This window comes from Lysinibacillus sp. NPDC097868 (assembly GCF_044761135.1).
Classification (GTDB): domain Bacteria; phylum Bacillota; class Bacilli; order Bacillales_A; family Planococcaceae; genus Lysinibacillus.
This window is the reverse complement of record NZ_JBIWBS010000001.1, coordinates 576,281-691,623: the sequence shown is the minus strand read 5'-3', so window position 1 is coordinate 691,623 and position 115,343 is coordinate 576,281. Positions and strand designations below refer to the sequence as shown.

The following is a 115,343-nucleotide window of genomic DNA, read 5'->3' as shown; positions in this document are numbered from 1 at the left end:
GTTTCCATAAAGTATGGACTATTCCTAACACTGCATAGCAATCTTTTATGCTATCAACAAGTACACGAATCGCTAATAAATCATAAATTTCATTAAATTGCTTTTTTTGTAGCACCATTTTACGATATATGCTGTAAATATGCTTTGGACGACCATAAACATCCGCATCAATTTCGACATCAGAAAGCTGAGATTTCATTTCCCCCATGACATTGTCTAAATAAGCCTCACGTTCATCTCGTTTCTTCTTCATCAGACTGACAATACGGTAATATTGCTGTGGATTTAAATATCGAAGTGCAGTATCCTCCAGCTCCCATTTTACTGTCGAAATCCCTAGACGATGTGCAAGTGGTGCAAAAATTTCAAGCGTTTCTTTTGAAATACGACGTTGTTTTTCAGCAGGTAAATGCTTTAACGTGCGCATATTGTGCAGACGGTCAGCAAGCTTAATCAAGATGACGCGAATATCTTGAGCCATTGCTACAAACATTTTGCGGTGATTTTCCGCCTGTTGTGCTTCTTTCGATAAATATTTTATTTTCCCAAGCTTCGTTACTCCGTCAACAAGTACCGCAACTTCCTCGCCAAATTCACGGACTAAATCTTCTCGTGTAAATTCCGTATCTTCAACAACATCGTGTAAAAAGCCTGCTGCCACAGTTTCTGGATCCATTTGTAATTCAGCTAAAATACCGGCAACTTGCACTGGGTGAATAATATACGGTTCACCAGAGCTACGGAATTGCTCAATATGCGCATCTCTTGCCAATTCATATGCTTTTTTCACGAATGCGACATTTTCCTCATTCATATAAGATTTGACTAAATCAAAAACGTCTTCAGGAGTCAAAATTTGCTCTTTCGCCATAACATGTCCACCTTGCTCGTCAAATTTTTCAGATTAGATATAAACTTAATTGTATAAAAAATAGAGGTCGATTGTAAAGGGACTGTGTCATATAGTTTAGATAATATCGTGAACACTTCGTATTAATGGGTGAAAAATACATTATTATAGACAAAAAGACCCTTTACAAGGCAGGTCAGCTTCGCAAAGAGTCTTTATTTTACTAGTTAGTTTGCTTTGTTGTAGGCAACAGCAATTTTCGCACCAACTACTGCATTGTTTTTTACTAATGCGATGTTTGCATCAAGGCTCTTACCTTCAGTTAATTCTTTTACTTTGCCAAGTAAGAATGGTGTTACATTTTTACCTTGAATACCATTTTCTTCAGCTTCTTGTAACGCTTTTTCGATAATGCTAGTGATGAATTCGTGCTCAAGTGCTTCTGCTTCTGGAATAGGATTTGCAATAACTGCGCCACCTTGTAAGCCTAAATCCCATTTAGCACGTAACATTGCTGCTACTTCTTCTGGTGTATCAAGCTTAAAGTTTACATCAAATCCACTTTGGCGTGTATAGAATGCAGGAAGCTCTGGAGTGCCATATCCTACAACTGGTACACCTTTTGTTTCAAGATATTCTAGTGTTAAACCGATATCTAAAATAGATTTAGCACCTGCACAAATTACAGCTACATTTGTTTGCGCTAATTCTTCTAAGTCAGCTGAAATATCCATTGTTGTTTCAGCACCGCGGTGCACACCACCGATACCACCTGTAACGAAAATTTCAATGCCAGCAAGCTCAGCACAAATCATTGTTGCAGCAACTGTTGTCGCGCCTAATTTTTTCGTAGCTAATAAATAGCCTAGGTCACGGCGAGAAGTTTTAGCAACACCTTGTGCATTCCCAAACATTTCAAGTTCTTCATCAGATAAACCGATTTTAATTTTACCGTCAATTAGCGCAATCGTTGCAGGTACCGCACCGTTGTCACGAATAATTTGCTCTACTTCACGAGCTGTTTGTACGTTTTGAGGATATGGCATACCATGTGAAATGATTGTTGACTCTAATGCAACAATTGGTAGTCCTTTTGCTTGTCCAGCTTTTACTTCTTCTGATAATACGATGAATTCTTTCATGTGTTATTCCTCCATTTCACTTTTTAACAATTCTTCTGATAATTCAGGTCTTACTGTGTACGGTGATGCAAGTGTATTTTTGGCATTCGTTAAGCCTGCATTAATGCAATCCTCAAAGGATTGTCCCCTTAGCCAACTATGGATGACAGCACTTACAAAAGCATCACCCGCGCCAGTTACATCTTCAATTTTAGTTATTGCCTTAGCAGCAAAATGACTTGGTGTACTAGTTGCAGATGCAGCATAGACACCTTTGCTACCTGCAGTAATAATGACATGCTCGGCCCCTAATTGAAGAAGCTTTTGAATAGCTTTTTCATAGTTTGCATCGTTTTCAATTTTATGACCAACGATTGTTTCTGCTTCATCTGTGTTACAAATAAACCATGTAACCCCTTGCAATGTATCTGGTAATCGATTCATTTTTGGCGAGGACACCGGTACAATGACAAACGGAATAGCTCGCGCAATCGCTACTTGTTGGATGTAAGCTACCGTTTCTTTCGGGCAATTTAAATCCATAATAAAGCAGCCTGCATTCATTAGCATTGGCTCATATTTCTTTAATAAACTTGGCAATAATAAATCATAAACTTCCATGTTTGCAACAGCTAATGCAAGCTCACCTTGCTCGTCCATAATCGCAGTATAGGAACCAGTTGAAGCATCTGGTAACTGCTCGACATAGCGTAAATTCATAAAGGATTCTGATGCTTCTTGGATTACTTGCCAATCCGCATCCTTTCCAGCTGTCGTGAGTAACGTCACCTCATGATTAAGTCGACCTAAATTTTCCGCAATATTTCGACCAACCCCACCTACACTGAATGAGGAGCTTGCAGGATTAGAAGTCCCTAATTGCACGGTCCCTCTTACATGAAATTTCCGATCAAGATTAGCTCCGCCGATACAAATAATTTCATTTTCCTCAGGTAAAATATAAGCACGGCCAACAATTTTCCCTTGCTTCGTTAAGCTCGACACTAGGTTTGCAAGTACTGGACGGGACAGATTCATTTTATCTGCCATCTCTTGCTGAGACATAAACGGATTTTTACGAATTAAAGCCAGTACCGCTTGTTCTCTTTCATTCATAGCATCACCTTTTATTATATTTGTTTACATCATAAACTTTTGTTTGGAAAAAGTCAAACATTTCTCTTATTTATGCATGCTTAAAAGATTTTACAACAAAAAAATAGCACGCTAGAATACTTCCTAGCATACTATTTGTACTTTTCATGTCGTTTATACTATTATGTTCAATCCGTTCTGTTCATTACTATAGAATTCATTTTAATGTGCTAGTTTATTCGGAGATTGCTTTTTCACGATGATGACAAACAAGCTAGCTAAAACACATAATACACCAGCTAAGAAAAACGCCCATGTGTACGAGTTAAAAAATTTATAAATTAGACCTCCACCGTATGCTGCTACTGCAGCACCTGCCTGATGGGATGCAAAAATCCAACCATAAATAATACCACTTTTTTGCGTGCCAAAAATTTGTCTTGAAATACTAACAGTTGGCGGTACAGTTGCAATCCAATCTAATCCATAGAACGCAGTAAAAATAATGAGCAATGTAAGAGAACCTTGCATTAATGCATATGGCAGTAAAACGAGAGAAGCACCTCTTAAAAGATAATACCAAAATAGTAACCAACGATTATCGAAGCGATCAGATAACCAGCCTGATAATGTTGTTCCGACTAAATTGAATATTCCCATGAACGATAGAAACGAAGCAGCCGTTACTAAAGGTACACCGAAACTAATACAATACGATACAAAATGCGTACCAATTAACCCGCTTGTTGATAACCCGCAAATAAAAAAACTACCTGCTAAAAGCCAAAATTCTTTCACTTTTATTGCAGCGAATAAACCATTAAAAGCAATAATAATTGGGTTTTTCTTATTTTCTACAACACTTTCTGCTTTTTCTTCTTCAAGTCCATATGCAAGAAGCCCAACGTCCATCGGTTTATTTTTCATAAACAATAAAATAATGATAAACATAATGGAGCTTAACACCATTATTAATGCAATTGCCCATCGCCATGAAGAATTTTCGATAATCATTGCTAATATCGGGAGAAGAACTAATTGTCCTGTTGCAGTGCTGGCAGTTAATATCCCTAAAGCGAGCCCTCTTCTTTTCTCGAACCAATGATTCGCTACAAAAGGACTTAAAACAGTTAAAAAGAGGCTAGCCCCTAGACCAATTATAAACCCCCATATAATAATCAATTGCCATGCTTGTTGCATTAACAATGTGAGCGATATGCCTATAATTAATATCGCCATAGCAGCTAGCATCATTTTCTTTAAGCCCAGAACTTCGAGTAATGCCGCCATAAACGGACCGGAAATCCCATATAAAAAAAGACTAATGGCAAAAGCCATTGCTATTACCGAACGATCCCACCCAAATTCATGTTCAAACGGACCAATAAAAACACCTGATGAAGATAGGGTAATGCCTGCTACAATAATTGAAAAAAATGTTATCAATAAAATAAACCAACTGTAATGAATACGTTTCATAACGCCACCTACATTTCTAGAAAAATGTAAAACGATTGTTTTTATATGAAATAAATTTAGAAAACAGGTATGCTCAAAATATATGTATATACATATATAATAATGACTCGTTATTTTAGATGTCAAGAAAATAATTCCATTTTAGTGGTACAATATAGTTTAACGAAAAACTTAAAAGGAGATCTAGTTATGGAGAGAAATTACACAGACATTGACTATACTCAAATTTGCGTATGTGCGAATCTTAGAAAAAAGACTAGGGCCGTTACGCAGCTATATGATAAAGCTCTTGAACCTACTCATTTAAAAGTTACTCAATACTCGATGCTAGCTAATATTGCCCATCATAAAGCAGTTTCAGTAAGTCAATTGGGTGATATTCTACTACTTGATCAGACAACGATAACCCGTAATGTCAATCTATTGAAGAAAAATGGCTTTGTGGATGTTACGCGCGATACACAAGATGGCCGAACAAAGATCATTTCTTTAACGGCTATGGGAAATGAAAAATTAAATGAAGCAACGCCAATTTGGATGGACATACAGGAAAAAATCATAGAGGATATTGGACTCGAAAAATATATAGACTTTTATGAAACGCTAAAAAAAATTCAAAAAGTAGTGAAATCCTACGACTAGTTTTATCAGAATTGTTTGGGTGCCTGGCACTTTATAAAAAAAGGCTGTCCCAACATTCGGGACAGCCTTTTTCGTTTATTAATATTGAATTAATGTTTTCATGCTTAGATCGCCAAGTTTTGCACGACCGTTTAGTTCGATTAGCTCAATTAAGAATGCACAGCCAACAACTTCCCCACCTAATTGCTGAATTAAGCGAACCGTTGCCTCTACTGTCCCCCCAGTTGCAAGTAAATCGTCACAAATAAGCACTTTTTGACCTGGTTTGATGGCATCTTTATGCATTGTTAATGTATCTTTACCATATTCTAAACCGTAATCTGCACTAATTACTTCACGTGGCAATTTTCCTGGTTTACGAACTGGTGCAAAGCCAATTTCAAGCGCATAGGCAACTGGGCAACCTATAATGAAACCACGAGCTTCAGGACCTACAATAATTTCTGCGCCAACTTCCTTAGCGTATTCAACGATTTGATCTGTTGCATATTTGTAAGCTGGACCGTTATCCATAATTGTTGTAATATCTTTGAAGCTAATGCCTTCTTTTGGCCAGTTCTCAACTGTTGTCACGTATTGCTTTAAATCCATAGTTCTTGCTCCTCCTACGAAATTGTATTCGTATATAAATTTAATCGTTCATCAAACCATTGCTTTAACTCTATATATGGTGCATAGACAAGTTTTTGCTCTATTTCAATCTGTTCTGAACGTTGTTTGTAAGACGGCGCCTCAGTTAATGCCATTTTCGGCGCATTCACGTTGACAGTCGTCAGTCCACTCTCCATTCTAACAAAATTGAGCTCAAAAAACACCTGTGTCATAAATTTTAATGCTTCTAACGGCCAACCCGTATGCTTTGCTAAATCCGTTAAATGCATATCTAATGGAAATGCAGGACGTTGCTTTAGAAATTTATAGTACCAGGCAAATTGTTCTCGTGTAGGCATTCCGTTGAAGTACTGGGAATCCGGCATATAAAAATGAGCATAAATACGAGAAGGTGCTGTTTTTTGTATTACATTTTCTAATATTTGAACGTTGTGCGGTAAATCAAGTAACACAATATAATTTGTTTGCTCTACATTGGACAGCTCGGCATCAACTAATTGAATTGGCACACCTAGCAATGAGTGATAATAGCTCATCGTCTCAGGACGGAACGCATAAAAAACAGCTTCCTCTTTTGGCACTGTATGCAACCAACGAGATGTTTGGCGAATTCCACGAATATCAAATAATTGCCATTCTGTCGTTTGAACATCCTCAATCATAAATTGTGGCTTTTTACGTCCTTGCCACTCATTAATTTGAAGATCTCCAATAAACGATACTTTAATGCCGTATGTCAGCTCATTATACAAATGCCCTTTATTAAAACCTACACTATCCAATTTCTCAAGGCCGTCTGTTAATTCCATTTTAATGTGATTTTCAGCAGCACCAATTTTTCGCATCGATGCAATTTCCACATCTTCAAGCACATACACCGGCTTCTGGAAATCTGTTCCAAATGGGCCGAGCGTCGCAATTTCTTCTATGGCATCCGCGGAAATCTCATCAATTTTTAGCGGAATATCAATTGAAACAACCGGCGTTAATTGCTCTTCTGTTAAGCATTCTCTTGCCTGTGCATCCAATCGTGCTCGCAGTTCATCCACATGCTCCAATGGTAACGTCATTCCCGCTGCCATCGGATGTCCCCCGAAATGTGGTAAAATATCTCTATTTTTCGCCAATTCATTATATAAATGGAACCCTTCAATACTGCGTGCAGACCCTTTTGCTGTCCCTTTCTCAAAGTCTAGTGAGAGAACAATTGTTGGACGATAATAAAGTTCTACAAGTCTTGATGCTACAATACCTACAACGCCAGCATTCCAGCCTTCCCCTGCTACAACTAAAACAAGAGAATCCCCAATCTTTTCATCTGCTTCGATTAAAGCAATCGCCTCATCTGTAATACTTTTCACGATATCTTTACGTTCTGTATTACATTCATTTAGCTGTTTCGCTAGAGCTGTCGCCTTTGGTGCATCCTCTGCCATTAGTAACTCAACAGCTGGAGACGCTTCGCCAAGTCGCCCAACTGCATTTAAACGTGGCCCAAAATAAAAGCCAATCGTTTCTTCATTGATAGTGGCTTGCTCTGCACTTGCTACTTCACACATTGCCTGTATCCACGGGCTAAGTGAACGTCTCATTTCCTCAATGCCGCGTTTTACAAGATAACGGTTTTCATCGACTAAGGGTACTAAATCTGCAACGGTACCAATTGCCACAAACTCAAATAAATGTGTTGGCAGCTCACCATATAGAGCATGCGCTAATTTAAATGCCACACCAACACCCGCAAGCTCACCAAACGGATAATGCCCCTCAGGTACACGTGGATGTAAAATGATATCCGCTTGTGGTAACTCTTCACCAGGCTCATGGTGATCTGTCACAATCACATCCATTCCAAGTTCCTTTGCCACACGAATCGGTTCAATACCTGAGATCCCATTATCCACCGTTATAATTAATTGAACGCCTTCTTCATAGGCTTCACGAAATAAAGCTTCGTTCGGACCATAGCCATGTAAAAAACGATTAGGTATTTTAAATGACACATCGGCTCCAAGGTCATGTAGTACATTGAGCATGACCGTCGTACTTGTCACACCATCGGCATCATAATCCCCGTAAACTAAAATTTTCTCATTATTTTCCAGTGCTTTCTGGATGCGCTCTACCGCTTCTGTCATACCATGCATTAAAAACGGATCATGAATATTTGCTTCTGTCATATTTAATAAGCTTTCTGCATCAGCTGATGTTGAACAGCCTCGGGCCACCAAAATTTTCGCCGCAATAGCAGAAAGTTGTAAGTCATTTTGTAATGTTTGTACAAGTTGTGCGTCTGGACGCTCGACCTGCCATCTTTTTTTCGATAAAATCATATTTCTCACTTCCTCACGAAGGCTATTATACCGAAAATCGAGCATATTCGCACTATCCACTAGCTTACTAGATTTATCCTGATTTAATAGATTGTCTATTTTTTCGTTATTTCTAACATGCACGCCACTTTCCTTCAGCATATTAAAAAGCCTACTCTAAGAAAGAGTAGACTTAGGAGTGGATGGCGACGAATAAAGTGGCAGGCACTCAAACAATTTCATTTGATTAGAGCGGAAGACGCCGCCGATTGCACCGCAACAGACCGCCCGCAAGCAAGTGTTACGAATTAGAAGTGTGCACGCAAAGTGGCAGGCACTCAAACAATTTCAGTTCCTTTTGAGGCAGCGACTAATGCTTCGACTTTAGCAACATTTCCTTCATGCAAAGCCGCCACTATTGTACTGCCTACAATTACGCCATTGCCAAGGGCACCCATGCTCACCACCTGTTGAGGGGTTGAAATACCAAAACCAGCTAACACAGGTATGTGACTCATATTACGCAAACGGGCAAAATGACCTTCTAAATCATCTGCAAAGCTTGCGCGAGCTCCAGTAATACCGTTCACAGTTACTGCATAAACGAAACCTTGACTAGCCGCTGCTATACGAGCAATTCGCTCTGGTGGGCTTGTTAACGATACAAGTTGTACAATATCAACACCATGGGGATTTAAAGTTTGACGAAGTATATCACTTTCCTCTAGTGGTACATCAGGAACGATTAACCCTTTTATTCCCCCTGCTACACAAGCGATGGCAAATTGCTCTAAACCATAAGCTAAAACGGGATTAAAATATGTCATAACAACTAATGGAACTGTAATCTCTTGACGGAATGAGGCAAGCGCTTCTAGGACTTTTCGCAATGTTACACCTTCTGCTAAAGCTCGTTCTCCTGCCTGCTCTATCGTAGGACCATCTGCAACAGGGTCGGTAAAAGGAATACCAACTTCAATGGCTGTCACACCCATTTTTTGTAATGACAAAATAGTTGGCTTTAACGTTTCAAGCCCACCGTCTCCTGCCATAATATAGGGCACAAATGCTTTATTACCAGCGTTGTTCACTTGGTCAATTGCCTGCTGTAATGTTGTCATGATATATCACCTCCAAGTACTGCACGAACAGTATGTACATCCTTATCACCGCGGCCTGATAAACAAACAACAATGATGTCATCAGCTTTCATTTCTTTTGCAAGCTTTGCTGTATATGCAATAGCATGTGCACTTTCCAGAGCCGGTAAAATTCCCTCTGTGCGACTTAGTAATTGTAGACCTTCAAGCGCCTCATCATCTGTTATAGAATCAAAATTTGCGCGTCCGATATCATGCAAATAACAATGCTCTGGTCCCTTCCCAGGATAATCAAGACCTGCTGAAATCGAATGTGCCTCCTGAACAAAACCATTGTCATCTTGAAGTAAATACATGTACGCTCCATGAAGAACGCCTAATTGTCCGCCTGCAATGGCAGCAGCGTGTTTCCCTGTATCAATACCACTTCCAGCTGCTTCTACACCATATAACGCTACCGATTCATCATCGACAAATGGATGGAACATGCCAATAGCATTACTACCACCACCTATACAAGCGACAACAGCATCTGGTAGACGTCCTTCTTTTGCAAGGACTTGAGCTCTTGTCTCCACACCAATGATACGCTGGAAATCACGCACTATTTTCGGGAAGGGATGTGGACCTAGAGCTGAGCCTAAAATATAATGTGTATCTTCGACATTCGTCACCCAGTATCGAAGAGCAGCATTAACTGCATCTTTCAACGTTTTCGAACCTGTTTCAACAGATTCTACCTTTGTGCCAAGGAGCTCCATACGGAAAACATTTAATTGTTGTCGTTTGATATCTTCAGCACCCATAAAAACGACACATTCCAGATTTAATAATGCACAAGCAGTCGCTGTCGCTACACCATGTTGTCCTGCTCCCGTTTCCGCCACTATTTTCTTTTTACCCATGCGCTTGGCAAGAAGCGCTTGACCAATGGCATTATTAATTTTATGGGCGCCTGTATGATTTAAATCTTCACGCTTCAAATAGATTTTGGCTCCTCCAAGCTCTTTTGTTAAATTTTCAGCATAGTACAGTGGTGTCTCACGTCCTACATATTCCTGTAAATAATAAGCTAGCTCGTTAGTGAATGTTAGATCTGCCATTGCCTCATCAAAAGATGCTTCTAATTCTATTAATGCCGTCATTAATGTTTCTGGAACATACTGTCCGCCAAATTTCCCGTAGCGCCCTTCCTTCGTCGGTACACTATTTGCGATTGAATTTGTCATTATGCTCTCCCCCTCTTTACTGCTTGTAAAAATGCTTCTATTTTTTTCGTATCTTTGCTACCCTCTGTCTCAACACCACTTGAAACATCTACCATAGAAGGTGATACAAGTAACAATGCCTCTTGAATATTTTCTAACTTTAAACCGCCTGCTAGTATTAGCTTGTCATGTTGGATACCCGCTGCCTCAAGTAACGTCCAATCAAACGTATGACCACTTCCCCCTTTATAATCCGTGCCAGGAGCGTCAAATAAATAATAGTCAACATCATAATTGGTCGCCGCCTGCACATCCTCAGCGCAATGGACAGACAGAGCCTTTATCGAAGGATAGCCCTGCTGAACAATAAAGTCTGGCGTTTCCTCGCCATGATATTGCACATAATCCAATGGCACACTCGAGACTGCCAGTTGTAATTCCTCAGGCGTTGGATTTACAAAAACACCTATTTTCACAATTCCTTCAGGTACATGCTGGGCCAATAGTTGCGCCTGTTCAATGGACACTTGGCGTTTACTTGGTGCAAAGACAAAACCGATGGCATCCGCTCCCGCTTGCACCGCTGCTTTCACATGCTGTACTTCTTTCAAACCGCAAATTTTTACCTTCGTCATACTGATGCACCCTCTTTATTTACTTGTAAATGTCGAAGAGCACTACCTGCATCGCCACTGCGCATTAATGATTCTCCTACAAGAACAGCGCTTGCTCCCATTGCCGCAACCTTTTTAGCATCTTCATTGTCCCAAATGCCGCTTTCACTAATTAGCACCCGTTGCTCCCCAAATGGAAAAGCCTCTGCAATTTCTTTCGTTCGTGCTAAATCTACTTCAAATGTGCGTAAATCTCGATTGTTGACACCAATTAACTTTGCACCTAGAGCTACTGCTCGTTCAAGCTCTTCAACATCGTGAACTTCTACTAACACTTCTAGTCCCAAGCTTGTTGCAAAGCTAAATAATTCTTGTAACGTTGTATCGTCAAGTGCTGCAACAATTAGTAAAATAATAGATGCACCAGCAGCCTTGGCAAATCGAATTTGCACACGATCAATCATAAAATCTTTACAAAGTAGTGGTGTTTGCACAGCCTTCGCAACTGCTGCCAAATCTTCAAACGAACCTTGAAAAAATGCTTTGTCAGTTAACACAGAAATAGCTGCTGCACCTGCTTCTGCATAAATTTTTGCCTGTTTTACAGGATCAGCGCCTTGTGCAATAAGCCCCTTCGACGGAGAAGCACGTTTCATTTCTGCAATGACTTGCAAAGTATCCGCAGTGTTTAACGTTGCCAAAAGAGAGTTGCGCTTTATTTCATTGAAATCGGCTAATGGATCTGGCTGTGTACGTAAGTCGGCTACCTCTATTTTTTTCTGTTCTATAATTTTAGTTAATATATTCATTGCCCAATCTCCACCTCTTTAATTTTCTCACTATAAGCGGCAACCGCCTCTAATTTTTGTAATGCGCGTCCACTGAAGATACTATCCTTAGCAATATCTACACCTTCTTTGACGGTTTGCGCAATCCCATGGCCAAATAAACCAATTCCAGCATTTAGCAATACTGTATCTAAATAAGCACTTTGTTCACCTGCCAGCAATTTGCGCATAATGGCTGCATTGTCGTTAGCATTGCCACCACGAATCGCTTCTAAAGGTGCATAGTGAAGTCCTGCATCATCTGCTGTTAAGGAAAACGGAATTAAATCTCCCTTATCTACTAACACAAATGTATTTTGACCAGCAAGTGAAGCTTCATCTAAACCCATTGGACCAGAAACAACTATCGCTCGCTCACGTCCAAGCATTTGTAAAACGGAAGCGTATTCCATTACAAAGTTTGGGCGATTAATGCCCGTAAATTGAGTTGATAATGGGACTGGATTTGTCAGTGGCCCGACAAGATTAAAAATAGTTGGCTTTCCTAAGGCACGGCGGACCTCTCCGATACGCTTCAATTTTGGATGTACATTTGGAGCATATAAAAAAGCAATACCTTCTTTTTCTAAAAGCTCTACCGTTTGTTCGATAGAAATATTTGTATGAATACCTAATGCCTCTAACACATCAGCACTACCTGATGCAGATGAAATTTTGCGATTACCATGCTTCGCCATTTTGACACCTGCCCCTGCTAATACAAAGGCCGATGCAGTACTAATGTTAAATGTATTTAATCCATCACCTCCTGTACCACAGTTATCCATATAGACACCTGCTTTAGCTGGAACTTCCAATGCAAACGAACGCATAACCGTTGCTAATGCTGCCACTTCATGAGCCGTTTCGCCCTTTGTGGATAAGCTTAATAAAAAATTAGCTATTTCTTCTTTCGGCGTATTTTGTTGGAACATCCATTTTGCAGCTTCTATCATTTCCTCGTACATTAAATGCTGACGTTGCTGAACCTTTCTTTTTATCATTTCCATTATTTTATCTCACCTTCATTTTCAAAATGTTTCAAAAAGGACTGTTCTTCCGCTGTTACTTGTTTCAGTACATTTTTCACATTTGAATATTTTGTTACCGTTAAAGTGGATTGCATATGCATTGTTTCATTTTCAACAACAATTGACTTACCTGTTAATGCAAAATCTAAATGCCCATTAAATCCTATAAATCCAATTACACCACCAAAAACACCTGCTGATTGAGTTGTTTTTGCTAAATTACTCTCGGTTTGTTGATCTGGCATACCTGTAGATGAAAATGGCGGTATTGTCGCAGCTAAGACATCTATTGCATGTAGCATCGGTAATAGTTGCCCTTCTACATAGGATGTCATAAGCAGCGCATGCTTCGAACGCTCAATTCTCATGGCATCAATCACTTGAATAGAATCACGAAAACATACATTTGCTAGCTCTTGTTGTACAGCCGTAACAAGAACTGCATGCGATTTTCTCACTTCAGTATTTTCGTACAGCTTTCGTTCATTTTCTCGATCTTCTAAGTTGGTTGTGCCGCGTGGAAAAGAGCCCTCCGTAGGTGTCGCAATAACACGTTCACCTTTTACTTGAACCAAACTTTCAGGCGATGTTCCCATCACAATATGATCATCAAATGTTACATAATACATATATGGGGCAGGATTTTTCTTTCGTAATTGACGATATATAGCAAAGGCATCTCCATGCATAGTAGCCAAAAAGTGTTTGGAAAGAATAACACGTGTATGCTCCTCGCTTAACGTCTCTGTTAAGTTTGTAACAGATGTTGCAAATTGTTTATCTGCTAACGTCTTTAGCGCTTGATAGCTCCACGTTGTATCATCATCTTCTTTGCCCGTTAATAACTGCTGAGCCAATTCCTCTAAATTCGGCTCTTTATTTTCTGCATCGATGTTTGTATGAATCAATGTAACTTCATCCGTTAGATGGTCAAAAACAACAATCGTTTCATATACATGAAAATGTATATCTGGCCCCTCTAAAATTTCTTGATTTCTTGCTACGTTGTTTGTAGCACTACTGCCAATATAACCTATTGCACCACCTGAAAATGGAAATTCAGTCGTATTAGAAATACGAGGCATCAAGCGTTTCAACAATACGAAAATGTCGCCTTTATGTGTGTAGGTTTTTCCCGTTTTATAGGAGTATTCCTTAATCTCATCGCCTATACCTATATATGTTTTCCGAGGATTGGCACCTATGAAAGAATAGCGTCCTGCCCCTTCATGCTGTGACGAACTTTCTAGCAAAAATTTATGTGTACCTTGCAAGCGTCTAAAAATTAATATTGGTGTTAACGAATCCCCATTTATTTTCTTCACCTTTGTTCTTGAACTGGTTGTTTGCATATCGACTAAACTCCTTTTAAAAATAAATTTTACGTTTCTCGATTTAGCAAAAGCATAAAACAAAACAAAAAAAGCCCTCTGCAAAAAGGAATTTTCCTAATTACAGAGGACGATCATGACCGCGTTGCCACCTCATATTAGAGCTATAAAGCTCTCACTTATGTACTTCATCATTTTTACCTATAGCAAATAAAATCTATCGCAGTGTTTTTATACGAAAGATTTAATAGGCAAATGTTTTAGTTGAAGCACCCCCGATAACGTGGGGAATCCGTTTGCTATTATGCATAGCAACTCTCATAAGTCCATTCACATAAGCTACAAATCAGTTTTCACCAGCCACTGACTCTCTAGATTGCACACTTATGCTACTACTCTTATTCAACAATTTCTCAGCTATTCTCGTCTATGCTCTGCTCATCTGTTCTAGGCTGATCTCGCTCCCGAGACCTTCTGCCGTATCCGAACGAAAAGTTAGCCTTATTCTATGCCACCCTACAATAATTGTCAACCAATTCTGATTTAAAGATGTTTTTCAGCACATAAAGTTGCTCTTTTATTAGCGATAGTTCAAGCAATCTATCGGCTATTTCTTCACGTTTATTAGCGATAATATTTCTTTCAATTTACATGCTAATTTCCGTTACGGGTTGCTCGGATTCTTAATTAATAATTAAAATAAAGATCAGATATACTATAATGCCTAGCTATGCAGGAAGTATTCAAACCATACAAAAAGAGCCATCTCAACATCAGTTGAGAATGGCTCTTTTAACTATTTATTAAACAGTAGGTTCGTCTGTTCCCCATTGTTTTTTCTCTTTTTTGCGTAATTGACCATCTGATTTTTTCATCTCACGCACTTTTAGTGAGTACCAGATTTGGGCTGCAATACAGATTGAAGAATACATACCTGTAATTAAACCAATTAATAACGCAATTGAGAACGTTTCAATTGATGGTGCACCGAAAATAAGGAGCGACACTACAACGATAATTACAGTTAATACCGTATTTACCGAACGTCCCATCGTTTGACGCAACGATTTATTAACAATGTTCGCCAAGACTTCTCGGTCTTGAATTGTATCATATTGCTCTAAGTTTTCACGCATGCGGTCAAATGTAACAATGGTATCGTTAATGGAGTAACCAACAATTGTCAGTACGGCCGCAATAAACGTAATGTCCACTTCTAAGCGCATAAAACTAAAGACAGCAATAATTAGGAATACGTCATGCAGAAGCGATACAATCGCGCCAATACCCATACGCCATTCAAATCGAATCGCTACATAAATGATGATTCCAAGTGCAGCAAGTGCTAATGCTTTAATAGCATTTTTTACTAGCTCTTTACCGATAGTTGGAGATACGGTACTTACCCCAGGCTCATGACCATATTTCTCGCCCACTACCTTCTTGAATTTTAAAATTTCACTTTGTGATAAGTCATCTTTATAACGGATAACCGCCATATTATTTTTCTCACCTGAAAGCACAATATCATCAGATGGGAAACCGATGCTAGACACATATTTTGAAACTTCTTCTTTTGTTAATGTTTGATCCGCTTCTATTTGCGCTCGCGTACCACTTGAGAAGTCAATCCCAAGATTTAAGCGGAAAATTCCAAGAACGACAATCCCTGCAACAAAAATAGCTAAAGAGAGCGTATAGAATTTTTTACGGTTGTGAACAAAGTCAAATCGATCGAATTTCGTTGATAAATCTAATGTACCAATTTTTTCATCCAAGCTATGTTGTTTAGATTTTGGTATACCAAACCATGCTGGATTATTAAAGTAACCGCTGTTTACTAGTAACCCTAGTAGCACACGAGAACCCCAAACAGCCGTTAGGAAGCTCAATAAGATACTAATGATTAATGTTGTTGCAAATCCTTTTACAGAGCTTGTACCGAAGTAGAATAATACACCTGCAGCTAATAATGTTGTTAGCTGAGCATCGACAATCGCCGATAAAGATTGTTTTGAACCAATCTGGAATGCTTGTTTTACCGAATAACCAACACGTAGCTCTTCTCGAATACGTTCTGCTGCTAGGATATTCGCATCTACTGCCATCCCTATTCCGAGCACGATGGCTGCAATACCTGGCAATGTTAGCACGGCATTAATCCAGTCGAACACTACAAGTACTAAGAATGTGAAGACAGCAAGAGTAACAATCGAAATGAAACCAGGTAAACGGTAGTAGAATAGCATAAATAGGAATATAACTATTACGCCCACAATACCTGCAAATACTGTACTTTTTAATGCTTGGTCCCCGAATTGTGCCCCAACTGATGTAGAGTAAATCTCATCAAGTTTCACTGGAAGTGCCCCTGCATTTAAAATACCTGCTAAATTTTTTGTTTCGTCCACTGTAAAGTTACCACTGATCATTACATCTGTAGTATTTAACGTTTGACTAACTGTTGCTGCAGAAGCATAGCGAGGTTTCGCTTTTTGTGATTCCGCTTTATAAGAATCGACACCTTCTTCAAAGTCTAGCCATACAACCAGTAAATTTTGGCCTTGTGGTTTGGCAGCAATTTTACTCGTAATATCCGCAAATTTTTTCGCATCTTTTAACGTTAGCGAAACAATTGGACGGTTTTGTTGGTCAAAGGAAGCTGACGCACCATCAGCCTTTAAATCATCACCATCTAAAAGTAAATTATCATCGACATCACGGAATGTTAAATTCGCAGATGTAGATAGCATTTTACGAGCAGATTCTTGGTCTTCAACCCCAGCTAATTGCACACGAATACGGTTTTTGTCTTCAACCTGTATGCTTGGTTCACTTACCCCAATTGCATTGACACGGTTACTAAGAGCTGTTGCCGTAGCGGTTACAACCTCTGGTGTGATTTTTTGTCCTTCTTTTAATTCATTGACCTCATAAAGTACCTCAAACCCGCCTTGTAAATCAAGACCAAGCTTAATGTCCTTTAAGACGCCATCTACAGTCGTACCCATGGAAGCTGCAAATAGCACCAAAAGTAGCACGAATGCAACAATTCGACTTCTTAATTTCATCTATAAATCCTCCTCGAATTGGTGCAAGGGCATCCCTTACACTGCAAACAAGTATACTAGCAATACCTTTTGAAACCTGTATTCCTCCTTTACCTTAGAATAATTGTAGCTCGTGCTTCAAAAGGGTTGCTTTACTTATTTTAATCGTTCAATAACGCGCAAATCCCGTACTAATAGAAGATGCGTCTCCCATTTCATTATGAATAGTAAGCGGAACATTTATGTAGGGAAATCCAAATTCCTTACAACTTTTTACAGCCTTTTTTTCGATAAGGCTTGTACAAAGTAAAAAAGCGCAACACACTCATTATGAAACACGTTGCGCTTGGTGTCAATTCAACACTGTAGTATTCTTATTAATCTTTTACAGAACCGACATATTCTGCTTGTGTTTTCAACGGACCAAGCAATGATTTTAGTTCCTCTGTGTTTATTTCTGCAAACCAATCCCCACTTTGCAAAAACTCTACTTGGTTGAATGAGACAATATCAGACGGTGAAACTGCAAAAATAGTAGCAATAATTTCATATAAGCGCAATTGCTCTATATTTTTTTTCCGCCATTTTTTTTCTACGCAAAAACGCCATAATTCTTCTGCTGTAATCGCATCATAATTATAATACTTAAATTCTGCAATCTTACTATCAATTGCCGGACGAATTTTTTCAAATAGTTGTGCATGTTGCATACTCATTTTGAATCATCTCCAATCAAAGTTGTATCGTAAGAAGTGTTTGCATACAAATAGTGTAAATGAATTTTTGCGGCTTGAGAAGGGACGGATGGCATGAGTTCTTTTGTAAGAGGTACACTATTTTTAATGTTTGTGATTTTCTTATCTAAACTCTTTGGCTTCTTTTATAGAATGCAGTTTATGCGTATTGCTGGTGAAGAGGCAGTCGGTATTTATATGACCGCCTATCCTGCATTTATTTTCTTCATCTCACTCATTCAACTTGGACTACCTATCGCTGTAGCAAAAATTGTAGCTGAATTACTAGCAAAAAATAAACGCGAAAGCATTTTTGGCGTGATGCGTACGGCAATCCTTTGGTCGTTTATCGGTATGATTGTTTTTATGCCACTCGTTGCACTGACAATACCTTATATCTCTACTACGCTGTTACATAATGAACAAACAACATTTACACTTTGGATTGCACTCTTCGCTGTGCCAGTTTCGGTCGGTTCAGGATTACTCCGCGCTTATTTACAGGGCGTTGCTAAAATTACACCAACCGCTTGGGCACAAATGCTTGAACAAATTGTTCGTATCGGGTTTATTACCTTCATGTTACCATTGGTTGCTGCTTATAATAATGCTTCGATAACTGCAGCTTCTGCAATGGGTATTACACTGTTAGCTGAAGTAGTTGCTTTCTTGTATTTATGGCTACATTATACGGTTTCAAAGAAAAGATTATTGCCAAGAAAAAGCAAAGTGGAGTCCTATCCTGCTTCACCGATGTTGCGGGTTGCCATACCTTCAGCGGGAAGCAAACTGTTTGGCTCTTTCACTTGGTTTTTAGAACCAATTATCTTTTTAAAGGCATTAACGATGGCAGGATTGACAGCATCTGCTGCGACTATATTATACGGAGTTATTTCAGGTGTTTTAGTGCCCCTGCTATTATTCCCAGCCTTTGTATCCACTGCACTTTCAATTGTCCTTATTCCTGCTGTTAGTGATGCAGTCGCTCGTCAACATAACGCTCTTTTACAGGAACGTATATCTGTTTCTCTACGCTTATCTTCATTGGTAGGTTGCTTCGCTGCTACGTATTTTTTCGTACACGGTGATGACTTAGCAATGAAATTATTTCACTTAGAAGAAAATAGAGGCTATGTGAAAATTTTAGCACCCATTTTTTATTTTTATTACATTCAAAGTCCATTACATTCGATTTTACAAGCTGTCGGTGAAGCTCGTGCTGCAATGATGAATTCAATATACGGTGGTCTTGGCAAACTATTCGTTATGTTTGTACTGGCCTCTCAACCTGGGATACAAGAAAAAGGTGCTGTTGTAGCAATTGGCTTCGGTGTTTTACTTACATCGTTCTTGCATATCGCTACAGTTAGACAACGCAAAAATTTACGCGCAGGCTTCCGTATGTTCGTTGTACCTTATAGTTGTTTTATTGGCGTTTGTATTGCGCAATATTTCTTCATGCAAATTATGCCACTACCATTCCTATTAAGTAGCTGTGTTACATTATTTTTACTATTTACGCTGTTATTAATGACCAACCAATTACGCTTTACAGATTTCCTTTATATTCGTAAATTAGCCAAGAAGGTTTAAAATTCCTTTAATTGAATATGCAGGCGATTGTCTTCCCATATACAAAAGAACACTGTACTAGTATCCTGAATATTATTTTTAGCTAGCTCATCCATTAACCAATCCTCATCTTTATGAATTAGCAATAAATGTCTATCTTGTATATCACCATCAATTATAAGCGGATAGACAAATGCCTTCTCATCCTTTTTATAAACGGAAAGATTTCCAGAAGGCTCTAAATAGGCAAAAGCTATTTCAGTAACTGAAGAAATGCCCTTTTCCCGTAGTTGCTGACATAGGTCATCTAAATTATAGCGTTGCTTTCGCATTTCTTTTTCTTGGATAATACCATCTTTAACGAGCAATGCTGGATCACCATCAACTAAATCACGTATCTTTTTATTTTTTAACGATAAATAAGCACTCAATATTTGAATAAAGAGCAAAATAATAATCGGTAAAATGGCATTAAATAAAGAATTTTCATAATCATCAAGTGCAAAAGCGGCAACTTCCGCAATCAAAACAAACACGACTAAATCGATGACAGAAAGTTCACCTACTTCTCGTTTACCCATTAAACGAAAAACAATAAGTATAAACACATATAAAAAGCACGTTCTAAAAATAATTGTTAAATATTCTTCCATCCAGACACCCCCACAATATCAAGGTGACCGTAACAGTTGCTTTTTATACAAAAAAGCTGTGTCAAAAATGCGCACATTTCGACAAAGCTTTTAGAATTGCAAAGGCGTTGTCCAAAAATTATTTGGGACAACGCCTTATATTATTATACTTGGTCATTTACGACACGTCCAATTGCTTGACGGTCAAATTTAACGCGAACATTATCAGCGATAACTAAAGTGATAGCAGTGTCCTCAATTGAGTCGATAACACCATGTAAGCCACCGATTGTAATAACTTTATCACCGCGCTGTAAGCTACTTTGCATATTTTGCGTTTCTTGCTGTCTCTTTTTAGCAGGACGGATTAAAATGAACCACATCGCCACGAACATCAATATAATAGGCGCAAATCCTAAAATTGATTCCATATTCATATTGTTAGCCCCCTTTCCAAATCTCACTTTTTTAGTATAGACTATTTCACCCTAAAAAAGCGATGGACAAGCCCAAAATTTTTCTATATTATCAATAGTTTTTCTATAACAGGTAAATTTTCGCTAAGACTCATTCCATTTTTAGAAGTTTTTAGCATTCGGCCCATTAAAACCGTATTTTTCGAAAAATTCTTCACGGAAATCACCAAGACGATCCTCACGAATAGCCTCACGCACTTGCTCCATGAGCTTCAGTAAAAAATGTAAGTTATGATAAGAAGTTAAACGTATACCGAATGTCTCTTCTGTACGAATTAAATGACGAACATACGCACGAGAATAATTTTTACATGTGTAGCAATCACAGTTTGGATCAATTGGACCGAAATCACGTGCATATTTCGCATTTTTAACGACTAAACGGCCTTCAGATGTCATTAATGTACCATTGCGTGCAATTCGTGTTGGTAATACACAGTCAAACATATCGATTCCTCGAATAGCGCCGTCAATAAGAGAATCTGGAGAACCAACACCCATTAAATAACGCGGCTTATTTGATGGCATTAACGGTGTCGTAAATTCTAGCACTCGGTTCATCACATCTTTAGGTTCGCCGACTGATAAGCCCCCTATTGCATAACCCGGAAAATCAAGCTCTACTAATGCTTCAGCAGAGCGACGACGTAATTCCTCGAATTCCCCACCTTGAATAATGCCGAACAGGCCTTGATCTTCTGGACGAGCATGCGCTTCTTTGCATCGCTTTGCCCAACGCGTCGTTCTATCTACTGATTTCAGCATATAGTCATATGTCGCTGGGTAAGGTGGACATTCATCAAATGCCATCATAATGTCTGAACCTAAATCATTTTGAATTTCCATCGCCTTTTCTGGACTTAAAAACAGCTTATCTCCATTTAAATGGTTACGGAAATGGACACCTTCTTCTTCAATTTTACGGAATTGGCTCAGTGAAAATACTTGGAAGCCACCTGAATCTGTTAAAATCGGGCGATCCCAATTCATAAATTTATGCAGTCCACCTGCTTCCTTAACAATATCATTGCCTGGACGAAGCCATAAATGGTACGTATTTGAAAGAATAATGCCCGCATTCATTTCTTTTAATTCCTCTGGAGACATCGTTTTAACGGTCGCTTGAGTCCCCACAGGCATAAATGCTGGTGTTTCAAAAGAGCCATGGGGTGTATGCACGATGCCTAGTCGTGCTCCTGTTTGCTTACATGTATGAAGTAATTCATAACGAATTGCTGGTTGTGTCATAAAATAATAAATCCTCTCTTATCTAAAGTAAAAACAGTACTCCGATTTTTTTAATTTTTCACTTTGAAAAATCAATATCAACATTCAACTGTCTTAATAGAATGTTGATAAAACATTTATTTACGAATTGAACTTGGACGTATAAACATAGCGTCCCCAAAGCTGAAGAAGCGATATTTTTCTTCTACTGCCTGATTGTAGGCACTTAATATCGTATCCTTCGTCGCAAGTGTACTAACAAGCATCACTAATGTCGATTTCGGTAAATGGAAGTTTGTAATTAAACCATCCACTACAGTAAATTTATAGCCTGGATAAATGAAAATAGATGTCCAACCTTGCTCTGCACGCACTTCTCCATACTTAGAGCCGATTGTTTCGAGCGTACGAGTAGATGTTGTACCAACAGCTATCACATTACCACCATTAGCTTTCACTCGGTTGATTGTAGCAGCCGCTTCTTCTGTTACACTATAAAATTCAGCATGCATTTCGTGATTTTCTATCGAGTCCACACTCACTGGACGAAATGTTCCAAGACCAACATGCAGCGTTATAAAAACAATTTCCACACCTTTTGCGCGAACTTGATCTAATAATTCTTGCGTAAAATGAAGACCTGCTGTTGGTGCTGCAGCCGAGCCGCGTTCTTTTGCATATACAGTTTGATAACGCTCACTGTCATCTAATTTTTCGCGAATATATGGAGGCAATGGCATTTCTCCAAGTTGCTCCAAAATTTCGTAAAAAATGCCTTCGTATTTAAATTCAAACATACGGCCACCATGGTCTAACTCAGCTGTACAAGTAGCGGTTAGTAAACCGTCGCCAAATGTCACAACGGTACCCACTTTAACACGCTTTGCCGGCTTTACAAGTGTTTCCCATTCATCAGTGCCTGCTGTTTGCTTTAAAAGCAAAACTTCGATATGTGCGCCCGTTTCCTCTTTCACACCCATTAAACGTGCTGGTAATACTCTTGTATCATTTAATACAAGACAGTCACCAGCATGTAGCTCATTTAATATATGGGCAAAATGATGATGCTCGACTTTTTCTGAGCCCGGTGTCACGACCATTAAACGGCTTGCCGTACGATCGACAAGTGGCGTTTGTGCAATGAGCTCCTCTGGTAATTCAAAATCAAAATCTTCTACACGCATTGAAAAAACTTCCTTCTTTTATGTTTGTTGTGGATAATCATATCCAAAATGTTCGTAAGCAAGATGCGTTGCAACACGTCCACGCGGTGTACGTTGAATAAAGCCTATTTGCATTAAATAAGGCTCGTACACATCTTCTATCGTCACTCGTTCTTCTCCTATGGAGGCAGCAAGTGTATCTAAGCCTACTGGGCCACCACGGAAGCGCTCAATCATATTGGTCACAAGTTTATGGTCAATATGGTCAAGCCCTCTAGGATCAACTTGTAAAAGTTCTAGCGCTTGCTTGGCAAGGTCCTCCGTTATCATACCATCTCCAAGCACTTGTGCATAATCTCGCACTCGTTTAAGTAGGCGGTTAGCGATACGGGGCGTGCCACGTGAGCGTCTTGCCATTTCACCTGCGGCTATTTGCTCAATATCGACATCAAATAAATGCGCGCTTCTAACTACAATTTCAGCTAGTGATGTATCATCATAAAATTCTAGACGTAGCAGAACACCGAATCGATCTCGGAGTGGCGCAGACAACGCTCCCGCTCTTGTAGTTGCCCCAACGAGTGTAAAAGGTGGCAAATCAAGACGGACAGAACGTGCTTCAGGGCCTTTTCCAACAACGATATCTAAACAAAAATCCTCCATTGCCGGATAAAGTACTTCTTCAATCGCACGGGGAAGGCGATGAATTTCATCAATAAATAATACATCCCCCGGCTCCAGTGAGCTTAAAATTGCGGCTAAATCTCCTGGACGTTCAATAGCAGGGCCACTCGTCATACGAACATTAACATTCATTTCATTTGCAATAATCGCGGCTAATGTCGTCTTTCCCAATCCAGGAGGACCATATAATAGTACATGATCCAAACTTTCCTGCCGAAGCTTTGCCGCTTCAATGAAAATTTGTAAGTTCTCTTTAACCTTCTGCTGCCCAATATATTGAGCTAATCTTTGTGGCCTTAGAGATAATTCAAATTGTTCATCATAACTACCTGCTTCACTTGCTATCATGCGCTCTGACATGTACCTGCCCCCCTTTCATTATTTTAACTTTAGTAGAAGCTGTAATGCTTGCTTCATATAGGCATCTGTTGTTTCCAGCTTGTCATTATCTTCAAGAAGCGGTCGGATTTTATCGAGTTCTTTTTCCGAATAGCCAAGTGCCATTAATGCTAGAATAGCTTCTTCTAGTTCATGCTTATATGGATTGACGCCAAATAATGGTAACTCATCCTCAGAGCTAGGTAACTCAATTGTGTCAAGTAAAGAACCAAGTTTGCCTTTCAAATCTAGAATCATTTGACGTGCTGTCTTTTTACCAACACCAGGGAATTTCACTAAAAATGCTTCATCTTCTCGCTCGATGGCACTGATTACTTGTTGTGGGTTGCCTGTCGCTAAAATCGCAAGCGCACCTTTAGGCCCAATGCCCGACACTAAAATTAATTTTCGGAACAGCTCTCGTTGGTCTAAATTTGGAAAGCCATACAGCATTTGTGCATCTTCTCGAACATGTAGATGTACGTATATTTGTTGTTCTACGGCTGACGCACGAAATACAAATGGATTAGGTGTATTCAACTGCCAGCCAATCCCTTGTTGCTCTAGAACGATATACTCAGGCGTAATACGCACTACTTGTCCTTTTAAATAATCATACATGTAAAATCCCTCACATTCATCGTCTTCGATTATAGCATATAGCGAACGAATGCTCGACTATATAAATGGCGATCGTACCGTTCACATGCAAAAATGACCGCCTCGGGGACGGTCATTTCTTCATCACTCTATCAATATCGTACCACAGTTTCGGCCAGTATGTTAAGGCTCGCTTAGTAAACGGTATTAAATAATCTAAAAATACTAGCTGTTGTTCTAGTGGCAAATCTACAGCAAATAACCACTCTCGCAATAATTCATTTGGAAACTTTAAACGATGTAACTTTCTCTTATCTAACCGTTGAAGCTCTGGTAATTCGTTCAATATACTATCAATATTATAATCTACTGCAGGTAATACACGATGCAGCCATAATATATATTCATCATCGGCTTCACCAAGATGTGCAAGATCAAAATCGATTAAGCGTAATTCCCCATCTGAACACCATAAGAAATTATGATGAACGACATCACCATGTAGCAACGTTATATCTTTTTCTGGCACATTTTCTTGTTCCATTAACTGCAAAGCCTTTTCACTAAAATGAATGATTTGATCCACTTCTTCTCTCGTTAAAAATGCTCTAAATTCATTTCGTCTACTTTTAAAACGCATATGACGCATCTGCCATTTTAAAAGCTGTGAGAAGGTATACAAACCTGGCACTCGTTGCCACGCAATTTTTTGATTTGTATCATGCAGTGTGTTTAATAACTTTAAAGATTGTTCTCTATCTTTTTTATGTGCAAAATTCGCACTGTGGCTTCCTTCTTGCCACATTTGAACGATAAGTTGCTCATCATCACTTTTTACTAGAGGCAGGACGAGAGAGGGCTCTATTCGTCCAAGTTGACGATGAATTGCCCTCACCTTATCTGCTATTTCTAACTGCTTTGCTCGTTTCACAAAATAATGATTTGATCGATATTTATACTTCCAAATGTTCGGCTTTACTTCTTCAACAATGTATGCCTTTTTACCATCGATAAGGCGTCATCCCGCCTGGGAAAAAGTTCGGTGAAACCCATGGTCCAGTTGAAGGACATGGTGGCGGGCATGGCGGTGGGCATTGACCATGGTCAAATTGCCAATTAGGCATCATTACCGGCTGAGAGTCACATCCACAGGATTGACCCATTCCATGTTGTGAACCACATCCGCAAGATTGACCCATTCCATGCTGTGAGCCACATCCGCAAGGTTGATTCATCGGCATCATCGGCATCATTGGCATCTGTTCAAATTGAGGCTGCATTTGTGGCTCATTAAAGAATGGTGATGAGCTTGATTCTAAGAAATTCGCACCTTCTACATAAGTTGGCATTGGTTGTTGCGGCATAGCATATGGCATTTGTTGCTGTGGCATTGGATATGCCTCTACTTGTGGATGCATTGGCATATGCCACCACATTTGATGATGCATTGGCTGATGACAGCTAGAGCAATGAGGTACCATTGGCATATGTGGTACCATATGAACCGGTGGCGGTGCTGGTGCTGGCGGTGGCGGCGGTGGTGGTGGCGGTGCTGGCTGTGCTACTGGTGGTGGTGGTGCTGGTTGTTGCACTTGTGGCATTACTAATTGTTGGTTCCAGCTAAGTTCAACTGGCTGAGGCACCCACATCGGTTGCTGTTGTTGTGGCATCGGCATTGGCATTGGCATTGGAAACGGTATTGGAATCATCTGTGGTTCTGGCATAGGCATCGGTGCTGGTGGTTGAATAACAATAGGTGGTGGTACCGGCATCGGTCTTTGCACCTCTTTTTTAACACTTTCCTTAGGCTTTGTTTGAGTTGGCATCTCTTTATGCACTTGTGTTTCTTTATGTGTTTCCTTATGTGATCCTTTATGTGGCTCCATGTTTATTTTTTCAGGCAAAATAATTTCCATGCCCGGAACAATATAATCAGGGTTGGCAAGATGGGCATTGAGTCGCTTTAAATCCTCAAACGAAATACCGTACTCTTTCGCAATCTTCCACAACGTATCTCCCTTTTGAACAATATGAATACGCAATTTTTTCCTCCCTTCCTCTCTACGTATCATATGTTCAATGTTTCATTTGGATACAAAAAATTACGCATGGTGGAAAAGCTTCATGGTACACTATTGCTTAAGGAATAACACTTCCTTTATTACATGGCAGAGGTGATCTTTTATGAAAAAAATGTTAGGCGAGGAACGCCGACTGCAACTTTTAGAACTGCTAAAAAAAAGCAACACACCTATAACTGGGACAGACTTCGCTAAATTTGCAAATGTTTCTAGACAGGTCATAGTTAATGATATGACATTATTAAAGGCTAGAAATGAACCTATCATTGCAACAAGCCAAGGTTATATTTATATGCACCAAGAGCAACTCAGTCAAACTGTTGAACGGACAATCCCATGTTTCCACAAACCTGAAGACGCTAAAGACGAATTGTTAACAATTGTGGACTGTGGTGGAACCGTTAAAAATGTCATTGTCGAGCATCCCATTTACGGAGAGCTTACCGCTTCGTTCATGGTCTCCAATCGTCATGAAGTTGAAAAATTTGTACAACGTGTAAATGATACACAAGCAAGCTACTTATCTGCCCTTACAGGCGGCACTCATCTTCATGTTATTTCAGCACCTTCCGTTGAAGTGTTAGACTTAATTGAGCAATCGTTGCAAAAAAAGGGCTATCTCGTCTCAGATCAATAATGTAAGGCGACAGACGGAAATTAGAGCCGAGAGCCAGTTCATAGTTTTCTTGAGCACAATACCAGGGTTTCTATAACGAACGTAAAAAATCCACTTTGCTTTCCGCGGGCACGATGTAAGCCGCAGTAATCTTCGTGGATTTTTACTTGGATAGTAATAAAATTTTCAAAATTGTTTGTGTGCCTGACACCTTCAGGTTACACCTTCAAGTTTAAGCCGCAACCGTCGCTGTCGCGTCGCCTATTGCGGCTTATGTTTTGTGCTCAATTCAGAATTGTTTGAGTGACTGGCACTTTAAAGAAAACGTTGTCGTTGTGAAGGTGTTGGTAATAGACATGCTTGCTTTTTACCGAAAAGACGATAACGATTTTTTGCAAAAAGTTTATATGCTGTATTTCGTATACATTGTGGAATAACAATTAGCACGTAGCAAGCAGGCCATAAGCCATCTAAACGTCGACTAATTTTAAGCGCTGCTGTTGATTCAAAATAAATATTACCTTCCTCAATGTAAATCACACTATCGATATTTGCTGGTACTTTGTATTGTGCAAGAAGGGCTTGCCCAACCTCACTTTGAATCGAAGCAAACTTGAAGAACGCAGCTTGATCGCGTTTGATTATAAATTGCACACTGCTATTACAGAAATTACAAATACCATCAAACAATATAATACCACCCATTTTTGACACCCCTAAACCTGTTAGTCCTCGTCAGATGTTAAATATGTAAAGTATGTACCAAGAGATTTCACTTTGCAGCCAAGTGCCGCTAGTTCCTCCATAGCTCCCCGCATCATTGGTTCTTTTTCATCTGCTAAAACATCAATCATGAAGAAATAATCCCCAAGACCTGTTTTTAACGGACGTGATTCAATTTTACTTAAATTTAATTGTCGCCACGCAAAGACGGAAAGAACTTGGTGTAAAGCACCTGAACGATCTGTCGGTAACGTAATCATGAAGGTTGTTTTCGCTTGCCCTTCGGATAATTCCTGGGGTAGACGTTTATTTTGCTTGGATAACACAAAGAAACGAGTATGGTTAAAATGAAAATCATGTATATTGTCTTGTACGATATCTAGTCCGTATTTTGCTGCAGCGGCTGCATTACCTACTGCTGCAATACATTCATCTGGATTTTCGGATACAAATTTAGCAGCGGCCGCTGTTGATGTTGTTTGATGTAAAGGCACATCACTGAAGCGATAAAATAAGTATTTATGGCATTGTGCTAAAGCATGTGGATGTGAATATACTCCTTTGATAGATTCCCAATTGTCCTTTTGCGCCTTATTGACCATTAAATGTTGTTGAATTTTTAATTGTAGTTCACCTGTCACATAAAGCGTTGCCTCATGGAATAAATAATCGAGCGTCAATGGTACTGAGCCCTCTAATGCATTTTCTAATGGTACAACAGCTAAATCAACCTTGCCCTCTGCTACTGCCTCAATACATTCAGGTATCGTTGCACAAGGTACAAGCCAATCAGTTGGGAAGATAGATTTTGTTGCTAAATATGTAAATGATGCTTCCGGTCCTAAATATGCAATTCGTTTCTCCCACTGTCGCTCTGTCATCAAAATGACCTCCTTCTAAAATTCATAGTATCTTAAACATTTTTAATGTTTGGAAAACTCCTTATAAAAAGAAAAGGCTATGTAGCACAGCCTCCCTTAAAAGAGCAATTGTGAAAATATGTACTGCTTTTGCTAGCTGTTTAAATAAAGTTGCTTATATCAAATGCAGTATTACTCACTATGTTTGGGTATTTTAAAAAAATTTCGCAGTATTTCTGCAGGATAGCGACTTAAGCGTAACCTCACAGAGGCTATTTTTAGCTTCAGTGAGGCTTGCTCATCGCATGCGGAAAGGGAGCGAAATTTTGTATCAACAGCTACCAGCATTAACTAATAAAAGGCAAAGGGGCTCTTTTAAATAGCCCCCTACAATGCACCAGAACTAATTACCTCAGCAGATTCAACAAAATCTAATCGTTTTAACTGCTGTATTAAGTCATCAAGTTCAGAAGTCATACTCGTCACATCTAATGACAATGTCACATTGGCACGTCCTTGAATTGGTATAGTTTGATGGATTGTTAGTACATTACAATGTGAATTTGTCACAGTTTCTAATAACTTAGCCAACGTTCCTTTTCGATCTTGAAGCTGTAAAAAGACTGTTAAAATGCGCTCCTGTACAATGGAGTGAAAAGGAAATACAGCATCACGATATTTGTAAAACGCACTGCGCGATAAATCCACTTGCTTTACCGCATCCCAAATGGAGGATACTGAACCACTTGAAAGTAATTGCTTCGCCTCCAAAGTTTTTTGCATAGCATCCGTCAATACATCTTCACGAACTAAATAATATCGCTGATTCGCAACATTCTTCATACGCTTCCCCCTAAAACTCCTGTCTTAATCTATAAATTCGAACTCAAACTCTTGCAGACGAACTGTATCACCATTTTGAGCACCACGCTCACGCAATGCCTCGTCCACGCCCATACCGCGCAATTGGCGTGCGAAACGGCGAATACCATCTTCACGACTAAAGTCTGTCATTTTAAATAGACGTTCAATCGAGTAGCCACTAATGATAAATGTACCGTCATCATCACGTGTAATCTCGAAATCTTCACCTTGTGATTGATGCTTGTACATCACTGTTGCGTCTGATTGCTCCTCCACCTCTTCAAATAGAGGGAACTCAGGCGTTACTTCAAGTAAATCTGCTATAGCAAATAATAATTCCTTTAAGCCTTGGCGTGAAACTGCTGAGATTGGGAAGATTTGCACATCTTCGCCTACCTTTTTGCGGAATTCCACTAAGTTTTCTTCTGCTTCTGGCATATCCATTTTGTTAGCTACAATAATTTGAGGACGTTCTGTTAAACGAAGATTGTATTGCTTTAGCTCCTCGTTAATTGTTAAATAATCTTCGTACGGGTCACGGCCTTCCATTCCTGACATATCGATAACATGCACAATTACACGTGTACGTTCGATATGACGTAAAAATTGATGTCCTAGCCCTACGCCTTCATGCGCGCCTTCAATTAGCCCTGGTAAATCTGCCATTGCAAAGCTTCGGTGATCATCTGTTTCAATCATTCCTAAATTCGGTACGATTGTCGTAAAATGATAAGCGCCAATCTTTGGTTTTGCTGCAGAAACAACAGATAAAAGTGTTGATTTTCCTACACTTGGGAAACCAACTAAACCAACATCTGCTAATACTTTTAACTCTAATATAACATTTAATTCTTGTCCTGGCTCGCCTTTTTCAGAAAGCTCAGGTGCAGGATTGGCCGGTGTTGCAAAGCGGGAATTCCCACGCCCACCACGACCTGATTTAGCGATAATCGCTTGTTGACCATGCTCAACTAAATCTGCGATGACTTCTCCAGTTTCCTCATTCATCACAACTGTACCTGGTGGCACTTTGACAATTAAATCTTCAGCACGTTTTCCGTGCATCCCTTTACTCATCCCATGTTCACCACGGTCTGCTTTGAAGTGGCGTTTATAACGGAAATCCATTAACGTACGTAAGCCTTCTTCTACTTCGAATACAACGTTACCTCCGTGACCGCCATCACCACCAGCTGGACCACCATTTGGTACATATTTTTCACGGCGAAAAGCTACCATTCCATCGCCGCCATCGCCACCTTTTACATATATCTTTACGTGATCGACAAACATTTATTTCACTCCCTATTTGCACTCAACACATATTGCCAGCACGTATTTGTCTGCACAATTGTTTGAATGTCGAATTGTTTCAAACCTCTTTCGGTGAATGCGTCTGCACTCCACAGTCCATTTAGCGTAAACGCCAAAACAAATGTATGATCGTCAACACGTACATCGAGCGCTAAGCTCTGCTCCGTAAATGGATCTAATGTATCATAAACATGCATAACTGTTTTGTTTAAATACTCTACAACATCCTTGTCAATATTATTAGTGACTGGTTTTTTGATCTCACCATTAAGCTCCAGCGGTAAAGATGGATAGCGCCATCCTGCTGTTTGTAGCCACTCCATTGTTTGTGGTAATTGTAGACGATTCATGATAGACAATACTCGTAGCTGTTCCGAATAATGTTGAATAAGTTCTTTTGATTCATCAATTCTACCTAAATCTAAATTCATGCGAATAAGTTGAAGTTGATTCACATAATCATGATTTGCAAAACGTAATACCTCACTAATGGTTAGTGATTGATTGTTCATCCCATTCACTCCAATAAAGTTATCTTAACTAGTATAACAAGTTTTGATGTATTTTTCCCTTAATTCTTCATTGAAATTTAGCCAAAAAAAGGACTGCAATAAATGCAGTCCTCCGCTTTATGTCTACTTTATTAAAATTAAGCTTCTTGTGTAGCTGGGTATACAGATACTTGTTTGCGATCGCGACCTAAGCGTTCGAATTTAACAACGCCATCAACTTTAGCAAATAGCGTATCATCACCACCACGACCTACGTTTGTACCTGGGTAAATTTTTGTACCGCGTTGACGGTAAAGAATAGAACCACCAGTTACAAATTGGCCATCAGCACGTTTAGCGCCAAGACGTTTAGACTCAGAGTCACGTCCGTTTTTTGTAGAACCTACCCCTTTTTTCGATGCGAAAAGTTGAAGGTCTAATGCTAATAACAATTTCATTCTGTTCCACCTCCTACTTGGTTGTAGTTGATTTGGATATATTGTCCGTAATTTTGCACCATAGAATACACTTGAGCAGTCATTACTTGGACAATTAATTGTAGTTTTGTATCGATTTCAGGTTCTAAATCTGTTGGTAAAGTTACCTTAAGATAGCCTCCACCTTCAGCTGCTTGTTCAACTTCTGGTTGTAATTGTAGTAATGCATAAATCGCATTCACCGTACCAATGGCAATGGTAGATGCGCCTGCACATACTAAATCTTTACCAGATTCGTCGTACTCAGCATGTCCTGAAAATTCAAATGCAGACACATGTCTGTTTTCATCATGATGTATCGTAACTTTTATCAAATGTTACACCTCACAATTAAGCATTGATTGATTCAACAACTAATTTTGTATAAGGTTGACGGTGACCTTGTTTACGACGGTAGTTCTTTTTAGCTTTCAATTTGAAAACAACGATTTTCTTTTGACGGCCTTCTTTAACAGCTTTAGCTGTTACTGTAGCGCCTTCTACGAATGGAGCTCCAACTTTTACGTTTTCGCCACCTACGAATAGAACTTTATCGAAAGTTACAACCTCGTCAGCTTCTACGCCTAATTTCTCAACATAGATTTCTTGACCAGCTTCTACTTTGATTTGTTTACCACCAGTTTCAATAATTGCGTACATTTTACTGCACCTCCTCTTAGACTCAGACTCGCCTGTATATGAAGGTGATCTAAAGATACTTAAACCTTCCCAGAGCGGTTGTAGTAGCACGGGTGCTACAAACAATAACATTAAAATACTACCACATGAATTCTATCAAGTCAACCTGTTCATTACATATTTCTCAAATGCTAAACGATACTTTCGATAATTCCATTCTTTTAGTACTTGCAACCATATAAATAGGCAAAGGACAGTCAAAAAAATGGATTGTGGCAAATTCACTAAGGTTACGATAAATAGTATAGTGGCAAAAATAAGTGAGAGCGAATAATAATATTCAAATACTCGCACACTTGGATAAAATAAAAATAAACATGCTAAAAGTATCCTTCCACCGTCCAGTGGAATAATTGGAATTAGATTAATTACTAGTAACACTAGCTGTACATTGACTAGTCGAATTGCAATTAAATCCGGCATGAAAAAAGCAAGACCAATCCCCAGTATAGTGGCGATTGGACCTCCTAGTGCAATCCAAAGTAGTGAAGATGCCTGCACAGCTGCTGGATTTTCAAATTCAATTTCCCCTCCATATGGTGCGATAACACATGATTTTATCTTCACGCCACAAAGCACCGCGGCCAATATATGGCCAGCTTCATGCCATAGCAGCGAAGTTAAAATAATTGCATAATAAGCAATCTGGCCACTGAAAATCATTAACAAAATCAGAGGGATACAGAGTAAATGCAATTTAACTTTCATCGTTCTCCGTTGTTTCAAGCCACTGCACAATTTGTTCTAAATCAAAATGAGTTTTGTCTTTCTCAATCGAAATATAGAGTTGTCCAGTCTGCTTCATACCGATTAAGTCATTGGCCTGTATAGTCGTGTATGGTAACTGCGCTAAACTATCAAGCATCCCATAGGATACCGTTGTGCCATCCTCATAGCTAACTGTCATTGTTTTACCGGTATATTTTGTATGGCCTGTAAAAACAACGAGCCCACTTTGCCCTGCATATACAGGAAGTCCAATATCATATTGTAATAAAAACCCTTCTTTAAAAACTTGCGCATTCGTGAACGTTAATAGTTCAGTTTGCCCTACATCACTTGAAACCATTATCGTTTCTTCCTCTTTTTTTAGCAGACTTTTTCCGAGCTCACTTAAATATGTTAAATCTGCTGATGTCGTTACAAGCTTTCGCACAGGTGTTTCCATTACGCCTTGATCTTCTAATCGAATCGCAAGCATAATTGCAGCCACAAGTAATATCATAACAATCCATTTCCATTTTTTAAACAAGCTCTCATCCTCTTTTTTCACACTATATGAGGCAGCATGTCCATTCATGCACGTAAAAAATGTGCCAGTCACTCACACAATTTGCTTTCAATAAAAAAACCTTTCCGCGCACATGCACGAAAAGGTTTTAATTATCTTGAAAATAATGCTTTAAGTTTTGAGAACATTCCTCGGTGCTCGTCCTCGATGGCCATCAATGGCACAGATTCACCTAATATGCGACGGGCAATATTACGGTAACCTAAAGATGCTTTATTAGTCGGATCCATAACGACCGGCTCACCTTTATTTGATGATGAGATAACACCTTCACTATCGACAATAATGCCTAATAGATCAATTGACAAATGTGTTGTAATTTCATTGACATCGAGTGTATCGCCGTTTTTCATCATATGCTGACGAATACGATTAATAATTAGTTTAGGAGCAGTTATTTCTTCTTGTTCAAGCAGTCCAATAATTCGATCTGCATCCCGCACAGCTGAAATTTCTGGTGTCGTTACAACGATTGCATGGTCTGCACCCGCTACTGCATTGCGATAGCCTTGCTCAATACCAGCGGGACAATCAATTAAAACATAATCATAGTCTCTCTTTAATTCCTCTACTAAGCTCTCCATTTGCTCAGGTGTGACAGCATTTTTATCTGTCGTTTGAGCAGCAGGTAATAAAAATAGTTTATCATCTACACGTTTATCTTTAATTAATGCTTGATGGATCTTGCATCGTCCTTCTACAACATCAACTAAATCATAAATAATACGGTTTTCGAGACCTAGAATAACATCTAAATTTCTCAAGCCAATATCTGTATCTACTAAACATACTTTTTTCCCTTGTAGAGCCAATGCAGTCCCGAGGTTAGCCGTTGTTGTCGTTTTACCGACACCGCCCTTACCTGAAGTTATGACGATCGCTTCTCCCACACTAGCTTCCTCCCTTAGACACATTCAATAATGGTCGAATATTTTTTAACGCATGAATTTGATCGTACGCAATACGCCCATCATAGCCAATAAATGCACAAGCCATGTCTGCTTGATTGATAGCTTTTACATGTTCATCTGACATTGCCTCAACCTGATCAGCAATCATGATATGTGTGGCTTCTAAACGAGAGGCAGCAATAATCGCTTCCTTATTCCCATGTACACCAGCATGTACAATTCCCTTTAGTTTGCCAAGGACGTATACATTACCACCAGCTTCTACACGCCCATTCGGATTCACATTCCCCACAATTACTATATCCCCCGAGGCACGTAGAATTTGTCCCGATCTGACCACTCCTACATATGTATCTTGTTGGCTTTCTATCATTTTCTGGTTGCTTTCATGGACAGTCAGTACTTCACTTTGCACTTTTGCTACAATTAACTGTTCTGATTCTTGAACAATTTTTACTAGCTCTTTTACTTGTTCATCTGAACAGTATCGATAGCCTAAATGTAATTGTACATCTACTTTACCATCGATACCGCCTTCTGAAACTTTTCGTTTTAGCTCTTCTACTAAATCGGCATACGAACATTGATCGTCTAAACGAAGAACAAAACCATCCTTTGTTCCCTTCATATTAACTAATTGTTTTTTCATGAATGCCTCACCCCACGTTGCTCTTGATATTAAGAAACTTCACGTGCTCTCTGTAAGACACGCGCATTAATTAGATACTTGAAGGCCCAACCAAGAATCATTAAAAATAACGTATTAGCAATGATTGTTGGTAGTAGTCGTGATTGTAAGAATTCCGTTAACGGTATCGTTGTAAAAGCGATTAGGTAGAAGAATTGATAAAGTACGAATTCTAAAATTGCTACTAAAACAACTGAAATAGTCGTTGTCACAACTAAGTGCTGATGAATTATTTTCACGATAGACCCTGCTAAAAAACAAATAAGCGGATATAGTACCGAATATAATCCAATAATATCAATGTAAAACACATCATACAAGACACCAAAAAAAAGTCCATACATTACCGCTCGTTGACGGCTGTAATAGATGGATATAAATATTAAGTATAAAATTAAAAATCTAGGTACTAGATAATAGATATGCCCTCCCACTTCAATCGGTGAGAGCATAGCAAACTCTGGTTCTAGTAAAAATAGCAATACTGCAACAGAGGGAATAAGAAACCGAACCATTACTTTTCCCCCTCTTCAGTAACCTTTTGTGGATTTGTTAAATCTCCATTTGTTGCATCTCCGTCAGACCCATCAATAACTGTTACTGATCGTTTTGCGATTACAACATTTTCTAAAATAGAAAAATCAGCAGATGGTTTTACATAAGCCATTTTCGTTAAGCCAAAATCATCTGTGCTAACTTCCGTAATTTCTCCGATTGGTACACCTTTAGGGAAAATACCACCAAGACCTGAAGAAACTACTTTTTCGCCTACTTTTACATTTAAGCTAGAATCGATTCGCTTCATAATGAGTTCATTTCGTTCTTTATCAAAGCCCTCGATTAAACCGTATGCCTCTTTTTCTCCTAAAACCATCGCTGAAACACGATAGTTAGGATTATTTGTATATAAAAGCTCAACCTCAGAGGTGAAAGGGGTCACTAACGTAATTTTACCGACTAGCCCTTTCGCTGTCATAACTGCCATATTTTTTTCTACACCATGAGATGAACCTTTATCTAAAATAATTTTTTCTTCCCATTGGTCAGGATTTCTAGCAATAACCGTTGCTTGAATAGGATTAAACGCCTTTAAACTTTCTGACTTTGTAAGTTCTAGTAGCTTTTCATTTTCAGATTTTAATACCAATGCTTCGGCTTGTACAGCTGCAAAATCTTCTAAGCGTGCTTTTAAACGTTTATTTTCTTCGTACGTGTTTAAGAGGGAGTCAATATTATTAAAAATACCAGTTATGTAATTCGCCGGCTTCGCAACAATAGATTGTGCGACGCCGACAGTATCTTTAATAATTTGCTCTGGTAAAGTTGCGTTCGTCCGATCTCGTAATGAGAAGCTAATCAATGCCACAAGAAAAACCATGCCCACAAGTAGCAGTATTACTTTCTTATTGAAAAAAAAATGTGGCATTGCCTAAACCTCCTTACCCTTTTACTTGTTGTTGACGAATTAAATCAATATGATCTAAAGCTTTACCTGTTCCAATAGCTACACAGTCTAAAGGATCCTCAGCAATAAATACAGGCATATTTGTTTCACGGCTAATAACTTTGTCTAAATTCGTTAATAACGCGCCACCACCAGTTAAGACAATACCTCGCTCCATCACGTCAGCAGATAATTCTGGAGGTGTTTGTTCCAACGTTTTTCGTACACCATCAATAATTGACGATACCGCTTCACGCAATGATTCTGAAATTTCCTGAGATGAAATTTCGATCGTTTTTGGTAAGCCAGTTAAAAGGTCACGACCTCTAATTTCCATTTTCTCATCAGGTCCTTCAGCAAACGCTGTACCAATTTCCATTTTCACTGCTTCCGCTGTACGTTCACCAATCGTTAAGTTATACGATTTACGGATATATGAAATAATCGATTGATCCATTGCATCCCCACCGATACGTACAGACTCACTTGTAACGATACCACCTAAAGAAATAACTGCTACTTCAGTAGTACCACCACCGATATCAACAACCATCGACCCTGTTGGATCCCAAACTGGTAGGTTCGCTCCAATAGCTGCTGCAAATGGCTCTTCGATTGTAAAGGCTTCTTTTGCGCCTGCTTGACGAGAAGCATCGATAACTGCACGTTGTTCAACCGATGTAATACCGTATGGCACACAAATCATTACATTCGGTTTTTTCCAATTACCGCCAGAATTCTTACAAGCTTCTTTTAAATAATATTCAATCATCGCTGTTGTAATATCATAATCAGCAATAACGCCATCTTTCATCGGACGAATCGCCACGATTGACCCAGGTGTACGGCCAATCATATTTTTCGCATCATTACCAACTGCAACGATGTCTCCTGTTTTCGTGTTTTTCGCTACTACAGAAGGCTCGCGTAAAACGATCCCCTTCCCTTTAATAAAAACTAATGTATTCGCTGTGCCAAGGTCAATCCCGACATCTTTACTACCTAATCCAAACAAATTGTGTACTCCCTTTCTATTTAAGCCATACTATCGTTGACATAAAATCATACCGTTCATTATAACGGATAAATGCAAGAATTTGTAGTGCCACATACCTCATCTTGCAGAAAACTTACTATTTTAATTCCCTCTTAAACTAAAAATAGTACGTATAGATTAGCATATTATTTTTTTTCATGTAAAACAACGCATTATAGGCTACCAATTTTTGTGAATGCTATAGATATTTCTACGAATACAATAACGTCATTCAATCAAAAAGGTTCATTTTTTTATTAAAGTGCTTAAAATTGCTTAAACTATACTGAAGCTAAAATATACTAGAAAAATTTTTTCTCCTAAAAAAAGCACGAGGGAGTATTAACAAAAGTATCAATCTAAAGAGCTCTGCAAAATATTTGCAGAGCTCAGCTTGTCGACAAAGCTATTTAATTTACAATAAGCTGTTCTGTAGTAAAACTAGCAAGCTCCACTACGGCGTATTTCATGCGGGAGCATCATGCTCCTTACTAATACGCGCATTTGGCGAACAAGGAGCTAAGTTAATTGTATGGCTTCTCTAGCTTGTCCAGTAAACGTCGTCCGTCCATATGCAAGACTTATTTAGGAAGCCTTTAATCGTACAGTGCTAAAAATAACCTTTTTCTTTTAAGCTAATAAATTGATGGTCACCGATGATGATGTGATCAAGTAATTCAATACCAATGATAAAACCAGCTTCCTGAATTCTTTTCGTTACCTCAATATCTTCCGGACTCGGTGTCGGCACACCACTTGGATGATTATGAGCACAAATAATAGAAGCAGCGGATCGCTTTACAGCCTCACGAAAAATTTCTCTCGGATGCACAATAGAAGCATTCAACCCCCCGATAAAAATCGTTTTTTTATGGATGATTTGATTTTTCACATCAAGAAAAAGTACAACAAAATGTTCCTGACTCAGAGAGGTCATATCAGGCATTAGGTATGCTGCGGCATCTTGTGGAGAACGAACAGTATACTTGTCATCATTTTGCTTTTGAGACAAGCGCCTTCCAAGCTCGATTGCAGCTAAAATTTGAATTGCCTTTACCTCTCCAATACCTTTTATGGCAACCATTTCTTCAATTGTTGCATGTTTTAAATGGTGTAAACGTTCAAATGTTCTTAAAACACGATTGGCAAGTACAAGAACTGATTCTTCCTTCGTGCCTGTCCTCAGTAAAATGGCCAGTAGCTCCTGATTGGATAAGCTCTTCGCACCCTGCCTTAAAAGTCTTTCACGTGGTCGATCTGCTATATTAACGTCGCGAATCATCATATCTGGTAAAACATCTATTGGCAATTAGCTTCACTCCTTCGCAAATTGGATAATATGTCGTGCTACCAATTGCGCATACAACGCTGCAAGTGGTAAGCCCACAACATTGTTATAATCTCCTTCAATTCGCTCAACTAAAAGGGTACCAGCTGTTTGAATACCATAACCGCCTGCCTTATCAAAAGGATCTCCAGATGCTACATACGCTTCTATAAGTTCCTGCGATAAAGTATGGAATACAACTGCTGTTTCTTCCACAAATGTCGTTTCCAATCCGTTTGGTTCAATGATGGCAACAGCAGTCATGACCGCATGACGCTTGCCTGATAAACGTGATAAGTGAGAAATTGCTTCCTCACGTGTTTTTGGCTTATGCAGTAGCTCATTATCAAAGACGACAATCGTATCTGCACCAATAATTGTTGCTTTTTGTTTTTTTTGAGCTACATCCCGCGTTTTTAGAAGTGCCACACCTTTTACATAATCTTGCATTGTTGTTGCTGTTACGCTTGTCTCTTCTACATTACTTGTCACAATTTCAAACGGAAGGTCAAGCATAGCAAGCAATTCTTTTCGTCTTGGTGAAGCGGAAGCAAGCACTAATTTATGATTCGTTTCAAACATTTTTTCACCATTCCTCCTTCTCTCTATCATAACGGAGAATGTGGTAATTGAAAATTTTCTAAAAATCAAGATAATGCACTTTTAGCTAAATTATCTACTTAAAATTTTGTTTGTAGACAGGCATTTTTTGATTTGTAATGCGCGAAAATTTGAAGGCGTATAATGCTTATATCATCGGAAATAGAGGTTGCGGCCTTGCCAATACTTTGCCAATCGGCAGGTAGCGTTGAATCATTTGCCGCCTCACTAAAATTTAATTTTTTAGTATTTTTATCAGCTAATACATTTGTTATTTCTGCAATTGTCGGCTCTTTACAACTATCGCCACTAACACTAAATGCTTTTTTAAATGTTGGGGGATCCTTTAAAAAAACTAAGTCATTTTCCTCTGTTACCATACTTGTCCACACATAATATTTACTCTCTACTTCTACTACTGCACTTTCCTGCAGTGAAGGATGCTCTGCTATAAATGCACTTGCACTTTCATAATTAGAAAATACACCAGCTTGACTCGCATAAAACATAGTTGAGGTCCCAGTACCTCCTGCTGTCGGTATTGTTTCTGAATCCGTCCCCGCTTGTGTTTCAGTTTCGTTTTTTGCTACCTCGCTGTCCTTTTTTAAAGAAAATTGGGTACTCGCCTGGAGAACGCCTAAAAAAATGGCTACACCAAAAAGCCCGACGATGCCACCAATTAGCATTGCGCGAACTATTTGTTTTCTTATTACCTGACTAACAATTTTCATACGTTCATCACCTCTTATTTCAACCTATCAAAATAAGGCTAAAAAAAGACGAGACTGCTGTCGTCTCGCCTAAAAAATTTATCGCTATTAACTCTCAAAAATCGTCCATAACTTTCAAAGCTCGTCACGTCTTCATATCTAGCCTGTGTTTTGGTGTTCTCTTGGTCAATTGGGCTAAGTATTATAGAAAGCAGTATATATAGCTTGTTTCAATCCTCTGCTGCTTTCAGGAAACCTGTTATCATCAAAAGTAATGTTACGTTGTTTTTAGTAGAACTATGGCGAATTGCTTGTCTTTCTAACAATTACATATACATAATTTGACGCAATGAGGTGAAAATGGCTTAACGTACCTAATTGTTTAATTGTAGCAATCTACTACGCACTTCTGTTAACAAATATAAAGAGCCTGATACAATTGTTCTACGTTTATTTTCCGATTGCTGCTGTATAAATTGAATATAATCACTTAAAACCGCTTTGTGCGGTGCATTACTTAGTTCTACCATATTTTTTGCTGACATTGCCCGTGGATTATCAAAATCAACAAAATAAAAGCTATCACTTATTTGCTCAAAGTATTGCAAAACTTCTTTTACATCTTTATCACCCAATATGCCTATCACGAAGGTAACCGACTCATCTGGAAATTCAAGACGAACAGTTTCTACCAATTTCTCTGCACTAGCAGGATTATGTGCACCGTCAAAAATAATATAAGGCATTAATTCTTCAAATCGTCCTAAAATACTTGCCACTTTAATACCATGGCGTATGCTTTCTTCGTTAATCGCAACGTCTAGGGCTGTAGCCACTTCGATAAAAGCAGTGATGGCTAATGCCATATTATTTCCTTGATGTGGCCCTTTCATATTACGCGTAAGATTGGAGATACAGATTTTTTTTTCATTATTTTTATAGCACTCATAATGATCCGATTGCTCAAGCGTAAATTGTTTTTTCAGCTCAAGAATTGGTGCTTGCTTTGCATGTGCTACATTCTTAATTATTGCCTTTGCTTCTAAGGGTACCTCACCTATTACAACAGGGCGATTTTGTTTAATAATCCCTGCTTTATGCTCGGCAATACTTTCGATTGTTGAGCCTAAAAATTTCGTATGCTCAAGCGCTATACTCGGAATAATGGAGACGATTGGCATCACTACATTGGTGCTATCTAATAAGCCACCCATTCCCGCTTCAATTAATGCTACATCGACATCACAATGAACAAAGTGCAAAAATGCAGCAACTGTTAATAGCTCGAAATCTGTTAGCTTACCGCTAAGTCCAGCGCTTTTCATTTGTTGAAAAACGCGATCCATCTCTACTTCTGTAATAGGCTTTTTCGTTACTTGAATTTGGTCATGCACATTTAAAATGCATGGAGACATAAACTTGCCTACTTTTAAGCCATGCTCCTGTGCAATTGACTCCAAAAATGTAAGCGTAGAGCCTTTGCCGTTCGTACCTGCAAGATGTACAATCTGTAGTTTTCTCTCTGGGTTTCCTACGAGTGCTAATGCCTCTTCAATAGCTTTTAGACCAGGCTTAATGATATCGTCGCTTGTTAATGCCCATTTTTTCTTATATATATCAAACTGTGGAATCATCGTACTTCCTCCTGCAACCATTGGCGAACTTCCGCTATAAAATAAAGTGAGCCAGTAATAACAACAATATCTTGAAGGCCCTTGCTTTGTATAACAGATCGGACGACTGCTTGCCAATTTGCATCATATTGTTTGTCATTATGCGTTGACAGCATCGCTAATTTTTCAGCTGGCATGGCATTTGGCAAGCCAATTTGCGTAAAGGACATGGATGAAGCGATTCCATCCATTAGAGCAATACTATTTGCATGATCCTTATCAGAAAGCGCTGCATAAATGAAGCGATAATGATGATTTGGATAGACTGTCTGAAGTGTTTGAATTAACGCGGCAGTTCCTTCAGAATTATGAGCACCGTCTAGCACGATATTATTTGGAAATTGTTCAAAGCGTCCTACCCACTGTGCATTTTGTAGCGCTTGACGCAAAGATAGTTCTGTTAGTTGAATATGACCTTGCTCACGTAAAATATCCATTGCTGTAATGGCAAGACTAGCATTCGCAATTTGATGCTCACCAGCCATTTTTAGTTGGATATCATTTATTTCAACATTTCCGTTACGATAGTTAAAGGTTTGCATACCAATCCCTTGATTTTTTGCCATTACGTAAAAATCGTTTCCTAAAACAAGGCATTTCGCATGACGTTCTTGTGCAACTTTTTGAATAACCTCAAGCGCCTCATCGTTTTTAACGCCTACCACAACAGGTACACCTTCTTTAATAATACCTGCCTTTTCAAATGCAACTTTCGCATACGTATCGCCTAAAAATGCAGTATGCTCCAATGAAATTGTCGTAATAATTGAAACAAGTGGTGTGATGACATTTGTCGCATCTAAGCGACCGCCAAGCCCTGTTTCAATTAGCGCAAAATCTACTTCTTCTTCAGCAAAATACTGGAACATAATAAGTGTTACGACCTCAAAAAAGCTCGGATAGTCCCCATTATAATGTGCCTCAATAATTGAAGCGATATTGTTCATATACAGTAAAAATTGCTCGTCAGAAATTTGCGTGCCATTGATAGTCATTCGTTCATTAACGCGCGTTAAATGTGGTGAAGTAAAAGCTCCTACTCGATAACCTGCATCCTCTAACATTTCCCTCAACACATTTACTGTAGATCCTTTGCCATTGGAACCAGCTAAATGTATAGTTTGTAGCTTGTTTTGCGGGTCTCCCAAACGGGCCAATACTTCACGCATCATTACTAATGGCTCACGTTTAAAATCAACTGCTTTTAATGTAAAAATAAAATCTGTACATGCTTTTATCGTTGTAAACAAAAGAAACACTCCCTCTCACTCTAGTATAAAGGGTGTCAGGCACACAAACAATTCAGACACAATTTTAAAAACACACAGAAAAGCACTTTAGCAGTGATTATCTGTGTGTTTTCAACTAGTTTATTTCAAATAAACAGCAAATTAATGTAATTGATGGACACCTAATAGCGCACCCATATCATCTAAAATAATTTTTGCATCATTATTTAAAAGTGGCAAAACATCCGACCTTTGCACTAATTCAAACGAGTTCTTTAATGTTCTTTTCAACATTGAAATATCAAAATTCGAACAATACTCATTAATCTGATTAATAACTAGTAAATCTGTACGTGTTAATGTTTTTTTCACTTCATTTTGTCCATTGCTATTCGCTAAAACATGTTTAATAAGAACGCGCCCGCTTGCGTTTAATAAGCGATAGTATTTCGCTTCCGATAGCTTTAGAAGATTTGCCTCTATCAGCCCTCTTGCATTAACAAAATCTAAATCATCACAGGCTTTGTTCACCTTCACTACTATTGTTCCAATGTTTCCAGACATGATAAACCTCCATTTTTATTTTTCATAACAAAGAAAAAAGCCATTCTAATCAACATAGAATAGCCATAAAAAAATGAAATTACTTTAAATGGTAACCAGGCAATCGTAGTTGAAAGAATACAATTCTCTCTTCACCTTAGACCCTAGGCTTTGCGTCCTAACCTTTCGGATAGTTTGCCTTTATCTATTATCCTAACTATATTGTATAATACTATACATTTTTACCTAACTCAATACATATCTTTTGGCTCATAAAAAGAAAAATAGCAGATGACTTTTTTCGCCATCTGCTATTTCTATAAATTACTATGTTATTACATATTTTTTAGTTCTTCTAAACGTTTTAAAACAACGGCATGTTTTTCTTCATAGTCAGCTAATTTTTCGCGTTCCGCGTTAACCAATGCCTCGGGTGCTTTTGAAACAAATTTCTCATTTGACAGCTTACCAGTTACAAGCTTCACTTCTTTAGCCCATTTTTCTAATTCTTTTTCCAGACGAGCAACCTCTTCCTCCAAGTTGATAAGTCCCACAAGTGGTAAGAATAGCTCTGCCCCTGTAACTACGGCAGTCATCGATTGTCCTGGCGCCTCTAAGCCTTCACCAATTGTTAATGACTCTGGATTACAGAATTTTTCTAAATAGCCTTTATTGGCTTCAAGAATGGCAACTGTAGCAGCATCCTTAGCAGAAATGTATAATGGTACTTTTTTGCTCATTGGTGTGTTAACTTCCGCACGAATATTGCGCACTGAACGTATAATATCCATAAGAAGCTTCATATTGTCTGCTTCCTCTGCAAAGTGTAGGTCTGTGCGTACAGTTGGCCATGCTGCAACTGTAATCGACTCACCTTCATGTGGTAAATGTTGCCAAATTTCTTCTGTAATGAATGGCATAAGCGGATGTAATAGACGCATTGTTTGGTCTAGTACATATGCTAGTATAGAACGAGTCGTTTTCTTAGCAGCTTCATCGTCACCATTCATTGGTAATTTCGCCATTTCAATATACCAAGAACAGAAATCATCCCAAATGAAGTTATATAGCTCACGACCTACTTCACCGAATTCATAGCGCTCTGCTAATGATGTTACACGTTCAATCGTTTCATTTAAACGAGTTAGAATCCACTTATCAGCCACTGATTTTTCACCAGTCAAGTCGATTTCATCATATGTCATACCATCCATGTTCATTAATGCAAAACGAGAAGCATTCCAAATTTTATTAGCAAAGTTCCAAACAGACTCTACTTTTTCCGTTGTATAACGTAAATCTTGACCAGGAGATGAGCCTGTTGCTAAGAAATAACGAAGTGAATCAGCACCGTATTTCTCAATAACATCCATAGGATCAACACCATTACCAAGTGATTTACTCATCTTACGTCCTTCACCATCACGTACTAATCCATGGATTAATACATCTTTGAATGGGCGTTGTTCTGTAAATTCAATACCTTGGAATATCATACGAGAAACCCAGAAGAAAATAATATCATAGCCCGTTACAAGCGTACTTGTTGGATAGTAACGTTGATATTCTTCATTTGCTTCGTCCGGCCAACCCATTGTAGAAAATGGCCATAGTGCAGATGAGAACCATGTATCTAATACATCTTCATCTTGTGTCCAATTTTCTGCATCAGCAGGAGCTTCTTTCCCTACGTAAATCTCGCCTGTTTCATTGTGATACCATGCAGGAATTTGGTGTCCCCACCATAATTGGCGAGAGATACACCAGTCACGGATATTCTCCATCCAACGAGAATATGTGTTTTCAAAACGTGATGGAACGAAATTCACTTTACCTTCCTCGTCTTTTTGAAGCTCTAAAGAGGCATCTGCAAGTGGTTGCATTTTAACGAACCATTGTGCTGATAGGTAAGGCTCTACAACCGCTCCAGAACGTTCAGAGTGCCCTACAGAGTGCATGTGCTCTTCAATATTGATTAAGACACCCGCTTCTTGTAAATCTGCTACGATTTGTTTACGGCATTCAAAACGATCCATGCCATTGTATTTACCAGCAAGCTCATTCATTGTGCCATCTTCGTTCATAACAAGAATTCGTTCTAAGTTATGGCGGTTACCAACTTCAAAGTCGTTCGGATCATGGGCTGGAGTCATTTTTACAACGCCTGTACCGAATTCCATATCAACATAATCATCTGCTACGATTGGAATTTCACGGCCCACAATTGGTAAAATAACTGTTTTACCAATTAAGTGTTGATAACGCTCATCTTTCGGGTGAACTGCTACACCAGAGTCACCAAGCATTGTTTCAGGGCGTGTTGTTGCAACTTCTACATAGCCCGAGCCATCTGCTAACGGGTATTTCATATGGTAGAATGCACCTTGAACATCCTGATAGATTACTTCAATATCCGATAAGGCTGTTTTCGCTGCTGGGTCCCAGTTAATAATACGCTCACCGCGATAAATTAAGCCTTTTTCATATAATTGAACGAAAACCGTTTTAACAGCATCTGATAGACCTGTATCGAGTGTGAAACGTTCACGAGAGTAGTCTAATGCAAGGCCAAGCTTCGCCCATTGTGAGCGAATGTGCCCAGCATACTCTTCTTTCCACTCCCAAGTTTTTTCTAGGAATTTTTCACGTCCTAAATCATAACGTGTAATATTATCCTCACGCAGTTTTGCTTCTACTTTTGCTTGAGTTGCAATACCTGCATGGTCCATTCCTGGTAACCAAAGTGCATCATAACCTTGCATACGCTTCATACGGATTAAAATATCTTGTAGCGTTGTATCCCATGCGTGACCAAGGTGTAATTTACCTGTTACGTTCGGCGGTGGAATAACGATGGAATATGGTTCCTTTCCGCTTTCAGGTTGTGCTTCGAAAAATTTACCTTGTAACCACCATTCATAGCGACCCGTTTCAATTGATTGTGGATCATATTTCGTTGGCATTGAAATGTTTTCTGTCATATTGTCTCCTCCTGTTGGTAAATAATTTTGACATACGTCAGCTTTGGCAAACTAGATAACCACTCGTCTTGATTTTTCAGTGTATTCACACCGAGTAAATCCGTGACAATTGCACGTGGCTTATTCGCTAATAAAATGCATACATCTTTTTAGCAAATAAAAAAACTCCTATCGTCAACAAAAGGACGAAGGAGTTTAAGTTCGCGGTACCACCTTTAATTCCAGCATTTTAAGATTAGTACTCTTACACATCACTATTTGTCATTTAATAAGTGCTCTAAATGCCCTTATCATCTCGAAATAATGATTCATGCTTGATTTACTTAAGCTTATTATAGCTGGCTCTCAATTCGTTAACGGTGTTTAACCGGCTTTAACTACTACTAGTTCACTAAAGCTGCTCGAGGGCTACGTTCAATTACGCACAAATAGAAACTTTTCAGCTACCGTTTCCTCTCTATAAATGCACAGATAATCTACTCTTCCCTGTCATAGCATCCATATTCGATTTTACACATTGTACCGCAAATTCATGTATTTTTTCAAGTGATTTCGTCAATTTCAGCTAGTCTTAAAAAGTAAATAGAAAAGGAAGTGACTATTCATATGCGACGACGTAAGTATAACCCTTGGCTTTTACCACCTTGGCTACGACAATTCCGATTTTATTGTAGAACAATTATTGTACCGATTTGTGGTTTTCAGTTTATACGTGTCATAATCATCCCAACTTCTGGCGACCTTATCATCTTATTACTTTTACTGCTTCTATGCTATTTACTTTTGAAAGATATCATTTGATACACGAACTTTGAGTGGTGTATACCCTTCTGTTAAATCCCATATCATCGTCGGCACTTCATGCCAGGAACTTGATTCTCTTACAGCAGTAAGGCTTGAAGACTCTCTAAGGACGATTTTTTGCTCGGCAGGTGCCGATTGTTTAGATTTTGAAGTAGCTGCACTAGCTTCTACAGTTGTCGGTTGCTTTACTTGAACAGATTGCGCAACAAATGTAGACTCTTCCACTGCATCAGGCGTTGTAGCTTCTACAAGCTTTTCTTCAAAAGCATCAACCTGTTCGACTACTGGCATCGATTCGCTAAACGTACTTGTCACTGTCCATTCTAGTTGGCACTTTTGATTGGTAAGTATCGGACGAATGTCTTTTACCATTATATCCTCAATCGCTGCATCTTTTGGTAAATCAACATTTAATGGGACCGCATACTCAAAATAACCTGTGTCTCCTTGAACATCAAGCGCATCAATACTTATTAAGTCTTCAGCATCCATGAAAGTTTGCATGTCTTGAAAATCAAAGCGTACATGCGCTGTAATATGATAAATACCATTTAATCTTAGAGAATCTTCTAATTGCATTGACTGCCATTGTGGCTTTATCTGTACAGCAGCAATTTCTGTTGGGCAACCGTACCCCGGAAAACAAAATGTCTCACGCATATTCCAAGTTTTCTTTTCGATAATAATCCCTCCCTTTGCATCATATGAATTGCAATTGGAATGTATGCTAGCCAACTAGCAAGTTAGCTTTCATATAAAAAGCATGCCCGATTTTAATCAGGCATGCTTTTTATGCTTAAACGTTCACCATTTTAATTTTATTTGCTACACGATCAGTTAAAACTTGGGTAGCTTTTGGAACGATTGGCTTAAAGATAGGGTTTAAAACAGGACCAGCTAAGCCCCCTGCTGTTACCTCTAAAAAGCCTGTCATTTTTGTATTGTCTGCATCAATGCTTTCAGCAAGGAAATATCCGTTTCCTGTGAAATTATCTGATAACCCTTTTAAATTGAACGTTACTTTTGATGGTGCTGTCCACTCTAAAATTGTAATTTCTACTTCAACTGTTTTTTTCAGTACGCCAACATTACCTTTAAATGTCCATGTAGATTGCTTATCATCTATCATTGTATGTGCACTATAGCCTGGGACAAGCTTTGCCCACTTTTCCATATCGCTAACAAATTCCCATACATGCTCGATTGCTACGGGTACTTCTACTGAATGTGTGCCTGTTGCCATTTTAATTCACTACTTTCTATTATGAATAGTTTTATTATAAACTAAAACGCCCACAATTTGGCTATGCTGAAAGTTTTAATTTTAATAAAAAAAGCCACCCTAAATGGATGGCTTTAAGTTATTTTGCTAATTGTTCAAACACTTTATGGAAGGCAGCGACAGTTTTCGTGATATGCTCCTCTGTATGTGCAGTCGAAATAAATAACCCTTCAAATTGAGAAGGTGGTAAGAAAATACCTTCCTCTGCCATTAAGCGGAAATATTCCGCAAATAATTGTAAGTCAGACGTTTTTGCTGAAGCAAAATCTATTACATCTTCATTCGTAAAGAAGAAACCAATCATAGAGCCTGCACGATTAACAGTATGTGGAATATTGTATTTTGTAGCAGCTGCTCGGAAACCTTCCTCTAATTGATCTCCTAATTTTTTAAAATACTCATAGGAGTTTGCATCAAGGCGTGATAAAGTTTCATAGCCTGCTGTCATTGCTAATGGATTACCTGATAGTGTGCCAGCTTGATAAATCGGACCAGCTGGTGCTACTTGCTCCATAATTTCCTTTTTACCAGCAAACGCACCTACAGGAAGACCGCCACCAATTACTTTTCCTAGCGTTGTCATATCAGGTGTTACACCAAAGTAACCTTGAGCACAGCCATAGTCAACACGGAAGCCCGTCATTACTTCATCAAAGATTAACAATGCACCATGTTTAGTTGTTAACTCACGTAAACCTTCGAGGAAACCTGGTTGCGGCGGTACAACGCCCATATTACCTGCCACAGGTTCAACGATAATTGCAGCAAGCTCTGCACCAAATTTTTCGAATACTTGTTGAGCTCCTTCTAAATCATTATAGGCAACCGTTAATGTATTACGTGCAATATCTGCAGGTACACCAGGGCTATCAGGTAAGCCTAATGTTGCGACGCCTGAGCCAGCTTTAATAAGTAATGAGTCACCATGACCATGATAGGATCCTTCAAATTTCAAAATTTTATCGCGTCCTGTTACACCGCGCGCTACACGTAATGCAGACATCGTTGCCTCTGTTCCAGATGATACAAAGCGAATCATCTCCATCCCAGGCAGACGATCTAATACTAATTTAGCTAATCGATTTTCTGTATAACTAGGTGCGCCAAATGAAGAGCCTTTTGCTGCAGTTTCAGCAATAGCTTTTACAACGTCTGGATGAGTATGACCTAAAATTAAAGGCCCCCATGATAATACGTAGTCGATATATTCATTGCCATCAATGTCTTTAATAATTGCACCGTGACCAGATTCCATAAATATCGGGTCCATATTTACAGATTTAAATGCACGAACTGGGCTACTAACCCCACCTGGCATTAAGTTAATAGCTTCTGCATATGCTTGCTTTGATTTTTCATAAGAACGCGCCATTTATTTCTCCTCCAACCAACGTGCTACATCTTTAGCATGATATGTGATAATTAAATCAGTGCCTGCTCGCTTCATGCCTAACAATGTTTCAAGCACGACTTTTTTCTCTTCAATCCAGCCATTAATAGCTGCAGCTTTAATCATTGCATATTCACCAGATACGTTATAGGCAACAATCGGCAATGTATAGTTATTTTTCATATCTCGAATAATATCTAAATAGCTAAGAGCTGGCTTCACAATTAAGAAATCTGCACCTTCTTCGATATCAGATTCCGCCTCACGGAAAGCTTCCATACGATTTGAAGGATCCATTTGATACGATTTGCGATCACCAAATTGCGGTGCTCCATCAGCCGCATCACGGAAAGGACCATAGTAGCTTGATGCATATTTTACGGCATAAGACATAATCGGTACATTTTCAAATCCTGCTTCGTCAAGACCAGTACGTATTGCAGCAACAAAGCCATCCATCATATTCGATGGTGCAATAATATCTGCCCCTGCTTGTGCTTGAGATACAGCAGTGCGTGCTAAAACATCAAGAGAAGCGTCATTTAAAATCTGATCGCCCTCGATTAAGCCACAATGACCATGGTCTGTAAATTCACAAAGGCATGTATCGGCAATAACTAAAAGATCTGGATAACGTTCTTTAATAAGGCGTGTAGCTTCTTGTACAATACCATGATCATGGAAAGCACCTGTACCCACCGCATCTTTTTCCGCTGGTAAACCGAATAAAATAACAGCAGGTATACCTAAAGCAACCACTTCATCAACTTCAGCACCTAGGTTATCTAATGAAAATTGAAAAACACCTGGCATAGACTGAACTTCATTTTTAATATTTTCGCCTTCAATAACGAAAATCGGATAAATTAAGTCCTCTTTGTGTAAATAAGTTTCTTTTACCATAGATCGAATCGTTGCATTTGCGCGTAAACGACGATGTCTTTGAAATTGTAAATTTGTCATTTTCTTTCCTCTACTTTCGTTAATTCCTCGATGACTGCTTGCATTGTATAAACACTCGGCTTAATGTCTACAGTAGCACCGTGGTTTAAAATAGCTGCTTCTGTAATATGACCGATTGCTGCCACACGTACCGTTTCCCAACCAACGATTGATGCTACATCCATTGCATATACGTCCACAGCTGAAGGACTTGCAAATATTACTGTGACATCTGCATGCTTCTGAATGCAATCAATAATTACTTGTTTTTGGTCGTGGCGCTCAATCGTTTCATAAACGGTCCATTCTTTAAGTTTAAAGGGCAAACCTTCCTTTAATGTTTTTTTCGCTTTTTCCCCACGAATAAATAAACAAGTTGGATTTTCCCCTGCAATATTTGGAAACTCTTTAACAAATACATCAGCACTAAATACTGAAGGCATGAAGCTAACATGAAAACCTAACTTTTCTAATGCCTCAGTCGTTTTAGTTCCAATAGATGCAATTTTCCCTTGAAAATGACTTGCACGTAAATGACTGCGATCCATCTTCTTTGCAAAAGCATCTACCGCATTTTGACTCGTAAAGATTAGCCAGTTAAATTGACGCGCACATTCTAAATGCACGCCATCATTTATATCGATAATTTCGCAAGTTTCTATCAATGGGGCAAAAACTGCCTGACCACCTAAAGAGGAAATATCTTCTACAACTGTTGCTGTTTTAGATGTTCCTGTTAAAACGATTGTTTTACCCTGTAAAGGTAAACTATTTTGCATCTTGCTCTGCCTTAACACGTTGAATTAAATCATAGGCACCTTGCTTCGTTAACATCTCTGCAAGTTCTTTGCCAATTGTTTCGGCATCAATACCATTTACAGTCTCTTTATAAATTACAGATGCATCTGGTGCAGCAACTAAACCTGTAAGTGTAATTTCTTCCCCATTAAGCTTTGCATACCCTGCGATAGGTACTTGACAACCGCCATCCATAGCTGCTAAGAAGGCACGTTCTGCATGTGCCTCTTGCCATGTAGCATTGTCAGTTAATTTTGCTAGTTCAGCTAATAATTCAGCGTCATCTCTACGGCATTCAATACCTAATGAACCTTGCGCTACTGCTGGCAAGCAATTTTCAACTGATAAAAATTCTGTTACGACATCCTCGCTCCAGCCAAGTCGTTTTAACCCTGCAGCAGCTAAAATAATGGCATCATATTCTTCTGTTTCAAGTTTTGCTAAACGTGTATCTACATTTCCACGAATCCATTTTATTTCAATATCTGGACGCATCGTTAAGAGTTGAGCGCTACGTCGTAGAGAACTTGTCCCTACTACCGCTCCTGCAGGAAGATCTGCAAACTTCACATGACCTTTAGAAATAAATGCATCACGCGCATCTTCACGTGGTGGAATACAACCAATGACTAAACCTTCAGGTAGTAACGCAGGCATATCCTTCATAGAATGAACAGCAAAGTCAATTTCCTTATCAAAAAGTGCCTGTTCAATTTCTTTTACAAAAAGCCCTTTACCGCCAACTTTAGAAAGTTGAACGTCTAAAATTTGATCGCCTTTTGTTACAATTTCTTTTACTTCAAATTCAAACGGCGCACCTGCTGCCTTTAGCTCATTGATGAACCAATTTGTTTGCGTTAATGCTAATTTACTTCTCCTAGAACCTACAATAATTTTTCTCAACAGTCTCCAACCTTTCTTCTAATACCATAAATGGAATCGAGATAAGCTACTCCCTAAAAAGAAGTTTACGACAACTAATAAATAAGCATAAATATGTACCCACGCATAATTAGTGCCTGTCAGCTTACTTTTACGATTCACATATAAAATACAGCAATATAATACTAAAATGATAAAGGACCCTATTATCTTCGCATCAAAGATAGATAAACTCTCTAATCTTAATAATGCCCATTCAAACCCTAAAATTAAACTTATGAACAGCATTGGAATACCAACAAAAAATGATATGTTCATCCAATTGCTCGTTTGCTGTAGTGACGGCAAACGTGTCCATAGTTGTGACCACTTTTTCTTTTTTAATAAGCGATATAAGATTAAATACAATATCGCAAATACAAAAGTTAATGTAAAAGCGGCATACGATAAGATCGCAAATGAAATATGGATAAAGAGCATTTCAGAAATTAAAGTCTCTCCTACTGCACCCGTTGGTCTTTTCGGCATAAATGTGAATATACTAGCAAATACAAATCCTAATATATTAATAATAAATACTGGTAAATCGACTCTCGCTATACAATGGAGAATAATCGACAGTGATACGAGTAACCAGGAATAGAAAAGAATCCCCTCATACAAGGATAAAATCGGGAATCGTTTTGTTTCTACAAAAGTTAATATAATAATGGCACTTTGAATTACCCATACAAATGAAACAAGCCAAAAAGCAATGCGCCTTGCTCGTACTTGCTTATAAAAGTAATCAGTAAAGTAAAACACTAGACTGATCGCGTACAAGACGATCATTACTTCATAGAGCCTTGTCATTGTCAAATCAGCCAATGGACATCCCTTCTTTATTTCAAAAAGTGCTAAAGTTACTATAAACAGTATCCCAGCCTAAAAAAAGACGTTTTCGTATCTTTAGTTTACCATACAGATACGAAAACGCCTCATGTAATTTCAAGTTCGCACACGTCGCAAAACTGCGCAATTAGCGCTATTGCTACATGACTCACATCGTGAACCTCAAGCGATTGTGGAGCTTGAATGTCTAGACATATCTAGAAAGAATACTTTGGTTCGGTAGGTGTTTGCGATGACTGTAAACGTTCTTTACGCTCAAGCTCTTGCTTGCTCATCATATCTACTTCTACTTCCACAGCATCTTCAATGCCAAAAATTTGTTGGAATAAACGTAACTGTTCATTTGCTTTTGATGAATTTGCCATTTCTTTAGCTTGTAAGATAGGCTCTTTTAACAATTGATTAATAATTGATTTTGTATGCTTGCTTAAAATCTTACGTTCACGATCCGTTAACTCTGGCATTTTATTTTCAATACTGATCATTGTTTCTTCTTGAATTTGGTTTGCTTTTTTACGTAAAGCCGAGATAACTGGCACGACACCTAGCGTTGCAAACCAATCTTTAAATTGTACAACTTCTTTACCAATCATTTGTGTAATTTCTGCTGCTGCACGTTCACGCTCTGCTAAGTTTGCTTCTACAATACCTTGTAAATCATCGATATCATATAAGAAAACGTTTGGTAAGTCTCCAACACGTGGATCAATATCACGTGGTACCGCAATATCTACCATAAATAATGGTTTACCTTTACGTAAACGTTCAACAAGTTGCATTAATTCATAATCAATAACAAAATCTGTTGCACCTGTAGACGTAATTAAAATATCCGCCTCAAGTAACGAGCATTGTAATTCCCTCATTGATTTTGCTTCGCCCTGGAATTTAGCAGCTAAAGTCTCTGCTTTTTCAAACGTACGGTTAATAACCGTTACTTTTCCTACGCCATTGCCATATAAATTTTCAATGGCAAGTTCACCCATTTTACCTGCACCTAAAATAGCAACATGCTTGCGCTGTAAAGATCCAAAAATTTTCTTTGCTAATTCTACTGCTGCATATGAAACAGATACTGCATTCTCTCCGATAGCTGTTTCACTATGTGCTCGCTTCGCAAATGTCACTGCTTGTTTAAATAACTGATTGTAGACCGTACCTGTCGTCCCAATCTCTTGTCCATTTAAGAAGCTTTTCTTCACTTGTCCTAAAATTTGAGTTTCACCAAGCACCATTGAATCAATTCCAGCTGTTACTTTAAACAAATGCTCTAATGCCTCATCTTCTTCTCGAATTGTTAAATAAGAAGAAAAAGTCTCCACAGGCAAGTTAAACCAATCTGCTAAAAATTGCTTTACATAGTGTCGGCCAGTATGCAATTGATCAACTACTGCATATATTTCTGTCCGATTACAAGTCGAAACTATTACGTTTTCCAATATACTTTTTTGTTTTTGCAGCGCTTCCATTGCTTGTGGTAGCTCGCTCTCTATGAAAGATAGCTTTTCACGAATTTCAACTGGCGCTGATTTATAATTCAAGCCTACTACGATGGTATGCATGAATAACACCTCACACGTTCTAATTCACAAATCTCATTATAGCACAGTTCGACAATAGTTCATCTATAATTTGTGAACATGTCATGAAGAACTATAATTCATTTTCTACATTAGAATTATTATAAACTAAGTTTAACAAATTATACTGCTTGTTTCAAATTTAAAAACTGGACTCAAATATGCAGTAGCATCTTGTGTCGAAAATAAGGAAAATATATATAATGATGATGGCATATATAGAGAAATGACTTTTAACTCTACTTCATAAAACAATTTAAATAGACTATAGACGACTCAAATAATCAATTGAGTTCATCTACAGTCTAGAATGGCTCTATATAAGAGCGATATTATTAATTTGTAATTTTCACAGTTTGCTGCGAAATTACATTTCCGTCTTTATCATATGCTAGAAATTCGATGTCGCCATTAACTTTAAAATCATACATAGTTTGTACATTTTTAGTCAACATAAACACACTATCACTACGCTTTTTAAGTTCAAATTGAACATCCCCGCTGACAGAAGAATAACGAACAATGACATTTGCAACATTTGAACAATTACCATCAATTCTTGCATTCATTGTAATATAACCTTTACGTAATGTTACTTCAGCTTCTTCAAATATGTCCTCTGGATTAATACAACTTGAAGGCGAAGTTTTACATAAGATCGAATCAATTATTTTTTGAGCAACCTGATGGAATTGTAAATTATCAATAGCATGATAGTAAATACCACCAGTTTCCGTAGCTATTTGTGTAAGTATTGCTTCATTAATTTGATTTTTCTTACCCATACTTACAGTGTAAATTTTAATGCCTTTCTTTTTCGCATCATTGATTACTTTTGTCATTTTTGATTTGCTTGTTTTACCATCAGACACAACAACAATGGATTTAGAAGTTTTTGTATCGTTCGAGAATTTAGTAAGAGCCAACTCTATACCCGCAAAGATATCTGTAGCACCCTTATCCTTTGAAGTACGATATAGATCTTTCTTTAAGACGTTATCTGTACCGCCTTCTCCCAATACATTCGCACTTGTATTAGTCTCAATGACAATATTATTTTTAGCTTGGATTTGATTGATTAGTTCAACCATTTTTTGGCCACGATAATTCGTTTGATCAATTCGTTTCATAGAAGATGAGTAATCGACTACATATGCGACTTCAGTTGCTAATGAACAAGCATTTTTACTAAAGTAAGGATTTGTAAAAATTTCTTTCACAATCGTTTTATCCGTAAGTGGCTTCAATATTGTGGCATAACGTGGATCAATTTTATTGACAAGCGTTGCTTCTATTTTAGACTTTCCATAAATGATTGAGTCAAAATAAGCGACCGCAGTTCCAGGACCACCTGTATTATTCAAATAATCCGAAGTATTCGTGACAAAGGAAGCTGTCTTCTCAACACCATCAAATTTGATTTTTACAGTTCCTTGATAGTCGGTAATAATTTCTCCACCTGGGCTCACTAACGTCACCATTACTTGTGTATATCGGTCCTTACCATTTGGCCTTGCTGCAGCGTCAGCACTTTCTTTTAACGCCTCTACACGTTTCTTATATGCTTCTACTTGGCCTAGTAATTTACCACCTTGGTATTTCAATAATACCGTACGCTCATAATTACTTAGGCTCGTTAAAATCGCATAAATTTTCATAACACTATCATAATGCTCTAATGTCAAATTCTTTTCTTCCGGCATGTATTTCGGACTCATTAATTGAATGATTGCACCAACCGGATTGATGTTTTCAACTTGTGACGCAATATTATCATCGATTCCTTGGATGCGATAAATCGGACGACCATCTTCAGAAATCATGTACATAATCTCAGTCTTAGCTGGCGTCGTCACTGAGTCTTTTAGTCGATCATTCAGTATTTTTTCAAATAAAAATACCGAAATATTGTAGTTTTCAAATTGTAAAATCGCATTCTCGTATCCGAGTGCTGGATACTTCGGATCTGAGCCACCATATTGTAAGTAGATATTTTCTACTTGACCAAGAGCATTTGTAACATTTGTTTGTTGCCCAATGCTGAATTTCTTTTCATCTGCATCCGGATTTAATGGTACAGGACCATATACATCAATTAAATTTTCTGTGAAAAACTCAGGTGGCTTTTCATATTGTACATATGGTGGTGTTACACTTCCGTTATCATCCGTGTTGGTTGGGTCATACACTTTAAAATCAATGCGCAATTCTGGCTGTGGTAAGTAACGAACGTGTGCATTTATTTTTTCTCCAACAAGACATTTCATGCTAGGATCTGTATTGTTAATAAGCTCAAAAGTAATCGTATCACGCACTGATTTCGTTAACTTTTTCGCTTTAACAAATGCTGTTACTGTTGAGCCGTCGGATTGTACATTACGAACAGCTTCCCCAGCTGCATTTACAATATCCGCTCCATTTGAAGAAGTCACACGGAACGTATATGACTTGTCATCGGCAATAGGGTCACCATTACATGCCTTTAAAGATACAGTAATTGGCGTCATATCCTCACCATTCGCAATTAAATCAGGTTTTTCAACTTCAATACTTTGTAATGCATTATTAACATAGTCGGGACCAGTAAAATCATTGTCATTATCTGTTGGTTCTTCAAACTCACCACTATTAGAGCCCATAAAACCTGCTGGCAATGTAATTTTGTCATTATCACGCCCTGCTGCAGATCGTTTCAATCCTTGTACAGCAAAGGAATTGTTTTGCACAATACGATATAAGAACTCAGCTGCATCGCCGCGAGATAGTTTCGTAGAGGGATTAAAATCAGCAAATGTTTTTTTGCCGGTATTACCAGTTGAAATATCATTTGTATATAAATATTGTACGGCTTGCGGCTCATCCAAGTCTAAACCTTGAAATGCAGCATAGATACGTGCAAAATGACCTCGAGTTATAGATTTTGAACGATTCGCTATGACATGTGTTCCATCAAACGGTAAATAAAAATCACTATAAAAATTATAGGCAACGTTCTCGTTATAAGATAACGCATAGTTTTTATCAAGCTTAGCAAACATTGTTACTAGCTCTCGTTCAGTTACTTGTTCGTTTGGTAAAAAGTTATTCGCACTATTTAACGATAGTAAATCATTATCGACAGCCCATGAGATGGCTTTGTATTTACTATTAGATGTTGGTACATCTTGAATCGTTGTAGCAGCCAGTGCGACTGATGGTGTTAAAGTCATAAAGGCTAGTACAAAACAAGCTAGTAATAGCAATGCCTTTTTCGCATACTTCATTCATTTCAATCCTTTCATTAGTTAAAGAATAAAATATCATCTCGATAGTTTTGTTTTAAATCATTTTCTAAATAGTTTAAGAATCGTTCAAGCACAACAGATGCTTGTGCACGCGTTAACGGTTGATTTGGATTAAAACGCCCAGTTACAGGGTCACCTGTCATTAGACCAAGCTCATTGACAATATAAATTCCGTCTCTTGAATAGTCTGGAATTAGCGCATCATCTTTAAATTCCGTTACATAGCCAGGTTCTGGCGCTTTATTTTCAAGCCCTAATGCACGTACAAATATTGCAGCTGCTTGCGCACGTGTAATCGCATTATCAGGTTTAAAATAATCTGGTGTCACACCTTTAATAATGCCTTTATTTACTGCTGATTCAATATATGGATAATCTTTCACTGTACGCTTAACATCCTTAAAGACACTTGTGGATGTTTTTTTCGTATTCTTTTCTTCCATTACACGAAGATCCACTGCTTTACCAATCGCTATTGTAAAGTCAATTCGCTTCATCGGTGTGTTTGGTGAAAAGAAATTACTTGTATCTGAATAGATCCCTAAAGAATATAGTTTTTCGATAGCACCTTTAGCATAATGATTAGATAAATCTCGGAACTTCGGAATTATTAGACGTTCGATTGTTGGCGTAAATTCAGTATCCAAATCAACTTTGCCTTTTTTGCCAGAAGCTAAGTCATACGTATATTCTGAAATTACGTCTTTTTCACTAACGACCGCATAGCCCCCATCGAAGCTAGCTAAACTACCTGGGTTTTCCTCATAATTGAGGACACGTGATTTACTTGTTGATAAACGGTTTTTCACATGGCTAGTTGTACCATCACTGTACGTATAAATAGATTCTGTAATTTGCGTTTCAGTTGCGCCCCAGAAATTTTCGTAGCCTGCATGACGACTATCAATATCTATTGTTACCGTATTTGTTTTTGCATTTTTTCCTGAGCCAGTTTGATAGGTATATGTTTTTCTTGAAATAACATTACCTGAAAAATAATCAGAAGCTGCACGGTTATCCGTTACAGTACCTTGTGAAAATTGGTAGTCTGCTAATGTATACGTAATTTTTCCATCAACAATTTTTTCAGTGTATTTTTTGACAACCCCATTGGATGTTTTTTGCCCAATCGTAGCATAATTAACAACATCGGATTCATAGGCAATATTTCTTGTTAATGTTGCCCCATTACTTGCTGTTAGTTTTAAATTATAGGTTTCTGTTAATTTACCTTTTGTTTCTTTTTGTGTAATTTTAATATCTTTACTTGTACCTTTAAAAATGATTGGTGTTCCAGTAATGAACACTGCTTCTTCATATGTATATTCATTTTTTACAGCACCTGTTGTTTCCACCGATGCAGCGGAGGCATCTACTAGAATACTCGTCCCCAAAACGAACACCATTAGAATGGCTACCATTACTTTATATAAATGGTTTCGCATCTGTTCTTTTCCCCTCTCTTTCTTCCCATGCATATGCACAGATGAAGCTATCTCGTATTGTAGAGATAGCTTCTATCTTGTTAATCAACTAAAATGAAATGTGCTTTTACAAATCGGTCAGATAATACGACTAAACGATCAGAAGGATTCAAATCAGATGGTTGAATGACTTTCCCTGCTTTTATCAGCGTAGCTTGATCAATATTCATATCAACCATTTGGCCAGCTTCATACCAACGGCCATTTTGCCATTGACTCACACTTTTCACATTAATAGTAGCTGGATATGTCGATTTTACTGACTGTAGTTTACCGACTAGCATTAATGGGGCAACAGGTTTTGCATTATCTAACATGTGAAGAGCCTGAACATGCCCGTTGTTTACATAGAAGTAACCATAATCGCCTTCCGATAAATACAGTTCAATATCTGGCATTACGCTGTACGTTTTATTACCATCATCTACCATTGCTTTTGTTGTATTACTAACAGATAGTACGGTACTAGCTGTTTTTTTGAAAACGTTTGATTCAATCTTCATTGCATCATCAATTTCAATTAAGTAGCCATCTGCTTGTGCTAAACGGCCATAATATAATTCATGCGAAGCTAAATTTGGTGACATAAAGCTATCACTTGTAACTTCTACTACTTGCGCATAATGATCGCGAGCAGTACCATCTGTAATGACAAACGCTGTTCCATATGCCAATAATCCTGTTGGTTGAATAAAACGACCATTTCGAATTAAAATTGACCCATCATGGAAGTACAGTGTGCCAGCAGATTTAAGTTTTAACAATTGATAATCTGTATCGACAGCAATCATCGGCTCGTAGTAAGTACGTTCATTGTTTTTCAACACGACAATCTTTTCAATAACTTCTTTACCAAATTGCTTCACCGTTGCATAATATGCTTCACTGCCAATATAATTTTTCAATTGGCCCTTTTCAATTTTCGTATTTCCAACGTAAATTGGTACCTTTGTTGAAAAATTCATCGTTGAAAGAGCAGTTGTTGACGCTGAACCAAATTGCCAGTTCACAAAGGCATTTTGATTTTTTACTGTTAATTTGTTGGCATTGATATTAACCGCTTGAATTTCACCTTTGTATAAATTTTCAACTAATGTTCCAGTCTCACTAATATCTACTTTTGTGACAATCGATGTACTTTTATTTTTCAAATTAAGCTTTACACGATCACCTACATACATCCCACTAATATCTACCGATGAAGAACCCTTTTGAAAAGCAGTATCCTTATTCAAATAATATGTAGTTTCTTTTCCAATATCTGGCTTCACCATGATAAACAAACCTTTTGGGTCGATGCTTGTGATTACGCCAGCAATTACTTTAGGACTTTGAGCAACTGTCGTTGATTCCTCGGTGGAATTGGAAGTACCGCGGAGCTCAACCACACTACGAAGGTTGATTTCAGCCTCTACTTTCATGCCCATCTTAAAGCCCTCAATCGTAGTTTCAGTGTTATTAATGTACAGGCGGGCATTATTGTTAATATTGTATGTTACTTGACGGCCACTAGCATTTTCTAACGTAATTTTACTAAGCTGCCTTTCTACTTCCCCGTTTGAATTCGTATATTCTGAATAGGTTACATCAACGAAGGTTCCTGTTACTAACTGTGCGGCATGGACAGTCGGTATTGATGGCAAGCTAAGTGCCATTAAAAACAGGACAATCAATATGTATGGAATCTTCTTCAACAATTCCCGCCTCCTTAAAAAAATGTTATTTATAAATAGTATATCGTATTATTGGTAGTTTTTCTTATTCAAAAAGTTACATTTTAACGTGTTTTAATATTTTTTTGAATCTACCATTAGACATAAAGTTAGAGGTAGCTTCCAACTTCAAGCTACCTCGCCATGATCATACTTGGATGTCAATTGTATGTCCAGCTGTTGGATGTGGAGCATCTAGCATCTCAACAAGCTGTTCAGTATTTTGCTGTTGCATGTCCATTGCTTGCTTTGTAACAGCTAAAGATACATTTTGCATAAGATTTGATTGATGCATTGCGATTGATAAAGCTGCGATATCCATTTTAGTCCACCTCCTATTTAATTTATCGGCTAAACTTGCCATTCATAAAGTAATTTCCTCATATTTATCCATAACTTTCAGACTAGCAGTAGAAAAGCTTATTCACTTCTTTTCATATAAAGAGAGCACAAAAAATGTTGTGTGTAGTTCAAATATTAGGCAATAAAAAAACATCTACTGTGCTTCTAAACGCAATAGATGTTTTTTGATTACATTTTATTTTCAATGGTACGCCAAGCTTCTTCAAAACCGAGACCCTTTTCAGAAGAGAACACAATAAGTGGATCATTTTTATCCATATCTAGAGTTTCCTTGACAACTTTTTTGTGCTTATCCCATTTACCTTTTGGAATTTTATCTGCCTTCGTTGCAATGACAATACAAGGGATATTGTAATGTTTTAAAAAGTCATACATCATTCGATCATCAGCAGTTGGAGGATGACGTAAATCAACAATTTGAACTACCGCTTTTAATTCTTCACGGCCAGTGATGTAACGTTCAATCATTTTTCCCCATGCTTCACGCTCTGTTTTTGAGACTTTGGCATAACCATATCCCGGAACATCGACGAAAAACAGCTGTTCTTCAATTTTGTAAAAATTTAGCGTTTGTGTCTTCCCAGGTTTAGAAGAAATACGTGCTAACGCCTTACGCCCAATCATACGGTTAATAAATGATGACTTCCCAACATTTGAGCGACCTGCTAATGCAAACTCTGGCAGTCCATCTTCTGGGTATTGGTCCGGTCTTACTGCACTAATGACCATTTCGACATTATGGACTTTCATTTCCTTAAAAACCTCCGTCCAGTGCAATTGCTAATACTTCATCAGCAGATGACACTAGTTTAAATGTGAGTTGTTCGCGTACACTTTCAGGAATATCTTCAATATCACGTTCATTATCTTTTGGACAAATGATTGTTGTTAAACCTGCTCTGTGCGCGCTTAATGTTTTTTCTTTCAAACCGCCGATAGGTAGTACACGACCACGTAACGTAATTTCACCAGTCATTCCTACTTCACGACGAATCGGACGATGTAAAATAGCCGAAACAATTGCTGTCGCCATCGTAATACCTGCAGAAGGGCCATCTTTTGGTACTGCTCCCTCAGGTACATGGATGTGGATATCATGTGTATCAAAATATTCTGAGTCTACATTGAGATCCTCTATTTTAGTTCGGACAAACGATAATGCTGTTTGCGCGGATTCCTTCATAACATCTCCGAGTTTCCCTGTTAACTGAATTTTGCCCTTACCAGGAGTTAAGGAAACTTCAATTTGTAATGTGTCACCACCAACAGTTGTATATGCTAGTCCTGTTGCTACACCAATCTGGTTTTCCTCTTCCGCTTGTCCATAGCGGAAACGGTGCTTACCAAGATATTCGATTACTGATTTTGAATTTACTGTTACACGTTTCTTTTCTCCAGAAACAATAATTTTAGCAATTTTACGACAAAGTGTTGCTATTTGTCGCTCTAGACCTCGGACACCTGCTTCACGTGTATAATAACGAATAATGTCCAGCACTGCTTCATCTTTGATAACTACTTGCGTTTTCTTCAAGCCATGTTCTTTTAATTGCTTTGGTATCAAATGGTTTTTTGTAATTTGCGCCTTTTCGATTTCTGTATAGCCTGCAATCGAAATTACTTCCATACGATCTAATAATGGTCCAGGAATCGTACTTAAATCATTAGCTGTAGCAATAAATAATACGTTAGATAAGTCATACGGTTCTTCGATATAGTGATCGCTAAACGTATTGTTTTGTGCAGGGTCCAGCACTTCTAACATTGCGGCTGCAGGATCTCCTCGGAAATCATTCGACATTTTATCGATTTCATCAAGTAAAAATACAGGATTAATCGTACCTGCTTTTTTCATTCCTTGAATAATACGACCTGGCATCGCACCTACATACGTACGACGATGTCCTCGAATTTCGGATTCATCTCGCACCCCACCTAAAGAAATACGAATAAATTTACGATCTAAACTTTCAGCAATTGAGCGTGCTAACGATGTTTTACCTACTCCGGGAGGACCAGCTAAACATAGAATTGGTCCACGTAATGAATTTTTCAACTGACGCACAGCTAAATATTCAAGTACACGTTCCTTTACTTTATCTAGTCCAGCATGATCTCTGTTTAAAATTTCCTCAGCATGGGCAATATTCATTCGATCTTCAGTTGACTTCGTCCAAGGTAAAGACACTAACCAGTCAATATAGTTTCGAATTACTCCACTTTCCGCACTTGCGCTAGGTAGTTTTTCATAACGATCAAGTTCTTTTAGCGCTGCTTCTTTTGCAGATTCAGGCATACCTGTTTCATCAATGAGCTTACGTAATTCAGTTACTTCGCCAGTTTTACCTTCTCGGTCCCCAAGCTCTGTTTGAATAGCCTTCATTTGTTCGCGTAAGTAATATTCCTTTTGCGTACGCTCCATTGATTGCTTTACTTTTGAATTAATTTTCTTTTCGAGATCCAGGACCTCTTGCTCATCATGCAGGCGAATAATTAAATGATCTAAGCGTTTCTTAACATTTAGCATTTCTAGAACTTCTTGTTTATCCGCAATTTTGATTGGTAAATGCGAGGCAATAATATCAGCAAGACGACTTGGTTCTTCAATGTCAGCAACTGTATTAATTGTTTCTGTTGTTATTTTGTTGGAGGATTTCGCGTATCTTTCAAAATACGTTAACAATGTACGCATTAAGGCCTGTGTTTCCACATCTTTATCGATTTTTTCCTCTTTAACATCAATATCAACAACTGTATATTTCTCTAACGCTTGATAGTTGGACCATGTTGCACGTGCTACACCTTCCACTAAAATACGTAGCGTACCATTTGGTAACTTTAGCATTTGCTTTACATAAGCCATTGTACCAACTTGATATAAATCCTGCTCTTCTGGCTGTTCATCGTGCATTTCTTTTTGTGTTACCAATAAAATCAATTGGTCCTCTAACATCGCTTGTTCTAGCGCCGCTACAGAACGATTTCTACCCACATCAATATGTAACACCATCGACGGGTATACTAAAAGTCCACGTAAAGGCAATAATGGTACATTTGTTGTTTTTTGAATTGTTACCATGCGGGTATTCACCTCCGTCAAAATTTTCTTGTTCACAATCCCGCGCTTCTAGTATGTGTTTAAAAAACCGATTCACACTATCTATTCAAACGAGCCAAAAATTTCATCTATTTACAGTCGTCAGCTTTATGTATGAATAAAAAGCTGACTCCCGATATGTGCGAACATTGCACAATCGAAGTCAGCTAAGTTACTCTTTTTCTCATAACAATAGACGCTACGTCTGTTTATTATGCCGAAGTTTTTGTGTCGCTACCTTCATCGAGTTCAGTGCCATCTTCAAGAAGCAATTTCGGTTTTTCTTTTTCCGTAATTGTTTTTGCAGTAATGATACATTTTTTCACGTCATCACGTGAAGGTAATTCGTACATTACATCAAGCATAGTTGACTCAATAATTGAACGAAGACCACGTGCACCTGTTTTACGTTCAATTGCTTCCTTTGCAATTTCAGAAAGGGCACCTTCATCAAACTCAAGCTCAACACCATCTAGTTCAAGCATTTTTTGATACTGCTTCGCAAGCGCATTTTTTGGTTCCGTCAAAATTTGTACAAGTGCTGCCTCGTTTAATTGCTCTAGGCTTGCAAGTACTGGTAATCGACCGATGAATTCTGGAATTAGACCAAATTTCAACAAATCTTCAGGAATCAATTTCGCCATTAATGAACCTTCGTCCACTTCTACTTTATTAGGATCTGAACCGAAACCAATTACTTTTTCACCTTGACGACGTTTAATGATGGATTCAATTCCATCAAATGCTCCGCCTACGATAAATAAAATATTTGTTGTATCAATTTGTAAAAATTCTTGGTGCGGATGCTTACGTCCACCCTGTGGAGGTACACTTGCAACAGTGCCTTCTAAAATTTTTAGCAACGCCTGTTGGACCCCTTCACCAGAAACATCTCGAGTTATCGACGGATTTTCTGATTTACGTGCAACTTTATCGATTTCATCAATATAGATGATTCCTTTTTCTGCACGTTCAATATCATAATCTGCTGATTGGATTAATTTTAATAAAATATTTTCAACGTCTTCACCTACATAACCAGCTTCTGTTAAAGAAGTAGCATCTGCAATTGCGAAAGGAACGTTTAGTATACGTGCTAATGTTTGAGCTAATAATGTTTTACCGCTACCAGTTGGGCCGATTAACACAATGTTCGATTTTGCTAATTCCACATCATCGATTTTACTATTAGTATTGATACGTTTGTAGTGATTGTAAACCGCAACTGCTAAGGCTTTTTTAGCACGCTCTTGTCCAATTACATACTCATTTAAAATCGATTGGATTTCTTTCGGTTTCGGAATATCTTGGAAATCGATTTCTTCCTCAACACCTAGTTCTTCTACAACGATTTCTGAACAAAGTTCGATACATTCATCACAAATATAAACACCAGGACCTGCAACTAATTTACGTACTTGTTCTTGTGGCTTACCACAGAATGAGCATTTTAAATTGCCTTTTTCATCATTAAATTTGAACAATATGTTTCACCCCTATTCAAGCTACAATCTTACAAGATTATTGAACCATTATCAAATAAATTGATTGTAACATTTACGTCATGGCGCAAATGCATCTAGATTTTGAATTATTTTCAAAGTATTCAAGCATGAGGACAGTTAGCTAAAAATCGGCAGTCATCCTCGCTTAAACCAATAACCGCTACCTGCTTGCTTATATGCAAATAATTCGTGTTGATGCGATCATTCAGATAACCCATGACCACTGATTGATTGTTTAACTTCATTCCTTCAAGGTTTAGTTCCCTCACTCGTAAAACCTATGTGCGCTCTTCTTCCATTATAATGGGGGCGCTATAATTACTGCTACTTTTCGGCTCTACTACAATGAAGTTAAAATTTAGCATCGTGTAAAAAGTTAAACAACAATACTATGTATAAGTATATTAACTAAAGTGGCCTCCAAAAGTATAACAGTTAGTAAAAATCAGACTTACTTTTTGTCGTCCTTGACCTTGAGAGGTTGGGGCCCCTTTAGCCTAAACTAAAAAGCTATGTGTGATAAAACAAGGCACGGTTTAGCGCCGTACCTTGTCTTCTTAATTTTTCTATCTAGTTACGTAAAAAATCTTATTCAGTAATTTTAGCGTTTTCCACTAAAAATTCAACTGTTTTTTGGATTTTAATGTCATTTTCAAGAACAGCAGTACCGCCTAGAGCGCCAGTAATTTGTTCTTTTGTCATATTGAATTGAGCAGCCATTTTTTCTAATTCAGCTTCAATATCAGCTTCAGTAGCTTCAATTTTCTCTGCATCAGCGATTGCTTCAAGAGTTAATGAAACACGTACACGGCTTTCAGCTTCTTCTTTCATTTGACCGCGTAAATCTTCTTCTGATTGACCAGAGAATTGGTAGTAAAGGTCTAAGTTCATACCTTGTGTTTGTAAGCGTTGGCCAAACTCTTGTAGCATACGATCTGTTTCAGAGTTAACCATGCCAGCTGGTACTTCGAATTCTGCATTGTCAGCAGCTTTTTCTACTAATTCGTCGCGAAGTGTAGCGTCTGATTCTGCTTGTTTTTGAGAAGCAGTTTGTTCTTGAATTTTTGCACGTAATGCTTCTACGCCTTCAACTTCAGGATCTAATTCTTTTGCAAACTCATCGTTTAGCTCAGGAAGTACTTTTGTTTTCACTTCTTTAACAGTTACTTTGAAAGTAGCTTCTTTACCAGCTAGTTCAGCAGCGTGATATTCTTCTGGGAAAGTTACAGTAACGTCTTTCTCTTCGCCAGCTTTCACGCCTACTAATTGCTCTTCAAATCCAGGAATGAATGAACCTGAACCGATTTCTAATGGGTAGTCTTCACCTTTTCCGCCTTCGAAAGCTTCTTCGCCTACGAAACCTTCAAAGTCAATTACCGCTGTGTCGCCTTCTACGATAGCTTCATCTTCTTTAATTTCAAGTTCAGCTTTACGTGCTAATTGTTCTTGAATTTGAGCTTCAACTTCTTCATCTGTTACTTCAACTGGAAGTTTCGTAACTTCTAAGCCTTTGTAGTCGCCAAGTTTTGGTTCTGGTTTCACTGTTACTTGAGCAGTGAATGAGAAGTCTTGACCATGAACGAAGTTTTCTGTACCAGAAATTTCTGGGTAATCAACTGGCATAATACCAGCTTCGTCAATTGCTTTTGCATAAGAATCTGGAACAATGATTTCTAATGCATCTTGATATAAAGATTCAATTCCAAAGCGTTGTTCAAACATTTTACGAGGCATTTTACCTTTACGGAAACCTGGTACGTTAATTTGTTTCACAACTTTTTTGAACGCTTGGTCCATCGCTGCATCTACTTCAGTAGCTGGTACTTCGATTGTAAGAGTACCGATATTTCCTTCTTGTTTTTCCCATTTTGCTGACATGTATAAATACCTCCAAAATAATCTAGTTTCAATTACGTATGACGTAATTGTGTTCGGATTTCGATTTCTCGATAATTTTTGTAAATCCGCAACTTGTATCAAAGACTTTGCATTTAGTTAAAGGTTTAATCCCCTACTAAATAGTAAAAACCTTTGACATTCATCCACCTACTTGTTAAGTAGGGGATTTCGGTTGAATCAAGTTTAAATGTTAGACAATTTATTCGTAACTACGATTTTGACAACCATTTTAGTATATCATAGATGCGCATAGTTTCAACTTATTTCATACTTCATGGAGTTCTGTTAGTTTTTCTAACATTTGTAAAAAGTCGATGATTTCATAGTCCATTTCCTGCACCTTACCAAGCATCGCTTTTACAAAATCAATATAACTATATGCAATATCATCCGCTCCAAACGGATGCCATTCAAATGGATACGTAACTATTGCGTGCTTAGCCATTAAATATTGTACCATTTCTAATGTTGATGGGTCTTGTTCTAATTTAGATTCTATAATTTTTTTTATTTCACCATACTGCTGTAATTGATTAGGTAACGCAAGATCAATCGGATTAATAGTTTTTGTTTGCTCAAATTTCGTAACAGTAACTTCAATTGATACTTCTTGCTCTACTAGCAAAATAAGTGCAAGACTCTGCACAAATGGATGGATATCTGAACATTCGATAATAGCCTTTAACGGCATTTTTAACTGCCGTACATTCGTATCCATTAGCCGATGCAATCCCAACGATTGTTCATTCGGTGTAAGTGCGGTAAATTTCCCTAATTCATATTCTTGCGCTTCTATCAGTTCTTGTACATCTTCTCGTTGTTGAAGTTTTTTAGCGACTTCACTATTTATACTTTTTAAGCGTTCAAATTTTTCTAGCTGTGCTTCCGGAAGAACGTTTTCCTCTATTAACGTAGTTATTATAGATTCAACTTGATGATATTCCTTTAACTGCATGCAAATTGTAATGTATAGCTCCATCACTTCAACATACAAAGAAGTGCCCATAGCTAGCAATTGCTCACATACTTCTTTAGCCTTTACATATAGTTTCAGCTCATATAAAGCATACGCATAGGCACTTAAGGCTTTTTCATCTCCTTGGTCATATAAAAATGCCTTTTCAAAACATGCGACAGCCTCTTCATATTGATATTTTCCCACATACATATGGCCCTCACGAATTAACGTTTGGGTTGCACCAGGAAAAACAACAATATTGTCATGTTTAATAACATGGCGCTTTTGCTTTGTCATTTTTCTCACCTCTTTAGCTCACTAGTTCCCAATTGTTTATTTTTAACAAAAATAATTGGATTTATATTCATATTTTGTAATGAATTGAATTATAATTAATAATACCTAACATAATTCACCTTATTGATAGAAAGCGCTTCAACCATAGTCATTGTCAGCTAGACGAAAACAAGTTGTTCACAAGGAGTGTAATACATGCCATTAATGGATACAATCATTGAATTCGATAGTCGCATCTCCCCCGCTTTCGAGGCACTATCAATTAAAGTTATATCGATTACAACAGCACACGGTCCGCTACAAGATTATTCAATTGACTTCGAATTTTTTACGCGTACAAAAATTAATACGTTTACGAAAGAAGCAACGACACATATCTCGAGTATTCAAGGGACTATACCCGGTTCCATCTCAATTGGGCATCATCAGGAGTCTCTTTATATTATTCCCCAAAGTGTGCACATTGAATGCAATTATAAGATTCTGCATATTGACACAAAAGATATGAAGCGCATTTTACAGCATTCCAACCCTACGCTCTATTATAGTGAGTGGCTTTTAGATGCTATCAAAAATGCAAGTATTCTTGTTGAATTAAAAACGAATCAAAACACAATTATCGAATGGCCGCTCGGCATAAAGTCTGCTGTTATATTATAGGAAGCTAAACAAAAACCTTTTATGTAGATGATGCTTTTGAAACCGACTAGCCCAATCTATTCTTATGTCTGAGGCATACTGGAAAAGTATGTCTTTTTGTCATGAATCAAACACCAATCCTTCATTCGTTGCGCTATAATCATATCAGCTTTCGATAGATTCCGGTATTCCTATTGCGAAAGTAACCATTAAAAAAATTACATCTGACAAATTTCTTTAGTAAAGAAGGTATAATAAAAAAATAGATTTATTATTGGAGGCAATTATCATGGATATAAAAGAAGCATTACAAACATTTTCTTCAATGACACTTACAGCAAGACAAGCGTTTTTTGAAAAAGAAGGCGATTGGCTATTGAAGGAAATGTTAACGCACATCGGTTCAACTGATGAAAAGCTACGCGATCACCTTATATATCGAACATTTATCGACCTGCTCAGTGATAACTTACTAAACTCACAGCAACTCCAATATTTGTTCGATACAGCAATAGGTGAAGATTACTTATATGCAAAAATTGGGGAACAAAAGGAAGATAGTGTATTCACACGCTCCTTTTCAGCGTTACTTGTAGCTGGCATTCTTGCAAAAGATAGTGAACTCCTTATTTTAAATGAGACAAGCTTACAATCTTTCTTTAAAAAAATCGGTCGTTATTTGTTACTTGAAAAGGATACAAGAGGTCACGTCGAAGGTAAAGGTTGGGCACACAGCATTGCACATGGGGCCGATTTAGCTGCCATGACAATTAAACATCCTAAGTTTGACTTGCAATATGCACCATCCATCTTACACGCACTGAAATTGGCAACTTGGAAAGATGTTGTCTATGTAAACGATGAGGAAGAACGCTTTGTAAATATCATTGAGGCATTATTAGCAAGGGACTATTCTGAAGAAGCCTTATCGGAATGGGTAGAGCAATCTTTTGATAAGTTCGAAATGCATTTAGTAACGCAAGGTTATAATGAAAGCTTTTTTAGTGGACGTACTTGCACATTAAACGCGATGAAGACATTGTATTTCGCTTTAAAAATGAATAATCAAGCACCTAAACTTCAAAATACACTGTATATCCAAGTAGCAAAGTGGCTGAAGCTCGGTTCTTAACTAATGAGAGAGCATCCAAATCACATTGGATGTTCTTTTTTACGAACCACTAATATTGATATACTAATTTCTGTTAAATATCGAAAGCGCTTAATTATGTTAACATAATTTTATCATTGTTCCAATATCCCCTCTCTAATCATTCCTTACATAGAAAATTTATCCTTTATTCTACAGAAAACCGTCTTTTCGTATACTCCTTTTTTTAAAAAAACGCAACTAAAAAGAATTAAAAACAGAGGCATGACAAGGACTTTATTACAAAACGTCGTCTAAAATGTGAAATAGGATTTTTCACAAATAATTTATTTACTTAGTTAAATACGATAAACTCAGTATTTTCAACGTTTATACAGTGCTTAATTAACAAAACCTAAAAATACCAATAGCGAAATAGCTTTTTTTGTTCAAAAAATGTTCATATTCACCCCCCTTTCATTATCATATTTATAATTAATTATTTTTTTTTTTAGTGAAGCGGGCGTATAATCCTATATGCAAACAAAGACATGATGTGACCATCGACATTAAAATTTTGTCCAATTTATGGTGCATAAATCATCATGTATGCGAACGCTTGCACCAGACCAATCAATTACAAGACATTATGTTTCATATTGAACCATGCCATTGTCATTGTAAATGCAACTGTACTTGGTTGGTACATCAGATAAAAGAGGTGACCTCAATACCCACTATTTATAAATGTGAATCAATACTACTACACATGAAATTTATGAATAGCCGTTTTATAGAAAGGAGTCAAACATGAATAAAAAATTAAGCTTAATGTTTTTAGCATTTGGCGCTATCGCAATCCTGTCTGGTTGTGAACCATTAACAGTTTTCAATCCAAAAGGACCGAATGCTCAAACATTATCAAACACAATTATTTTATCCATTATTACAATGGCAGTTATTTTACTAGTCGTGTATGTGCTTTTTGCGTTTATGCTAACAAAATACCGCGCATCAAAAGCATCTGCCGATTATGAGCCACCTCATGAAGAAGGTAGTCACGTACTTGAAATTACGTGGACAGTTATTCCTATTATTATCGTAGCATTCCTAGCAATTGTTACAGTTAAATCAACTAGTACGGTAGAAACAACACCAGAAGGTTATGACAATAAAGAACCACTTGTTATTTATGCAGCATCTTCAAACTGGAAATGGCATTTCAGCTATCCAGAAGAGGGTATTGAGACTGTGAACTATGTAAACATTCCAACTGATCGTCCAATTGAGTTCAAATTGTATTCATTCGGACCAATCACAAGTTTCTGGATTCCACAGTTAGCTGGTCAAAAATATGCGATGAGTGACATGTTAACAACTATTCACCTTGCAGCTGATGAGGTTGGCTCTTTCATGGGTCGTAACTCAAACTTTAACGGTCGTGGATTTGCGGAAATGGAATTCGAAGCACAATCTATGACACAAGCAGACTTCGATCAATGGGTTTCTGATGTAAAAGCGAACGAAAAACCATTAACTGAAGAGAAATTCAATGAATTATTAGCAGCTGAACACGTAGGTCGTTCAAGCTACTCATCTACTCACTTAGATTTCAGCCCAGCACCAATGGCACATGGTGATATGGATATGGGGGGTATGGACCATAGTGACATGGACATGTCTGACGAAGACATGAATCATGAAGATATGGACCATTCAAACACTGATGCCGAATCAACACATTCACACTAATTTTCAAATTTGAAAGGAGCGCATCCTATGAGTATGGAAGAATTATTCCATCCACTGCAAGAACCGATGATTTTAGCGGCAGCTATCAGTATCGTAGTTGGTGCAGTTGTTGTCGTAGCAGGCCTTACTTATTTTAAAAAATGGGGCTACTTCTATAAAAACTGGCTATCAACAGTCGACCATAAAAAGATCGGTATTATGTATATCGCCGTAGCACTTTTAATGCTATTCCGCGGTGGTATCGACGCACTTTTAATGCGTGCACAAACAGCCGTTCCTGATAACGGACTTCTTGATGCACAACACTATAACGAGATTTTCACTACACATGGTTTAATCATGATTTTATTTATGGCGATGCCATTTGTTATCGGTTTAATGAACATTGTTATTCCATTACAAATCGGGGCACGTGACGTTGCATTCCCACGTCTTAATGCAGTCAGCTTCTGGGCATTCGCAGCAGGTTGTGGCTTGCTGAACCTATCATTCATTATTGGTGGTTCACCAGATGCAGGTTGGACAGCTTACTTCCCATTAGCAAGTACTGATTTTAGTCCAACTGTAGGGAACAACTACTATTCATTAGCACTACAATTATCTGGGATTGGTACGCTATTGACGGGTGTGAACTTTATCACAACGATCTTTAAAATGCGTGCTCCTGGTATGACATTAATGAAAATGCCAATGTTCTCTTGGTCAATTTTAATTACAAACGTTATTATCGTATTTGCGTTCCCAGTGTTAACTGTAGCACTTGCATTAATGATGTTAGACCGTCAATTCGGTACAAAATTCTTTGCAATGACAGACGGCGGTATGGATATGCTTTGGGCCAACCTATTCTGGGTTTGGGGACATCCTGAAGTTTACATCGTTATCCTACCAGCGTTCGGTATTTTCTCAGAAGTTATTGCAACATTTGCACGTAAAAACTTATACGGTTATAAATCAATGGTAATGAGTATGGTTGTCATTTCATTACTATCATTCTTAGTATGGGCCCACCATTTCTATACAATGGGTCACGGCGTTATGGTAAACAGTGTATTCTCTATTACAACAATGGCGATTGCTGTTCCAACCGGGGTTAAAATGTTCAACTGGTTGCTCACAATGAGGCACGGTAAGATTCAATTCACTACCCCAATGCTTTATGCACTTGGCTTTATCCCAATCTTCACAATTGGTGGGGTTACAGGTGTAATGCTAGCAATGGCAAGTGCCGACTATCAATATCATAATACGATGTTCTTAGTTGCCCACTTCCACTATGTTTTAATTCCAGGTACAGTATTTGGTGTACTTGCAGGTTACCATTTCTGGTGGCCAAAAATGTTCGGTTTCCGTTTAAACGAAAAATTAGGGAAAGCTGGTTTCTGGTTCATCGCTATCAGCTTCAATGTAACGTTCTTCCCACTATTCATCTTAGGTTTAGATGGTTATGCTCGTCGTATGTACACATACTCAGCTTCAACTGGTTACGGTCCATTAAACATGCTATCGTTCGTCGGTGCACTTGGACTTGCAGTAGGCTTTGCGTTAATCTGTTATAACATTTACTACAGCTGGAAACATATGCCTCGTAACGAGAAAGCAGATGTTTGGGATGGTCGTTCATTAGAATGGGCTACTCATTCTCCAGTTCCTGAATACAACTTTGCAGTAGTACCAAATGTGTCACGTTTAGACGAATTCTGGTTCGCGAAAAAAGAAGGTCGCGATATTACTGCAGGTAAAATTGAAAAAATCCACATGCCTAACAACACAGGTACTCCTTTCTGGACAAGTGGATTCTTATTCCTAGCAGCATTCTTTGCTGTATTTAGTCTATGGATTCCAGCCATCATCAGCATGCTTGCTGTATTTGGCTTTATGGCTCATCGTTCATTTGAAAATGATCATGGTCGTTACATTTCAGTTGAAGAAATTATGGAAACTGAAAAAAGTTTGAGAGGTGATAAATAATATGAAAATCGATTCTTCACTTCCATTAGAATATAGTACAGAGGAAAACCGCTTAAAGATTTTTGGTTTCTGGATCTTCCTTGGAGCCGAAATCATGTTATTCGCTACACTCTTTGCTGTCTATTTTACGCTCCACACTCGTACAGGTAGCGGCCCAGATGGTGCTGAGATTTTCGAGTTAACACCAGTATTATTAGAAACATTTTTACTACTAGCAAGTAGTTTTACAATCGGTCTTGGCGTACATGCTATGCGTCTTGGTAATAAAAAAGCAATGATGACATTCTTCATCATTACACTTATTTTAGGTCTTGGCTTCTTAGGTATTGAGATTGATGAGTTCGTCACTTATGTTCATGAAGGTGCAACAATTACAACAAGTGCATTTTTATCTTCATTAATGACTTTACTTGGTACGCACGGTGCCCACGTAACATTTGGTTTCTTCTGGGGCGTTGCAATTTTAATCCAAGTAGCAAGACGTGGCTTAAACCCACAAACGGCTAACAAAGCGTTTATCTTCTCACTGTACTGGCACTTCCTAGACGTTGTTTGGATTTTCATCTTCAGCTTCGTCTACTTGAAAGGACTGATTAGCTGATGAAGGAACTATTCCCAAAACAACATGTGATGGGCTTCGGCTTCTCACTATTACTAACTATTATCGCTTTAGCAGTTGTGAAATTTGATATGTCTTACAATATGGCATTTGCTATTCTATTAGTGACTGCACTTGCACAAGCAACTGTTCAATTAGTATTATTCATGCACATCGGTGAATCTGAAGATAAAAAAACATTATATACAACAATTTTATATTCAGTGTTCGTAGCTGTTGTGACAATCCTTGGTACATTATTCGCAATGATCTGGGGTTACTAATAAAAAGAGCCGAGAAAATGACTTCATTTTCTCGGCCTTTTTATTTAAATCTAGCAAAAAAAGCCAACCATCGAAATCTCAAAGATTGGCTTCCGCTTGTCAAAAATTAATTCTTACTAGCTTTCTAGTATTATATGTTTATTTTTATCTGAATTAGCGAACAATCAACACATCACATGATGCTAATCGGACGATACGCTCCGCTACTGAGCCGAGTACCATCTTTTCTAATTGATTTAACCCCGTTGCACCACATACAAGTAAGTCTACAGCCGGAAGTTGTGTAAGAATGCTTTTCGGTGAACCTGTTTCCACATTAACTAATACTTCTATTACACCTGCTGTTTGAGCTTCTTTTCGTAACTTCTCTATTTTAATAAAATTCTCTTCTTTCAATTTCTCAGCATACTTCAAGTCATATGCCGTAACAGCCCCGAACGACTTCGTGTCAATGACATTCACTAATTGTAATGTTGCCCCATACTCTATTGCCAATTTTACTGCTCGCTCATAGGCTTTCAACGACTGCTCTGAAAAATCTATCGCTACAGCGATTGTCTTATAATTCGTAGTCATCATTACCCTCCTCATCTTTTCCAACCAATTCAAAGTTTTCAAAATCATTATATCATAATGGTATTCGATATAGTTTATCGTCATTATTTAATGGATTCCCACGTCCATCGGTATTATTGCTAACAAAATAAAGATATTGCTCGTCCACGAGTATATCTCGAATTCTCCCAAGCCCCGATATTATTTTCCTTTCATTGTTCGTTTCAAGATTAAATTCCAAAACAGTCGCTCCTCTTAATGCAGCTACGTACAATTTATTGTCATAATAACCGATGCCCGAGGGAGCCCAAGTTGTACTACTTCCTGATGTAAATAACGGTGCTTTCATCCGTTGTCGTGTCTCATACCCTTCTATGATTGGCCAACCATAGTTTTGCCCTGCTTCGATTTTGTTTATTTCATCATTGGCACTGTTGCCATGCTCACTTGCGAATAATGTGCCATCTAACGACCACGTCAACCCTTGTGGATTACGGTGTCCATAACTATAAACAAATGAGTTTGGAAATGGATTATCAGAGGGAACAGTTCCATCTAAATGAATGCGTAAAATTTTCCCTTCTAACGCAGATGGGTCTTGCGCTACAGACGATTGCAACGCATCCCCTACAGTAGCATAAAGCTTGCCGTCCGGCCCAATTTTAAGCCTCCCCCCATGATGGAAGGTACCACTTACTATACGATCAAGGAGCAAATGCTCTTCATGCCAAACATCTCCCTTTTGTTGAAGTGTCACAATGCGATTAAACTGTTTATCTCCATCCACATACGTATAATAAGCATATGCAAGTTTAGAATCAGCAAAATCTGGTGCAAGGACAAACCCTAGTAGTCCTGCTTCAGCAGCTGTCGCTAGCTCTTTTTTCAAATTGACTCGTTGTCTCTCCACCTCTCCCTCTTTTATTTTCACAATATGCCCTGTTCTCTCCGTAACGTAAAACATATTTTTATATTTTTCGATTGCCCATGGTATATCTAAATTATCCGCTACTATTTCTAAGTTCATATTGCTTTGTTCTAGACTATCTGTAACATTCTCCTGCCTATGCTTCGTAGGCTGTTGTTTTGTACTTGTGGAACACCCAGTCATCAAAATCATGATGAAAAACAAAAAGTAAATTTTTTTCTTCAATCGCTTTCCCTCTTTTCTTGAAGTTTTCTTCAAAATACCAACTTCCTATGTTACTAGTTAATGAATGTTTACTTTCCATTTAAATACCATTAAACTATTATGTACATATTTAACTAAAAAATGATATTAAAAGGAGAGAGACATGGAGGAAGTAAAAGTCGTCTATGCTTTAATTAAAAATCTCGAGAATCAAATACTTATGGTTCATAATCACGAAGGTCATTGGTCGCTTCCAGGTGGGAAAGTTGAGGCAGATGAGACACTATTTGAAGCGACAATCCGTGAAGTCAAAGAAGAAACAGGCTATATTGTTGAAATAGGAAAGTTACTCGCAGTTAATGAGGCAAAATTTATTGTTAGGGATCATCATGCATTATTTTTCACTTTTGAAGCACAAATAGTAGAAGGTGTAGAAGAAATAACGTTACCTGATGAAATATCTCACATTGAATGGGCACCTATTGATATAGCCAGCACTAGAATGCCGTATTATATAGGTGGAATTGATAATCTCTATCAAAATCATGCTCTCTATAACAACGAAGGCATGCTATAGCAAGGTTTCTTCCCTTACGCATGACTGCAGGCTGCTATCGTATTTTTAATATTGTTAAAGTTTTAAGCATAATAAAAGCCACTACTTATTAAAAGTGTGACTAACGTAATAATGTTTGGTGTAAAGGCTAGTGAAAATATGGAAGAACTTTATCAGCTACTACCTTTTCACCAACTTGTATCCATTTGCTTTTATCATGTATATGACCATCTTTATCAAGCGGTGTTTGGAATTGACTAGCACCCGTAGCATCAAGCAATGATCCTTCATCATAATCTAACCCTACATTTGTGACATGTTTAATAACAAAAGGGTTTTGAAAGCGGATTTGTGCATCATAAAAATCTAGTTCACCCTGTGTTACGATAAACGGTACGCGCAAATAGATTGTTTCGCCTCCATCGCTTGATAAAATCGTATCAAAGCTACCTTTGTGATACTCCCAATTGCCTCCAATCGTAAAACCATGCCTCTCGATTTGATCACGTAAATAGCCAAAGCTAATTTCTTTTCCGACAATATTAGATTCAATTTGTAACAATTGCATGCCCTCCTTTACTCTTGATTTCAGTCTATCCTAAAGTGACAAAATACAAACAACTTATACGACATGATTTGAATTACTTTGTCGCTCGTTCATTTAATTCCGAACATATGATAAAACCTATTTTGAACAAAGTGCTCAAAACAGGCTCTCCTTAATAGCTCCTATATTCATTTATCAGGCTTTTAGTATATGAATTGGTCTTCCTATTATTACTTCAGCTGCCTCCATTGTCATTTCTCCTAATGTTGGGTGAGCGTGTATCGTGCATGCAACATCTTCTGCTGTCATACCCGTTTCAATTGCAAGCGTCAGTTCAGCGATCATATCAGAAGCCCCAGCACCTACGATGTGAGCACCAATTAATATGTTATCTTCTTTACGCGCAACGAGCTTCACAAAGCCTTCTGTTTGATTCAGAGCAAGCGCACGACCATTAACTGCGAATGGGAATTTCGCTGCAGTAAATTCAATGCCTTCAGCTTTAGCTTGATCTTCGTTATAGCCCACTGTCGCCATTTCTGGATCAGTGAAGCATACAGCAGGAACAGCTAAATAATCTACGATTGATTTCTCGCCAGCGATTGCTTCAGCAGCAACTTTACCTTCATAAGAAGCTTTGTGTGCAAGCTGTGGACCCGCTACGATGTCACCAATTGCATAGATGTTTGGAATGTTTGTACGGCATTGTTTGTCAACATTAATTAGACCACGTTCGCCGAATTCAATTCCAACACCTTCAAGACCCATTTCATCTGTGTTTGGACGACGACCAACTGTTACTAATACATAATCAGCTTCGACTTTTTTCTCTTCTCCGCCAACTTCATATGTTACAACTACGCCGTTTTCTGTTTCTTCAACGCCTTTTGCAGATGCGTTTACTTCAATTTCAACGCCCTTCTTTTTAAGGCCTTTTTTCACGATTTGTGTCATTTGTTTTTCGAAACCAGCTAAAATGTCTTTGCCGCCTTCGATAATCGTTACTTGTGAACCTAGGTTTGCATAAGCTGAGCCTAGTTCTGTTCCGATATAGCCTCCGCCGATCACAACTAATTTACCAGGTACTTCTTGTAAAGAAAGTGCGCCAGTAGAGTTTAGGACACGGTCAGAGAATTTAAAAGTTGGAATTTCAACTGGACGAGAACCTGTTGCGATAATCACATTGTTAAATGTGTAAGTTTCTGTACTATCCCCCTTGATGACGCGTACTGTATTTTTATCTACAAAGTATGCCTGCCCCTTCACTATGTCGATTTTGTTGCCTTTTAGCAGACTTTCAACGCCGCCTACTAATTTAGAAACGATTCCCTTTTTGAACTCTTGTACTTTTGTCCAGTCTAGTTTTACTTCTTGGACAACTATCCCCATATCCTCTGAATGCTTTGCTTGCTCAAAGCGATGACTTACAGAAATCAATACTTTAGATGGAATGCAACCGACATTCGAGCATACTCCTCCTAAAAACTCTCTCTCTATAACGGTTACGTTTTGCCCCATTTGAGTAGCACGAATAGCCGCCACATACCCTCCAGGACCTGCACCAATCACGAGTGTATCAATATTCTTCATTTACTATATCCCCCTTATTACTCTCTATAAATTGAAAAACGTAATTCCAAAAAAATGGATCTTTCACACAATTATGGTGACCCTTAGTTTCCACTTTAATTACTTGTTTAAAGTTGCTGGCATTTTTTAAAACTTCCGCATTTGAAACGGGTACTTTTTTATCATGTATTGAGTGGATAGCAAGAGACGGTGACTGTTGGTTTTTTAATATTTTTTCTAGACGCCATTCTTTTCTAGCTTTTAAAAAAACACCTCCTCTTAATAAAAACCAACTGACAAATAGCCAACCAATTGGCATATAAGGTAGTGTTACTTTTTCCGCCATTGAATTGCTAATACTTTTTAGTGATGTAGGCATTGAATCCGTGATAAGAGCTTGTATTCTCGAATCTTGGGCATTTACAATACTTGCTGCTATTCCTCCCATCGAATGCCCTAAAACATAAATAGACTTACAATTGATATCCGGCCTTTCTGTCACATAATCAATCGTTGATGTTATCGATTGGACAAACGATTCGATACTTACTTGTTTTTGCACGGAGTCACTTTGCCCGTGACCAAGTACATCTATCATTACAATGTCATAGCCGTTAGCTACTATTGGATCTACATATCGCAACATATCAGACTTATTAGAGCCCCACCCGTGAATCAGTAGAAAACATCCCTTCCCCTTATCACTTCTAATAAGCCAACCTTTGACAGTTCCTATTTCCATCTTAATTTTGATATTTTCAAAAGTTGATTGCGGATATTTTTTATCCTTTTTTCGTTTTGGTGCAAAGATATGCAAAATGATATAGCTTCTCAAAAATAAAATAAGAACGAAGAAAGCAAAGAATAATAAATAGCTCATTCTAACCCCTCCAAAAAGATACCAAATAGTCTCTTTTTATTTATAAAAAAGACGGCTTTATTGCCGCTCTAAAGCTATCATTGAAATATATTGCCTTAAATGATTTATTAAGACCTCCGTTAAATGCTCATCCTTTTTTAATCTATCTAAAACAAGTCCACCTTCAAGTGTCGACACAATAAATATTGCTGTTTCATATGGCTGTATCGTTTGCTTCAACTGCTGATGTCTCATACCATCCTTTATTATTTTTACCAACCACATGACCATCATATCCATTGCTTCTGTAATCGAGGGTAGCAACGCACTTCCTTCTAGATCATCCATTTCGGTTGCTGCGTTAAAAATAGGGCACCCTCCTACGATCGGTTCTCCTTCACTTAATTGTAAAAAGCCCTCCACAAATGCAAGTAATTTATCCGTTGCATGATCGTGTTGCGCAACACTTGCCATTAGATGGTTTTTCATTGTTTCGGTTGAGAACTGAAAAGATTCGAGCATCAGTTGCTCTTTATCCTTAAAGTGTCGATATATCCCCCCTTTTTGAATATTAGTTTCTTGAATAATGTCGCTCATCGTCGTTGTCATGTAACCCTTTTTGTTAAAAATCGTAGCAGATTTTCGAATAATATTAAGCCTTGTTATTTCACCTTTTTTCATGTGCACCTCCAAAAAAGATACCTTTTAGTCCCTTTTAATATAACGGAAGTCCAATACAAACTCAAGCACTTTTTAACAGCAACGAAATACAAAGTTAGGTTTACAAATCGTTCATAAGCTTCTTAACAAGCTTATAAGGCGCATTATCTCCATAATAGAAGGTATGTTTCCACATATAAGGTTCTGTTACTTTACACGCATTCTAGACGCTTTAGAGGGACATTTAAGTAGTATATACAGTGACGTATCAAAGGCTACTACATAAATTCATTCAAAAAAAAATGTAGGCAAACTCAAATTTCTTTGAGTTTGCCTACATTGTGTATCGTTAGCTTAATAAAAATTAAAGTTTTACGATGTTTGTAGCTTGAGGACCACGTTGGCCGTCTTCTACTGAGAATTCAACTTTTTGACCTTCGTCAAGTGATTTGAAACCTTCACCTTGGATAGCTGAGAAGTGAGCGAATACGTCGTTTCCGCCTTCTACTTCGATGAAACCAAAACCTTTTTCTGCGTTAAACCATTTTACTGTACCTTGTTGTGTCATTTAAATGACCTCCATTAATTGTATTTAATAATATCCGATTTCCTCAAAAGAAAAAAATTCACATATTACAAAAAGTACCGAATAAACCACGATTACTCTTTGTAACATGTGAATTCATTGTTCTTCGCAAACGATGTTATTACATTTATTATATAATACAAAATCTCATTTGTCTACCACTAATATAAAATGTTTTTATTTTTTCTTTATTATTATGTTTTCTTTACTCCGTATGGCATCAAAAAATGCCCCATACAAGTTACTTGTACGGGGCTGTCTAGCTTTTAATTCTTTTTTATTCCTCGTTAAACCATAGTTGATCTTGATTATCGACATCGCCATTATAATTGATTAATATTTCTTCTCCCGCTTTGATATCTTTGTAGGCAAAGAAATCAAATGTTTGGTTTCTAAAATTAATCTCATATGTCGCATTCGGTTCATAAGAATGATTAAACAACATGCCATAGCCAAGAAGGAGAGCGGATCGACCTATTCCATATTCAAATGCATAATCAGCAAGCAATGTTTGCTCAATGTGTTGATGCTGTTCATTTGGATACGAAATAACCGGTGCTTCGTGTAAAAGCGCTCCTTTTTGGATATCACATGTAGCAAATACCCCTCTATTGAATTCTCCATTGCTTAATGGAGATGTTTTAATTTCAATCATGTTTTGTCTCCTACTCACTATTAAAATATACTTACTAACTGTACCACTATTTTGGTCAATGAGTGCATCTTTTTGTTTTTTTTGAACATTTTTTTCAATTTAAATACATAAAATAGACATTTGATGCAATCAAATAGCTGAAACATGAAAAAATCGTGCAACACATGTCCATTCAAATGAGCTGCACGCGGTATATTTTAAAAAAATTAATTTTTAATCTTACCTTTTAATAGATGATTAATAATAACTAACATGATTATTAATCCGATAAAAGTACCCGTATCTGCTGGTTCTATAGCAAAAAATGTAGGAAGGACAAATAAATTGAGTATAAAGATTACTATAGCTATTATTAATAAAAATCGATATATCATTTTATTATCTTCACTCCTCTTCCACTTCGTACTTAAGATTGCACCCAATAATCGTAACTTCCCTTGACTAATCCTTTAGCAATTATATAATCTCCAGCTATTACTACATTTTTAAATGACTCATCACTACCTCTTATATTTAATGCCAGTTGCTCATAAATTTTTGTAACCTTTTGCGGTTGGCCATTGACATAAATTAGATCATTTACTTTTAGCGGGAACTGAATCATAATTTTTTGATCATGGAGTTCGCTTTCTAGATGATAAGTTAGCTTCTTATTAACGAGTGTGTAGCTAAGTGAACCTTCTATTTGTTGGCCTCCGTTAATTTCGTCATCATTTACTAGTTGCATTATCCCTTGCCAACGATTACTAGAAGTCGGTGAAAACTCTGTTAAATAGTAATATGGTGCTGTTTCCGATAAGGAAATTTTTTTAGTTGCATCAAATAATAAGCTCAACGGTTCCGCTAATGCCTGCAGTTCCTTATCTACGATTGGAGTCTTTGACAAAGCACTGACTGGCAGATACCCATATAGTTTATTAGAAGACACATATGCCCGACCATCTGCTGTTGTGAAATAGACCGCAACTGATGTACCAGGTTTTAATGACTGGCTTTGCCATCCAGGACGAACGGATAAATCAACAATTTGTTTCACATATTGGATTGTTCCTTCAGGTAAGTTTGACACATAGTCTTGAGGTACATATCCCCATACATAATCGATTGTCGTATCAGATCTTGGATTGTATTCTACTTTCACATAATCACCGCTTAGCTCGACCACTTTAAAAACAGCCCCATAAGGTGTATGCAAAATAGTTTTTGCTGTACTATTCGGGGCTTCTTTAATGGACACGCCTTTTGCAGAATTAGCAAAAACAGGCGTACCTACAGTAAACTTCACACCTGATACTTGTTGTTGGATAGCTAACGGAACTTCCTTATAAATAACTAAATCCGTTGCTTGTACACGATAGCCACCACTCATATTATAAACTTTGCCAACAGTCGAATACTCATGGCCATATACGCGATAAAACTCCCCTTTTTTCACAACGAGCGAAATAAACGTTCCGTCGTCATTTTTTTTATATATTTTCACGTCTTTTGAAAATGTTAATTTACCCGTTTGTCCTTTTGTAATCTCCGCTCCATCCCATATGACTTTAGCTTCAGTATTTGATTGAAAGCTTACACACATTATTAAAGTAAATAAAACAATCCACTTTTTCATATCAACTATCTCTCCCTTCTAATCTCCAACTTTTTCAATAGTATCATATTTATACTATCGAATCAGGAACAATACAAAGCGTCAAATATCCTTGTCATGAAGTCTTTTGTATAAAGCGAGGCACGAAAGACCAAAAGAATTGTACAAGCCATCCGAGAAGGATAAATGCTCCATTACTTTTGCCCACAAGCAAAGGCTTCCTCATGAAGAGAAAGCCTCGCTACCAATTTTTTCTTTATCAATTAAATGAACATACTATTTATGCGAGACGTCAGTGTCTATAAGCCATTTTCCTTTAAATTCTGTAACTGGGAGTGGACGGCTAATCAAGTACCCTTGAGCATAATCACAGCCAATCTCAGCCAAGAAGTGATATTCTTCTTTACCTTCTACGCCTTCTGCTATCACTTTCAAATCGAGTTGTTGGGCTATCGCTATAATAGTTTTTACGAGTGCTTTGTTCTCATCATCTTGATTCATACCAATAACAAATGATTTATCAATTTTCAAGGAATCCAGTGGATATTTATTTAAATAACTAAGTGATGAATACCCTGTTCCGAAATCATCCATTGATAGACTTATACCTAGTTTTTTTAAAGCACATAATTTTTCAATCATCGACTCAGCATACATTGCGATACTTTCCGTTATCTCTAATACAACATAAGTCGCATCAAATGCTGCATTCTCTATTGCAAGTTGCACACTATCTACAAATGTTGATTCGAGTAACTGCTTCACTGAGACATTTATACTTATTTTTAATCGCTTATTTGTTTCACGATGCCAACGAGCAGTTTGTGCAATTGCCGTATTTAACACCCATTTACCGATAGGAATAATCATTCCAGTCTCTTCCATAATGGAAATGAATTCATCTGGGGTAACTTGTCCAAGCACTTCATTGTTCCATCTGATTAAAGATTCCATACCGATGATTTCATTCGTTTTCACATCCATAATAGGCTGATAATAAAGTTCAAATTCCTCATTATCGAGAGCTGTTCGTAATTGTTTTTCAATCATCATTTTTCTATAGAAATGTTGTTGCATTTCTGAAGTGAATAATTGATAGTTATTTTTCCCTCTTTCTTTTACATAGTACATGGCTGTATCTGCATGCTTAATTAATGTATTAGCATCATAGCCATCATTTGGGAACGTACTAATGCCAATACTCGGTGTAATGAAATACTCACTACCATCAATCCAAAAGCCTGTAATAAATTGTGCTAATAAGTCTTTAGCAAATGCCTCACTTTCAGTGGCATCATAATAAGGTAATAAGATTGTAAATTCATCTCCACCAAGTCGATAAATATTGGCCCTGTTATGTTTTTCTTCTAGTAGCATTTCAATACGTCTGGATACTTCTACTAATAATAAATCTCCTACATCATGCCCCAGTGTATCATTGATATATTTAAAACGATCTAAATCGAAGAACAATATTGCATTTTGACTACCCTCCGCTTTAGCTTTTTCTAACAGGGCAATTAAATCATCATTGAACATTCTTCTATTCGGTAACCCCGTTAAGGCATCATGATTTGCTTGGAATTTAATTTCATCTTCATACTGCTTGCGTTCGGTAATATCAGTTGATACAGCTAGTAACGTAGAACTTTCATGTAAATGAATTGGTACTTTGACAGTTTGTACCCATACGACTTCTCCCGATGCGGCTGTAATAGCTTCCTCTTTTATAAAATGTTTTTCGGGTAGATTGAACATACCTTCCTCTTGATTGAGGCTCTCTTCCTCATCAGACAAATCGATTAGTAAATCAGTGTCTGTTTTCCCAATCATATCTTGAAAGCTCATGCCCATTAACTGCGCATAGGATTTATTCATCAAAGTATAACGACCATTTTCATCTTGCGCATAAATGTAGTTAGGATTTAAATCAATGACCCTAAATAAAAACTGCTTTTGCTCATATAGCTTTTTATTCATATTGTTTACGATTTCAAGATGCATGCGACTCGAAAGAATTAATATAGAAATTGCAAAGACTAAAACAGCAATCGAGCTTGGATACAATCTTGAACTAGGAAACATATTTAAGTAGCCAATGGCAAACCCAATGGCCGTGAAAATATTAAAATATAACAAAAACGAACGTTCACTTTTATTTTGTACATCTAAACTAATCAACAAACTAATAATGATACATACTATAAAAAGAAGTACATTAAAATTAAAAATCCATGAGAGCTCGCCATCCACTGGAAAATAAAATATACTAGTATCCATTTTAATAAGTTCTAATTTACTAATCCCTTTTGAACTCCAACCGATTATGTAACCAAGAAAAGCAAATGCGTAAGATATAAAAACGGTCGTACGATTAACAAGATAGCGCCACTTTTTTTGATACTCATTAGGGAGTATTTCTTGAACAATGGTATAACCAATATAAAAAATCGTTGGTGTGACCATGATTGACCCAAATCGAAAAAGCTTGAAAAAGAACATTATAGTTTCTTCGGTAAACAGTCGATACGCGTACAAAAACGAAACATCTATGTGCCAAAATGAGGCTAAAAGAAGGAATAAAAAAATAATTTTAGAAAGTTTATTTTTTTTGAATAACACTAAAATCGTAATCCCAACACAAACGGGAATAAAAGATAATAAAATTAAAAATATAAAAAACATATAAAGAGCCTCCTATGTATGTGTCAGTAATAGACAAGCATTATTCCCGCTACTCCCATGAGTAGTTATACATACAGACTCTACCGCTTGATGTCTAGTTTCATAAACAATAGGTATGTCTTCAAACCCATGACCTGATGTTTTAATCGTTGGAGGTATAAACCCGTATTCCATAGATAATAAAGATGCAATAATTTGCATTGCACCCATTGCACCAAATGTGTGACCTATCATTCCTTTAATCGAAGTAATAGGCACTTTAGAGCCAAATGTTTCTTTCAGAGTAGAACGTTCTATCTGATCATTTAACTCTATACCTAACGCCTGACTGTTTATATAGCTTGGTATAGTATCTCCGACTGTTTCTTGAAAAACGTCCAGCATATGTCTACCAGTAATATCAGAGGTTAATAGTTTTTGCCCTTCATTTCTTGAAACAACACGTTCAACTTTTCCATATATCTTCTGTCCTCTTGTAATTGCTGATTGTCTACGCTCTAAAACCATTACCCCAGCTCCCTCGGATAAAACAAAGCCACGATGCTGAGTTGAAAACGGTACACCAGCTTTTTCGATAGAACTCTCTGTAGAGAGTGACCTTATTTTTTTAAAGCCATTAATTGTCCATTGGCCTAATGGAGCCTCTGTTCCTCCTACAATACAAGCATCAACACTTCCAGACTCCAATAGCTGTTTCCCTATTAATATAGCATCTAAACTAGCACTACAGCCTGTTGTTAATGTAAATGCAGAACCACACGAACCGATTGCTTCGGCAACAGAGCTAGAAAGTGTGTGCGTATCAACTAAGGAAACACCATGAATCGGAAATTTTCTTAAATCAAAAGCATCTGTAGCGTATTTTTCGATTTCAAGAATTGCTCCAGCGGATGTTCCCATAATTACTGCAATTCGATGTGGTTTAAAATCATTTAAATTTGACATTTCAGATGCATCCAATGCAGCGGCAATTGCCATTCTTATAGAACGCGGATGGCGATGATAACTTACCCCATTTATCTCCAAGAAGCTATCTTCAATCAAACCCGCTACGATATTAGTGTGAGGCTGATGAGCATAGTTTAAAATGCCCTGAGTACAAATACCTTTTTCTAATACATTTAAAAAGCTAAATTTATCTAAAATTCCAGGAGCTTTAATGCCATATCCTGTTATGACTATGTCGTCCAAATATATCACCTTCACACTTTAACTTTATTCCATTATATACAACTAAATCGGACATAGTCTATATTCGGAAGCCTTAAGTTCTAAGTAAGTGAACTATTTGGATAATTTGTATCACTTTTAAGCAAATTATCGCAATAATTTAAGGTAAAATCTTTCTTTTAATATAATAATTTACAAGGTAGAATAACATAAATTGTGAAGCGCTTGTATTAATTTACGATTCTTTGGTTATATTCAACCCATTTTTCCATTTCTCTTTCAACTGCTCGATTTTGCCATTCAAACCAAATACCACTACATTCGCTGCAATGACTTTCTACGCCACTTTTATGATGCCCATCTTTACATGTAAAGACCGTCTTTTTGCGACAGCTATAGCAGTAAAGCTCTTTATCTTTAATAAATTCCAAACAAATCAACTCCAATTTTTTTACATAAAGTACTTTCCAAATGTTATGCAATTTATTCGTTACGTTGATTTAAAAACGCTGTGAGTTTTTTTACCTATACTTGTTAAATCTCTAATCCACTCGTAAACAACAACAAGCCCCTCCAATCCTCGAAAAATTAGAAGGGCTTTTTATTTTGCAGAGAGCTGCGTCAGCTGTATGCTCTCCTTTAAATAACATTATTTAAATTTCTTTAGGTGGAATTATACATGCAATTAGAAGAAGAAAGAAAACTAGTCCAATTAAGCAAAATAGTACGGAGGCAAAAAATATCGGTCCTTTCTTTGCGATATATTGCTCGCTTTTATGAATGATCCCTGTTTGAGCAGTAACTTGCACTTCATTGAATCTAGCCATTGGACCTCCACTACTCGAAAAGTAAAAAATACCACCAGCAATTGCAAAGCCAATAAAGAACATTATTTCGATAAATCTAACGGAGAAAAATGATGCAATAAAGTACGTAATAATCGCTTCAACAAACAATGTTACAATCAAAATGATGTAATCTTTCTTTCGCATATACAACTCCCCTTCTATTCTTTTCCTTTTTATACGACTAAACTTGGATTAAGTTCTAAATTTAAACAAAAAAAGTGCCAGGCACTCAAAAAAAAGCACTTCAAACCCTTAGATTAGGATTTGAAGTGCTTCAATTCATGTGCCTGACACTTTATTTGCTAGCTTTATAAGCACTTAAGAATTCTTTTACTTTTGAGCTATCTGCTGTTAGCTTTAAGCCTGTGTCAACAAGTGGAGAAACTGTTGATACCGCTGGTTTTTTATTGCCTTGGTAGTAGCTAATAAATTCATCTTGGTTGATAGAGTAAAGGATTGCTTTACGTAAGTCTACCGATTTCGATACTTCGCGACCTTTTGGATTAACGAGTAAATAAGAGACAGCATTGCTATCAGCTGTTTTTAAAGTTAAGTTTGCATCGCCTTTAACTACATCAATTTTAGTTTCTGGTACTGATTGTAATACATCAATTTCACCATTACGAAGTGCAGATAGCGCACTGTCATTATCTTCAATGAAACGAACACTTATGTTATTAATTTTCGGCTCGTTGTCAGTACCAACTTGGTATGCAGGATTTTTAACAAAGGTTGCTTCGTAATCATTTTTTTGAACTAAAATGTAAGGACCAGAAGCTGCTAAATGGTTAGCATAAGTTGCGCCTTCTGTAACAGTTGCTTGGTCACCATATGCAACATTTACATTTGGATCATAGCTTGCTACGTCAAAAGTATTAACCGCTTTAACCGCCGCTTCAGACACGATTCCTCCCGATTGGTGAGCTAAATAATTCAGCACTTGAGGGAACGGATTTGGTGTTGTAATTTTCACAACTTGATATTTACCTGCTGCATTGTCTACGTTCGCTTCGTCCGTTACGACTTGAGCAATCGCTGCTGGTAGTTTATCTGATAGTTCATCTAAAACTGACTTTCCATCAGCTGTTTTTACTGATTCAAGTGAAGTAATATCTGAAACTACCTCTACAGAATCAATATTTTCATGAATAGAATATGTGCGGTGGTCTGGTACTGAATTTTGATCTTTCGCACGTTCTAGTGAGAATACAACATCTTCAGCCGATACTAGATCACCAGTATCCACTGCTTTGCCATTTTCCACTTTAGCAAAATTAATACCATCACGTAATACGAAATAGTACTCTTGGTTATTTTCAGAAATAGCATGATTATAAGATAATGAGCCGTCAGATACTACTTCATCAGTATCAGATAAATTTACTAATCGAACATACATATTCGTATTTAATGTATTAATAGAACCGTCATTCCCTTTAATCGGGTCTAGAGAAGTTAATGAGCCAATTGATTGATGCAACACTAATGTGTCTGTCGCATTTTTAGCAGTATCATTAAATGCAATTGATTCCCATGCTTGAGCACGTGATTTTGGTAAACGTACAGTATCTGGGTTTACTTTTTTCGAATAAATACCTTGGAATTTTTGAGAAATGTATAAAGGTGCAATATAAGCATTATCAAATACTAATGCTTGCTCAAGCTCTTTATATTTATCTTTGGCAGCATCGCCAGTTAAAGTACTAGCTTCATCAATTAATTTATCGACTGTAGCATCTGCCGTCACACTATAATCTCCGCCAGTTTTAAATAACCCACGTACTGCGTAGTCTGGATTTCCTGTTACAGTCGTCCAGCTAGAAATTGCCACATCATAGTTGCCAGCATCTTTTTGTGCTGAATATGAACCGAAGTCTGGTTGAATATTTAATTTTACATCAAAGCCATTTTTCACTAATTGGTCGCGTACAATATTCATATCTTGTTCTTGAGCTGCCATACCTAGCACTTCAATAACGGGCTTTGTACTCGCTGTATCTGATTTATCACCTTTATTTTCAACATTCGATTTAGTTTCTACACACCCTGCTAAAGCGACCGCCGCAACGGTAGCTGATGCAGCAAGTGTAAATAATTTTTTGTTCATCTCTCTATTCCTCCAATAAATAAATTTAGTTTGTTTTAGGATCAAGTGCATCACGTAACCCATCACCGAAAAAGTTAAACGATAAGACGAGTAGCATTATGCATAGACCAGGGAAAATAGCTACATAAGAATTTGTTTCTAAATACGTACTGCCTACTTTTAAAATATTGCCCCACTCTGGAATATGTGGCTCAATTCCGAGTCCAAGAAAGCTTAAACTACTTGTTGAAATAACCGCTCCACCAATTGTTAAAGTCGCTTTCACTATCATCGGAGCTAGAGAGTTCGGTACGATATGCTTAAAAATTATGGCAGCATCAGATACACCGAGTGCCCTTGCTGATTCAACAAATTCAAAATTGGCAATTTGCATGACATTCGCACGCATCGTTCTTGCGTATGTCGGGATTGCCCCTACGCTCAATGCAATAATTAAATTCACTGTGTTTGCACCAAATGCTGCAATGATTGCAATCGCCAGTAAGATACCTGGGATAGCATATAAAATATCGAGTAAACGCATAATAATGTTATCTGTATTTTTTCCATAATAGCCTGAAAATGCGCCAAGTGCTCCTCCTATTACAGCTGGGATAATAGTTGAAAAGAAGCCAACAATTAAAGAGATTTGAGCACCAAACACGATTCTTGAAAATAAATCTCTACCAAAGTTATCAGTCCCTAGTGGGTAATCCAAAGAAGGTGTTTGTAGTAACGCACTATAATTATTTTGCACTGCAAAATCATAATCAAATGTCCATGAACTAACGACCGATAGCGAGAACATGAATATAATGAAGAACATACCGAATACAGCCATCGTATTACGCAATATTTTATTCCATATTTTCTGCCACTTTTCAACGGCAGATGGATCCGAATTTCGGGCTTTTTTAATTAGTGTCCAGCCAAGTAGGAATGAGAAAAGATTTCCTGTTAGGGCAGGTAAAAGCAATACTACTCCAAGTGGTATCATCCATTTAGGGGCATCGCTTATTGTAACGTATCGAGCTACAAGTACAGCCATCACTGCATAAAAGACTGCGAGTACTAAAAATGCTCCCATTGCTAATAAAAATGTATCCACCACATATGGCTTAAATAAATTCAATGCCGAAATAAGAATAATAAAAATCTGAGTAATAAATGCATATATAGCAAAAGTATATTCTGCAGTTTTATTTTTCGTTGCAAGCATAAATCCGAAGCCTGCTGCAAATACATTGCCCACTAGGACTGTTAGCATTAATGGATAACCAAGCAGTCGTGTACGTGTTTGAATTTCTCGTTCTTTTGCTAAATCCTTTTTTATTTGAAAAGTTGTAAACCATATATATAATGTCGTACAGGCATAAATAACAAATATCGTAAGGACATACGGTCGCCATACGCCATTTACAAAATCAAAACTATTTAGTAAAAACAGCACTGAAAAAATAGCAGAAAAGGCAATCGTAAACTGTGCATTGACATATTCTTGCGTTATTTTCATAAGCAGTTTTACATTCGATATGAATTTCACAATATACCCTCTCCTAAGATTTCTTCATTTTTGAACGAATGCGTGGATCAAAGAAAGCATATAGCACATCAATCACCATATTGACAATCGAAATTGTAATGGCAATATAAACAACCCCACCAAGGATGGCAGGAATATCCGGTATGAATTGCTTATCTACTATATAACTTCCGATTCCACTAATATTAAATACTTTTTCAGTAACAGAAGCACCGCCAAGCATACCACCAAATAAAAGACCAATTACGGTAACAATCGGAATCATCGCATTGCGAATCGCATGCTTTGTAATGACTTTGCGCTCACTCAACCCTTTCGCTTTTGCCGTAATAATATAATCCTCATGAATGACCTCAAGCATGCTTGATCTTGTCATTCGTGCAATCGACGCAGTAATTGAAGTACCTAATACAACAACCGGCATGACAATGGATAACCAATTATTCGGATTATACGTAGCAGGGAACCATTGTAATTTTAATGAAAACGTTAAAATAAAAATGAGTCCTTGCCAGAAACTTGGTATCGATAAACCAATAAGTGCGATAAACATAAACGCATAATCTGCAAAAGAATTCGGTCGGACCGCGGAAATAATCCCAACAGGAATTGCAATCGCCACCGCCATCAGTAATGAAAATAACGCAATTTCCAATGTTACTGGAAACTTATTCATAATACTTTGCGTAATATTTTCTTTACCTTCAAAAGAATTTCCTAAGTCAAACGTAAATAGTCCAGATAAGGAATGCCAGAGCTGCACTAAATATGGCTGATCTAATCCATAAATTTTATTAAAATTTGCAACTTGTTCAGGTGTTGCCTCGATACCTAGCAAATTACGTGCAGGATCAAATGGCGATAAATATAAAATAGTAAATACTAATGTCGCCACACCAACAATGACAAATGCACTTTGGAATAAGCGCTCAACGATAAATCGACTAAACGCATTACTGCATAGAATTAGGAAACAATACATTAAAATACCCGGAATAAATGACACAGCTAAAAAAATCGGATTTTCGAGTAGTTTACTAAAATACTTTTTGTAGGATTGTTTTTCAATTCCTTCGTTTACTAGTATCTTTTCTATTTCTCTATTAAGCTTTTGTTCCGTTAGTTGATTAACTACTGATGCAAGTTGCTGTTCATTCAGCGATTTATTAAAAAATGCTGCCTTCGTTTGTTCTTGCTGCCTATATTCCGCTTCCCATGCTTGAATTTTCCCTTGCGAAATAAATCGTTCTTTCGTTTGTGCAAACATTTGAGCATATGAATGTTTATCTTTTTTTAACAAATATAAAAAATATGTAATAATTTGCACTGGAAATCCTAGTAAAAATAACACAAAAGAATAACTATTTTTTCTCGTCATTTCATTAAAAATTTGCTTAAAGTAATAACTTTCATTAAGCTTTCTAATATTCTGAAAATTATTCATGTATTTCCTCCTTTCTTCGCTTACTATAGTAGTATGGTATGAAAATAAAATGATAAAATTTACATTACACTCTATATTGTACAATACCTACCTGTATAGTATAGTATGTATGAACGACTACAGTTCGTCAATAAGAATATTTGAAATTTATTAAAGGATGAGCATTCGATGAGTGAAAAAATTCTTGAAATACAAGATTTACGCGTTTCTTTTATTACGGGTGAAAGCGAATTTGAAGCAGTAAAAGGTGTTAATTTTTATGTCAATAAAGGAGAAACAGTTGGCATTGTTGGAGAATCTGGAAGCGGAAAAAGTGTAACCGCTCGTTCCATTATGCGTCTTCTCCCATCACCGCCTTCTTTTTTAAAGTCAGGTACAATCCTTTTCCAAGGGGAAAATTTAGTGACACAATCGGAAAAACAAATGGAAGCCATTCGGGGTAAAGACATCAGTATGATTTTCCAAGACCCAATGACTTCTACTAACCCAACAATTCGTGTCGGTGAGCAAATTGCTGAAGGTTTAATGAAGCATCAAAAAATGTCCAAAAAGCAAGCTTACGAAAAAACGATCGAATTATTAAAATTAGTCGGCATTAAAAATAGTGAAGAGCGTTACCAGCAGTACCCACATGAATTTAGTGGTGGTATGCGTCAACGTGTCATGATTACGATGGCCCTCGCATGTAACCCTTCCCTCTTGATTGCAGACGAACCTACAACTGCGCTGGATGTCACAATTCAAGCACAGATTTTAAGCATCATGAAGCAAATGCAAGAACGTCTAGGAACATCAATCATTTTAATTACGCATGATTTAGGTGTTGTTGCAGGAATGTGCGATCGTGTCATTGTCATGAAAGAGGGAGAAATTGTTGAGGAAGGAACTACGGAAGAGATATTTGCTAATCCGCAGCATCCTTATACGAAGAAACTATTAAATGCACTGCCGAAGCTTCATGAAAAGAAAGAACCAAAACAGCCTCCTAATATCGAAGAAGGTACAGATTTGAGCGTACCGCTAATTGAAGTACGGAATCTATCTAAGCATTTCGATTTAAAAAAAGGTGAACTATTAAAAGCAGTAGATGATTTGTCATTCCGTATTTATCCTGGTGAGACACTCGGGCTCGTAGGCGAATCTGGTTCAGGTAAATCGACAACAGGACGGACGATTTTACAGCTCCATGAACCAACTGATGGTGAAGTATTGTATAAAGGGGTTCCTGTCACACGCTTATCTAAAAGTGAATTAAAAAGTATGCGACGACATATGCAAATCATTTTCCAGGATCCATACTCATCATTAAATCCTCGTAAAAAGGTTCTTGATATTATCGGGGAGGCACTTGATGTACATAAATTGGCGAAATCAGCTGAGGAACGTCGCGCACGTATAGAGGAATTACTCGAACTAGTAGGCTTAAAAAAGGAGCATGCATTACGCTATCCACATGAATTTAGCGGCGGGCAACGACAACGCATTGGTATTGCCCGTGCTTTAGCTGTCGAGCCGAATTTTATTGTATGTGATGAACCACTCTCTGCCCTGGACGTTTCGATTCAAAAACAAGTTGTAGACTTATTGAAAGAATTACAACAACGACTAGGTTTGACTTATTTATTTATCGCACATGATTTGTCGATGGTGAAACATATTAGTGATCGCGTAGCCGTGATGTACGGAGGAAAAATTGTTGAGTTAGCCGAAAGCGAAGAACTCTATGCAAACCCACAGCATCCCTATACAAAAATGCTACTACAATCAATTCCAATACCAGACCCAGCAATTGAAAAACAAAAGAAACGTCAGGTCATGTCCGAGGAAGAACTGATGATAAATCGTTTTAATATAGACAACACACAACTTGTTGAAGTTTCTAAAGATCACTGGGTAGCGATGTAACAGCAAAATTTTCACACCCTAATGGTGATACCAACATTAGATAACTTATTAACTATACTAAAATACCATGACAATCTTTTTGTCATGGTGTTTTTTAATTTGATAGGCTTGCGATTAACAATAACGTACATTCTATACTATCTAAACTTCTGTTCTCTATGGAATAATCCAAATTAAATTCATATCTGATTCATAAGTTGAATAATTAAATGACTTTGTTCCTGAAGTACTACCATCAGGGTCTAACATAAGAACATTATTACCTGAATATCCAGTTCCTAAAACGTAGTGCCAAGAATAAGCCGAACTACCGAAAATGGCAGTAATAATGTTTGTAAATCTAATTCCCACTGGATGACCATTATCAATTAGATTTTTGTAATTACTAAATTTTGATGTTGCTCCTGTTCGAGCTACTTCAAACATATTTGAAGTTAGATTTAAGTTTAAATGTTTTCGAAGCCCATTTTCAAAATCCGCTAATGAAGTACCCAGAGTGCCTGTTGCCATAAAACTTGAACCTGCTAAATGATTAATAAATGCAGCATCTCCACAGTAAGAAGAGCTATTGTTAATAGACTCATTACCTAGTGCACTATAATATAATATATCCTTAAATTACATCATTACTATAAACCTTAAAATGATACCCTAATAGAGAGTCATCAACAACATATATGAAATTTTCAAATATAATCTCTCCATTTTTCCAAATCTCCGAATACATACCACTATCTTTAAATCTATTAGCTTCCAGTTCAGCCTTGAACCATTTGAAAGGAATGAACCTTCTGAAGAAATTATTTATTGTAAAAGTAGTATTTTTTTGTATTAGGTAGGTGGCTGTCAGCAAGAAAGTGTAAGTCAATGGTTTAAACGAAGCATGAAGTAATTGATTACGGATTGCAACGAGAAAGAACTACAAAACAATCAGTTCTAGCGATTGAAGAAATTAATGAAGAAACGATTGTGTTTTATGAATATAATGAAGCATTCGGAGTAGCCAGTATAATACAATAAAGTATATATATCGTTTATAAATACTGTCTACACTGACTTTGAAGGAGAGATACCTTATTCAACTGCAAGGTTTAGTTTTGAGATAAAAACTGGCTTAACTATTGCAATTCTTGTAGAAAAAGCTTTTGACAAATCAATACAACAAATAAAGCTAGTAGAAGGTAATGCAGAAACAGAATTGCATTTTTTGAAAAATCAAGATTGTTTTTCTCTGTTCATTCAATACCTTTCGCTTCCATTGAAATTATTCCAATCTATGAACTTTGTGAAAAATAATAGAATCAGAACTCTTGAGTAGGGTTATAGGCAATTTACATATTAAAGGGTTCGTTATAACAAAAACTAACAGCTTCTTATGAAGCATGAACAAATCAAATAAAAAAAGTCATTCCTAGTGATCCTTTTTTATTGTGGATAAACACCCCCCTACTTTTTGAAAATGTACATATTATACATTGAAGAAAGGAGGGATTTTTCCATGGGATACTACGGAAATGCAGGCAATTGGAACAATAATTGTTGTGGAGTAAATAACTATGATTATGGTAATAACAATAACGGTTCAACATTCGTGCTAATCGTTGTACTATTTATTCTTTTAATTATTGTCGGCGCTACTTTCATAAGTTCTGGAGACGATTGTTAATACTATCATACTAAATGTAACGCACCTCTCTAAATCAAAGGGTTGCTCCCAGCCTGGTGACCCTTTTAACCTAATCCTTGATCCGGATACCTTTCGTCTTTGGTAAGAAGTAATTCAAAATAGACTAGCTAAATATTTTATAATACTTATAATAAAAACAGTCATCATTGCAAATGTTGCATTAATGACTGTTTTCATTATGGTTCTACCTGATTTGCTATGTTAATATTATTCCTTCCACCCTACCGCAATATCATTCGAAGGGAATTCAATAACCAATTTAATTTGAGGTGCATAAATATATTTATCCCAACGCCTCACTTCCTCGACTCTTTGAATAATGTTAAACAATTTTGTTTTAATAACATGCGGACCATTCAGGTCAATAATATAACAAATTTCATCATGTACTTTATGATTTTTTATCACTAATTCTGCTAGTGCGCTTTCATAGTCAACAAAGTTAGAAAATATAGTTTTGTAAAACATAAGTGTCCAGTTAATTCCAGAGTGACAAAATGGAAATTCTTCAAATAAATCATCAGTGATTTTTTTAGAATCTTCTTTTGATAAAATGGCTACTTCCTCTTCAACACTCATATTCGGAAACAAATCATTTACTTCGTCTAAAGCTATTTCATATTCTCTTTTATCCTCCTCCTCTATTCTTTTTTGCTTTTGCAGAGCTAGCAATTCTTTCAAACGTTCCTTTTGATCTTTCATCCTATTCGTCCTAACTATTTGTTGTTCTAAAAAGTTTATTATTCAGTGCAATCTCAAGCTAAATATTTTTTTAGCTCTTTTAAAACAAATGTTTCACGTTGCAACCAACTATTGTTATTTGCTGCATTGATCAAGCTTTCATTTTGTTTAATTGCCTCATCAATGGAAACCCACATTGCTGTGAATTGTTGTGCGGATTCATAAGCGTCTAATTGTTGAGCAATCATCAAATCATTTAACAATTCACAAAAATAATCATGCGATGTCATTTTGAATAATGTGTTATCGTCATATTCATCCATTTTCTTTTCACAGACAAAGCCTACCTTGTTTTGTACTCTGCAATTCATGTAACCAGTTTCTTCTTTTACTTCTCGAACTAATCCTTCCTCATGGGTCTCATTATCCTCTAGACCCCCTCCTGGAAATTTAAAATCTCCCCTATTTGAATGAACTAAAAGAATTCGATTTTCATTTACAATAATCGCTCTAACCGCTTCTCTTGACATAGTGTTATTGTAGTTTTTGATATTTGATTCCTCAAATATTTTGTTGAAAATCAAATAATCACTTCCTTTATTTCTGTACACACTTTTATTAGGAAATAAAAAAGAGCTGTCTAAACAGCCCTAATCACTTAGACTTTAAGCGAGCCACGGAAGCCTCTTGCAGCATAGTAGGAATCTGCTCCATTATGATACATAAAGACCGTATCGTAGCGACGATCACAAAAGATTGCTCCGCCAAGTTTTCTAATATTTGCAGGAGTTTGCACCCAGCTTGACGTTTTCAAATCGAAATTTCCTAGTTCCTGCAACTTGCGATATTGTTCCTCCGTTAAAAGTTCAATGCCCATGGTAGTTGCCATATCAATTACTGTATTTTCTGGTTGATGCTTCTTTCTTGATTCCAATGCTTCACGATCGTAACAAAAGCTTCTACGACCTTTAGGACTTTCCGTTGCACAATCAAAAAAAATGTACTCGTCCGTATTTTCGTCATACTCGACAACATCCGGCTCGCCGCCTGTCACTTCCATTTCATTAAGCGACCAAAGTTTTTCCGTATTAGCTACAAGCTTAGCTTGTACTTTAGTCCAGTCAAGACCTTGATGGCGGTTCATATTTTTCTCAAATCGGTCTTGCAACGTTTTTAGTAGTTCCTCATGCTGCTCAAGTGATAACTCTTTATTTGGCATATTCGTTTCCCCCATAGTAATTGTCATAGTTGTTTATTTAAAAAGGCTATAAATGCATTTTGAATTTTTTTCTTTTTTATCATTCTTTTCACACGATAATTATTTTGTAAATATCCCCTTACTTTTCTATTTACGAAAAATAACTTTCGATATTTTTCTTCATTATAAATATCTTTAAACCAAAATTCATTCTTTAACAATTCAATATTTCTATCGATTTTTCGCGTATCTAAAGCAATACTACCATTAGGTATGAATGCCGCAAGTAAATCATCTATCAATTCATTTATTCCACCTTGAAAAACACTCTCATTTATCTATATAAAATAACCTGTTTCTTCTTCGTTTTCAACTACTTACTGTCATATTATAATTATTGAAAAAGGATAAAGAGGGGGCTATATGAAAAAAACAAAATTTATATTAACCGTTATTTTATCATTACTCATAATTGTTGTGGCTGGTAGTTTACCCATCCTCCATTTACCATCATGAAATGTGTCTCAAAAAAAAGCTGAAGTTATCCATTATTCACATCATTCTCAAGCAAAGTTTTTCTGATAATAGACGAATAAATTAAGTTATATAGAACAAACGGTTAAAACTTCATAATCGAATACAAGCAAAAACTTAAAACAACCAGTTATCGGTACAATACCGACAACTGGCTGGATAAATGTTTTTGTAATTGTATGGTAAGGGAACTTTATCCCCTTTAAATTAATCCTTTAGGAGACAAAGAAAATTTTTGTAGATGTTCAGAACTTATACTATAAGAAACAACTTTCTCCTTGTATTTCTTCACTACATCAACGTGATTATCATAATTAAAAACAAAGAAATTAACATCTTCTTTTTTACCCTTTTTTACGTTGATGACAAATGGCGTCACATTCGATTCTGGCTCTAGAAATAATTTTTCATTGCCTGGGAAGATATAATGCTTTTTTAAAAAGGAAGCTTCATTAAAATAGTCGGTAAATCGGTTTTTTTCTACTTCTTCTAAATTCTTTCCGTTATAAGTTACCGTAACATCTTTTGAATCCAGTTTTTTATGAAGTTCAAATTTACTTACAGTCCATGCCACAACGATACTTGGAGGACTCATTAACAATTTAACAATAGATCCAATCACTATCGTAATAATTAAACCCCATGTCATATCATATCAACTCTTTCAATAATTTTATCATTTTTATAGCAAATAATTTATTATCACCTTCATTGCCATTGTTTCACTAAATGCCTACATGAATGTTTTATCATCCACTTCTCAATGATAAAGGAATTATAGTGATTATAACCATCCAATTTGATGCTTTTTTGACCATCCATTTATTTTAGAGATAAATATAATGTTCTTTTTGCTATTTTCATTAGTAATTGGATTTCATGAATTGCTCCATTCAACACCATACCATACAAGATTTGAATATCAAATGAAAGTATTGTGACATAATAAAAATAGAGCAATTCTCCAACCTGAGGATTGGAGGGTTACTCTATTTTCTTTCATTTTAAGCTTAGAGTGGGAATAACTCTAAATCATAAAATGAACGCGGTATTAAATATAATAAAAGGTAGCCACCTTGAGTTTTTCTCATCAGCAGCTAATGCTTTTAAGGGATGATGCTATCTTCCCTTATTACAATCATATAGGTTTTCCATATCGTTTAAACCATCCACTCTTGCTTATTTTTAGTCATCCAATTAACTACAAACTATGAAGAGCTTGTGCAAACCTTTTTATACCTTCATCAATCGAATCTTCATCTTCCCTTGCGAAAGTAAAACGAACAAAGCTTTCTTTGGAACCCAATGTAGAGCCTGGAGCATAAATGACGCCTCGCTTAATGGACTCTTCAAGTAATTGGGTTTCATTAAAGCTTTTTAGTATTTTACACCATATATGAATACCACCCTGCGGAACCGAATATTCCACAAACCCTTTTAAATAGGTATCAAGGCTTTTAATAATTGTATTTCTTCTTTTTTCTAATTCCTTAATTAATCTTTTAATATGCGAATGGAAATTTTCTGATTCCAAAAAATCATTGGCTATCCATTGTGTATAGCTTGAATGACCAAAGTCTAATTGTTGCTTCGCATCGGACAATCTTTCAATCACTGATGTTGGGCCTATAATCCACCCTATTCTTAGTCCTGAAGCGACAATTTTAGACAATGAGCTAATATATAAAACATTGCCATTCCTATCCATTGATTTAAGGGTTGAAATTTTTTCTCCAGAAAAAGCAGTTAAACTGTAAGGATCGTCTTCTACAACAGGAATTCCAAGCTTAGAGGATATGTCTAAAATCGCTTCTTTTTTCTTTTGATTCATTAAGGAGCCAGTCGGATTTTGAAAATATGGATTTAAAAAAATCATTTTTATTCGGTGCTTTTTATATAACATTTGCAAATCTTCTGGATTAATCCCATCTTTATCAACAGGTAAATAGTGTATTTGGATACCCGCTGATTTAAAAGTAGGAAGATTGTAATTATATGAAGGATCCTCTATAGCAATTGCATCGCCAGGCTTTAACAAACATTGAACAATTAAATGTAATGCTTGTTGCGCTCCAGATGTTATAAGTATTGAAGAAGGGTTTGTTTCGATTCCTCGACTTATTTTCACATGTTTTGTAAGTGTACTTCTAAGGATTTCATTTCCTTGTGGATGATCGTATCCTAAGCTTCCAATAAAAGAACGTGTTGAAGTAATCTCGCTTAAAAATCTTTTAGGGAAAAGATCTTCTGATAATTCACCGGAAGCTAAATTGATTAATTTATGTTCAACTGCTTCTTTTCTTATTTTTTGCGTTACAGGTAGACTAGGTAAAAAAGAACCCGCCTCAATATATCGATTCCAGCTCGGAATTCGCTTTTTTGTTATACCCCATATATCTTTACTTATGGTAGTACCGCTTCCTCTAGTTCTGTCAATTAGCCCTAAAGATTCTAATTCGTCATATGCATGAACGACAGTACTTCTATTTAAATTCAATGTACTAGCCAAATATCTCTCAGATGGTAATGGTTTATCAGGTGGAAATGTACCATCAGCAATCCCCTTTTCAATATATTCTGCGAGTTGTTTATAGATAGCTTTCTTTGCTTTTCTATCTGGTTTCCAATCCATATATACTCACCTCATAATATTCTATCAAACATGCTTTCATCTTTTAGCAGTTTTATACAAGCTAAAAGATTATATATTAATCTAAGTTTGCTTGTCATGAACCAGCCACTACTATGTTATTTTAGCCATCCACTAAAAAATCCAATCTCTATCACTAATGAGTTTCTGAGGTTATTAAAGACATAAAAAGACCAGGTGCTCAAACATCGTAATAAGCGCCTGGTGTTCTATTAGCTTGTCACATTCAACTGTTTAATATCTTGTTTACGATTCCACTCAAATGTAATTAATTTTTGACTATTCAAATCCTCGGCAAATAATGAAGCAACTGAAATTCGACTATTGTCATAAAGTTTAAAGTAATAGTTTTTGCTTTGCGCACACATTGCCGAAGTATATATTGTATAGTCTGTCTTCCCCTCTTTATTTAAGACAACACCTTTCGGAATATTAACCGAAGATAGAATATGAAACAATGCAGTTACCCCTTCAATTTCATTTTTCGCTTGTTCCGTATACTTCTTCCAATATGCGACCCGAAGAAATCGTGCAGATGGCGTGAAATCACCTGGTAACCCTAATCCGCCTGCCCCTTGCCCAAACGGTGTTAATTTCAAATTTCCCATTGTAATGTCTTGGGGAGGATTAGGCGTGACACCAATATACGCTCTTAAATTTGTCTGATGCCATTCGTAACCAGGGCTATTGGTCATGACCCCTATTGTTTGACGATGAATAGTGATGCCTGTTCTATCAGGTTCAATGACAATCGTTTCACCATTAGCATCCGTAAATGTATAGTGAAGAGGTGGTGCGAAGCCAAGTATATTATTTGCTTCATTCAATAATGTAAAAGCGCCTAATTTTTCAACAACATCGTCGACTGTTACACAGCTTCCCAAAACTTGTGATACAACATAAATCGGATTAATACCTCTTGTGCCTTCTTTAGGTTCGTCTGAATAAGTCGCAAATGTGGCATAGTAAAGCATCGCGCCCATCAAACCCTTTTCGTTTACACCGTCGTAGAGAACAGGAGATGCGAGATCCGTGCTGCCCATTCCAATAAATGCGTATGGATTGCTGATGGTTACCTCATTTTTTTCCTCAAGCAATCGAATGCCATATTTGCGTGGGACAATAACTACTTTACTATCTGGTTCCATTGTAAAATCCATTGTCCTAGCAAATAAAGTTTTCTTATCTGTTGTATGAATTGATAAGCTACTGCAACCAAACATAAATACACTCCCTCTATTATGTTGTTTAACCCATTTTTAAAGTGGTAAATGAATATAAATGGTACGCTTTAAATATTGGCACATTATCCAACGATGTATCCTACAATCATCGTATTGGATAATGATTACTAATATTGTATTATGTTTGTAGGGGTGATTATTAATGGATGAAATAGACATTATAAACAAAGAAGCAATCAAAACTGATTTGGCTCTAATTAAATCCTGTTTGCGATTGATTAATCAAACAGTCACTTTAAGCAAACGAAGAGGAGAAACGTTTAACGCTCCAGAAAATGAAGAATTACATATGTTAATTTCCAAAATTGATAGGGACTTGAACAAAATTAAATTAAATATACAGTATGAAACAGAAAATACGATAAACCGTTAACTAAAATTTGGCCGATGAAATAAAACTATTGCCGAACTATACTCAAGTAAGTTTCCTTTTATTTTATAAGCAAAGAAACCCAACAAACGATGATCAATCATTTGTTGGGTTTCTGTTTTCATATATCGTTTAAATGCCCAAACCTAATGAGAATAAAATTACGGCTAATATCACTCCTAATGCCGGCACTACAACTGTTAATGCACCAAATGCTGGGTAAGCATCTTTATGTGTTTCTCCACAGATTGAACGAATAGTTGTAACAACATATCCTCCTTGTGGAAGCGAGTCAAGTGACCCCGAAGAAATGGCAACTGTTCGGTGTAACGCCTCCGGATTGACACCTAAATCTAAATAATGTGGTGCTAATAATGGTAATGCGATGGCTTGTCCACCAGATGAAGAACCCGTTAATCCTGCAATAACTGCTACCGCTAATGCACCACCTACTAATGGACTTCCTGGAATATCTGTCATAACCTTTACAGCAGATTCAAAAGCAGGTGTTGCTTTTACGACACCCCCAAAGCCAACAACCGCAGCTGTATTCGCAATCGCAACAATAGCGCCCATTGCCCCTTCTCCTACTGCTGCACCAAAATTTTGAAAGAACTTTCTGTTGATGAGGTAACTTGCTAATATACCGCCCGTTAACGCGATGATCAATGCTGACGTTCCTAATGAATTATGGAAGGTAAAAGAAATAATTAATACCACAAGTAATGGAACAATACTTAAAATCGGATTTGGTAAATCTGTTCGAGTTGTTGTCAATATATCCGTCTCTCTACTAACAAATCGTTCTCCATTCGCCATAGCTTTGTTGATCATCTTTTTGAGCCACCAATAACCGAACGCTAACATAAATACAGCGACAATAAAACTAACTTCCCATCCTGCATATGGTGAGGTACCTAAAAACTGAATTGGAATCCAGTTTTGTATTTCAGGCGAACCTGCAGATGTCATCGTAAACGTTGTTGAACCAAAACCAAGAGCCGCTGGAATAAAGCGTCTTGGTAAATCTGCCTGTTTAAATAGGCTAAGTGCCATAGGATAAACAGAAAAGGCTACAACAAACAAGCTCACACCACCATAAGTTAAAACCGCACATGCAACTACAATCGCTAATGCAGCTTGTTTCATGCCGATTTTACTGACAATCCATTGCGAAACACTGTCCGCCGCCCCACTATCTTCCATTACTTTACCAAATATAGCTCCTGTTAAAAACATTAAATACCAAGATGCGATAAAGCCTGTGAAACCAGACATATAATTAGTTAAAAAGTTTGCAGCATCATTTTCTGCAAGCTGCGGGAAAAGCGGCAGCCCATTTAATAGCCCTACAAGCAATGCAGTTATAGGTGCAGCAATGAGTAAGTTCATACCTCTCATTGTTAAATATATTAATAGTGCCAATCCGCCAAATAACCCAATCATCCCTAACATATTGTTCCCCCCGAATCCCCTTTTTGCGCTTTATTAACTTTCACTTACTTGCCGTCATACCTAGTATTAATCATTCTTTTTTCCGTATCTTCTCACACGTAGAAGAGCTTGCTCTGCATGACCAGCAAAGTTTTCTAACTGACAAAGACGTGCTGCATATTCCCCAATGTAGGCACTTGCCTCTGGTGTTACTTTTTGATAGGTAACAGTCTTAATGAATTTTCCTACCCATAATCCACCTGTATAACGAGCAGCACCCTTAGTCGGTAATGTGTGATTTGTGCCAATTACTTTGTCTCCATAAGCAACATTTGTCTCAGGGCCTAAGAATAAGCAACCATAGTTCGTCATATTTTCAAGGAAGTAATTAGGATCTTCCGTTAATATTTCTACATGCTCAAAAGCAAGTCGATCTGCTTCAACTCTAGCTTCCTCAATAGAATCTACTAAAAGGATTTGACCATAATCTTCCCAAGATACACGTGCAACATCAGCAGTTGGTAACGTTTGCAATTGGCGTTCAATTTCTTTTACAGTTTCTTCTGCCAATTTTTCAGATGTTGTAATTAGCGCTCCAGGTGATGTTGGTCCATGCTCCCCTTGTCCTAGAAGGTCCGTTGCTATCATTTCGGCATCTGCCGTATGGTCAGCAACTACTAATGTTTCTGTTGGACCCGCAAACAAGTCAATTCCTACGCGACCATACAATTGTCTTTTAGCTTCTGCAACGAAGGCATTCCCTGGTCCAACAATCATATCTACAGATTCGATTGTTTCTGTACCAATTGCCATCGCAGCCATTGCTTGAATACCACCTAGAAGGTAAATTTCATCAGCACCTGCTAATGACATTGCTGCAATTGTGGCATGTGGAATTTCTCCGTTAATAGGTGGCGTACAAGCAATTACTCGTTTTACGCCTGCCACTTTAGCAGTTAAAACACTCATATGTGCAGATGCAACCATTGGATAGCGACCACCAGGTATGTAACATCCAACACTGTTAACTGGAATATTTTTGTGACCTAAAATAACCCCAGGAATATTTTCGACTTCCACATCATGTAATGAAGCTAATTGCGCCTCTGCAAATTCACGAATATTTTTTTGAGCAAATTTAATGTCCTCAATTACATCGCTAGGCACTTTGGATACGATTTCATTTATTTGTTTGTCAGTTAAACGGAACGCTTCAGGAGACCATTTATCGAATTTTTCAGATAGTTCACGAACTGCTTGATCTCCTCGCTTTTCTATGTCCTTAATTGCTTCCGATACAATTTGAGAGACCTGCGAATCATTTATGCTTACTTCTTCTTTTGATTTTCCAGATTTCAAAACTTTAACCATTGTTATTACCCCTTTTTGTTTAGTATTTCATTTCTGCATACGTATGCAGAAATCATATAAGTAAGATTATTCGAAAAATAAAAGGTTGTCAACAGGTATTTATTTTCGTTATTTTTATTAACTATTTACCATAACTTAAGAGAAAATAATAAAAAGCATCGCACTATCTCTCATAAGATGCACATACATATTGCTGTATGCAACCTATTTTGATATAGCATGATGCTTATTGAATAAGTCTTTACGAACTTTTTATATTATGTTGTTTTTCGCAAAATAAGGGCTCCGTCAATTTCGAGATTTTTAGCTTCACCTGAATATTCTTCTAGTTCATTAAGCAAATATTTCACAGTCTCATCTACCATTTCTGTAATTGGTTGCTCCCATGTTGTCAGATTGTATGTAGGCCAAGCTGCCATTTCAATATTATCAAAACCAATTACTTTCGTTTCATTCGGAATAGCAATATTATTGTCCTTTAATGCATCCACTACTCCTAACGCCATAATATCATTGGCCACAAAGAACGCATCCGGCAATTGATTTTCTAATATAATTTTACGAGTAATATTATACCCACCTTCATAAGTGTAATCAGAACTGTATTTCTGATAGTGCACTTCTTCCCCCTGCAACATAGCACTAAATCCTTTTTCCCGTTCTCTACTTGTAGACGTATTTTCATTCCCTGAAATATAAATCATCTTTGTGCAACCGATACTTAATAGATATTCTGCAATCTTTTTACTTGCCTCAAAGTTGTTACAACATACAGAATAAAATTTATTATTATCTATTTTTCGATTAAACAGAACTAACGGTATTTGATACTTTATGAAATCTTCTGTAACTGACAAAGAAAGTGATGCATCGGTAATAACTACACCCGCAACATTATAATTAAATAATATTTCGATATCTTCTTTTTGAATTTCATCATTATTGGTGTAGACGAATAGTACGCTATAGCCATGTTTTTTAAGGGAAGTCGTAAATAGCTTTAATACTTGGGGGTAGAAAGGATTTTGAACACCTTTCATCACTAAACCAATAATTTTGGATTGATTTGTAATTAAGCTTCGTGCAAATTCGTTTGGTCTATAGCCAAGCTCTTGTGCTGCTGCTAAAACCTTTTCTCTAGTTTTTGCAGATACTGACGCACCTTCAAAATACACTCTTGATACTGAAGATTGTGAAACACCAGCCAATTTTGCTACATCTTTGGCAGTAACTCCTTGTTTCATGTTGTACATAACCTCTTTCAATCTATATTTCATCTCAACAAATGGTTGTATAAGCTTACACGTGTCCTCGATAAAACTATTTTCTTTACCAACAAACTACCTTAGAACTTGGGTGGAAAGCAAGTTTTAGGTAGTCTATTTTATTTTATGAGCCCACAAAAAAAGACCATCTATACACTAGAGGTCCTACCTATACGTAACCAAAAAACTTTGTTCATTGCATATTAAAATTAGCTAAATGATTCATAATTTTATTTTGAAAATTGATAGCAATTAGTTAAATGAATTAATTTATATACTTATAATAAAACTAAAAACCAAGCTAGAAGTCAAGGGAATTTAAAGGAATGGCAATTAGGATATAATAATTAAAGTACAATTGAACTACTTTCACTTAGATAGATATAAATAGAAAAAAGGAAACTATGGTTAGCTGATTGGAGTGAAAGGCGGCGACGACTCCTGCGAGAACGCATAGAACGTAAGTCCTAACAAACCGCACGCTAGGAGTTTTGCTCCTTACGGTGTGCCCGCGGAAAGTGTCCGCACGAAACGGAAATCAACTATATTTGTTTTAAATAAAAAAACTATAGCCAAACTCGAATTTTTTCGAGTTTGGCTATAACCTGAAAGAAAACCATAATGAGCTTCCTTTTTATTTATCTCCTCATTATTAATTACTCACGCCTAAAAATTAATCCCCTTTCTTTTTATCAAAAAGAAACCAAAGAAGAGTAACAACCGCTGCAAGCATCACCATTAAGAATCCGTAAAGGGGTGTATGCGCTAACGATTGATGGCGAATAATAATGCCTCCAATATATGATCCTAGAAATATACCAATGTTAAAAGCAGAAATATTTAATGCGGAAGCCATGGAAATAGCTGATGGCACATATTTTTCAGACAGAATAACCGCATATAATTGCAAGCCTGGGACATTCATGAACATAAATAACCCCATTAGCAGTACCATGATTAATCCGATAATTGGTGATTCGAGCGTAAAGCTAATGCCAAGTAATGCTAAGGCAAGCCCAACAAAAATAATAAAAATTGAACGAAGCGGATTTTTATTAGCGAAATGACCGCCTAATGTATTACCAATTGCAACACAAATACCATAGACAACTAAAATCACAACAACAGCATGTGGTGAGTACCCCATATATTGCTCTAAAATCGGCGAAACAAACGTATAAACAACAAAGACACCACCGTAGCCAATTGCAGTAATGAAAAGTATTAATAACATGCGGATATTACCTAATACTTTGCCAATATCACGTAAAGAGATTGGATTGCCTTTCGATAATTGGCTAGGGACTAACATCGCATTACTAATTAAACCGATAATCCCAATTACGACAATAAAAATGAACGACATACGCCAGTCCATTACTTGTCCAATAAATGTACCAAGTGGGACGCCTGTTACAGTAGCTAATGTTAAACCTGTAAACATAAAGGCAATAGCACTTGCTCGTTTATTTGGTTCAACTACATCGGCTGCAATGACAGAGGCGATGGACATAAACACACCATGTGCTAATGCTGAAATAATGCGTCCTATAATCAGGATGGAGAAAATAGGTGCTAATGCTGCTGTTAAATTACCAATAATAAAAATGGTCATAACAAGCAATAAAACTGTTTTGCGACTGAGGCGTGATGTAAAGGCTGTTAATAATGGAGCCCCAATCGTTACACCTAGTGCATATATAGAAACGGTTAAGCCTGCTGTGCTTAACGATATACCAAAGTTATCTTTAATTAATGGTAGAAGGCCAACACTGATAAATTCAGTGGACCCTATACCAAATGCACTAATTGCAAGTGCTAGCAAAGTTAATTTAGCATTTGGCTTTTTTGATTGTGACATACGAATACTATCTCCTTTGATTTTCCTTTGCATGTGTAGTAATATTCAGTACATACCTAAATGACCCATAGAGTACTTTTAGTTACTTTTGTATAATACGGAGGTTACAATGCAAAAATTATATAATATTGGTGTTGAAGCGACGCTTGAAGTAATCGGTGGAAAATGGAAACCGATTATTCTTTGTCATTTAAACCACCATGGTAAAATTCGAACAAATGAGTTTCGACGATTGATTCCAAAAATTTCACAAAAGATGCTTACCAGCCAATTACGAGAGTTAGAGCAAGCTGGACTAATCGATCGCAAGGTCTTTAATCAAGTACCGCCCAAAGTTGAATATTCCTTAACGCCTTATGGAGAAGGAATGGAACCTATTTTAAACATGCTTTGCACTTGGGGCGAAAATCATATTGAAGTATTACAGGAAAAAGGCGAAGATGTCGTTTTAAAACAACGCGATGAAGATATCGCTATCGCTATGCAGCAAACATCATAATGAGGGAAGAAAGAGACTGTCACACACTAGACAGTCTCTTTTCCTTTTTAATGCTTATAGAGCAAAGTCAAATTCATCTGGGTTCGGTCCAACACGTTGTTCAAGGTTCATGGAATTAATAGTAGCCATTTCTTCGGCTGTTAAATGAAAGTCAAAAATATCCGCATTTTGCATCATGCGTTCTCTACGCACAGATTTTGGAATTGTGATTACTCCATTTTGGACATCCCAACGCAAAATAACTTGAGCAATTGATTTCCCATATTTTGTAGCGATTTTAGAAATTGTTTCATCTTCAAGAAGTCCGCCTTGCATTAAAGGTGCCCATGCTTCTAATTGAATTTGGTGCTTATCACAAAATGAACGAAGCTCCATTTGCTGTAAGCGTGGGTGGAATTCCACTTGATTGATAACAGGTTTAATACGAGCAAATGATAATAATTTTTCCAAGTGTGCTACAGTGAAGTTACATACGCCAATTGCTTTAATCTTGCCTTGTTCATATAAATCTTCAAGCGCTCTCCAAGATTCAGAATACTTATCTTTACCTGGCCAATGAATAAGGTAAAGATCTAAATAATCTAACCCTAATTTTTGTAGACTCTCTTCATATGCAGCAATTGTTTCGTCATAGTTTAATCCGTCATTCCATACTTTTGATGTAATAAACAAGTCTTCACGACGTAAACCAGTAGATGCTAGCGCTAGTTTTATACCTTCCCCTACGCCCGCTTCATTGCCATAAATAGCAGCAGTATCGATGCTTCGATATCCAACCTCGATAGCGTTTTTAACCATTTCTGCAGTAGCATCATTCTCTACTTGAAAAACACCTAAACCCATACCAGGCATTTGTAGCCCGTTATTTAATGTGATTGTATCTTGTAAATGATTCATTAATTTTATTCCTCCAATATGTGTTTACTTGATTGCTTTCTCATTATGTTGTCTCGAAAGAGCAAAAAAAAGTACGCACAATTTTGTTTCATAGTAACGTAGAGGTAACATTTGTGAGTTGGCAATGATTAGCGGAATAAAGTTTTTTATAATTACATGAGAAAATAAGGATAAGGTAGTGGAAAATACATTGAACTCATCCACTATTTATTTAAAAATTTTATTCTCAATGAAAAAAAACGACATCCTCAGTTGTATTAATAGTGAAAGGAGGTGGTGGGGTGCATCATTCTCTAGAAGTACATGAAGCATTGCGAAGGGCACTGGACTTATATTCGCAGAGTCTGATTAAAGTGGCGTTCGCCTATCTAAAAAATGTAGCGGACGCTGAAGAAGTTGCACAGGAGGTATTTTTAACTTATTTGCAGAATTCCCCTGTATTCAACAATGATGAACATGAAAAAGCTTGGCTCATACGCACTACCATTAACAAAAGCAAAAATATGCTGAAAACCGGCTGGTTCCGCAGCAGAAATCCAATTCCTGAGGATTTAAGCTACCTCCCTAAAGAAGAGAACGAGTTATTACAGGCAGTATTAGCTCTGGATAAAAAATATCGGATTCCCATCCATCTGCACTATTATGAGGGTTATTCTATCCAGGAAATTGCTGAGATCCTACAGGCCAAACCAGCAACAGTGGGTACTTGGCTTGCGCGTGGACGCCTTCTTTTAAAAGAAAAGATTGGAGGGCTTGAGAATGAGGAAGTCTGTCTATAAATCTGCGATGGAGCAGATGAAGATTAACGATAGATTCAAAGAAGAGACTTATAAAAAAATCATGCAATCAACACCCCTTAAGGAGGAATTGAAAATGAAAAATAGCATGAAATTATCCTTAAAAAATTTGGGCTTAATAGTCACAGTTTGTACAGTATTGACAGGGACGTACACGATGATACAGCATTCGAAGACCGACACGCAAAGTACATTAGTGGAAATAGATAAACCGCAAACTACAGCCAAAGCAGTGGTGAATATTGAAGGGACGATTACTGAGGTCAATGCAAACGGCAAAAGCTTTAAGATCGGTGATTTATGGGTAACGATAACGGACAAAACCCAGCTGGGAATAAAAGGCCCAACTGCAGCAAAACCATCAGAAGAACTTTTGCAAAAGGAATTTAAAGTTGGAAACTTCATTTCGGGTTACACATCTCAAGATGTTACGACTGGAAAAGTTACTGCCGACGTGATCTATAACAATATGGCTCCTGTAGAATAATTGATTCTTTATACTACAAGATTTTAATCTTAAGGAGATATAAAACTTTTTTATTTACACCTTCCTAAATAATGTTCAATATTTAATTTTAGTGCATAAAACACACACAAATTTGGTAATTACAAATTTGTGTGTGTTTTCTCTTTAAAGTAGTTCAATACTTCTAAGTTTATAATAAAAGGACTTAATGTATAAATAAAAATACAATTAAGGAATGAGTAATGCTGGTAGAAGATTGAAAGTATTAAATTTTTTAATGTACATTAAATTAATCAAATGTAACAACATTTTGGACAACTGTTACCTTATAAACCTCTTTCGTACTAATAAGGATCGTTTTAAAATTTTCAGTTTCAGTAAATGCATACCAGGCCTTGTCATTGAAGCCGTTAGACATTTCTTCCACAAATGTATCTTGTCCAATATTATTTTTAATTTTATATTCTTCCTCACGACTTTCGTTGAAATAAAACTTCACTGTATATTCATAATCCATGAGCCGACACCCCCCATCTAGTTATAGCATGGGACAATTGGGATGGATGTAATCATTGGAAATTTTTAGTATTATGAAAGACCGTGCGTATTCATTAAATAAATTCTATAAACGATACCCAGCATCTACCAGTGTAATGGCTACAAAGCCCCATTTAACAAATCCTAACTCTTCACGAATAGCTTCTAAATCAAATATACTATTTCTCAGATTGAAAAAAACCATCGTTAACATAAGTTAATAATGGTTTTTGTAAATATTCTATATATACCACTAATACATTAATCATTTGCTATTTATAATATGTAGTGGAATAAACTTAAATTTTACTAAACAATCGACAATCAAAAGGTGTGAAGGACCCTTTTTAATTTACTTTATTAGTTATAAACACCATTAGCATACACGAACATTGAAATCGTTCCCCCACTGCTTGTTCCTGTTGAGCTAGTATAAGATACTTTTGCATTAACGATTAACATAGAAGTGTTATTCTTATCAACAGAAGTACTGTTTGCTTTCAGGTTAGAAGAAGTAGGTTTATTGATGATTGAGGCTGAATGGTCCGTAGCCCCCACTATTTTCCCATCGGGTACTATTTCATATAACGTGGTGTAGTACCTATTGGATTATGACTTGAATAAGTAAGATTATTATTGTTCGTTATCAAGCCACCAAAAC

At 37.2% G+C, this 115,343-nt stretch carries 108 protein-coding genes, 1 riboswitch and 3 other annotated features (2 of these 112 running past the window's edge); of the genes, 16 read left to right on the top strand and 92 right to left on the bottom strand.

Features of this window, described 5'->3' with window-relative positions:
* From ACIQXJ_RS03205 to ACIQXJ_RS03190, 4 genes are all read right to left on the bottom strand, one after another.
* A protein-coding gene (locus ACIQXJ_RS03205; protein WP_403049549.1) for a RelA/SpoT family protein crosses the window boundary here: on the bottom strand, positions 1-871 show its 5' portion. Its footprint begins 1,325 nt before the window's first position; 871 of the gene's 2,196 nt are visible here — the first part of the coding sequence; it begins with the start codon at positions 869-871; the stop codon falls past the left edge of the window.
* 206 nt (positions 872-1,077) lie between these two features.
* Positions 1,078-1,992, bottom strand: coding sequence for a pseudouridine-5'-phosphate glycosidase (locus ACIQXJ_RS03200; protein WP_172772180.1), 915 nt, complete (start codon positions 1,990-1,992; stop codon positions 1,078-1,080).
* Positions 1,993-1,995: 3 nt separating this feature from the next.
* Positions 1,996-3,087 carry a carbohydrate kinase gene (locus ACIQXJ_RS03195; protein WP_403049546.1) on the bottom strand — a complete coding sequence of 364 codons (1,092 nt, stop codon included), beginning with the start codon at positions 3,085-3,087 and terminating at the stop codon, positions 1,996-1,998.
* Between the two features lie 201 nt (positions 3,088-3,288).
* Positions 3,289-4,545 carry an MFS transporter gene (locus tag ACIQXJ_RS03190; RefSeq protein WP_403049543.1) on the bottom strand — a complete coding sequence of 419 codons (1,257 nt, stop codon included), beginning with the start codon at positions 4,543-4,545 and terminating at the stop codon, positions 3,289-3,291.
* A 189-nt stretch (positions 4,546-4,734) separates the two neighbouring features.
* Between ACIQXJ_RS03190 and ACIQXJ_RS03185 the strand changes: the two genes are divergently transcribed.
* Entirely contained in the window at positions 4,735-5,187 is a 453-nt protein-coding gene (locus tag ACIQXJ_RS03185; protein ID WP_403049540.1) for a MarR family winged helix-turn-helix transcriptional regulator, read from the top strand.
* A 78-nt stretch (positions 5,188-5,265) separates the two neighbouring features.
* On the opposite strand, the gene ACIQXJ_RS03180 is transcribed toward ACIQXJ_RS03185, so the two are convergent.
* The 10 genes from ACIQXJ_RS03180 to ACIQXJ_RS03135 all read right to left on the bottom strand — a co-directional run bounded on the left by ACIQXJ_RS03180 (position 5,266) and on the right by ACIQXJ_RS03135 (position 17,988).
* On the bottom strand, positions 5,266-5,778 hold the full coding sequence (locus ACIQXJ_RS03180) for an adenine phosphoribosyltransferase (protein WP_340823452.1): 513 nt from the start codon (positions 5,776-5,778) through the stop codon (positions 5,266-5,268).
* Between the two features lie 14 nt (positions 5,779-5,792).
* Positions 5,793-8,132 carry a single-stranded-DNA-specific exonuclease RecJ gene (gene recJ, locus ACIQXJ_RS03175; RefSeq protein WP_403054811.1) on the bottom strand — a complete coding sequence of 780 codons (2,340 nt, stop codon included), beginning with the start codon at positions 8,130-8,132 and terminating at the stop codon, positions 5,793-5,795.
* 317 nt (positions 8,133-8,449) lie between these two features.
* The gene (trpA, locus tag ACIQXJ_RS03170; protein ID WP_403049537.1) at positions 8,450-9,232 is read right to left on the bottom strand and encodes a tryptophan synthase subunit alpha; all 783 of its coding nucleotides are present in this window, start codon (positions 9,230-9,232) and stop codon (positions 8,450-8,452) included.
* Positions 9,229-10,440, bottom strand: a complete 1,212-nt coding sequence (trpB, locus tag ACIQXJ_RS03165; protein WP_403049534.1) for a tryptophan synthase subunit beta — start codon at positions 10,438-10,440, stop codon at positions 9,229-9,231. Before trpB ends, trpA begins: the two co-directional genes overlap by 4 nt.
* Positions 10,440-11,054: a phosphoribosylanthranilate isomerase gene (locus tag ACIQXJ_RS03160; RefSeq protein ID WP_403049531.1), complete on the bottom strand. Its 615-nt coding sequence runs from the start codon at positions 11,052-11,054 to the stop codon at positions 10,440-10,442. The genes trpB and ACIQXJ_RS03160 overlap by 1 nt, the downstream gene beginning before the upstream one ends.
* Complete coding sequence (trpC, locus tag ACIQXJ_RS03155) at positions 11,051-11,842, bottom strand: indole-3-glycerol phosphate synthase TrpC (protein WP_403049528.1); 792 nt, start codon at positions 11,840-11,842, stop codon at positions 11,051-11,053. The genes ACIQXJ_RS03160 and trpC overlap by 4 nt, the downstream gene beginning before the upstream one ends.
* A complete protein-coding gene (trpD, locus tag ACIQXJ_RS03150) occupies positions 11,839-12,870 on the bottom strand; it encodes an anthranilate phosphoribosyltransferase (protein WP_403049525.1) in 1,032 nt (343 codons plus the stop codon). Before trpD ends, trpC begins: the two co-directional genes overlap by 4 nt.
* A complete protein-coding gene (locus tag ACIQXJ_RS03145) occupies positions 12,870-14,243 on the bottom strand; it encodes a chorismate-binding protein (protein WP_403049522.1) in 1,374 nt (457 codons plus the stop codon). Before ACIQXJ_RS03145 ends, trpD begins: the two co-directional genes overlap by 1 nt.
* 102 nt (positions 14,244-14,345) lie before the next feature.
* Positions 14,346-14,637, bottom strand: a binding site (T-box leader).
* Between the two features lie 388 nt (positions 14,638-15,025).
* Positions 15,026-17,293, bottom strand: a complete 2,268-nt coding sequence (secDF, locus tag ACIQXJ_RS03140) for a protein translocase subunit SecDF (protein ID WP_403049519.1) — start codon at positions 17,291-17,293, stop codon at positions 15,026-15,028.
* Between the two features lie 356 nt (positions 17,294-17,649).
* Complete coding sequence (locus ACIQXJ_RS03135; RefSeq protein ID WP_403049516.1) at positions 17,650-17,988, bottom strand: post-transcriptional regulator; 339 nt, start codon at positions 17,986-17,988, stop codon at positions 17,650-17,652.
* A 93-nt stretch (positions 17,989-18,081) separates the two neighbouring features.
* Here ACIQXJ_RS03135 and ACIQXJ_RS03130 point away from each other — a divergent pair, with 93 nt between their 5' ends.
* Complete coding sequence (locus ACIQXJ_RS03130; RefSeq protein ID WP_403049513.1) at positions 18,082-19,599, top strand: putative polysaccharide biosynthesis protein; 1,518 nt, start codon at positions 18,082-18,084, stop codon at positions 19,597-19,599.
* Here the strand turns inward: ACIQXJ_RS03130 and ACIQXJ_RS03125 are convergent.
* The 8 genes from ACIQXJ_RS03125 to ACIQXJ_RS03090 form a co-directional block, all read right to left on the bottom strand.
* A complete protein-coding gene (locus ACIQXJ_RS03125; protein WP_403049510.1) occupies positions 19,596-20,231 on the bottom strand; it encodes a DUF421 domain-containing protein in 636 nt (211 codons plus the stop codon). The genes ACIQXJ_RS03130 and ACIQXJ_RS03125 overlap by 4 nt on opposite strands.
* A gap of 143 nt (positions 20,232-20,374) precedes the next feature.
* A complete protein-coding gene (yajC, locus tag ACIQXJ_RS03120; RefSeq protein ID WP_401009861.1) occupies positions 20,375-20,641 on the bottom strand; it encodes a preprotein translocase subunit YajC in 267 nt (88 codons plus the stop codon).
* A gap of 147 nt (positions 20,642-20,788) precedes the next feature.
* A complete protein-coding gene (gene tgt / locus ACIQXJ_RS03115) occupies positions 20,789-21,934 on the bottom strand; it encodes a tRNA guanosine(34) transglycosylase Tgt (protein WP_402886053.1) in 1,146 nt (381 codons plus the stop codon).
* 116 nt (positions 21,935-22,050) lie between these two features.
* A complete protein-coding gene (gene queA / locus ACIQXJ_RS03110; RefSeq protein ID WP_401018055.1) occupies positions 22,051-23,097 on the bottom strand; it encodes a tRNA preQ1(34) S-adenosylmethionine ribosyltransferase-isomerase QueA in 1,047 nt (348 codons plus the stop codon).
* Positions 23,098-23,115: 18 nt separating this feature from the next.
* Positions 23,116-24,120 (bottom strand): Holliday junction branch migration DNA helicase RuvB, encoded by a 1,005-nt coding sequence (gene ruvB / locus ACIQXJ_RS03105; RefSeq protein WP_340823427.1) that lies wholly within the window; start codon positions 24,118-24,120, stop codon positions 23,116-23,118.
* Positions 24,121-24,138: 18 nt separating this feature from the next.
* Positions 24,139-24,759: a Holliday junction branch migration protein RuvA gene (gene ruvA, locus ACIQXJ_RS03100; RefSeq protein WP_403049507.1), complete on the bottom strand. Its 621-nt coding sequence runs from the start codon at positions 24,757-24,759 to the stop codon at positions 24,139-24,141.
* 112 nt (positions 24,760-24,871) lie between these two features.
* Positions 24,872-25,669 (bottom strand): phosphotransferase, encoded by a 798-nt coding sequence (locus tag ACIQXJ_RS03095; RefSeq protein WP_403049504.1) that lies wholly within the window; start codon positions 25,667-25,669, stop codon positions 24,872-24,874.
* A gap of 70 nt (positions 25,670-25,739) precedes the next feature.
* Positions 25,740-26,780, bottom strand: coding sequence for a LysM peptidoglycan-binding domain-containing protein (locus tag ACIQXJ_RS03090; protein WP_403049501.1), 1,041 nt, complete (start codon positions 26,778-26,780; stop codon positions 25,740-25,742).
* A 142-nt stretch (positions 26,781-26,922) separates the two neighbouring features.
* Between ACIQXJ_RS03090 and ACIQXJ_RS03085 the strand changes: the two genes are divergently transcribed.
* The gene (locus ACIQXJ_RS03085) at positions 26,923-27,456 is read left to right on the top strand and encodes a transcription repressor NadR (protein WP_403049499.1); all 534 of its coding nucleotides are present in this window, start codon (positions 26,923-26,925) and stop codon (positions 27,454-27,456) included.
* 294 nt (positions 27,457-27,750) lie between these two features.
* Here the strand turns inward: ACIQXJ_RS03085 and ACIQXJ_RS03080 are convergent, their stop codons facing one another.
* The 39 genes from ACIQXJ_RS03080 to ACIQXJ_RS02890 form a co-directional block, all read right to left on the bottom strand.
* Positions 27,751-28,140, bottom strand: a complete 390-nt coding sequence (locus tag ACIQXJ_RS03080) for a thiol-disulfide oxidoreductase DCC family protein (protein WP_403049496.1) — start codon at positions 28,138-28,140, stop codon at positions 27,751-27,753.
* Between the two features lie 20 nt (positions 28,141-28,160).
* Positions 28,161-29,039, bottom strand: coding sequence for a prephenate dehydratase (pheA, locus tag ACIQXJ_RS03075; protein WP_403049493.1), 879 nt, complete (start codon positions 29,037-29,039; stop codon positions 28,161-28,163).
* 366 nt (positions 29,040-29,405) lie between these two features.
* Complete coding sequence (locus ACIQXJ_RS03070) at positions 29,406-29,861, bottom strand: ACT domain-containing protein (RefSeq protein ID WP_172772204.1); 456 nt, start codon at positions 29,859-29,861, stop codon at positions 29,406-29,408.
* A gap of 24 nt (positions 29,862-29,885) precedes the next feature.
* On the bottom strand, positions 29,886-31,175 hold the full coding sequence (gene obgE / locus ACIQXJ_RS03065; RefSeq protein WP_401009269.1) for a GTPase ObgE: 1,290 nt from the start codon (positions 31,173-31,175) through the stop codon (positions 29,886-29,888).
* Positions 31,176-31,180: 5 nt separating this feature from the next.
* Positions 31,181-31,708, bottom strand: a complete 528-nt coding sequence (locus ACIQXJ_RS03060; RefSeq protein ID WP_403049490.1) for a Spo0B domain-containing protein — start codon at positions 31,706-31,708, stop codon at positions 31,181-31,183.
* A gap of 137 nt (positions 31,709-31,845) precedes the next feature.
* Entirely contained in the window at positions 31,846-32,145 is a 300-nt protein-coding gene (rpmA, locus tag ACIQXJ_RS03055) for a 50S ribosomal protein L27 (protein WP_024363181.1), read from the bottom strand.
* Positions 32,142-32,498 carry a ribosomal-processing cysteine protease Prp gene (locus ACIQXJ_RS03050; RefSeq protein WP_403049488.1) on the bottom strand — a complete coding sequence of 119 codons (357 nt, stop codon included), beginning with the start codon at positions 32,496-32,498 and terminating at the stop codon, positions 32,142-32,144. The genes rpmA and ACIQXJ_RS03050 overlap by 4 nt, the downstream gene beginning before the upstream one ends.
* A 16-nt stretch (positions 32,499-32,514) precedes the next feature.
* Positions 32,515-32,823: a 50S ribosomal protein L21 gene (rplU, locus tag ACIQXJ_RS03045; RefSeq protein WP_010860053.1), complete on the bottom strand. Its 309-nt coding sequence runs from the start codon at positions 32,821-32,823 to the stop codon at positions 32,515-32,517.
* A 14-nt stretch (positions 32,824-32,837) separates the two neighbouring features.
* Positions 32,838-32,913, bottom strand: a sequence feature (ribosomal protein L21 leader region).
* Between the two features lie 45 nt (positions 32,914-32,958).
* A complete protein-coding gene (locus ACIQXJ_RS03040) occupies positions 32,959-33,570 on the bottom strand; it encodes a zinc metalloprotease (RefSeq protein ID WP_340823411.1) in 612 nt (203 codons plus the stop codon).
* Complete coding sequence (locus ACIQXJ_RS03035; protein ID WP_403049485.1) at positions 33,560-34,114, bottom strand: peptidoglycan DD-metalloendopeptidase family protein; 555 nt, start codon at positions 34,112-34,114, stop codon at positions 33,560-33,562. Before ACIQXJ_RS03035 ends, ACIQXJ_RS03040 begins: the two co-directional genes overlap by 11 nt.
* A 131-nt stretch (positions 34,115-34,245) precedes the next feature.
* Positions 34,246-35,043: a septum site-determining protein MinD gene (gene minD, locus ACIQXJ_RS03030; RefSeq protein ID WP_172772210.1), complete on the bottom strand. Its 798-nt coding sequence runs from the start codon at positions 35,041-35,043 to the stop codon at positions 34,246-34,248.
* A 1-nt stretch (position 35,044) separates the two neighbouring features.
* Entirely contained in the window at positions 35,045-35,713 is a 669-nt protein-coding gene (gene minC, locus ACIQXJ_RS03025) for a septum site-determining protein MinC (RefSeq protein WP_403049482.1), read from the bottom strand.
* A 29-nt stretch (positions 35,714-35,742) separates the two neighbouring features.
* Positions 35,743-36,267: a rod shape-determining protein MreD gene (gene mreD, locus ACIQXJ_RS03020; RefSeq protein WP_401009273.1), complete on the bottom strand. Its 525-nt coding sequence runs from the start codon at positions 36,265-36,267 to the stop codon at positions 35,743-35,745.
* The gene (mreC, locus tag ACIQXJ_RS03015; RefSeq protein WP_403049479.1) at positions 36,267-37,178 is read right to left on the bottom strand and encodes a rod shape-determining protein MreC; all 912 of its coding nucleotides are present in this window, start codon (positions 37,176-37,178) and stop codon (positions 36,267-36,269) included. The genes mreD and mreC overlap by 1 nt, the downstream gene beginning before the upstream one ends.
* Positions 37,179-37,191: 13 nt before the next feature.
* Positions 37,192-38,211 (bottom strand): rod shape-determining protein, encoded by a 1,020-nt coding sequence (locus ACIQXJ_RS03010; RefSeq protein ID WP_340823403.1) that lies wholly within the window; start codon positions 38,209-38,211, stop codon positions 37,192-37,194.
* 631 nt (positions 38,212-38,842) lie between these two features.
* Positions 38,843-39,514, bottom strand: a complete 672-nt coding sequence (gene radC, locus ACIQXJ_RS03005; RefSeq protein WP_403054809.1) for a RadC family protein — start codon at positions 39,512-39,514, stop codon at positions 38,843-38,845.
* 33 nt (positions 39,515-39,547) lie between these two features.
* On the bottom strand, positions 39,548-40,141 hold the full coding sequence (locus ACIQXJ_RS03000) for a Maf family protein (RefSeq protein WP_403049476.1): 594 nt from the start codon (positions 40,139-40,141) through the stop codon (positions 39,548-39,550).
* Between the two features lie 98 nt (positions 40,142-40,239).
* Positions 40,240-40,890, bottom strand: a complete 651-nt coding sequence (locus ACIQXJ_RS02995; protein ID WP_403049473.1) for a hypothetical protein — start codon at positions 40,888-40,890, stop codon at positions 40,240-40,242.
* A 353-nt stretch (positions 40,891-41,243) separates the two neighbouring features.
* Positions 41,244-42,503 (bottom strand): bifunctional folylpolyglutamate synthase/dihydrofolate synthase, encoded by a 1,260-nt coding sequence (locus ACIQXJ_RS02990; protein WP_403049470.1) that lies wholly within the window; start codon positions 42,501-42,503, stop codon positions 41,244-41,246.
* Positions 42,500-43,792, bottom strand: a complete 1,293-nt coding sequence (locus tag ACIQXJ_RS02985; protein WP_403049468.1) for a bifunctional folylpolyglutamate synthase/dihydrofolate synthase — start codon at positions 43,790-43,792, stop codon at positions 42,500-42,502. Before ACIQXJ_RS02985 ends, ACIQXJ_RS02990 begins: the two co-directional genes overlap by 4 nt.
* 141 nt (positions 43,793-43,933) lie before the next feature.
* Positions 43,934-44,335, bottom strand: a complete 402-nt coding sequence (locus tag ACIQXJ_RS02980; protein WP_403049465.1) for a hypothetical protein — start codon at positions 44,333-44,335, stop codon at positions 43,934-43,936.
* Between the two features lie 87 nt (positions 44,336-44,422).
* Positions 44,423-44,524: riboswitch (cyclic di-GMP riboswitch) on the bottom strand.
* Positions 44,525-44,649: 125 nt separating this feature from the next.
* Positions 44,650-47,295 (bottom strand): valine--tRNA ligase, encoded by a 2,646-nt coding sequence (locus ACIQXJ_RS02975; protein WP_403049462.1) that lies wholly within the window; start codon positions 47,293-47,295, stop codon positions 44,650-44,652.
* A gap of 178 nt (positions 47,296-47,473) precedes the next feature.
* Positions 47,474-47,797: a binding site (T-box leader), on the bottom strand.
* Between the two features lie 275 nt (positions 47,798-48,072).
* Complete coding sequence (locus ACIQXJ_RS02970) at positions 48,073-48,759, bottom strand: valyl-tRNA synthetase (RefSeq protein ID WP_403049459.1); 687 nt, start codon at positions 48,757-48,759, stop codon at positions 48,073-48,075.
* A gap of 136 nt (positions 48,760-48,895) precedes the next feature.
* Positions 48,896-49,342: an SRPBCC family protein gene (locus ACIQXJ_RS02965; RefSeq protein ID WP_401009282.1), complete on the bottom strand. Its 447-nt coding sequence runs from the start codon at positions 49,340-49,342 to the stop codon at positions 48,896-48,898.
* Between the two features lie 118 nt (positions 49,343-49,460).
* Positions 49,461-50,753 (bottom strand): glutamate-1-semialdehyde 2,1-aminomutase, encoded by a 1,293-nt coding sequence (hemL, locus tag ACIQXJ_RS02960; RefSeq protein WP_403049456.1) that lies wholly within the window; start codon positions 50,751-50,753, stop codon positions 49,461-49,463.
* Positions 50,754-51,734: a porphobilinogen synthase gene (hemB, locus tag ACIQXJ_RS02955; RefSeq protein ID WP_403049453.1), complete on the bottom strand. Its 981-nt coding sequence runs from the start codon at positions 51,732-51,734 to the stop codon at positions 50,754-50,756.
* Positions 51,731-52,492 (bottom strand): uroporphyrinogen-III synthase, encoded by a 762-nt coding sequence (locus tag ACIQXJ_RS02950; RefSeq protein ID WP_403049450.1) that lies wholly within the window; start codon positions 52,490-52,492, stop codon positions 51,731-51,733. Before ACIQXJ_RS02950 ends, hemB begins: the two co-directional genes overlap by 4 nt.
* A complete protein-coding gene (gene hemC / locus ACIQXJ_RS02945) occupies positions 52,482-53,414 on the bottom strand; it encodes a hydroxymethylbilane synthase (RefSeq protein ID WP_403049447.1) in 933 nt (310 codons plus the stop codon). The genes ACIQXJ_RS02950 and hemC overlap by 11 nt, the downstream gene beginning before the upstream one ends.
* 18 nt (positions 53,415-53,432) lie before the next feature.
* The gene (ccsA, locus tag ACIQXJ_RS02940) at positions 53,433-54,260 is read right to left on the bottom strand and encodes a cytochrome c biogenesis protein CcsA (RefSeq protein ID WP_401009287.1); all 828 of its coding nucleotides are present in this window, start codon (positions 54,258-54,260) and stop codon (positions 53,433-53,435) included.
* Between the two features lie 221 nt (positions 54,261-54,481).
* On the bottom strand, positions 54,482-55,846 hold the full coding sequence (hemA, locus tag ACIQXJ_RS02935; protein ID WP_340823304.1) for a glutamyl-tRNA reductase: 1,365 nt from the start codon (positions 55,844-55,846) through the stop codon (positions 54,482-54,484).
* 353 nt (positions 55,847-56,199) lie between these two features.
* Positions 56,200-59,127: a VWA domain-containing protein gene (locus ACIQXJ_RS02930; RefSeq protein ID WP_403049444.1), complete on the bottom strand. Its 2,928-nt coding sequence runs from the start codon at positions 59,125-59,127 to the stop codon at positions 56,200-56,202.
* A gap of 17 nt (positions 59,128-59,144) precedes the next feature.
* Positions 59,145-60,593: an S-layer homology domain-containing protein gene (locus tag ACIQXJ_RS02925; protein ID WP_403049441.1), complete on the bottom strand. Its 1,449-nt coding sequence runs from the start codon at positions 60,591-60,593 to the stop codon at positions 59,145-59,147.
* 80 nt (positions 60,594-60,673) lie between these two features.
* Positions 60,674-62,326: a hypothetical protein gene (locus ACIQXJ_RS02920; RefSeq protein WP_403049438.1), complete on the bottom strand. Its 1,653-nt coding sequence runs from the start codon at positions 62,324-62,326 to the stop codon at positions 60,674-60,676.
* Positions 62,327-62,492: 166 nt separating this feature from the next.
* The gene (locus tag ACIQXJ_RS02915; protein ID WP_401009293.1) at positions 62,493-62,666 is read right to left on the bottom strand and encodes a YjfB family protein; all 174 of its coding nucleotides are present in this window, start codon (positions 62,664-62,666) and stop codon (positions 62,493-62,495) included.
* 209 nt (positions 62,667-62,875) lie between these two features.
* Entirely contained in the window at positions 62,876-63,457 is a 582-nt protein-coding gene (yihA, locus tag ACIQXJ_RS02910) for a ribosome biogenesis GTP-binding protein YihA/YsxC (protein ID WP_401009294.1), read from the bottom strand.
* Positions 63,458-63,461: 4 nt separating this feature from the next.
* Positions 63,462-65,786, bottom strand: coding sequence for an endopeptidase La (gene lon, locus ACIQXJ_RS02905; RefSeq protein WP_403049434.1), 2,325 nt, complete (start codon positions 65,784-65,786; stop codon positions 63,462-63,464).
* Positions 65,787-66,016: 230 nt separating this feature from the next.
* Positions 66,017-67,288, bottom strand: a complete 1,272-nt coding sequence (clpX, locus tag ACIQXJ_RS02900) for an ATP-dependent protease ATP-binding subunit ClpX (RefSeq protein ID WP_172772230.1) — start codon at positions 67,286-67,288, stop codon at positions 66,017-66,019.
* A 609-nt stretch (positions 67,289-67,897) separates the two neighbouring features.
* Positions 67,898-69,187 carry a trigger factor gene (gene tig, locus ACIQXJ_RS02895; RefSeq protein WP_403049431.1) on the bottom strand — a complete coding sequence of 430 codons (1,290 nt, stop codon included), beginning with the start codon at positions 69,185-69,187 and terminating at the stop codon, positions 67,898-67,900.
* 286 nt (positions 69,188-69,473) lie between these two features.
* Positions 69,474-70,463: a DUF3196 family protein gene (locus tag ACIQXJ_RS02890; protein WP_403049428.1), complete on the bottom strand. Its 990-nt coding sequence runs from the start codon at positions 70,461-70,463 to the stop codon at positions 69,474-69,476.
* 195 nt (positions 70,464-70,658) lie between these two features.
* On the opposite strand from ACIQXJ_RS02890, the gene ACIQXJ_RS02885 reads away from it, so the two are divergent.
* From ACIQXJ_RS02885 to qoxD, 6 genes are all read left to right on the top strand, one after another.
* Positions 70,659-71,123: a hypothetical protein gene (locus ACIQXJ_RS02885; RefSeq protein ID WP_403049425.1), complete on the top strand. Its 465-nt coding sequence runs from the start codon at positions 70,659-70,661 to the stop codon at positions 71,121-71,123.
* 268 nt (positions 71,124-71,391) lie between these two features.
* Positions 71,392-72,234: a DUF2785 domain-containing protein gene (locus ACIQXJ_RS02880; RefSeq protein WP_403049422.1), complete on the top strand. Its 843-nt coding sequence runs from the start codon at positions 71,392-71,394 to the stop codon at positions 72,232-72,234.
* Between the two features lie 768 nt (positions 72,235-73,002).
* Positions 73,003-73,944 (top strand): cytochrome aa3 quinol oxidase subunit II, encoded by a 942-nt coding sequence (gene qoxA / locus ACIQXJ_RS02875; protein WP_403049419.1) that lies wholly within the window; start codon positions 73,003-73,005, stop codon positions 73,942-73,944.
* A gap of 27 nt (positions 73,945-73,971) precedes the next feature.
* Complete coding sequence (qoxB, locus tag ACIQXJ_RS02870) at positions 73,972-75,915, top strand: cytochrome aa3 quinol oxidase subunit I (protein WP_401009301.1); 1,944 nt, start codon at positions 73,972-73,974, stop codon at positions 75,913-75,915.
* A gap of 1 nt (position 75,916) precedes the next feature.
* Complete coding sequence (gene qoxC / locus ACIQXJ_RS02865) at positions 75,917-76,516, top strand: cytochrome aa3 quinol oxidase subunit III (protein WP_401009302.1); 600 nt, start codon at positions 75,917-75,919, stop codon at positions 76,514-76,516.
* The gene (gene qoxD, locus ACIQXJ_RS02860; RefSeq protein WP_069508640.1) at positions 76,516-76,797 is read left to right on the top strand and encodes a cytochrome aa3 quinol oxidase subunit IV; all 282 of its coding nucleotides are present in this window, start codon (positions 76,516-76,518) and stop codon (positions 76,795-76,797) included. Before qoxC ends, qoxD begins: the two co-directional genes overlap by 1 nt.
* A 153-nt stretch (positions 76,798-76,950) precedes the next feature.
* On the opposite strand, the gene ACIQXJ_RS02855 is transcribed toward qoxD, so the two are convergent.
* Both ACIQXJ_RS02855 and ACIQXJ_RS02850 read right to left on the bottom strand, forming a co-directional pair.
* Complete coding sequence (locus ACIQXJ_RS02855) at positions 76,951-77,373, bottom strand: universal stress protein (RefSeq protein WP_403049415.1); 423 nt, start codon at positions 77,371-77,373, stop codon at positions 76,951-76,953.
* Positions 77,374-77,425: 52 nt separating this feature from the next.
* Positions 77,426-78,505 carry a PQQ-dependent sugar dehydrogenase gene (locus ACIQXJ_RS02850; protein WP_403049412.1) on the bottom strand — a complete coding sequence of 360 codons (1,080 nt, stop codon included), beginning with the start codon at positions 78,503-78,505 and terminating at the stop codon, positions 77,426-77,428.
* A 142-nt stretch (positions 78,506-78,647) separates the two neighbouring features.
* Between ACIQXJ_RS02850 and ACIQXJ_RS02845 the strand changes: the two genes are divergently transcribed.
* On the top strand, positions 78,648-79,061 hold the full coding sequence (locus ACIQXJ_RS02845; protein ID WP_403049409.1) for an NUDIX hydrolase: 414 nt from the start codon (positions 78,648-78,650) through the stop codon (positions 79,059-79,061).
* Between the two features lie 127 nt (positions 79,062-79,188).
* Here ACIQXJ_RS02845 and ACIQXJ_RS02840 read toward each other — a convergent pair whose 3' ends face one another.
* From ACIQXJ_RS02840 to ACIQXJ_RS02775, 14 genes are all read right to left on the bottom strand, one after another.
* Positions 79,189-79,602 carry a YugN family protein gene (locus ACIQXJ_RS02840; protein WP_340823280.1) on the bottom strand — a complete coding sequence of 138 codons (414 nt, stop codon included), beginning with the start codon at positions 79,600-79,602 and terminating at the stop codon, positions 79,189-79,191.
* A 180-nt stretch (positions 79,603-79,782) separates the two neighbouring features.
* A complete protein-coding gene (lpdA, locus tag ACIQXJ_RS02835) occupies positions 79,783-81,177 on the bottom strand; it encodes a dihydrolipoyl dehydrogenase (protein WP_403049406.1) in 1,395 nt (464 codons plus the stop codon).
* Positions 81,164-82,036 carry an alpha/beta hydrolase gene (locus ACIQXJ_RS02830; RefSeq protein ID WP_403049403.1) on the bottom strand — a complete coding sequence of 291 codons (873 nt, stop codon included), beginning with the start codon at positions 82,034-82,036 and terminating at the stop codon, positions 81,164-81,166. The genes lpdA and ACIQXJ_RS02830 overlap by 14 nt, the downstream gene beginning before the upstream one ends.
* A 57-nt stretch (positions 82,037-82,093) precedes the next feature.
* The gene (locus ACIQXJ_RS02825) at positions 82,094-82,696 is read right to left on the bottom strand and encodes a TetR/AcrR family transcriptional regulator (protein ID WP_403049400.1); all 603 of its coding nucleotides are present in this window, start codon (positions 82,694-82,696) and stop codon (positions 82,094-82,096) included.
* Between the two features lie 343 nt (positions 82,697-83,039).
* Complete coding sequence (locus tag ACIQXJ_RS02820; RefSeq protein ID WP_038187584.1) at positions 83,040-83,243, bottom strand: cold-shock protein; 204 nt, start codon at positions 83,241-83,243, stop codon at positions 83,040-83,042.
* A gap of 295 nt (positions 83,244-83,538) precedes the next feature.
* Positions 83,539-83,916 (bottom strand): SET domain-containing protein, encoded by a 378-nt coding sequence (locus ACIQXJ_RS02815; protein ID WP_403049397.1) that lies wholly within the window; start codon positions 83,914-83,916, stop codon positions 83,539-83,541.
* Between the two features lie 406 nt (positions 83,917-84,322).
* Complete coding sequence (locus tag ACIQXJ_RS02810) at positions 84,323-85,531, bottom strand: hypothetical protein (protein WP_403049394.1); 1,209 nt, start codon at positions 85,529-85,531, stop codon at positions 84,323-84,325.
* Between the two features lie 255 nt (positions 85,532-85,786).
* Positions 85,787-88,195, bottom strand: a complete 2,409-nt coding sequence (locus tag ACIQXJ_RS02805) for a putative bifunctional diguanylate cyclase/phosphodiesterase (RefSeq protein WP_403049392.1) — start codon at positions 88,193-88,195, stop codon at positions 85,787-85,789.
* Between the two features lie 12 nt (positions 88,196-88,207).
* Positions 88,208-89,386 carry a beta-ketoacyl synthase N-terminal-like domain-containing protein gene (locus ACIQXJ_RS02800; RefSeq protein WP_403049389.1) on the bottom strand — a complete coding sequence of 393 codons (1,179 nt, stop codon included), beginning with the start codon at positions 89,384-89,386 and terminating at the stop codon, positions 88,208-88,210.
* Positions 89,387-89,595: 209 nt separating this feature from the next.
* Complete coding sequence (locus ACIQXJ_RS02795; RefSeq protein WP_172772247.1) at positions 89,596-89,796, bottom strand: hypothetical protein; 201 nt, start codon at positions 89,794-89,796, stop codon at positions 89,596-89,598.
* Between the two features lie 222 nt (positions 89,797-90,018).
* Complete coding sequence (locus ACIQXJ_RS02790; RefSeq protein ID WP_403049386.1) at positions 90,019-90,357, bottom strand: hypothetical protein; 339 nt, start codon at positions 90,355-90,357, stop codon at positions 90,019-90,021.
* Between the two features lie 151 nt (positions 90,358-90,508).
* A complete protein-coding gene (locus ACIQXJ_RS02785) occupies positions 90,509-92,320 on the bottom strand; it encodes an ABC transporter substrate-binding protein (RefSeq protein ID WP_403049380.1) in 1,812 nt (603 codons plus the stop codon).
* A 25-nt stretch (positions 92,321-92,345) separates the two neighbouring features.
* The gene (locus ACIQXJ_RS02780; RefSeq protein ID WP_403049378.1) at positions 92,346-93,842 is read right to left on the bottom strand and encodes an ABC transporter permease; all 1,497 of its coding nucleotides are present in this window, start codon (positions 93,840-93,842) and stop codon (positions 92,346-92,348) included.
* A gap of 13 nt (positions 93,843-93,855) precedes the next feature.
* Complete coding sequence (locus tag ACIQXJ_RS02775; protein WP_403049375.1) at positions 93,856-95,286, bottom strand: ABC transporter permease; 1,431 nt, start codon at positions 95,284-95,286, stop codon at positions 93,856-93,858.
* 168 nt (positions 95,287-95,454) lie between these two features.
* Between ACIQXJ_RS02775 and ACIQXJ_RS02770 the strand changes: the two genes are divergently transcribed.
* Positions 95,455-97,191: an ABC transporter ATP-binding protein gene (locus tag ACIQXJ_RS02770; RefSeq protein ID WP_403049372.1), complete on the top strand. Its 1,737-nt coding sequence runs from the start codon at positions 95,455-95,457 to the stop codon at positions 97,189-97,191.
* A 156-nt stretch (positions 97,192-97,347) separates the two neighbouring features.
* On the opposite strand, the gene ACIQXJ_RS02765 is transcribed toward ACIQXJ_RS02770, so the two are convergent.
* Entirely contained in the window at positions 97,348-97,701 is a 354-nt protein-coding gene (locus ACIQXJ_RS02765) for a C39 family peptidase (RefSeq protein ID WP_403049369.1), read from the bottom strand.
* A gap of 988 nt (positions 97,702-98,689) precedes the next feature.
* On the opposite strand from ACIQXJ_RS02765, the gene ACIQXJ_RS02760 reads away from it, so the two are divergent.
* Positions 98,690-98,857 carry a YjcZ family sporulation protein gene (locus ACIQXJ_RS02760; protein ID WP_340823256.1) on the top strand — a complete coding sequence of 56 codons (168 nt, stop codon included), beginning with the start codon at positions 98,690-98,692 and terminating at the stop codon, positions 98,855-98,857.
* 228 nt (positions 98,858-99,085) lie between these two features.
* Here ACIQXJ_RS02760 and ACIQXJ_RS02755 read toward each other — a convergent pair whose 3' ends face one another.
* The 7 genes from ACIQXJ_RS02755 to ACIQXJ_RS02725 all read right to left on the bottom strand — a co-directional run bounded on the left by ACIQXJ_RS02755 (position 99,086) and on the right by ACIQXJ_RS02725 (position 105,164).
* Positions 99,086-99,580, bottom strand: a complete 495-nt coding sequence (locus ACIQXJ_RS02755; protein WP_403049366.1) for a CDI toxin immunity protein — start codon at positions 99,578-99,580, stop codon at positions 99,086-99,088.
* Between the two features lie 53 nt (positions 99,581-99,633).
* On the bottom strand, positions 99,634-100,143 hold the full coding sequence (locus ACIQXJ_RS02750; protein ID WP_403049363.1) for an NUDIX hydrolase: 510 nt from the start codon (positions 100,141-100,143) through the stop codon (positions 99,634-99,636).
* 74 nt (positions 100,144-100,217) lie between these two features.
* Entirely contained in the window at positions 100,218-100,778 is a 561-nt protein-coding gene (locus tag ACIQXJ_RS02745; protein ID WP_403049360.1) for a DUF4256 domain-containing protein, read from the bottom strand.
* 23 nt (positions 100,779-100,801) lie between these two features.
* Positions 100,802-101,059: a hypothetical protein gene (locus tag ACIQXJ_RS02740; protein ID WP_403049357.1), complete on the bottom strand. Its 258-nt coding sequence runs from the start codon at positions 101,057-101,059 to the stop codon at positions 100,802-100,804.
* Between the two features lie 434 nt (positions 101,060-101,493).
* Positions 101,494-101,940 (bottom strand): YfmQ family protein, encoded by a 447-nt coding sequence (locus ACIQXJ_RS02735; RefSeq protein WP_403049354.1) that lies wholly within the window; start codon positions 101,938-101,940, stop codon positions 101,494-101,496.
* A gap of 552 nt (positions 101,941-102,492) precedes the next feature.
* Complete coding sequence (pdxR, locus tag ACIQXJ_RS02730) at positions 102,493-103,923, bottom strand: MocR-like pyridoxine biosynthesis transcription factor PdxR (protein ID WP_403049351.1); 1,431 nt, start codon at positions 103,921-103,923, stop codon at positions 102,493-102,495.
* Between the two features lie 230 nt (positions 103,924-104,153).
* Positions 104,154-105,164: a linear amide C-N hydrolase gene (locus ACIQXJ_RS02725; RefSeq protein ID WP_403049348.1), complete on the bottom strand. Its 1,011-nt coding sequence runs from the start codon at positions 105,162-105,164 to the stop codon at positions 104,154-104,156.
* A gap of 163 nt (positions 105,165-105,327) precedes the next feature.
* Here ACIQXJ_RS02725 and ACIQXJ_RS02720 point away from each other — a divergent pair, with 163 nt between their 5' ends.
* Entirely contained in the window at positions 105,328-105,558 is a 231-nt protein-coding gene (locus ACIQXJ_RS02720; protein WP_403049345.1) for a phosphoglycerate mutase, read from the top strand.
* Positions 105,559-105,687: 129 nt separating this feature from the next.
* Here the strand turns inward: ACIQXJ_RS02720 and ACIQXJ_RS02715 are convergent, their stop codons facing one another.
* The 4 genes from ACIQXJ_RS02715 to ACIQXJ_RS02700 all read right to left on the bottom strand — a co-directional run bounded on the left by ACIQXJ_RS02715 (position 105,688) and on the right by ACIQXJ_RS02700 (position 111,486).
* Complete coding sequence (locus tag ACIQXJ_RS02715; protein ID WP_403049342.1) at positions 105,688-107,010, bottom strand: GntP family permease; 1,323 nt, start codon at positions 107,008-107,010, stop codon at positions 105,688-105,690.
* 66 nt (positions 107,011-107,076) lie between these two features.
* Entirely contained in the window at positions 107,077-108,360 is a 1,284-nt protein-coding gene (gene hisD, locus ACIQXJ_RS02710) for a histidinol dehydrogenase (RefSeq protein WP_403049339.1), read from the bottom strand.
* 257 nt (positions 108,361-108,617) lie between these two features.
* Entirely contained in the window at positions 108,618-109,604 is a 987-nt protein-coding gene (locus tag ACIQXJ_RS02705) for a LacI family DNA-binding transcriptional regulator (RefSeq protein WP_403049336.1), read from the bottom strand.
* 694 nt (positions 109,605-110,298) lie between these two features.
* Complete coding sequence (locus tag ACIQXJ_RS02700; protein ID WP_403049333.1) at positions 110,299-111,486, bottom strand: MFS transporter; 1,188 nt, start codon at positions 111,484-111,486, stop codon at positions 110,299-110,301.
* A 109-nt stretch (positions 111,487-111,595) separates the two neighbouring features.
* Here ACIQXJ_RS02700 and ACIQXJ_RS02695 point away from each other — a divergent pair, with 109 nt between their 5' ends.
* Entirely contained in the window at positions 111,596-111,985 is a 390-nt protein-coding gene (locus ACIQXJ_RS02695; protein ID WP_401009331.1) for a winged helix-turn-helix transcriptional regulator, read from the top strand.
* A gap of 54 nt (positions 111,986-112,039) precedes the next feature.
* On the opposite strand, the gene ACIQXJ_RS02690 is transcribed toward ACIQXJ_RS02695, so the two are convergent.
* The gene (locus tag ACIQXJ_RS02690) at positions 112,040-112,882 is read right to left on the bottom strand and encodes an aldo/keto reductase (RefSeq protein WP_403049330.1); all 843 of its coding nucleotides are present in this window, start codon (positions 112,880-112,882) and stop codon (positions 112,040-112,042) included.
* Positions 112,883-113,163: 281 nt separating this feature from the next.
* On the opposite strand from ACIQXJ_RS02690, the gene ACIQXJ_RS02685 reads away from it, so the two are divergent.
* A complete protein-coding gene (locus tag ACIQXJ_RS02685) occupies positions 113,164-113,661 on the top strand; it encodes an RNA polymerase sigma factor (protein WP_403049327.1) in 498 nt (165 codons plus the stop codon).
* Positions 113,642-114,166 (top strand): hypothetical protein, encoded by a 525-nt coding sequence (locus tag ACIQXJ_RS02680; RefSeq protein ID WP_403049324.1) that lies wholly within the window; start codon positions 113,642-113,644, stop codon positions 114,164-114,166. The genes ACIQXJ_RS02685 and ACIQXJ_RS02680 overlap by 20 nt, the downstream gene beginning before the upstream one ends.
* 268 nt (positions 114,167-114,434) lie before the next feature.
* Here ACIQXJ_RS02680 and ACIQXJ_RS02675 read toward each other — a convergent pair whose 3' ends face one another.
* Both ACIQXJ_RS02675 and ACIQXJ_RS02670 read right to left on the bottom strand, forming a co-directional pair.
* Positions 114,435-114,662 carry a hypothetical protein gene (locus tag ACIQXJ_RS02675; protein WP_403049321.1) on the bottom strand — a complete coding sequence of 76 codons (228 nt, stop codon included), beginning with the start codon at positions 114,660-114,662 and terminating at the stop codon, positions 114,435-114,437.
* 595 nt (positions 114,663-115,257) lie between these two features.
* Positions 115,258-115,343, bottom strand: partial view of a M56 family metallopeptidase gene (locus ACIQXJ_RS02670; protein WP_403049318.1) — the 3' end only. 1,444 nt of this gene lie beyond the right edge of the window; only the last 86 of its 1,530 coding nucleotides appear in the window; the start codon falls outside the window, past its right edge — the gene reads right to left on this strand; the stop codon is at positions 115,258-115,260.

Excerpts from the sequence above, each read along its gene's own strand:
- ACIQXJ_RS02830 (WP_403049403.1), bottom strand. The coding sequence starts at position 82,036 with ATGAGCTATTTATTATTCTTTGCTTTCTTCGTTCTTATTTTATTTTTG.
- ACIQXJ_RS02890 (WP_403049428.1), bottom strand. The coding sequence starts at position 70,463 with ATGACAAAGCAAAAGCGCCATGTTATTAAACATGACAATATTGTTGTT.
- obgE (WP_401009269.1), bottom strand. The coding sequence starts at position 31,175 with ATGTTTGTCGATCACGTAAAGATATATGTAAAAGGTGGCGATGGCGGC.
- ACIQXJ_RS03040 (WP_340823411.1), bottom strand. The coding sequence starts at position 33,570 with ATGAAAGTTAAATTGCATTTACTCTGTATCCCTCTGATTTTGTTAATG.
- ACIQXJ_RS03190 (WP_403049543.1), bottom strand. The coding sequence starts at position 4,545 with ATGAAACGTATTCATTACAGTTGGTTTATTTTATTGATAACATTTTTT.
- ruvB (WP_340823427.1), bottom strand. The coding sequence starts at position 24,120 with ATGTCAGAGCGCATGATAGCAAGTGAAGCAGGTAGTTATGATGAACAA.
- ACIQXJ_RS03185 (WP_403049540.1), top strand. The coding sequence starts at position 4,735 with ATGGAGAGAAATTACACAGACATTGACTATACTCAAATTTGCGTATGT.
- qoxD (WP_069508640.1), top strand. The coding sequence starts at position 76,516 with ATGAAGGAACTATTCCCAAAACAACATGTGATGGGCTTCGGCTTCTCA.
- yajC (WP_401009861.1), bottom strand. The coding sequence starts at position 20,641 with ATGGAATCAATTTTAGGATTTGCGCCTATTATATTGATGTTCGTGGCG.
- qoxA (WP_403049419.1), top strand. The coding sequence starts at position 73,003 with ATGAATAAAAAATTAAGCTTAATGTTTTTAGCATTTGGCGCTATCGCA.
- ACIQXJ_RS03070 (WP_172772204.1), bottom strand. The coding sequence starts at position 29,861 with ATGAAGAATGTTGCGAATCAGCGATATTATTTAGTTCGTGAAGATGTA.
- queA (WP_401018055.1), bottom strand. The coding sequence starts at position 23,097 with ATGCGTGTAGAAGATTTTGATTTTGAATTACCAGAGGAGCTCATTGCA.
- ACIQXJ_RS03195 (WP_403049546.1), bottom strand. The coding sequence starts at position 3,087 with ATGAATGAAAGAGAACAAGCGGTACTGGCTTTAATTCGTAAAAATCCG.
- ACIQXJ_RS02770 (WP_403049372.1), top strand. The coding sequence starts at position 95,455 with ATGAGTGAAAAAATTCTTGAAATACAAGATTTACGCGTTTCTTTTATT.
- ACIQXJ_RS02995 (WP_403049473.1), bottom strand. The coding sequence starts at position 40,890 with ATGAAAATTGTTAGTCAGGTAATAAGAAAACAAATAGTTCGCGCAATG.
- ACIQXJ_RS02775 (WP_403049375.1), bottom strand. The coding sequence starts at position 95,286 with ATGAATAATTTTCAGAATATTAGAAAGCTTAATGAAAGTTATTACTTT.
- mreD (WP_401009273.1), bottom strand. The coding sequence starts at position 36,267 with ATGGTTCGGTTTCTTATTCCCTCTGTTGCAGTATTGCTATTTTTACTA.
- ACIQXJ_RS02805 (WP_403049392.1), bottom strand. The coding sequence starts at position 88,195 with ATGTTTTTTATATTTTTAATTTTATTATCTTTTATTCCCGTTTGTGTT.
- ACIQXJ_RS02980 (WP_403049465.1), bottom strand. The coding sequence starts at position 44,335 with ATGTCTGGAAACATTGGAACAATAGTAGTGAAGGTGAACAAAGCCTGT.
- lon (WP_403049434.1), bottom strand. The coding sequence starts at position 65,786 with ATGGTAACAATTCAAAAAACAACAAATGTACCATTATTGCCTTTACGT.
- ACIQXJ_RS03160 (WP_403049531.1), bottom strand. The coding sequence starts at position 11,054 with ATGACGAAGGTAAAAATTTGCGGTTTGAAAGAAGTACAGCATGTGAAA.
- ACIQXJ_RS02880 (WP_403049422.1), top strand. The coding sequence starts at position 71,392 with ATGGATATAAAAGAAGCATTACAAACATTTTCTTCAATGACACTTACA.
- ACIQXJ_RS02965 (WP_401009282.1), bottom strand. The coding sequence starts at position 49,342 with ATGGCAACAGGCACACATTCAGTAGAAGTACCCGTAGCAATCGAGCAT.
- pdxR (WP_403049351.1), bottom strand. The coding sequence starts at position 103,923 with ATGGATTGGAAACCAGATAGAAAAGCAAAGAAAGCTATCTATAAACAA.
- tig (WP_403049431.1), bottom strand. The coding sequence starts at position 69,187 with ATGTCAGCAAAATGGGAAAAACAAGAAGGAAATATCGGTACTCTTACA.
- ACIQXJ_RS03180 (WP_340823452.1), bottom strand. The coding sequence starts at position 5,778 with ATGGATTTAAAGCAATACGTGACAACAGTTGAGAACTGGCCAAAAGAA.
- ACIQXJ_RS03060 (WP_403049490.1), bottom strand. The coding sequence starts at position 31,708 with ATGAACAATCAATCACTAACCATTAGTGAGGTATTACGTTTTGCAAAT.
- yihA (WP_401009294.1), bottom strand. The coding sequence starts at position 63,457 with ATGAAAGTCCATAATGTCGAAATGGTCATTAGTGCAGTAAGACCGGAC.
- ACIQXJ_RS02760 (WP_340823256.1), top strand. The coding sequence starts at position 98,690 with ATGGGATACTACGGAAATGCAGGCAATTGGAACAATAATTGTTGTGGA.
- ACIQXJ_RS03125 (WP_403049510.1), bottom strand. The coding sequence starts at position 20,231 with ATGGAAGAATATTTAACAATTATTTTTAGAACGTGCTTTTTATATGTG.
- ACIQXJ_RS02815 (WP_403049397.1), bottom strand. The coding sequence starts at position 83,916 with ATGATTGAAATTAAAACATCTCCATTAAGCAATGGAGAATTCAATAGA.
- ACIQXJ_RS02915 (WP_401009293.1), bottom strand. The coding sequence starts at position 62,666 with ATGGATATCGCAGCTTTATCAATCGCAATGCATCAATCAAATCTTATG.
- ACIQXJ_RS02790 (WP_403049386.1), bottom strand. The coding sequence starts at position 90,357 with ATGCGAAAGAAAGATTACATCATTTTGATTGTAACATTGTTTGTTGAA.
- hisD (WP_403049339.1), bottom strand. The coding sequence starts at position 108,360 with ATGGTTAAAGTTTTGAAATCTGGAAAATCAAAAGAAGAAGTAAGCATA.
- ACIQXJ_RS02810 (WP_403049394.1), bottom strand. The coding sequence starts at position 85,531 with ATGAAAAAGTGGATTGTTTTATTTACTTTAATAATGTGTGTAAGCTTT.
- rpmA (WP_024363181.1), bottom strand. The coding sequence starts at position 32,145 with ATGAAATTGTTATTAGCATTAGACCTTCAACTTTTCGCATCGAAAAAA.
- ACIQXJ_RS03135 (WP_403049516.1), bottom strand. The coding sequence starts at position 17,988 with ATGAGTATGCAACATGCACAACTATTTGAAAAAATTCGTCCGGCAATT.
- qoxC (WP_401009302.1), top strand. The coding sequence starts at position 75,917 with ATGAAAATCGATTCTTCACTTCCATTAGAATATAGTACAGAGGAAAAC.
- ACIQXJ_RS02735 (WP_403049354.1), bottom strand. The coding sequence starts at position 101,940 with ATGACATGGGGTTTAATTATTACGATAGTGATTGGATCTATTGTTAAA.
- trpA (WP_403049537.1), bottom strand. The coding sequence starts at position 9,232 with ATGACAACATTACAGCAGGCAATTGACCAAGTGAACAACGCTGGTAAT.
- ACIQXJ_RS02930 (WP_403049444.1), bottom strand. The coding sequence starts at position 59,127 with ATGAAGTATGCGAAAAAGGCATTGCTATTACTAGCTTGTTTTGTACTA.
- ACIQXJ_RS02925 (WP_403049441.1), bottom strand. The coding sequence starts at position 60,593 with ATGCGAAACCATTTATATAAAGTAATGGTAGCCATTCTAATGGTGTTC.
- ACIQXJ_RS02700 (WP_403049333.1), bottom strand. The coding sequence starts at position 111,486 with ATGTCACAATCAAAAAAGCCAAATGCTAAATTAACTTTGCTAGCACTT.
- trpC (WP_403049528.1), bottom strand. The coding sequence starts at position 11,842 with ATGAATATATTAACTAAAATTATAGAACAGAAAAAAATAGAGGTAGCC.
- tgt (WP_402886053.1), bottom strand. The coding sequence starts at position 21,934 with ATGACACAACCAGCAATTCGTTATGAATTACTTCATACATGTAAGCAA.
- ACIQXJ_RS02855 (WP_403049415.1), bottom strand. The coding sequence starts at position 77,373 with ATGACTACGAATTATAAGACAATCGCTGTAGCGATAGATTTTTCAGAG.
- secDF (WP_403049519.1), bottom strand. The coding sequence starts at position 17,293 with ATGAAATTAAGAAGTCGAATTGTTGCATTCGTGCTACTTTTGGTGCTA.
- hemB (WP_403049453.1), bottom strand. The coding sequence starts at position 51,734 with ATGACAAATTTACAATTTCAAAGACATCGTCGTTTACGCGCAAATGCA.
- ACIQXJ_RS02680 (WP_403049324.1), top strand. The coding sequence starts at position 113,642 with ATGAGGAAGTCTGTCTATAAATCTGCGATGGAGCAGATGAAGATTAAC.
- ACIQXJ_RS03145 (WP_403049522.1), bottom strand. The coding sequence starts at position 14,243 with ATGCAAACAACCAGTTCAAGAACAAAGGTGAAGAAAATAAATGGGGAT.
- ACIQXJ_RS02820 (WP_038187584.1), bottom strand. The coding sequence starts at position 83,243 with ATGACACAACAAGGTACAGTAAAATGGTTTAACGCAGAAAAAGGTTTT.
- hemA (WP_340823304.1), bottom strand. The coding sequence starts at position 55,846 with ATGCATACCATCGTAGTAGGCTTGAATTATAAATCAGCGCCAGTTGAA.
- hemL (WP_403049456.1), bottom strand. The coding sequence starts at position 50,753 with ATGGCGCGTTCTTATGAAAAATCAAAGCAAGCATATGCAGAAGCTATT.
- ACIQXJ_RS02975 (WP_403049462.1), bottom strand. The coding sequence starts at position 47,295 with ATGACAGAAAACATTTCAATGCCAACGAAATATGATCCACAATCAATT.
- ACIQXJ_RS02705 (WP_403049336.1), bottom strand. The coding sequence starts at position 109,604 with ATGAAACAAGGAGTTACTGCCAAAGATGTAGCAAAATTGGCTGGTGTT.
- ACIQXJ_RS03085 (WP_403049499.1), top strand. The coding sequence starts at position 26,923 with ATGAAAAAAATGTTAGGCGAGGAACGCCGACTGCAACTTTTAGAACTG.
- mreC (WP_403049479.1), bottom strand. The coding sequence starts at position 37,178 with ATGCCACATTTTTTTTTCAATAAGAAAGTAATACTGCTACTTGTGGGC.
- pheA (WP_403049493.1), bottom strand. The coding sequence starts at position 29,039 with ATGACAGAGCGACAGTGGGAGAAACGAATTGCATATTTAGGACCGGAA.
- ACIQXJ_RS02725 (WP_403049348.1), bottom strand. The coding sequence starts at position 105,164 with ATGTTTGGTTGCAGTAGCTTATCAATTCATACAACAGATAAGAAAACT.
- rplU (WP_010860053.1), bottom strand. The coding sequence starts at position 32,823 with ATGTACGCAATTATTGAAACTGGTGGTAAACAAATCAAAGTAGAAGCT.
- ACIQXJ_RS02885 (WP_403049425.1), top strand. The coding sequence starts at position 70,659 with ATGCCATTAATGGATACAATCATTGAATTCGATAGTCGCATCTCCCCC.
- ACIQXJ_RS02675 (WP_403049321.1), bottom strand. The coding sequence starts at position 114,662 with ATGGATTATGAATATACAGTGAAGTTTTATTTCAACGAAAGTCGTGAG.
- ruvA (WP_403049507.1), bottom strand. The coding sequence starts at position 24,759 with ATGTATGATTATTTAAAAGGACAAGTAGTGCGTATTACGCCTGAGTAT.
- ACIQXJ_RS03080 (WP_403049496.1), bottom strand. The coding sequence starts at position 28,140 with ATGGGTGGTATTATATTGTTTGATGGTATTTGTAATTTCTGTAATAGC.
- ACIQXJ_RS02765 (WP_403049369.1), bottom strand. The coding sequence starts at position 97,701 with ATGGCAACAGGCACTCTGGGTACTTCATTAGCGGATTTTGAAAATGGG.
- trpB (WP_403049534.1), bottom strand. The coding sequence starts at position 10,440 with ATGACAAATTCAATCGCAAATAGTGTACCGACGAAGGAAGGGCGCTAC.
- recJ (WP_403054811.1), bottom strand. The coding sequence starts at position 8,132 with ATGATTTTATCGAAAAAAAGATGGCAGGTCGAGCGTCCAGACGCACAA.
- ACIQXJ_RS02970 (WP_403049459.1), bottom strand. The coding sequence starts at position 48,759 with ATGCGTGAGACATTTTGTTTTCCGGGGTACGGTTGCCCAACAGAAATT.
- ACIQXJ_RS03130 (WP_403049513.1), top strand. The coding sequence starts at position 18,082 with ATGAGTTCTTTTGTAAGAGGTACACTATTTTTAATGTTTGTGATTTTC.
- ACIQXJ_RS02695 (WP_401009331.1), top strand. The coding sequence starts at position 111,596 with ATGCAAAAATTATATAATATTGGTGTTGAAGCGACGCTTGAAGTAATC.
- ACIQXJ_RS02785 (WP_403049380.1), bottom strand. The coding sequence starts at position 92,320 with ATGAACAAAAAATTATTTACACTTGCTGCATCAGCTACCGTTGCGGCG.
- ACIQXJ_RS02950 (WP_403049450.1), bottom strand. The coding sequence starts at position 52,492 with ATGCAAAATAGTTTACCTTTACAGGGTAAAACAATCGTTTTAACAGGA.
- radC (WP_403054809.1), bottom strand. The coding sequence starts at position 39,514 with ATGATTCGCGACGTTAATATAGCAGATCGACCACGTGAAAGACTTTTA.
- ACIQXJ_RS03000 (WP_403049476.1), bottom strand. The coding sequence starts at position 40,141 with ATGTTTGAAACGAATCATAAATTAGTGCTTGCTTCCGCTTCACCAAGA.
- ACIQXJ_RS02755 (WP_403049366.1), bottom strand. The coding sequence starts at position 99,580 with ATGAAAGATCAAAAGGAACGTTTGAAAGAATTGCTAGCTCTGCAAAAG.
- ACIQXJ_RS02825 (WP_403049400.1), bottom strand. The coding sequence starts at position 82,696 with ATGAAAAAAGGTGAAATAACAAGGCTTAATATTATTCGAAAATCTGCT.
- ACIQXJ_RS02715 (WP_403049342.1), bottom strand. The coding sequence starts at position 107,010 with ATGTTAGGGATGATTGGGTTATTTGGCGGATTGGCACTATTAATATAT.
- ACIQXJ_RS02845 (WP_403049409.1), top strand. The coding sequence starts at position 78,648 with ATGGAGGAAGTAAAAGTCGTCTATGCTTTAATTAAAAATCTCGAGAAT.
- ACIQXJ_RS02720 (WP_403049345.1), top strand. The coding sequence starts at position 105,328 with ATGGATGAAATAGACATTATAAACAAAGAAGCAATCAAAACTGATTTG.
- trpD (WP_403049525.1), bottom strand. The coding sequence starts at position 12,870 with ATGGAAATGATAAAAAGAAAGGTTCAGCAACGTCAGCATTTAATGTAC.
- ACIQXJ_RS03200 (WP_172772180.1), bottom strand. The coding sequence starts at position 1,992 with ATGAAAGAATTCATCGTATTATCAGAAGAAGTAAAAGCTGGACAAGCA.
- ACIQXJ_RS02745 (WP_403049360.1), bottom strand. The coding sequence starts at position 100,778 with ATGCCAAATAAAGAGTTATCACTTGAGCAGCATGAGGAACTACTAAAA.
- ACIQXJ_RS02990 (WP_403049470.1), bottom strand. The coding sequence starts at position 42,503 with ATGATTCCACAGTTTGATATATATAAGAAAAAATGGGCATTAACAAGC.
- ACIQXJ_RS02690 (WP_403049330.1), bottom strand. The coding sequence starts at position 112,882 with ATGAATCATTTACAAGATACAATCACATTAAATAACGGGCTACAAATG.
- minC (WP_403049482.1), bottom strand. The coding sequence starts at position 35,713 with ATGAAAAAACAATTAGTTAATATGAAGGGAACAAAGGATGGTTTTGTT.
- qoxB (WP_401009301.1), top strand. The coding sequence starts at position 73,972 with ATGAGTATGGAAGAATTATTCCATCCACTGCAAGAACCGATGATTTTA.
- lpdA (WP_403049406.1), bottom strand. The coding sequence starts at position 81,177 with ATGAAGAATATTGATACACTCGTGATTGGTGCAGGTCCTGGAGGGTAT.